The organism is Nostoc sp. XA010, assembly GCF_020829625.1.
Classification (GTDB): domain Bacteria; phylum Cyanobacteriota; class Cyanobacteriia; order Cyanobacteriales; family Nostocaceae; genus Nostoc.
On record NZ_JAIVFX010000008.1, the window covers coordinates 173,015 to 287,980 of the forward strand.

Genomic DNA, 114,966 nt, shown 5'->3' on the forward strand with positions numbered 1-114,966 from the left:
GTCTGCCCCTCTCCAACTCGGAGAGGGACAGTTTTTCATATCAAAACCTTTTAGGGTTATTTGGATTGGGCTAATTAGACGGTAATCAGTAAATTGAAAAGTTTTTTATATTTTTATAACCCATACTACATCAGGATTTCAGCTAAACACCCGTTTCACCAACCCCTACGTATAAACACTAAGTTGCCAAAGATAGTTTATTATAACGACAGAATAATTTTGTAAAAAGTAAAGCTCGCTTCCCAGGTAAATTCAATTATCAAACAAGGTAGTAAACTACCCCATCTTGTCTTGTGTGCGACACGTTGCACGAAGGCTGAAGATAGCGCTTTGTCCCAGATTTCACAGCCTGTCGGAAAACTAACTAAGTTGTCCTTCCAATAAACAAGGCAATCCCCGAAACTTCGGGCTGATTAATGGACAATTCCAAAGCTGCAATGTTTAACTCCCCTATAGATAATGAAGGTTTATGACTGTTACCCCTGCTCGAATATGTATTCTGGGTGGTGGATTTGCTGGGATATACACTGCCTTGCACTTAGAGAAATTGTCTTGGAAGCGATCGCCAAAACCCCAGATTACTCTGGTAGATCAAAATGATCGCTTTCTATTTACACCATTCCTCTACGAGTTACTTACCCAAGAACTCCAGCTATGGGAAATTGCACCTCCTTATTTGAAATTGCTGCTAGGTACTAATATTCAGTTTTGTCGAGGTGTAGTAGAGCAGATTGATCTCAATAATTGCCAAGTGCAATTGCAAGATGGGCAAGTTTTGACCTATGACCGCCTTGTTTTGGCAATTGGAAGAGAAGCCTCGTTAGAAATGGTTCCTGGTGCTGCTACTCATGCTTTCTCCTTTCGCACACTAGCTGATGCAGAACGGCTTGATGAACAACTGCGATCTCTAGAAGCTTCTGACCAGCCAATTATTCGAATAGCGATCGCAGGTGGTGGCCCAAGTGGTGTAGAGTTAGCGGGCAAGCTTGCTGACCGCTTGCAGGATCGAGGTCACATACACCTCATCGAACGAGGGGAACAACTTTTAAAGTCTTTCACAACCTTTAGCCAAAGAACAGCCCATCGGGCATTAGCAGAGCGTCAAGTAAAAATAGACCTCAAAACCAACATTCAATCTATTGGTTCTGACTTCATTATCCTGGAACATCAGGGTAACATCAAAACACTCCCTATAGACTTGGTGCTTTGGACTGCTGGGACTTGCGTTAGCCGCTCATTGCAGGATCTTAATTACCAACAAAATAGTCAAGGTCAACTGTTGACTCGTCCTACACTACAACTTGTGGATCATCCGGAAGTCTTTGCTCTGGGAGATTTAGCCGATATCCGTGAGCGACGAGGAAAACAAATCCCCACCACAGCCCAAGCCGCTTATCAACAGGCAAGCTGTGCAGCTTATAACCTCCGAGCGTCTCTCACAAAGCGATCTCTGCGCTACTTTCACTATCTCCATCTGGGAGAAATGCTCACTCTGGGCACAAACACAGCGATCGTCTCTAGCCTCGGCTTCATCAATTTGAAGGGACGTTTAGCCCACATTACTCGCCGATTAGTTTATCTGCTGCTGCGAATGCCAACCCTCAAACACCGCTTTCAAGTCGGTAAGTATTGGCTAGTCAGATTATTTCATGGTATTACTAACCAAGATTTGCACAACAATTATTCAAAACTTAATAAAAGTAAAGTTAAACAACATAAGTAAAAACTCAAATCTTCAGCAGTGGAGGTATTAATTTTATGGAATCAAACACATCTTTAAAGGAACAAGTAGAGAGCCTGTATAAATATCACAAAACTGTATTTTTTCATGCATATTTTGCTATTGTATGGCCTATAGCTATTTGGTTGATATATCTTATATTTCCCAATCAAATAGCAACTAGAATCCAATTTTCAAGAATCATCTTCATTGGTATTTGTATTCAAATCTTGGTTTTGGGAGTCCAGAAACGTACTAATGTCGTAAAAATAATTAGAGAATATTTCGCAGGAACAACATATCCCATCAACCTGGCTATATTTCGGATATTTTTATTTGGAACTATATTTGGGGAAGTTAATCACAATTTCTCTAAAGTTGTGTGGCTAAGTCAATTCCCTAAAGACCTTTTGTTTATACCTTTAGGTTCAAGGTGGCTATTTTCTCATATTCCAATAAATGCAGCACTAACTCAGACAGCTTGTTGGCTATTAATTATTTGTTCATTTACAGCCATGATTGGGCTTTTTACTCGTACCTCAGCATGGCTGACCGTAATCTTCAGTTTCTACGTTCTGGGTATTCCCCAATTTTTTGGTAAAGTTGACCACTACCATCATTTATTATGGTTTGCTGCGATTCTCGGTCTTAGTCGATGTGCCGATGTGTTGTCATTAGATGCTATTTTCATGGCCTGGAAACGAGCCGATCGCGGCCAAATGGAACCTCCTGGTCTTTCTAGAGTTTATGCATTACCGTTACGTTTCATCTGGATTTTATTTGGGATCATTTATTTCTTTCCAGGATTTCATAAATTATGGACATCCGGTTTTGATTGGGCATTCAGTGACAATCTCAAGTATCAAATATTTTCCAAATGGCTTGAGTGGTATCAAGTAGATGGCTGGAACCCGCTTTTAAGATTAGATGGATATCCAGTCTTATCTCGCCTGTCAGCTATTGGCTCAATCTTTTTGGAATTAGGTTTTATTTTTCTAATATTCTTACCTGCAACTAGATACATAGCAGCTTTTGGAGGGCTGCTTTTGCATAATATGATTGGTCTAGTAATGCATATTAAATTCTTACTTCTCCAAACTTGCTACGTGGCTTTCTTTGATTGGTATGCTATTTTTAGATGGATAGGGAATCGGCTTTTTCCCATAGACATGTATGTTGCATACGACGGAAATTGCAAACTTTGTCGTCGGACAATTGCAAGTTTAAAAGTCTTTGATATTTTTGGCCGATTAACATTTGTCAATGCGCTGAATAATGAAGCCCTAACCACCCACAATCTTCTTTGGTTAGACTACCAGGCCCTATTGGCTGATATGCACGTAGTTCTCCAAAGAAAGTCATGGAAGGGTTACTATGCCTATCGTGTTTTAGCACCACGCATACCCATTTTCTGGCTGATTTTACCTTTGCTGTATGTGTGGCCTATACCAGAGATTGGTAAACGTATTTATCGGCGTGTTGCTGATTCTCGTACTTGTAGTCGGCCTCAAGCTGAGATTCCTGAAACTAAAAAACGAAATTTCCAACTGCCGATTTATTCGCAAGTACTGACAGTTTTCGCTGTTTCATTAATTATTGGCAATAGCGTACTGGGTTTAAGTGGAAGAACAGGGGCTTGGCCACTTGCCTGCTATCCAACGTTTTCGGAAATTTTAGGTCCCCAAGTAGAAAGTCTGGAAATTGTTCCTGTAAGTGCAACGGGTGCGCTTCTCAGCTTTGATTTAAGAGACTTCAAGAAAAAAATGGGGCCTGTAAAGTTTAATTCCTTAGCTAGGAATGTTTTTTACCCAATTAAAAAGGCGAAAACTGCAATTGAGAAAGAGCAACAGGTCAGTTCCCTCTGGGAAACAATTAGCCGTAATTACCCCACTATCGAGCAAGTAAAATCAGTTCAATTTTATAACGCTACACTATGGAGTGATCCCGAAAAGCGATCAGAGAATCCGGTTGCTCGCTCACTAATTTATGAACTGAAATTTTGACACTCCCCGGCGTGAACGCACGGTGATTCTTGAATCTTGTGGGGTGGGCAGCGTTCGACTGAGCGCTCACGGCGAAGTCCTGCCCGCCCAGTATATGCAATTCAAATGTAGAACAGCTTAAATCAGTTTGAATGCCAGCACTTTCCTTGTGTGGCAAGTATCTGGGCGAAGTTTTATAAAAGCTTGTAATTAAGCGATCGCCTGTTGAATAATTTCTCTGTGAGCGTTGGAGAAATATCCTTCAAAAAGTATTTTGCTTTTAACTGCCTTTCATACAATCTTACTTTTTTCTTGACTACATCTTTATCAAACTCAAATTTTACAGCTGGTTCAGCATTTTATGCGTCTGAGGGATCACACGTACATGCTTGAGAAAGCCCTTCATCAAAGCTTGCCACGTTAAAACTTGATCAGCCGTAGGGGCAAACACAGGTATTGAGGAGAATTGTTCAGATACTGCTAAAGGCGTAACAGGTTGTAAAAATACTGAGATATCTGGACTAACCTCTGCCACCAACAAAGCTGAACGTTCCAACTCGGCTGGATCTGTGTTTTGAGACACAATTATCTTGACAAAAACATTTAAATATGAGTCAAGACATAATTGGAGAAATTTAGCATGTTCTTGCCAATGACTTTCGCCGCTAACACTGGGCAATTTTAAATCCATACCTACAGAGTCTAAGTAAGGGAGAATCATTGCCAGTTGTTCTGGGCGATGTCCGCCAGTTTCTAAGTATATAGGTAGACCAGTTATGGCTCGCACTTCGGGTAGAAACTGGGTTAAAAATGGGGCATGAAGAAGTGGTTCGCCTCCAGTTAAGCTAATGCTATCGTGTAGAGAAGGTACATTTTGTCGTTCAACCCATTCAATTAGTGTGGGTAAAAAGACAGGGTTAGAGTGGATTTCAAAGTCGCGCAATCCAGGCGATCGCTCTATCCGACAACTAGCAGGTGCATTCCAAGTGTGGACACTATCACAAAACTGACAGCGCAAATCACACAAAGCAAAACGAATAAATATCTGACGCGTCCCTACATTTAGTCCTTCCCCTTGAATGGCAGAAAAGATTTCAATTAGGCGTGCGGTAGGTGTAACCGTATTTTTAGCAATCATTTGATGAGAGCAACGCGATCGCGCTGCGGCGGCACAACAACAAGGATCTTTTTTGGCTTCTTGTTCTATTGTGAATCGTCGCTAGCGATCTCCAATCTCAGCCCCGGTAAATCGCAATTAGTCCTTATTACTACTGATTCCAATATTAGGTTAGGTAATTTTCTAGGACAAAGTAATGTTTGGCAGATTACATTATACATGGCAACGAAAGTGCAGAGCTTCATGACTAGCCAACCGACAGAGGTCGATTTTCCAGTTAATTCCCTAAACGACACGGCTATAGTGCAGATGCCTAAGCGGTTGAGCGTGCTGGAGGCTTTAGGCTTTAAGCAAACCTGCCAAAGCTTAATCCAGCCCAATTCACATCCTAAGCAAATCATCATTGACTTTCACCAAACTACTTTTATGGATAGTAGTGGCTTAGGTGCCCTGGTCAGTAATTTTAAATACTCTCAGACTCAAGGGATTACATTAACACTGCGAAATGTAACACCTCAAGTAATGGCAGTCCTAAAACTCACAGGATTGGATCAGGTTTTTCCCTTTGAGCTTGTAAATGATGGGTCGCTAATAAAACAGAAAGACTTATTAGATAATCGCAAGACAACTTCCCGTAAAGTAGAGCAATTACCCACTACTCACCCTTCTGTGGCATCTTGGATGAAACGGTTGTTAGACATTGTGGGGTCAGTGATCGGTTTATTAATTACAGGAGTTTTATTTATTCCGATTGCGATCGCTATTCAAATTAATGATCCCGGGCCGATTTTCTTTAGTCAAATCCGTTGTGGTTGGATGGGGAAACGGTTTAAGATTTGGAAATTCCGCTCTATGTGTGTGGATGCAGAAGCGAAGAAATCCCAAGTTCAAAACCAAGTGCAAGGTGCTTTTTTCAAGAATGAGAATGACCCCAGAATTACCAAAATAGGGCGCTTTTTACGGCGAACTAGTCTTGATGAATTACCCCAATTTTGGAACGTCCTCAAAGGAGAGATGAGCTTAGTAGGTACTCGACCACCTACACCCGATGAAGTGGAACGCTACGAAGTACCGGAGTGGCAACGTTTAGATGTTAAACCTGGTATGACTGGCGAATGGCAAGTAAACGGGCGTTCTACAGTCCGTAGTTTTGAAGATGTAATTCGTCTGGATTTGCAGTATCAAAAAAATTGGAGTTTGGTGTACGATTTAAAGCTAATTTTCAAAACTATAGCTATTCTGTTTAATAGAAACAGTGGTGCTGTTTAGCTAACTACCCTTATTCACAATTTTTTGTTAACTCCTAATCACAATAATTGTTAAATACACCCAAGCCTATGTTTAGGCTTGGGTAAATTTTAGGTTCACCTAGAGTACTAGGCGACTGTTAGCCAATTTTAGATTTTAGATTGACCATATTGATGAATCATCTTTCTTGAAACAAAGATGTTTATTTATTTTTGATCCCAGCTTAAAATTGGGAGCTTGAAACCAAGTTTAAATTTTGGATTTTGAATTATTCAATCCAAAATCCAAAATCTAAAATCTAAAATTTGGTAATCTTCTGCATCAGATTATCCCACCGCTTTCTGAATACCAACGACTTCAACCTGCTGCACCTCTGGCAACAAACGCTTCATGCTTTGCTTAACAAACCCCTGCAAAAAACCAATCTGCTGATTTTGCCCAAATACCTTTTGTAAGGTTTGCCGCAAATTCTCCAAATTCAAACCAGTGCCAGAATCTATTGCTATTTCCTGCTGTTGGAAATATTCAACTAGACTTAACCCTGCCACCCTGGTCAGATAAGCTGCACTTACTCCCTGCACTACGCCGCCAGCAACGAAGGTAACGGCATTGCTTTTCAGAACAGTACTAATAGCTTTTGTAGAAAGTTCAACTAAACCCAGTTTCAGCATCAAACTTCCCATTGTTCCAGCTACGGTTTGCGCCTGTTCTAAGGAAAATTTCTGCTGATAGATATTACCCAAATCCATTACCATCTGAGCATTAATTGCCGCAGTTGCAAGGATGTCAAGGGCTGGAACTGGGTTAGCAAAGGCAGCAGCAGCAGCTATCCATTGATATTGTTCAATAATTGGGGTAGCGCGATCGCGTCTAGTTCCATTCAACCAGTTTTTCGCCTCAGCTTTCAACAACCCTGTTTTTCTCATGGTTGTTAACCAAACTAGCCCTTGTTCCTGCTGTGTCAAAAGTTCACCCAACTGCTGAGTCAACTGCTGGATATTTGGCGCTGGTTGTTCCATCCACTCTTGCACAGAACCATCAGTCTCATGCTTTCGGACTTTGATGGGAATGGGAGAGGCCGCAGTTGCAACTACATTTCCCTGTATTCGCTGTTTTAATGACAGCAAGACGCTGGCGCTTTCATCGGCTAAATACTGGTCTTGTTTGTTCAAAACCAGGATTGTGGGCTGATTTGCTGCTTTTAGCTGCTGTAAGGCTTGAAATTCTGAGTCTGTCAAATCACCGGTTGTCAGGAACAAAACAAAATCAGATTTTGCCACTTCTGCTAAAACAGCTGCATCTGAATTGTCACCCGCTTCTCTAAATAAAGGTGCTGTTTCTTCTAAAGACACCAAATTTCGTGTCTCGACATTTTCCTTTAGCACTTTAATTAAAGTACTTTTACCTACGGATTTACCGCCAGTCACAGAAACTTTAATTTGTTGTCTGTCTAACTCCAACAACAATTGGGCAACTTGTTCTCTAAGTGTCTCTAATGCTGTGTGGTTTTCTGCTTCTTGTGCCAGTTGGTTAATTACAGTTTCAGTTTTAGCGATCGCACTTTCGACAGTCGCCCGATCCACCACTATACTATCTAGCTGCTCTAAACTGTCTTTTGGGCGATTTTTTTGGAATAACCACAAACCACCGCCTACAGCTAAGGCACTCAATAAACCAAATTCACCCACCTGCACTATAGAATCGTGCCAACTTTGTAACATCCACAGAGAAAAGGAAAGTCCCAATCCTCCCACTAAAATTGGTCGCTGCAACTTCACAACCATGATTTTCCGCGCCTTTTAAATGGCTATTTCTTCCAGAATAGATCAAAATAAAACAAAAACCCTGCAATCTTCAATGATTGTAGGGTTTTTGTTTTATCTTTTATTTGGTGGCGGGAAGTGGATTTGAACCACTGACCTTCGGGTTATGAGCCCGACGAGCTACCAGGCTGCTCTATCCCGCGTCGCTCTTGACTTTTTTATCATAACCTATAGTCAAGAGTTTGGCAACTACAAAAATGATAATTCTCCAATTACTTCTAAACGCTTGTATTTTCCCAAGCTGACAAACTTTTCACTGAGGCTTTCGGCGGCGCTGGGACTAATCCAACCCATTTGCTGGAGTAAGTGAATAGCCACGGCGTATTTTGCTCGTTTTGCCCCATCCATAACTTTAATTGCCAATCCCAAGCCTTCACCGAGTCTACCAATGCACTGCACTCCTTCGGCACCAGTTTTACTAACCAGTTCCCCTGGAGTTAAGCGCATCAGTTCCGTATCAAATTCTCCATCTCCAGCGACCATCGCGGGGTGATGAGTCATAGCACGGACAATGCGCTCCATATCCAGATTGGTACTAGAGGCTAACAATGCATATAAAGATGCCATGTGACCGAGTTGCATCAGATAAGTTGGTACGCCACAGTCATCATGAGCGCTGATAAATTCTTCAGCTGGCATTCGTAGCAATTCTGCTACTTTGCCCAAAATCAACTGCTGTATTGGGTGCTTGCGATCCAAGTAGTTATTCAAGGGCCAACGGCGTTGCTGACAAACAGCTAACATTCCCGCATGTTTACCAGAGCAATTGTATTCCAAAGGACTGTGCTTACCTTCAGGAATTGGACACTGGAGTATAGTCGGGTCAAGATCGGCCCGCCAAAGAATGTTAAATACCTGTCGGACTTGATCTATTCTTCCTTTATGGGAACTTGTGATAATTGCTAAGTCGCGATCGCTGAGATCATAGCGTTCCAGTGTACCTGTGGTGGTGACTGCAAGTGCCTGAAATGGTTTGAGCGCTGAACGGATAAATGCAGCAGTTTCAGAATTTCCGGCAACGGTTAGAACCCGTCCTCGTTCGTCGCATACAACAGCCTGGACTATATGCCTGGATTCAATAATACCTTCCCGCAGCAACCGGACTTCCAGTGCTGCGGCTTGAGTTCGTTTTCCCATTGTCATGGGTTTATATTTATTACCTTTTTTAATTAATTAGTCATTGGTCATTGGTCATTAATCCTTAGCTAATCACTAATGACCAATGATTTTTTAAAACAAATGCCAACCTATAGTACCAATAACGTACATTCCCGCCAACCCAGCAAAGGTAAATTGTAACCGCCGCAGAATAGGTTTGATTTCGTATGCGACAATCAAGCGATCGCGGTTGAGGATTTCCTGTGGTTTTGTCCAAGTTTGTCCGTCGTACCAGCCTGACTCTTCATAAAAGACTGTGGGGCTGCAAAGGCGATCGCACACGTAAAACCAGCCTAAGTACAACCTTACCAGTGCCAGCACCACGCCGACACTCGCGGCGGCCGCACCACAGAGGATAAAATGTGCAATATACTTGTTCGGAGGAAAACTTGCTGCTGCCACAGGCCCTGCGACCAGCCAAGATAAACCCCAAATCCAAGCTATTTTCGTGATATACTCGCGCAAATCTAAAGTGGTATCACGAAACAGCCAGGAATTTTTTAACTCTTCGTACTCATTAAGCGGTTGTTGGTCTGTAGGAACTGGGCAATTTGAAACCGAAGACCTAATCATGTTGGCTTACCCTCACCCTCATCAGATTCTGGAAGGGAAATACGCTCTGCATGAATCCAGAACGCTTCTAAATTATAAAACTCTCGTTCCTTGGGCATCATGATGTGAACGATCACATCACCGTAGTCTTGTAGTACCCAACTCCCTTCAAGTTTTCCTTCTGTCCTTATAGGACGCCGTTGCAAGTCAGTTTCGACCTTTCCTTCAATTGCTTGAGCGATCGCCCTGACTTGTACTTTAGAATAGCCAGTCATCATCACAAAGTAATCAGCTAGGTAAGATACCTCTGCTACTTTGAGCAATATAATCTCACCCGCTTTGCGGTCTGATCCAGCTTCTGCGATCGTCGCAGCTAATTTTCCGCTTTCCTCTTCGGTATGGACGTGGCTTTTTACCACACTCTTCGTCAGTGGAACAGATTGTAATGGGAAATTGCCTTGGAAATAATCAGTCATTAAACCTCAGGTGCTTTCTTTTGAAACAATTGTTTACATTTACTTACAAATCAGAAACAATTGATCTGAAAATGTGTCAATAGGTTTTTTTGAATACTAACAAAAAAACGCATGTCTATGGGGCTAGTACCGCAAGGTGGAAGTCACGCATTCAAAAGTCAAAAGTCAAAAAGCTTAGAATACAGGCTTTTGAACGATTTGAAATAGTTGCTTTCTTTATGCCGTGCTGTACTAGTTTGATAATTGGCTGCTTAGATTTCGACATTAATAATCAGCAGTTGCGGATTAATATTTAGCACGTTTTCAGCTAAAAATATTGATTTTTCAGGTTTTATCGCTATTTTCCTCAGTTTCTCCGACTTGAGGTTGAGTACACCGCAATTCCTCTAATGCCATCTTTAAGCTGAGATTTTTCTCATTTAACTCCCGTGTTCGTTCGCGTACTTTCTCTTCCAGTACTTGGCTGTATACTTCTAGCTGTTCGTTAGCATCATTTTGGACTGTGATGAGTTGCTGAACTTCCAAAATTAAACGATTAAGGGAAGTAACCAAGATACCAACTTCATCATTAGTTGTTACGGGTGCTTGTAAATCAAAATTAGATTCCTCTGTAACCTGTTGGGCAACATGGGTGACTGCTTGAATAGGACGGGCAATGGCCTGACTAGTGTAAATTGCTAATAATGTGGCGATCGCGATCGATAGTGACAAGCTGCCTAAGATAATATTTAGACGTAATTTCTCTGCCCTTCGCAGTTCCCAATTGGCTGATACTCCTCGGCTATGAGTTCAACAAGGTTGGTGATTTCATAACCCCAAACGTAATCAAGGAGTTATTCTCGACTGATTACTTGTCCTGCATGGCGGCAAAACATTTCTGCCATAGCAAATTCACGGGCAGGTAGTTCTACTAGACGATTAAACTAAACTTCTTGTTTGGTAATTCTTGTGGACTGAATTGCTCCACGTTCTGCCGTCAATGAGTAACACAACGACTCATATTGATTTAAAGCTTGCTCAAAAGCATAGTTTTCAACGGCATATTTGCGACTTTTATAACCTAGAGTTTTGACTTTTTCAGGGTTTTGGTACAAATCTAAAATTGCCATTGCTAAAGCTTGAGGATCTTCTGGAGGAACAATAACTCCGCCCCCACTTTGCCTGATGGCCTTTGCTGCCGTACCATTATCGGGGACAGAAGCAATCAAAGCTCGTCCACTGGCAAGTAGCACTTGAATTTTTGACGGCATATTGAAGGATATAACATTTTTCTTTTGCACCACCAAGCCAACATCGGCAGCTGCTAACATTTGTGGCAATGATTTGCGGGGTTGAAATGGCAGTAGCAAAACATTATTTGCGCCACAGTCTAAACATTCTTGTTGCAATCGCTGTAAACCTTTTGCCTCTCCAACGATGACAAAAACAATATCTGGGATATGACGCAACACAGAAGCAGCTTTGACAACGCTTTCTAAGCCTTGGGTTAGGGCAATGTTGCCAGAATAAAGTACTACAAATTTGCCATTCAGGTTATGTGCGGCGCGGAAAGGATTATTTTCTTTAGGCAAAGGGCGGATAAAGTTTACATCAACCCAGTTGGGAATTTGCACAATTTTCTCAGCTTTTACGCCCTTAGATCGCAAATTGTCCACAAACCCATCGGCGATGACGCTAATTTTACTGGCAGTGTGGTAAGCAAATTTTTCCAACACTGCAAATAACTTTATAAGCAATTTATTTTTCAGTAGACCGACGTGGACGGCCGCTTCTGGTAATATATCTTGTAGATTTAAGATTACAGGGCAAGCACGTAACCATCCTAAAAGAGCAACTGGTACACAGCTTGGCAAAGATGGCGATGTTGAGAGAATAACATCTGGACGCCAACCGACAAGGGCGGGCACAAAACTAGTGACAACGAAACTAGCATCTAGTAACACCCGATCTAATAGATTGGGTTGGGGACGAATCCAAACGTAACTGCGTTGAATTTGAACGCCATTTTTGTATTCGTTGTGATACCACTTGCCTCGATATTCCTGGTAAATTTGACGCTCAGGGTAGTTGGGCATAGCGGTAACTACGCGCACTTGATGCCCACGTTTCACTAGTCCCTCTGCTAATTCAGTCATCAGTGGGGCAATACCAATTGGCTCTGGATAGTAGTTGTAGGAGTAAATTAAAATTCGCATAAAAATTAGTCCGAAGTACCCCGGTTTTTTATTTCATGACAAATATTTGTCTTAAACATGATTTGGAGTTTGAAAACTCCTATATTTATTAATTGTGGCTTCAGACTCTTTTTCTGTCAGGTATTTTCCTTAAAGATTGAGTAAATTTTGATATAAACACTTAGAGGAAGTGTGAATTTTGTGACTATTGAAGCAATCTTAAAATTGTTCATTTTTAATGGTTACGTAAGTATAACCCCAATGTATTTCGATATTAATTAAGACTGTTTTACGGCAGTAGTTATTGAATGAGCGATCGCCCTTGTATTTTTTCCTTTTTTGCTGGTTCAGGTTTCCTAGATTTAGGTTTTGAAACCAACGGTTTTAAGGTTGTTTACGTCAATGAAATCTTTCCCCCATTCATGACTGGATACCGCTATTCACGGCAGGTTCTCAATCTACCGTTACCAGAATACGGGTATCATGAAGGAGAAGTAGGAGATGTAACCCAACTTCTTGATGGCTTACAAACACAACACCTCCGGGAGCTAGTACAAGACTGCCGTAAATCTCATAATATTGTCGGCTTCATTGGGGGGCCTCCCTGCCCTGATTTTTCTATTGGCGGGAAAAATAGAGGAGGTTTAGGAGATAATGGCAAGCTTTCCGCTTCTTACGTTGAATTAATTTGCCGCAATCTTCCAGATTTCTTTTTATTTGAGAACGTTAAGGGATTGTGGAGAACAACAAAGCACCGTTTATTTTTTGAATCGCTCAAGCAACAATTACTGGAAGCAGGCTATATATTAACAGAGCGATTAATTAATGCTATCGAATATGGCGTACCCCAAGATAGAGAAAGAATTATTCTCATTGGTTTCCGAAATAGTTTTCTCAAGGATATAGGAATAAAAGTCGGTAGTGAAAAGTTACTACCTGAAGAGGCTTTTCCTTGGAAAAATCATATTTTATATCCTCAAACAAAGGTTTTTGCTTATCCTTGGCGTAAGTCCGAACCATTCCAAGAAAATTCTATAATGCCTTGTCCTGACGGCATACCTCAAGAATTAACAGTTGAATACTGGTTTATAAAAAATAATGTGCTGAAGCATCCCAACGCTGAAAACTGTTTTCAACCAAGGGCAGGTATCACAAGATTTGCTGCTATTGATGAAGGAGATGATTCTAAAAAGTCTTTCAAGCGTCTGCATAGATGGCGTTACTCTCCGACAGCTTGCTATGGAAATAATGAAGTACATTTGCATCCCTATAAAATCCGGCGAATATCTGTGGCAGAAGCTTTAGCTATACAATCTTTGCCTGCAAATTTTGTACTTCCAGAGAATATGTCACTCACGAATATGTTTAAAACTATTGGTAATGGCGTACCATATTTGGCATCGAAGGCGTTAGCTAAAACTATTTTTGACTTCTTAGGAACTAAAGAGTACCATTCTGAAGAGGAAATTAAACAATTGGAGTTACCATTGAGTTTTAGCTAAATTCCTATATAACTAACTAATGTTCAATAGCCGCGGCAACTAATGGCACTAAATCGGCTTTTCTAGTGTATGGATATGTACCATCTACCAGATGAAAATTCTGTTCTACTGCCACACCATGAGGGGCAATTGCCGTATTAAATATTCTTCTATCAGCAGGGGTTAACTCACTGACAACCATGTAATATTTCCAATTTTGCTGTAGTACATAACCAATAGCTTTAATCATAGCTGCTTCAAATAAAGGCTGATAACGTCGATCTGGACGATTTGAAGTTTTGAGAGAAACAGCTGCTTTAACTTCTTCTATATGTAATTTACCCTTTAGAAAATTATAGAGTACTAAACTATCTGGTTCTATTGTTTGTTGCTGTAAAAGCGAGTTAATTATGGGTGCAACTACCTGATTTTCAATGACAACTATAATATAGTCTGGACTAGGCATAAAAATTTTGTCCTTAAAAGGCTTAATTTTTGCTAGAGCATTATTTATATTAAAAAAACTTTCTTTAGTAAATAAGTTTAAAAAATTTGAATATGCTTCATCGATTCCTTCTATTTGTAACTTTGAATTAGGCATAGAAAAAGCCGCAATACATACCCCAGTTTCTTGATTAATATCAAAGATAATTTCAGACAATAAGCTAGTTGCTATTAACTCGTTCCATCCTCCTATCGCCTTGTTGAGAGCACCGACTTGGGGATTTTGTGAGTACTTTTCTCTAAAAGCTTTAATTGTTTCGTTTTTAATCCAGTCTAAAATTTCACTAACCGATAAGTTTTGAGCTAGTTTAGTCACTATGTCAGAAGATAAATTTCTGTAGATAGCTCTGCTATTGATGCGAAATTTACCATTTGATATTTCTGTAAACCATACCGTGTCATTAAGCATTTTCTTGTTTTTTCAGATAAGGTAAGGGGGGAATTTTGGCAAATAAAGATTTTTGCCAAGAAGATTTTACTTTCCTAACCTTAGTAGCATCTAATGTCAACTTAAATACTTAGAATAATTCCGGGATATCTACAAAGCTGACATCCTATAAAAGTCAGCAGCTTCTTTTCAGAATAAACTTGTAATAAATATGGTTTAATATATATATAAGAAATGTTTTAATTTTTTATAAAGTTTAATAATCAATTACTGGCAGAAGACACGATGGCAGCAGACTATCCAAACATTGATATTGCGCCATTTATCGATCACTCCCTCTTAACGCCAACTGCTACTCCTGAGCAGGTTGAGCAGTGGTGTGAAGAAGCATACAGATTCAATTTTGCGGCGGTTTGCCTATTTCCCGCCTATGTCAAACAAGCAGTCGAACTCCTGCACGGCAAGAATCCGAAAGTCTGTACGGTGATTGGCTTTCCTTCTGGTGCAACGACTTCAGCAGTGAAACTGTATGAGGCTCAAGAAGCGGCGGATAATGGGGCCACTGAATTGGATGTGGTAATGAACTTGGGCTGGTTGAAAGCTGGAAAAACTGAAGAAGTCCACAGGGAAATTGCCGAAATTTGCGAAGAGACTGGGCAAACTGTCAAGGTAATTTTGGAAACCAACCTGTTGACAGATGCAGAAAAAAAAATAGCTGCTGAAATAGCTATGGAAGCGGGAGCGGCCTTCTTAAAAACTAGTACAGGTTGGAATGGTGGTGCAACAGTGGCAGATGTACGACTTTTGCAGGAATTGGCAAAAGAAAGAGTAGGAATTAAGGCTTCGGGTGGTATCCACACTATCAATCAAGCTCTAGACTTAATCGTAGCGGGTGCTACTAGATTAGGCACATCTCGCGGTATCGATTTGATCCGCCAGCGCGATAACCTGGGAAAGGGTGAATAGTCATTTGTCCTTTGTCATTTGTCATTCGTCATTTGTCTGAAGCTAATGACCCTTGACCAATGACTAATAATCAATGACTAATGACTAAATAACTAATGAGTAGAACCTACAAAGCAACGGGAATTAATCTTAAAACCCAAGTGCTGGGAGAATCGGATAAAATAGTGACGATTTTGACACCAGAATTTGGTCTGATTCGAGCAGTGGCTCCAGGGGCACGCAAGCACAACTCTAGCCTGGGAGGGAGGAGTGGTATGTTTGTTGTGAATGAACTATTGATTGCGAAAGGGCGATCGCTTGATAAAATTACTCAAGCACAGACCTTAAAAACTTATCCTGGTTTAGCTAAAGATTTAGGAAAATTAGCTGCCAGTCAGTATTTAGCAGAAATAGTCTTGTGTCAAGCTTTGAGCGAACAACCCCAAGAAGAACTTTATGAGTTGTTCAATGAACATCTCCATCGGTTGGAGGCGTTATCTAGTGCAAATCCATCTGGGGTTTTGGCTCATCTGGCTCATGGGGTGTTTCACCTTTTAGCGTTAGCAGGAGTAACGCCACAAGTGCAAGTCTGCTGCCTATCTGGACACCTCCTCAAGCCAAACTTTACAGACCCAAACTGGCAGGTAGGATTTAGTATCCCTGCGGGTGGAACGGTTTCTTTAGAAGCTTGGGAACGTTTGCGAAGAGAGGGTGAGAGGGAGAGGGAGATACAAAGAAATTCATCGTTTTCTCCATCACCCAATCACCCCATTATCCCATTAACTCCAAAACCTGGCTCCCAAACAGTTGTTGTGCATCGGCAAGAAATACCTGTGATTTCTAGTCGTCTGGGTGCTATGGAACTGGCTTTGCTTCAACATCTGTCACAACCAGAGATAATGCAAATTGATGGTGCTAGAGATCATGACTGGTTATCTGTTGAACAGATTTTGCGCCAGTATGCTCAGTATCAATTAGGTCGCCCTATTCGCTCTGCTACGTTGATCGATTCTTATTTTGCTGCCAACCATGATGCAACCGTCTGATTTGGATAAAAAAATCCTGCCTTTGTCACCAAACCTCGCTAAAAAACAGAATAGGGTATCAGATCCTACAGTCAGGAATCACTTGAGTGCTGTTTCAAAGTGTACACCTAGTCAAATAAATGGACAAGAAATGTCCCCAAAAGACGTTTCTAAAAACGATCAAAATTGCACAGACCAGAACCCAAAAACTGATATTCTAAGTCAATCAGAAAAACAATCTGACGACAAATTAACTACTGCCCAAGAAGATAGCAACGGGCATTTGCCATTAGCTACTATCCCAGAAAAAGAACCACCAACATTAAATGGATCTGGTTCTGGTGGAGAACCTGTTTCAGGAAATTTTAAACAGCAGGGGTTTTTGCCTGTATTAAAAAACCCTAATTTCCTGGCTCTTTGGGGCGGTCAAGTTTTCTCCCAACTAGCAGATAAAGTTTATTTGGTGCTGATGATTGCTTTGATTAATACTCAGTTTCAGGGTAGTAATCAAAGTATTAGTGGTTGGGTGTCAGCCTTGATGATGGCTTTTACGATTCCCGCCGTATTGTTTGGTTCCGTTGCTGGTGTGTTTGTCGATCGCTGGTCGAAAAAGGCTGTGCTGGTGGCAACGAATATATGGCGCGGTATCCTGGTTTTGTCAATTCCCTTTCTGATGTGGTTGACTCATGACTTGAAGCCCATAGGAGTTTTGCCAGTTGGCTTTTTGATCATTCTGGGTGTGACTTTTTTAGTTTCTACGCTGACGCAGTTTTTTGCACCGGCAGAACAGGCGACAATTCCCTTAATAGTAGAAGAACAAGATTTACTCTCGGCAAATTCGCTTTATACGACAACGATGATGGCATCGGTGATTGTTGGGTTTGCTGTCGGGGAACCATTATTAGCGATCGCCGATGGACTTTGGCTGCAAATTGGTGGTAGTGGTAGTTTGGGCAAAGAATTTTTAGTAGGTGGTAGTTATGCGATCGCGGGAATAATTTTATTCCTCCTAGCAACTAAAGAAAAACACTACCACCCTGATACAGAATTCCCTCACGTATTCTCTGATTTGCGAGATGGTTTTGCCTACCTTAAAGCAAATCATCGTGTCCGCAATGCTTTGCTTCAGCTGATTATCTTGTTTTCTGTTTTTGCAGCATTAACTGTTCTAGCGGTTCGCATGGCCGAAATCATTCCCAACATGAAAGCCTCCCAGTTTGGCTTTTTGCTAGCAGCTGGCGGTGTTGGCATAGCTGCGGGAGCAACACTTCTAGGTCAATTTGGTCAACGCTTTTCCTATACCCAACTAAGTCTGTGTGGTTGTATGGGCATGGCAGCATCCCTGATTGGTCTATCAATATTTACAACCCAACTGTGGCTAGTTCTGTTACTGGTGGCGCTATTAGGTATCTTTGGGGCACTAGTGGGAATTCCTATGCAAACTGCAATTCAAACAGAAACACCTCCAGAAATGCGTGGTAAAGTTTTTGGTTTGCAAAACAATGTAATTAATATTGCTCTCTCCTTACCTTTGGCATTAGCAGGTGTAGCAGAAACCTTTGTAGGATTACAGGCAGTTTTTTTGGGATTAGCTGCGATCGTCTTTTTAGGAGGCATATTAACTTGGTATAACTCACAGAAATAGTTCTCAGCTAACAGGAGCTATTATTCATTACTTTTAAGTAATTAATATTTACTTAAAGCTTTTCTGTTCATGGTAAACTGTGGTAAGTGAAAATTTATCACATACTTGCGGGATATCAATTTGACATTAGTCAAAATAAGTTGTTTAAATATTCAGAGATTAACAACTTATAAGTAGAATAAATAAAGCCATAAATCCCCGGGTTTAATTAGCTTATAGGCTTTTTAAACTAGATTCTGTTGGAAATCTGTAATAACTAAAAAGACCAGCAAGTATAGCTAGATAAAAGAAAAATCACCAAGGACACACAAGTAATAGATCAAACCCGCTTTTCTTACAGCTAAATAAAGAATGCGTATAGCCTGGATTGGAAAAAAATCACCCTTTTGCGGCAATGTCACCTACAGTCGAGAAATTACAAATGCCTTGCTAGATAGGGGACATCAAGTTAGCTTTCTTCACTTCGCCCAGGAAGAGTCTGAACCTGATAATTGGCCAAATCTTCGAGAGGTTTCCCTCCCTTTCATTTACAAGTCCCAGGTTTATACAATTCCCACTTTTAAAGCGACCAAACTTTTAACGGAGTCGCTGCGGAAAATCAAGCCAGATATAGTCCATGCTTCCTTGACGCTATCTCCTCTAGACTTTTTTCTACCGGAAATCTGTGAGGAACTGAGGTTGCCCCTAATTGCCACTTTTCACACACCGTTTGCTGGCAAGGGAGCAAAGCTGATATCGGGAACACAACTTTTGGCTTATCAGCTCTACGCACCTTTTTTAGTTAACTACGATCGCGTGATTGTATTTTCCCAAATTCAGCGAGAATTATTGGCAGGGATGGGTGTGAGGAAAGAAAATATAGCCGTAATTCCCAATGGTGTTGATACCGCTAAGTATTCTCCAGGATTTTCTCAAGTCAAAACAGAATTTAAAGCCGAACGCTTGTTTGTCTATCAGGGCCGAATAGCACCAGAGAAAAATGTCGAAGCCCTCCTCCGGGCTTGGAAGCAGTCGGCAATGGGGCCTGGTACTAAGTTGCTAATTGTTGGCGATGGGCCTTTAAAGTCTTCTTTAGAGCAGTTTTATGGTTCAGAGTACGGCATTAGCTGGTTGGGATTTATCGCTGATGAAGACCGACGGATCGAAATTTTGCGGGGCGCAGATGTATTTATTTTACCTTCATTGGTAGAGGGTTTGTCCCTATCTCTGTTAGAAGGAATGTCATGTGGCTTGGCTTGTTTAGCAACAGACGTGGGTGCAGATGGAGAAGTTTTGGAAAAGGGCGCAGGTATAGTTATTAATACTAAAACAGCGCGATCGCAATTAAGAACCCTCTTGCCAGTATTGCAAGACCATCCAGAGTTAACAACCTTACTGGGGCAAAAAGCTAGACAGCGTGTATTAGACCGCTATACCCTTAGTAAAAATATTACTCTGCTGGAAGAACTTTATAAAGAAGTTTTAGCACAACGACCTCTACCGCTAAGTCGTAGAGCGTAGGGAACGCCAGTTGTTACAATCGGATAGCGCAGCGTTAACGAGTCAGAGCTGCGCACAGTCGTTAACGCTTCTCTATGAAACCTGCGCGAATGCTATCGAGCGTCGGGAACTTCCCTTCGGGTAACGCTCCTAACGTCGCTACCGCAACGCACTTGCTCCCCTACGTGTATTTATTTTAAAATTAAATAATAAATAACAGTAAATTAAAGCTAAAAATCAACAAATGACTGCAATCATCGACATAAAAACATTACATGAATCCAATTACCTGCAATGGTTAGAGGAGACTATTAAATGTCTCAAAAATCGACAATTAGCAGACGTTGACTATGAAAACTTAATAGAAGAATTGGAAGATTTGGCTAAAAATGAAAAAAGGCGAGTAAGAAGTTTATTGGAACAGATTATTAGACATTTATTACTTTATCAATATTGGGATTTAGAAAAGCCAAGAAATGCTAATCATTGGGCTGCGGAAATTATTAGTTTTCGGAACCAACTAAATGAAGATTTAAGTGCCAATTTACGCAATTATTTAGAGGAAAATTTCAGCATAATTTATAGCAATGCCTTAGATTATGTTAAAGCTAAAACAAAGCTAACTAATTTACCTGAATTATGTCCTTATACTTTAGAGCAAATTTTGGATAAAAATTGGTTGCCTTAATCTTAAATTTTGATTTTTTACACAAACAAAACATATTCATATTTTAACTCAGCAACACCATAAAATTAAGTCGCTGAATTATCCATTAAAGACCATCCTAAAATGGTTGGCTGTTCATAAACCCGCTTTAAAGTATTCACATCCCTAACAGAAATAGGCGACGGGTTACGAACTTGGGAAAAATATAGCGCATCAGTTTGTAGCGGGCTATGACCCCAAATTCCCAGCGCATGACCGAATTCGTGGCGGGCTGCTGCAATGAGATACTCACCTGTTTGACTGGGGCTTAACAAGATGGTGAAGCGGTGGGATAAAATTTTGTTGCTGGTGTATAACTCATAAGTAGTTTGTGCCGATCGCGCACGGGGTATATTATTACCAGGGGAAATTTGTAGAGGTGGCGCTTTTCGTAGAATTGTAATATCAGCAACTTCTGCCTGTTCGACTACTGTTAAAGGTAAATAAGTACTCCATTCCTGTACACCCTGTAATACAGCGTTAACCCATGCTTGAGCTTGTTTTTCGCTAACGGCTTTTGGTGGTTCTATGTAAACTCGAATAGGAAATTGCGACCAGACTAAATAACCTACTTGGCTTGTTGTGACTTGGGAAAAGTAATCACCACTGTTTGTGGCATCTTGCCACTGTGCAAGTGTGGGCGGTAGGGGATGGAGTTTTGGGGGAGATGATGGAGGGAGAGAGATTATTAAGTCTGAATATACAGATTTTGGTATTCTTGTAAACCCATCACTCGACTGAAGATTAGTAAAAATGATCAACAGCCCTGTACCAATAAAAAAGGCAAGAGCTGTAATTAACCGTTGTGAAATTAAATTTATTAAGGTGTTAAGTATGGGATATTTGGTTTTTCTCCCCATTGACCTATCCTTATTTAGGCAGCCAACCGGCACTTAAAACTACTGTTAAACCCATAAAAATTACTGTCAATGCCCAAGTAATTCGGTTTAAGGTGTTTTCTGCACTTTTGGTGCTGCTAAATAGTTGGGCTTGTCCGCCAATGGCTCCAATGCCATCACCTTTAGGGCTATGCAGTAAAACTAAGATAATCAAACCAGTGGCGGAAAACGCCCAAATGCCTTGCACGATATTACTAACTGTCATGGTAGGAATCTCATTTATAAAAAGTTTCAAAAAACAGAATTCAGGAGTTAGGAGTTTTTAGGAAACTCCTAACTCAGCATTCAGGACTCTTTTACAGCCCGACTTGTACGGGGGTGCGGGTGCGTTGTAGCTCATATTCTGCTGTTTTCAGCAGCGATCGCCCGGTCATTTCTGGTGGCTGAGGCAGCTGTAAAATCTCTAGAATCGTGGGAGCGATGTCGGATAGCTTGCCATCGGTTCGCAGTTCGACATTTGTACCATATCCAGGGATTTTAACTCTCTCTCCTTCCACCAAAATTAAGGGGACTGGGTTAGTAGTATGAGCTGTCCAGGGATTACCCCCTTCATCTAGCATATACTCAGCGTTCCCGTGGTCAGCAGTAATAATTGTTGTACCACCGACTTTGATAACGCTCTCTAACAAGCGTCCCAAACAGCGATCAACTGTTTCGATTGCTGTAATGGTAGCGTCGATTTGACCAGTATGCCCTACCATGTCTGGGTTGGCATAGTTAATCACAACTAGGGAATATATAGCCTTTTGAATCGCAGCGATCGCTACATCTGTAACTGCTGCTGCTGACATCGCTGGGGCATGATCGTAAGTCGCTACCATTGGGCTGCTTACTAGTTCCCGATCTTCTCCAGCAAAAGGTTCTTCCAGACCCCCATTAAAGAAATAGGTGACGTGGGCATATTTTTCTGTTTCGGCGGTGCGGAATTGATTCAGACCATGATTGGCTATGACTTCTCCCAGAATGTTACTGAGATTCTGCGGCTCAAAAGCTACAGCTACGGGTAAGTCTGAATCGTATTGTGTAAACGTGACAAAAGACAGTGGTGTAATTTGCTGTCTTTCAAAACCGTTAAAAGTGGGACTGACCAAAGCTTGAGTCAGTTGTCTGGAGCGATCGGGGCGGAAGTTGAAAAATATCACCCCATCCCCTGGTTCTATTGCGCCGGGTGCAATTCTAATGGGGTTGACAAATTCATCTTTTACCCCTTCAGCGTAAGATGCTTGCAGGATTTCCACAGCCCTGCGATTATCAACCAGACCATCTTGGGTCATCACATCGTAGGCGCGTTTTACTCGATCCCAACGGTGATCGCGATCCATCGCGTAGTAGCGACCGCTGAGGGTGACTATGCGCCCAATTCCTGTGCGGTCTATGTAATTTTCCAGCAGTGTGATTGCTCTTACACCGTCAGTTGGGGCGGTGTCACGACCATCGGTGATGGCGTGAATACAAACTTCTGGAATTCGCTCTTTCTTGGCTAAGTCAAGTAGTCCGAATAGATGGGTGATATGAGAATGTACCCCTCCCTCAGAACAAAGCCCGACTAGATGCAGCTTACTATTCCGAGAGCGAACTTCCTGGCAAATTTTGACGAGTGCTGGGTTTAAGGCAATAGAACCGTCTTCGACCGCATCAGAGATGCGTACCAGTTCTTGCGGTACAACTCGCCCAGCACCAATGTTCAAATGACCTACTTCCGAGTTGCCCATTTGACCTTCTGGCAACCCTACGGCTTTTCCTGATGTGCGGATGAGGGTATGCGGGTAAGCTGCCCATAAACTTTCCACAATGGGAGTTTTAGCAGCAACAATAGCGTTTCCTCGCTTTTCCTCGCAGTAGCCCCATCCGTCTAAAATGACTAGCACCACAGGAGCAACAGGTGCTTTGGTCATAGTAAAATTGCCCTTTACTTTTTGTAATACCCGAATGATACCACTGCTAAACCACGCCGCAAGTGAATTTTTGCTTATTAATTTATTTTATGAAAGACTTACAGTTTTTTGAATGATTTTTTAAACTTTAGCAGTTTTTATGTAACGTCGGTTATTGCTAATAACAAATAATTACTTAGTAGTAGCATTTTAGCACTACTACTAAGTCCGTATTCAATCACTTATTTCTTTTTACTGGAAGCTTTTGCAGCTTTTTTAGCAGCTTTTTCAGCAGCGATCGCAGCTAACTTTGCTTGTTCTTTTTCTTCGGCAATTTTTTGGAGATAGTAATGATAGTCTCCTAAGTAAACGCGGAATTCACCATCACGAATTTCGACGATTTTGTTAGCTACTTGAGAAATAAAGTAGCGATCGTGGGAAACTACAATTGCCGTACCATCATAGTTTTTAAGCGCTTCTTCCAGCATTTCTTTCGCTGGAATATCTAGGTGGTTTGTCGGCTCATCTAGAATTAGTAAGTTCGCGGGACGTAAGAGCATTTTTGCCAACGCCAAACGAGCTTTTTCTCCTCCACTTAATGCCCCAACTGCCTTAAATACAGTATCACCAGTGAATAAGAAGCGTCCCAAAAGCGTGCGGACTTCTTGATTATCCCAGTCTGGAACTTCATCATGGATAGTTTCCATGACAGTTTTCTTCAAATCCAAAGCTTCAGCTTGATTTTGCTCAAAGTAACCGGGAATAACGTTGTGATCGCCTAATTGAACGCTGCCTTCTGTGGGTGGTTCCATCCCCATAATTACGCGCAGAAGGGTAGATTTTCCAGCACCATTCGGGCCAAGAAAAGCAATGCGATCGCCTCTTTCAATTAGCAGATTTGCTGCCAAAAACAAGATTTTATCACCATAAAGATGAGTTAAATCTTTAATGTCCACTACCTCGCGTCCGCTACGAGGTGCAGGCGGAAAACGGAAGTGTAGAGTTCTTACCCCAGCAATGGGTGCTTCAATGCGCTCAATTTTGTCGAGTTGCTTTTCCCGGCTTTTTGCCTGGGTACTGCGGGTAGCACTGGCGCGAAATCTATCAACAAAGGTTTGCTGTTTCTCTAATTCTTTCTGTTGGCGTTCGTAAGCACTCAGTTGTGCTGATTGACTTTCGGCTTTTTGTTCCAAATATGCTGAGTAGTTACCAAGGTAGGTACTAGAAACACCACGTTCAGTTTCCACAATTTGGGTGCAGAGGCGGTCTAGGAACTCCCGGTCATGGGAGACTATTACCATCGGCGTAACCAGCCCTCTGAGGTAATTTTCCAACCACTCAATGGTTTCTAAATCTAGGTGGTTAGTCGGTTCATCCAGCAGCAACAAGTCGGGTTTTTGCAGGAGAATCTTACCTAAACTCATCCGCATTTGCCAACCACCACTGAAGGCACTGACGAGGCGATCGCCATCTTCTAGCCCAAACCCCATCTCTGGTAAAATTTTCCCGATGCGTGCATCTAAGTTGTAGCCATCCAAGGCTTCAAATTTGCGCTGCAAGCGATCCAACTTGTCGATCAGTCGATCCAGTTCCTCTGGGCTAGCCGTTTCCATCTCTTGTGGCACATGCGCCAGAGATAACTGTACTTCGTTGGCTTCTTTAAAGACAGTCCAAAATTCTTCTCTAACGGTACGGGTGGGGTCTACTTCAAACTCTTGGTTGAGGTAGGCTATGTGTAAGCTATTAGGACGAATAATTACGCCAGAGGTGGGTTCCGTTTCCCCAGAAATGATCTTTAACTGGGTGGATTTTCCAGCACCGTTGACACCGACTAAGCCAATGCGATCGCCTGGTTTAACTTCCCAGTTGATATCTTTGAGAACTTCGCCTGTGGGATAAATTTTACTTATATGTTCTAGTCGCAGCATTAAGTTTCTCTCAGGTAGGGAGTGGGTGGTTGAGGACGAAGTACTAACACCGCCTCTAATATTAACAAAAATTAACTATAAATTCGTCGTGATCAAGTTTGGAAGCCGCAAACCAAATTTGGCTTGAGCCACGGATAAAATTTACCACATCTATCTCAAGGCTGGCTTTGTGTTACTCGTCTAACTTCTTCGACACTCAAATCTAACGCCTGTGCTACTTGTTCTACAGTTAACCCTGCTGCCAACATCGCTGGTACTGCTTTTAGTTTCCCTTCAACCTTACCTTATTCAATGCCTTGTTCAACACCTTCTTGAAAGGCTTCCTGATAAAATCTAGTTTGCTTTAACTCGCTTAAGCTAAACATTTGCTCGATCTCCTCCCTACTCATTGTGGGAAACTTGTAAGCCAAAATAGTTTCTATAAATTGTAATAATTGTTGCTGTTTTGATGGTGAGTTTATCTCTGACTGGTTGAGTCGATGGGGGATATTATTCCCCGCACCTCTCAGTTAAATCTGGGCGTGCGACTTTCACCGCACCCAGCTTCCGATGTTCTTAGCTTTGCGCCTTTGCTCATGTGTTCGTAATCGTGGCAACTCTCATGAATTGCTTCCAGATTATTTTTCTTCCAGTTGGTGTGATTTTCATCGATGTGATGCAGGTGAATCCGTTCTTCATCGATGAACTTTAAGCCGCAGGAGGCACATCTATGGTTTTGCTTCTTAAGAGCAATAGAGGTTTCGCCGTCATAGAGTTTACTGTTACGTTCACTCCAGTAGGCTGTATCTCCGTTGTAAGGTGATTTAGTTCCTTTGACAGAAGCGTGTTTGTTTTCGGAGTAAGAAACTGCTGGGAATGCTTTGTCTAGTAATTTCTTGCTAGAGTCGCGATTTTTCTTGGTTTCCTTGTTGAATACCGTGTAAGCTCTTTTTTGGATGTGGTATAACGAGTTTCTAGACCCGTCCATCTTGCAGAACTTATGGTAATTTCTCCATCCTCTAACTACAGCGGCTAATTTCTTAGCCTTTGTGGTAGCACCATAATTCGAGTTGTTGACGATGTGTTTTACTTTCTTACGGAACGCTTTAAAGTTGTCCACTGAGGGAGTACTTTTGAACTTTTCGTTTTTCTGGACTTTGAAGTGCCAGCCGAGGAAATCAAACCCATCTGTCGCGGCGGTAACTTTGGTTTTCTTTTGGCTTACATTCATTCCGCGTTTGCGGAGGAACTCGCTGATTCTTTCAAGTATCTCTGTTGCATCATCTTCGGGTCGGAGTATAATAACCATGTCATCCGCGTATCGGATTGATGGTTCGACAGTTTTTTCTGCCGATGTTTTAGGTGTAATCCTTTTACCCTCACAATATTGAGAGTGGTATCTGTAAATACTCTCGATTCCGTTGAGCGCAATATTAGCTAGTAATGGGCTGACCACTCCCCCTTGGGGCGTTCCTTGTTCAGGGAATTCTGGGTTAACTCCTGCCTTGAGGCATCGGAAAATACCGAGTTTTAAGCCTTTGGGGGCGATGAGTTCGTCCATTATTGCTGAGTGATTAATCCTGTCGAAACACTTCTCGATAGACTAGGTTGCTTTTTTAGACCCGGTTTCACCTCCCTGTTAGCGCCAGTGTCAACCCGCAACGGCTGTCTGATTGCGCCCAGTTAAGAGCTTCACTCTACAAGAACCGAGCTTGTTCGGTGTGGGCAGGTAAGGAGTCAATTCTGAGTCTGAATGGCAAGACTTACACTTGCATCTGACCGAGAGTTCAGCCTTTATGACAGTAATCTGCTGTCGGGCTGGCTTAGTTATGTACGGGCTATTTACCGTGATTCACTAAGCAACGAATCGCACTAGTTCTATCTATCAACTCCCTTGCTTGTGCGATCGCTATATCATCGGTTGCAATTACTAATTTAGTAGTTGCAATGCCAATTGGAAGCGATACAGCCTCACCTAATTCATCCAAATAAATGCGCCTGACGCGCCCACTTGTAAAAAAATCACGATAATGTTTGATATCTCCTGTATCTACATTCCTGTTGGGGTATAAAACCACAGCACCCCAGTCATTTGATGGTTGATTCTGACGGAGGTATAAACATATTTCTGCAATTAGCCGTGAATAAATTTCCCCATCAGCTTGAAATTGCACTTCAACAAAGTAAATCGGGTTCTCGCTTCCTTGTGTAGGTAGAAACACACCATCTATTGTGAAGGCTGTTTGTTTGATTTCAACTGATGAAAATAACAGCCAGTAAAATACCCTATCACTGGCGATTAGAAATCGCAGCTATACAGACAAAACCCACGGAGGTGGGTTTAATAGTGATAGTAAAAATGAAAATATAACCGTAACAAAAGAGTTGCTGTCAACGGGAGCAGGTAGAACGGATTCTCAACTTGACATTGATGGTGGCTGCGGTTTTGACAAATCCTACTTTCCCTTAACTTGTCACCAATAATTTCATCTTCAAGTGGGAAAACTTAGAGTGCCAAAGCTTTAAACGACATATAAACCGCTAAAATAATCAGTAAAAATGTAAACAAAAATCTGACTAAATTATCTGACAGTTTCGGCAAAAGTCTAGCGCCATAATTTGCTCCCAATAGCGATCCTACTCCCAACATCAATCCTGGTAATATCAATACATTAGTAGAATCTGCGATTACATAACGACTAACTGCCCATAAAGAAATTAATACAATAGCTCCGTAGCTGGTTTGTACAGATTGTTTAATTGGCATCTTAAGAAGCAGAACTTGCAGGGGAACCATGACAATACCCCCACCTACTCCAAACAAACCCGATAAAATTCCAGCAATTAGTCCAATGCCTTGAGTTTTTAAAATTGGCGTTGAATCTCCTGGGCTTTGAGGAGACTCAATTTTTGCGGCTTGTTTTTCATCTTTTTGCAGTTTATTTTTTAAATTTATTAGCCAGATTGCCGTTATCTGGAGAGCAGAAAAACTTAATAATAGCCATTTACTAGGTAAAGCCCTAGCAATGTTCACTCCTATTTCAGTTGTTAGCATTGCCGGGAATGTTAACAAGGAGACCGTTTCAAGTTTAAATGACTTCATTTGCCAATTCTGGATTGTCCCAGAAATTGCTCCAAAGGTAATTGCAACTAAGCTAGTTGCAAGCGACTGAATGGGTGATGCTCCAACTGCTGCAAGCGCTGGAACATAAAGTAAACCGCCTCCAATACCAAGGAGAGCGGAAATAATGCCCACCACTATGCCAATCGGAAATAAATGTAACACGCTTAAAATACTGCTAACATTTACTGGTGCCATGCTAATAATTATAAAAAAAGAAGAGTAGAGAGCATCTTAATCAGTGATGGACAATTGCCACCTTTTAATCATTTGTATATTGGTAATTGGCAACTGACCATTGAGGAAATAAATTAAATAAGAGAAGAAAAATTAGGCTGTGATTGCTGTTGCATAGCTTCATAATATCGCTCTGGCGCGAGAGATTCTTCGCCATTATTTCCACGTACATGTAAGTGTATAATAGAAGCACCACTTATAACTGCCTCTTGAGCCGATTGCGCTTGATCTTCTGGCGTTAATGGAACAGGAGCTATTGCTCTATTAGTACGGTGTCCAGTGATTGCACAAGTGATAATAACAGGTTGCTTAGGCAATTGAGAAAATCCCATATTTATACAGTTTATAAAAGTTAAAAATATTACAATTAAGCACCACTTCAAACATATTTTAGACCTAAATAGTAAGATATTTGTCTTGTGAGGGTTTCAGTAATTTAATTCCACCAACTACCTATTCTCTGAAACCCAGATATAGTAATGAATTAAGTATCCTTAAGCTTTGCTTGACGAATCAGCTTTTACTTTTACAATTAGTGTGTATAAAAAGTTATTAATGCAGCAAATATTACTTAAATCGATATTAACTAATATTAGTAGTACCAGTATATTTAAGATAGTGGTTAAGCTTACTTAGGTAACTACGTGGCTAAAATCCAGCAAGCACGAGACTCGCACGCACGGGATGAGACTAATGCAATGCTGACGGCTTATCGCGCATCTGCCGAAATTATGGACAAAACACTGCTCCCAGGCGCTGATGAGTTAGATAAGATAAATCTGCAAGCTTTAGAAGATGCCTCCTATACCTAATCAAAAAGCCTTTGATATTAACCAAGCAGCGTTCGAGAAAGTAATTGAGCAAGGTTTTCGTGATGTCGAAGGTTTCGAGATTACAACTTCAGTGGAGGTGAGTGCGATCGCGCTTTTAAATTTATTTGGGCTAATGCCGCGTATCAAAGAATACTCTATTTAAAAAGACAGAGGGGATAAGGAGGCATTCGTGAGAGGTTAAAGTCAGATACCATTTGTTAATAAGCAAGAGTACTCAAAATATGGCTGAAAAGCGGGGTTGGAAACACAATTTTTGAGCAGGCGATGCCTGCGGCGGGCTACGCCTACACGTAATCTAGATACGCATCATTCATTCTTGACCTATAATTCCAGTACAAGAGTTAACTTGATACCTCTGCTTCTTCCAAATTTTCAGCATAATTCTAATTGACAAAAATAAGATTATCTTAACCTCTCACCTATGGGTTGAGTCCAATACAGACCTAACCCCCAGCCCCTTCCCTACTAGCGTTAGGGAGTAAAGTTCAAAGCCTCTCTCCTTTTAGGAGAGAGGTCAGAATGTATTGCATACAAACGAGAAACGTTATATTTTAATGATCTCAATTCAATTCTGAACAAATATTCAACTAGCCTTCGCTTCATCTCCAGACGCTTCAGCCACAGCCGCCAATCTATCTGCCGCAGCTTGGACAATTTGAGCCACTTGGGCCAAAGGCATGTGCTGGATTTGTCTCAGAATCAGACTCAAATCTGAAGTTTCTGCAATTGGCTTGCCATCCAGACAGCTAAGTAACTCCTGGAGTGTGTAACCCGCTCTCGCTGCGATTTTTGCTAAATATTCCGTATCTGGCACATTCACGCCCTTTTCCCACAACTGAACAGCAGTAGCAGAAACTCCCAAAAGCTTGCCAAACGCTCGCTGGCTCATTGAACCACGAGCTAGCTTGATGATTTCAATCAGTTTTTCTCTGCTTTCGATGTTCACTGCTTATATAGCTAGCCAAGTGTATTTACAAGTTTAGTAAGGAAGTCCTAAAAGTAAAGTTTTAGCTTGACAAGCTTCATTGTTAATAATAAATTAAAATGATTATTGTAATACTGCAATAAAACTTGCAATATTGATATAAAAATTTCAATCACATTAACGGTACTAATGCCGACAATATAAAGGGTGCATCATGTTTGGCAAGCCACGCAAAACTAATCAATATCGCCGCAAGGGTCGAAATCTTATAGCCACTAATAAAATTAAACCAGAACAGTGGCACATTTCAAACGCGGAGGTAAAAGAAGCTCTGAAACCCAAAGGTCATGATGTTAAGCAAATCAAAAAAATCCACCGCCTGAAGCATCAAGTGTGTATTTCCTACTGGGATAATCAAGGCAACGTGTGTAGCAGCTTTTTTAGCTACCGGATTTTTGCGCGTTGGCAAGAAGAACCAGAAAAGTTAATTTATACCTGCCAAAACCTCAAGGAATGGGCGAAGCTAAATTACGTTATGAAGTACGAATTTGCCTATTACCATGATCCTAGTGAAATGGAAGATGCACTCTACGGGATATTAGAAAACCACCTGTGTGTGTTAAAAGCAACAGTACAACAAGTGGTTTTACAACAATAGTTTCAGTGAGTGGTATTTAGCCCAGGAAGATCCCCCCAACCCCCCTTAAAAAGCGGGGCTTAATTCCCTCCTTTTTAAGGAGGGTTAGGGAGGATCAAGTCTTAACTGATATTGGGTTTTACAGGATATTTAACAGCAAAAATTAGTTAGCGGCAGAAGTCGCTAACTCCGCGAGACGTTCTTGTTGGTCTAGAGATATACAAGATTGGATAAGCGTCTCTAAATCACCATCCAAAACAGGGGTAAGAGAATAATTCTGACCTAACCGATGATCGGTAGCGCGGTTATCTTTATAATTATAGGTGCGAATTTTTTCCGATCGCGATCCAGTACCAACCTGCGATCGCCGCATGGAAGTTACTTCTGCTTGTTGTTCGCCTAACTTGATGTCATACAACTTCGCCCGCAGAATTTGCATTGCCCGTTCTTTGTTTTGCAACTGGCTGCGTTCTTCTGTACAGAAAATGCGTATTCCCGTTGGTTTGTGCATCAAGTCAACGGCTGTTTCCACCTTGTTGACGTTTTGTCCACCAGCACCACCAGAACGAGCTGTAGTCATTTCAATATCTTTCGGGTCAATGTGAATTTCCACATCATCCACCTCTGGCATAATTGCCACGGTAGCTGTGGAAGTATGAACCCGTCCCCCAGATTCAGTTGCCGGCACGCGCTGCACACGATGCACTCCAGCTTCAAACTTTAGCTGGCTGTAAACATCATTACCTTTAATTTCGAGAATCACCTCTTTCCAGCCACCCATTTCTCCGCGAGATTCGCTCACTAAAGAAACTTTCCAACCTTGAGTCTGGGCATAGCGGGTGTACATCTGCATCAAATCGCCAGCCCAAATACTTGCTTCATCGCCACCAGTACCAGCGCGAATTTCCAACATGATATTCTTTTCATCATTGGGGTCGCGTGGTAGCAGCAAGACTTTCAACCGAGACTCTAAATGTTCTATTTTTTCTTCAAGTTCCTTTACTTCCAGTGATGCCATTTCTTGCAACTCTGGGTCACTTGCAGATTCTTTGTAAACCTGACGCGCTCCGATCAAGTCTTCTTGGGCTGTTTTCCAAATTTCATAAGTATTAACGACCTCTTCCAAAGAAGAACGAGACTTAGCAATTTCTTGATACTCATCAGGATTGCTAGCGGTATCGGGGTCGCCAAGACGACGTGTTAATTCATTAAAAGTTTGTTCAACGGATTTTAGTTTGTCCAGTAAGTATGATTCAGCCATGACGAGTGCGATCGCTCCTTAAAAAATAACAAATTGGCTCGAGCATATAAATGAAAATCGACCCAGCTGATGCAGGGCCGTCGTTAACAGCAGAGCCAACTCGCTACTTTTTGTCTTGTTCGTCGCCAGATGTTTGAGTGCTGCTCATACCGTACTTGCGGAGGAAGCGCTCTACTCGACCTTCAGTGTCAATAATCTTCTGAGTACCGGTGTAAAAGGGGTGATTTCCAGACCAAACATCTACGTGCAATTCTGGCTTGGTAGAGCCAATGGTCATAACAACTTGACCGTTGCAGTAAACTTTAGCATCTGGATACCACTTGGGGTGAATATCAGCTTTAGCCATTGTTCTTTTTGTGATGAATCTATATAAATTATAACTTTCAGCGTTCAATTGAAGCTAGGGAGTGGGGAGATGCCCCATGCCCAATGCCCCATGCCCAATTCCCTAACGCTTAGAGTACTGAGGCGCTTTCCGAGCTTTATGTAAACCATATTTCTTCCGCTCTTTTGCTCTCGGATCGCGAGTCAAGTAACCTTCGGTTTTCAAAGGTGGGCGGTTGTCTGGATCTAGTTGGCACAAAGCACGAGCAACTCCCAAACGAACAGAATCAGCCTGTCCGGTCAAGCCGCCACCTTCTGCTTTTACCAAAATGTCATATTCATTTTCTAATCCCAGAGTTTCCAGGGGTGCTTTAATGACTCCCAGGTAGTTGGGGTTAAATTGGAAATACAAGTTTCCATCTTTACCGTTCACAGTCAGCTGACCGCTGCCTGGAACCAAGCGTACCCGTGCTACTGCGTTCTTACGACGACCAGTACCCCAGTATACGGCGCGACCGCTATTAGCATCTGCTACTACCATTAATTTTCTTCTCCAGGAATTGTACTAACTTTTAGTTCTTTAGGTTTTTGAGCATCATGGGGATGCGTAGGACCAGCGTAAACTTTTAGCTTGGTGAACAACTGCTTACCGAGGCTATTTTTAGGTAGCATACCTTTAACAGCTTGTTCTAAAATCCGCTCTGGTATGCGCTCTTGCAGTTTAGCGAAAGTTTCGGTTTTCATCCCACCGGGACGACCAGAATGGCGGCGGTAAAGCTTTTGAGTGCGCTTTTTGCCTGTGACTGCTACTTTCTCGGCATTAATGACGATTACGAAGTCACCTGTATCTAGATGGGGTGTATATTCCGGTTTCTTTTTGCCTCTCAATACCTGGGCGATTTCGCTAGCGAGGCGACCGAGGCGTTTATCGGTGGCATCTACTATGTACCACTCACGCTCAAGGGTTGCTTGAGAAGGAAGGTATGTTTTAACTGTTGTCATTTGTCATTTGTCCTTTGTCATTTTTAATTTGTCATTAGTCATTTGTCTTTTGTCATTTGTAGTTACTAAGAACCAATGACTAATGACTCTTGACTAGTGACGAACTTTGGCAAGGTGTCGTACCAAATCTCTTTTGGAAAGGGAAAATCTGGATAGCCGACTCGCAACAAGCATAAGCCTTGGGGCGGTGCGGCGTGTTTCACTTCTTCTCGACGTTGTTCTTTCCAGAGTTCGGTGAAGCTAGAAAGTGTTCGTTGTCCAGAACCTACTTGTACCAGCATCCCTACCAATAGCCGTACCATGCCATACAAAAATCCATCTGCCTGTATTTCAATATGGATAAATGGCCCACTGCGACGACACTCTGCTGCTTGCACCTCTACCCAGGAATGCGATCGCTTTGAGCCTGCACGGTGAAAAGCAGCTAAGTGATGCTTTCCCAAGAGAGGTTTCAAGGCAGCTTGGATTAAAGATTCATCCAGGGGTGCATAATAATAATGCCAACTGAAGGGTCTTACAAACAAGTTAAGCCGATCTTCAGTATATATTGTGTAGCGATACCGCCGATAGGCTGCACTAAAGCGAGCGTGCCAACGGTTATCTACACTAGCTGAAGCCCTGATTAATATATCTGGCGGCAGATAGCTATTTAGGATTGTTGCCCATTTGTGAGGCGGAATTAAACCTGTGGCTTCAAAATGAGCTACTTGAGCAGCAGCGTGAACTCCAGAATCGGTTCGCCCGGCACCATGTAGTGTTACATGATACCCAAGAATAGTAGCGATCGCAATTTCGATCTCTTCTTGGACTGTCCGATGTTGCTTTTGCCGTTGCCAGCCATGAAAATGAGTGCCTAGGTATTGTATTACCAAGGCTACTCGATGAGTTTGTGTAGGCTGGTGGCTTTCTAACATACAGATTTTGTCCTTTGTCCTTCGTCATTTGTCCTTTGTCAGTTGTCCTTTGTTATTCACTAATGACCAATGACTAATGACCAATAACCAATGACTAAATGACTTAAACCAATTCAATTATTGCCATTTTTGCATTATCGCCCCGACGCGGTACGGTATGCAGGATGCGGGTATAACCGCCCTGGCGATCGCCATATCGAGTTGGAGCTTGCTCAAATAGAGCGTGAACCAGTTGTTTGTCGAAGATATAGCCAAGAGCTTCCCGGCGTGCTGCCAAGGAGCCATTTTTAGCTAGAGTAATCATTTTTTCCACTTCACTTCGCAGAACTTTTGCTCTAATTAAAGTGGTGGTGATCTTACCATGACGGATCAGCTCGGTGGCGAGCGATCGCAGTAGAGCACGGCGTTGATCGGCTGGTTTACTGAGTTTTTTGACGCGACAACGGTGACGCATAATTATGCACTATGAATTATGAACGGTTTTTTTAAGGGTGTTTAGAGCCTCTTTCCATTGGCAGGGTGATGCCCAAGCGTCGCTGCAAAGCTTCCACGACCTCTTCTGCTGATTTCTGCCCAAAGTTCTTAATTTCTAAGAGGTCTTCTTGGGTATAATCCAACAAATCTGCCACAGAGTTAACTTGTGCCCGTTTGAGACAGTTATATGCCCGCACAGAAAGTTGCAACTCTTCGATGGGTATCTGGGCAGTTGGGTCGTCTGGAATCTCTGAACCTGTGTCTGTTGGTTCTAGGGAGATGTCTTTCAACGGGTTGAATAAATCTACCAAGATTCCAGCAGCCGAAGATAGTGCTTCCTGGGGGGAAATACTGCCATTTGTCCAAACTTCCAACAGCAGTCGGTCTTTTGGAATCAAGCCTTCCCCACGAGATTCTTCAACACTATAGTTGACTTTTCGCACCGGCATAAATATTGAGTCGATTTGCAGAAAGTCCAACGATGTGGCTTCCTCACGTCCTCGCTCTACGGTGCGATAGCCTTTACCTTTCTCAATCCGAAATTCCATTTCCAGCTTTCCACCCTCAGCGATGGTGGCTACATACTGAGTCGGATCGATGACTTCTACTTCACTGGGCAAATCAAAATGTGCCGCAGTGATTGTTGCTGGTCCGGTAACGAGTAATCTACCAATCTGAGGCTGCGAGGAATAGTTTTTGAGGATAACTTCCTTCATTTTCATGAGGATTTCCAGCACATCTTCCCGCACGCCCGGAACTGTAGCAAACTCGTGTGAAACGCCTGCAATCCGCACTGCTGTAACTGCTGTACCTTCTAGGTTGGAGAGTAAAACTCGCCGCAGTGCATTGCCAACCGTTGTTCCTTGACCGCGTTCTAGAGGTTCCAGAACAAATTTACTGTAATGGTTCCGACTTTCTTCAGTATTAGACTCTACACATTCAATCTGAAACTGCGCCACGGATGAGCCTCCCTTTTTCTAAGGTGCTGCTAGCAGACAAATCAATTGCCTCCCGAATTGAATTTATGTCCTGTAGATTATTAGGTATATCAAACTATTAGTATAAAATTACGGTATAGTTTGACACTACCTTTTAGCTTGCAGGTGCTAATAATATTTTGGGTTACCGAAGTTTAACAGCTTTCCCTTTGGGAAATCTGACTCATTTTCGGTCGCCCAAGCTTTCACACAATGACAATTTGCACGTTAGACGCCCAATCGTTCATTGAAAGTAATTTTACTTACTTTGGTTGTAGCTTCTCTTACTCAATGCCCAAGTCTTGGGGTTTAAACTCGACGGCGCTTGGGTGGACGGCAACCATTGTGAGGAATGGGGGTAATATCCCGAATGAGCGTAATTTCCAGTCCTGCTCCTTGAAGCGCCCGGATAGCGGTTTCTCTACCTGCTCCTGGCCCACTGACCATTACCTCAATTTGGCGCATTCCTTGATCAATGGCTCTACGGGCTGCACTTTCAGCAGCAGTTTGCGCTGCAAAGGGAGTTCCCTTTTTTGCTCCCTTAAAACCGCTAGAACCAGCACTAGCCCAGGAGATGACATCTCCATTTTGATCGGTAATGGTGACAATGCTATTGTTGAAAGTAGACTGGATGTAGGCCATCCCACTGGGTACATTCCGTTTCTGCTTCTTGCTCCCGGTTTTTTTAGTTGGTTGTCTCGCCATACTTGTTTAGTTGATTTAAGGTAAAACTTGCTCGGATTAGCAAGCGTTGCAAAATTATTTCCCTGGAGCCTTCTTCTTCCCAGCCACTGTCTGCCTTCTCCCTCGACGGGTTCTGGCATTGGTGCGAGTTCTTTGTCCTCTGACTGGTAAGCCCATGCGATGACGACGACCTCTGTAGGTACCAATGTCAACTAAGCGCTTGATGTTCAAAGACTCCAAGCGCCGCAAGTCGCCTTCAACTTGATAGTTGGCTTCTATTTCCCCTCTTAGGGCTGTCACATCGGCATCACTTAAGTCCTTAACGCGAATGTCTGGGTTCACACCAGTAGCCGCTATAATTTCTTGAGCGCGTGATAACCCAATTCCGTAGATGTAAGTCAGACCGATCTCAACGCGCTTATCGCGTGGAAGGTCTACTCCGGCAATACGTGCCACAATGAACTCTCCCTATTGTTCTCGCAATTACTGTTGGTTGGAAAAACGTGATTAATCGCGTTTTTTCGTTTTAATGATGATATGCGTGCTACAACTCACTCTGTTGGTAAGAGTGTTATCCTTGACGTTGCTTGTGCTTGGGGTTCACGCAGATCACCATAACGCGACCACGACGTTTGATCACGTTGCACTTTTCACAAATTTTCTTGACTGAGGCTCTAACTTTCATGCCTTTTATTTTTTGACTCCAAATATAAAATTATAGCATTTCTAGGGAAATTAATCCAGTTAAATGACTAGCAAACAGCCAAAAAAATGGTTTTATGGTAAAATTCTCTACATATACTTACTTCTTTCTTAATCGATAAGTAATTCTGCCTTTGCTCAAGTCATAAGGAGTTAGCTCTACCTTGACGCGATCACCGGGCAAAATCTTGATATAATTTCGGCGAATCTTGCCGGAAATGTGAGCTAGCACGTTAAAGCCATTGTCCAAGTCAACGCGAAACATCGCATTGGGCAGGGACTCTGTAACCGTGCCTTCCATTTCAATCAAATCTTGCTTAGACAATTTGTTTTTTCCTCAACTCAACAATTTCGTGTTCAGTTGCAGTACTTTATCTGCAACTGAACACACTTTAAGAAATATATCAACAGTTTATTAATATATCTTAGCTAAAATTGATCTTTTTCTTGGCATGGGGAGTGGAGAGAGACGCGATTAATAGCGTCTGTATTGGTAAATTTCCTATTACCCATTGCCTACTCTCCATTCCCTACTCCCCTTTCAGGAAGCAATTACCCTTTGTAGTTCACTAGTGACATCTTCTTGGGACTGATTACCATTGACTGTTAGAAGTTTTTTGCGATCGCCGTAATAATCAATTAAAGGTGCAGTTTCAGCGCGGTACACTTCCAAACGACGACGAATCACCTCTTCGGTATCATCTTTTCGTCCTCTAGCTAGCAAACGTGCAATCACAACTTCATCTGGTGCATCTAGATTGACTACCCTTTCGCCACTCTGATGTATTTCTTCCAGTAACTTCTCTAGAAAACCTGCTTGGGTTACTTTGCGGGGAAAACCATCAAGAATCCAACCATTTTTGGCATCTGGTTGACTGAGGCGCTCCTGTACCAAGTCCTGCACTAGCTGATCGGGTACTAACTCACCGCTATCAACATAACCTTGAGCCTTGATTCCCAAATGAGTTTGCTCTTTCATGGCTTGTCTTAAGATTTCACCAGTAGAAATATGGGGAATATTCAAGTGTTCAGCCAAAGTTTGAGCTTGTGTTCCTTTACCCGCTCCAGGTGGTCCCAAGAAGATTAATCGCGTCACTATTATTTCACCATTCCTTCATAGCGCTGAGAGATGACATAAGTTTGGACTTGTTTGGCTGTCTCAATTGCCACACCCACTAAAATTAATAAAGAGGTAGCACCTATTCCCTGGAAAGTTTTCACATTCAAAGCGCTTTCCACGGCGGTAGGGATAATCGCAACCAAGCCCAAAAAGATCGCACCCAAAAAAGTGAGTCGGTTGGACACGCGTTCGATATACTCGCTAGTTGCCTTGCCGGGACGAATTCCAGGAATACTAGAACCCATTTTCTTCAAGTTCTGCGCCACATCTACCGGGTTGAGAATCAAGGAAGAATAGAAGTAGCTGAAGAAAACGATGGAAATCATGTAGACCAAGGCATAGACCCAGGAGCTAGAACCACCTGGACTCAAATAAGTGTTAACTATATTGGCCAATTCGGCATTTTTAGTAAAGTTGGCGATCAGCAGTGGCAAACTGAGGATGGCAGCGGCAAAAATAATTGGCATCACGCCGCCTTGATTTAAGCGCAGGGGCAGATAGCTACGCTGCTCTGCCAATACTCGCCGACCTACTTGGCGACGAGCCGAAATAATCGGGATGCGGCGCATTCCTTCTTGCACAATTACAATACCAACAATTGTTGCTAGGAAAACTAAGAGCAGCACTATCACACGCCCCACTGTTTCCCGACCACCGACTTGCACCAAGTCGATGGTATCGCCTAAGGCTTTTGGTAATGACGCGACAATATTGACAAAAATCAACAATGATGCTCCGTTACCAATACCACGTTCTGTAATCAGTTCTGATGCCCACATTACGAACATGGAACCAGCAGTCAGAGCGATCGCAGTTTCAGCTACGAAAATTGGCCCTGGCTTTAAGGCGAATTGCTGGATGAATAATGCCGAAAAAGCTGTACTTTGTAGAATTGCCCAAACTACAGTGACATAGCGGGTAATTTGCGATATTTTACGCCGACCTGCTTCGCCTTCATTTTTCTGTAAATTTTCTAAAGATGGAATCGCTGCGGTGAGCAATTGGATGATAATAGACGCATTAATGAAGGGCAAAATTCCTAAAGCAAAGACTCCCAAAGTCGAAAGTCCTCGCCCGGAAAATATATCCAATAAGCCAAATATGGAATTATTTCCCGATATGGCTTCGGCAAATCTAGGTCTATCAATGCCTGGTACGGGTAAGAATATACCCAGGCGAACCAAAATTAAAATACCGACAGTGACAAGCAGCCTACCTCTGAGTCCGGCTGCTTGCGCCATCTGCATAAAAGTTTCTTGAGCCGTTGGGGCTTTATCTCGACTGATCATAGAGTGCTACCTTTATAGTGAACCAGGCGCTGACAGCGAGTTGGCTTCCATTTAAGTGCGCTGTTCCGGCTCACTCATAAGACTTCACAACTACCACCAGCTGCCTCAATTTTGCTACGAGCTGAACCTGTGAAAGCTGCCGCTTGTACCTTGAGCGGAATGCTCAATTCCCCGTTACCTAAAATTTTCAATGGTCCCTTGACAGCAGTCAGGATACCTGCGGCTTTCAAGGAGGTCAAAGTTACTTCCGTATTAGCAGGAAGAGAGGCTAGCTTCTCTACATTAATCGTAGTGTAAATCTTCTGATTAACAATCGGAAAGCCCTTCAGCTTAGGTAAGCGGCGGTACAACGGCTGTTGACCACCTTCAAAACCTGGCCGAGTACCACTACCAGAACGAGATTTTTGACCTCGCATACCTAAACCAGCACTGGCACCTTGACCGGCAGAAATACCTCTGGCTACACGCTTCTTGCGTTTCTTTGAGCCTTTTTGCGGCTTAACATCGTTGAGTCTCATGATGTAATTAGTTCTTGTTTACACAAAAGCTCTGTAAGTGGGACTCTACTAAATGTAGAGACTTTCAATAGGAATACCGCGATCTTCCGCGACTTCAGCAAGAGTCCGCAGTGTAGATAAGGCATTGACTGCGGCTCTAGCATTATTGAGCGGATTGTTAGAGCCAAGTTGCTTGGCTAATACGTTACGAACTCCTGCCAATTCCAGCACAGTCCGCACAGCACCACCAGCAATTACCCCAGTACCAGGTGAGGCTGGGCGCATCATCACTTTCGCACCGCCACCGACACCATTAATGGGATGGGGGATGGAGTTGGATTTGGTGATGGGGATATCAATGAGGTGTTTTTTGCCGTCGGCTACGCCTTTTTTGACGGCGCCAATTACATCTGAGGCTTTGCCTACTCCGACACCAACTTGACCGCGTTCGTTACCGACAACAACGATCGCTCGGAAGCTGAGTTTTTTACCACCTTTAACCACTTTACTTACGCGTCGGATTTGGATAACCCGTTCTTGCCAAGTGGTTTCTTCTTTTTTGGCACGCTTTGTTCTACTTTTACGCTCTGTTGCCATAATTTAGTGCTCTGATGAACGTCATTTGTCAGCTGTCATTTGTCTTTTGTCATTTGTCATTTGTCCAATAACCAATGACCAATGACTAATGACCAATGACTTTAGAAATCTAAACCAGCTTCGCGGGCTGCATCAGCTAGTGCTTTAACACGACCATGATATAAATTACCACCGCGATCAAAGACTACTTTGGTGATGCCTTTTTCTAGCGATCGCACTGCGATCAACTTACCAACTTGCACCGATGCGTCGCGGTTTGCACATGACGCTAAACTAGATTTCAACTCTGGTTCTACAGTCGATGCGGCCACGATGGTTTGATGCTGAGTATCATCAATTATCTGGGCGTAAATATGTTCATTAGAACGAAATACCGCTAAACGGGGACGTTCTGGCGAGCCAATAACTTTGCCACGAACACGTCGATGACGACGGTTTTTTGATTCTCTACGAGTAAGTTTCATTTCTACTTCTTACCACCCTTACCAGTCTTACCAGCTTTCCGTCTGACCACTTCACCGGCATAGCGAATGCCTTTACCTTTGTAAGGTTCTGGTGGACGAACGGCACGAATTTTGGCGGCTGTGTTACCGACGATTTCTTTGTCATAGCCACTGACAATGACGTTAGTGGTACCTTCAACTGCAAATTGAATTCCATCTGGTGGTTCAATTTGCACCGGATGGCTGTAACCCATATTTAAAAGTAGGTTACGCCCTTGAAGTTGTGCCCGGTAACCAACACCTTGAATTTCTAAACGGCGCTGAAAACCTTGGGAAACTCCCTCGACCATGTTCGCAACTAAAGTGCGGCTTAAGCCGTGCAGCTGCTTTGAAGTCCGAGTTTCATCCCGACGATTTACCTGTAATATGTCTCCCTCTTGAGAGAGTGAAACATTAGGTGTGAGAGTGCGAGAAAGTTCTCCTTTCGGGCCTTTCACTACAATATTCGTACCATCGATCGCCACTTGAACTTTGGCGGGAATAGTAATTGGACGTTTACCGATCCGAGACATGACTTTTTGTCCTTTGTTATTTGTCCTTTGCCTTTTGTCTTTTGTCTTTCACTAATGACTAATGACAAATGACTAATGACCAATGACTACCAAACGTAACAAAGCACTTCGCCACCCAAGTTCTGACGCCGCGCTTCGCGGTCAGTCATAATGCCACTGGATGTAGAAATAATGGCAATGCCAATGCCGCCTAGTACCCTTGGTAATTCTTTTCTGTTGGAATAAACACGCAAGCCAGGCTTACTCACTCGCTTTAAGGCGGTGATCAGAGGTTGACGGTTTTTACCCTTATATTTCAGGGAAATCACCAGATTGTGTTTTACCCCTTCTTCTGCTTCTTCGATTTCAGCAATAAAGCCTTCCTCCCGTAGCACTTTGGCAATGCTCCGAGTCATTTTTGTAGCTGGCACTTGTGTAGTTTGATGCCGCGCCAGGTTGGCATTGCGGATGCGCGTCAGCATATCTGCAATTGTGTCGTTAGCCGCCATCGTTCCCTCTATAGATGAACTTATTGATCGCGAAAGGGCATTCCTAATTCTTTAAGTAAGGCGCGTCCCTCTTCGTCGTTTTTTGCTGTGGTGATGATGGAAATATCCATCCCACGCACTTGATCGATGCTGTCGTATTCGACTTCTGGAAAAATTAGCTGTTCTCTGACACCCAGAGTGTAGTTACCGCGTCCGTCAAAGCTTTTAGCGCTAACGCCGCGAAAATCTCGAATTCTGGGTAATGACAAACTAACTAGTCTGTCGAAAAAGGCATACATCCGTTCGGCTCTGAGAGTAACCATGATCCCTACAGGCATCCCTTGACGAATCTTAAAGCCAGCGATCGCCTTTTTCGCCCGTGTCACCACTGGTTTTTGACCCGTGACCAAGGCAATTTCATTAATGGATGCTTCCAGCGACTTCGCATTTTGAGCTGCTTCACCCAAACCCCGGTTAATAGTAACTTTTACCAACTTCGGTACTTGATGAACGTTGGTATATTGAAACTGATTAATCAGTTTGGGGACGATTGTCTCTTGATATAAGCTTTTGAGTCTTGTTGTCGCCATAGTTTTTTGTCCTGATATCCCTGGGCTTGGTCAGGGAACTTTTATTGTCCTTTGTTATTTGTCCTTTGTCTTTTGTTATTTGTCTTTTTACTAATAACTAATGACTAATGACTAATGACTAATGACTATTTATCCAGAATCTCGCCAGTTTTCTTGAGTTTTCTGACTTTTTTGCCTTCTGAGGTAAAGGTATAACAAACACGACTGGCAACGTTTTGCTTGGTGGAATAAAGCATTACGTTAGAGCTATGAATTGGGAACTCTTGGGTCATAATTCGCCCAGATTCCCCTTCTTGCTGGGGTTTGACGTGCTTGGTTTTAATGTTTACACCTTTGACGATGACTTTACTCAGTTGGGGAAGTGCCTGGATAATTTCACCAACTTTTCCTTTGTCTTTGCCAGCAATCACTTGTACGGTGTCGCCAGTTTTGACGTGCATTTTGTGGAATACTTTGGGCGTACCCTGTTTGGTTGCCATTAAAGCACCTCCGGAGCCAGAGAAACGATTTTGGTAAAGTTTTTATCGCGCAGTTCCCGTGCAACTGGGCCAAAAACCCGTGTGCCTCTGGGATTACCATCTTTGTTGATGATCACAGCAGCGTTATCATCAAAGCGAATGCTCATACCGCTGTCACGAGATACAGCTTTACGAGTGCGGACAATTACTGCTTCCACAACATCAGACTTTTTTACAGCCATGTTAGGTGTAGCATCTTTGACAACGGCGATAATCTTATCGCCGATAAAACCATAACGACGGTTGCCTCCGCCTAAGATGCGGATGCACATTAGTTTACGGGCACCGCTATTATCTGCGACATTCAGGTAAGTCTGGGGTTGAATCACAATTATTCTCCCTTGTAATGTTGTTAGTTTCTAACAACGATGAGGTTTAAGTAGGCTTGACGTTCAGGACTTCTGTGATTTTCCAGCGCTTGGTTTTGCTCAGGGGTCTTGTTTCCTGAATGCGAACGCGATCGCCTACTTTACACTTATTTTCTTCGTCGTGAACTTTATATCGTTGGGTGTTAACCACAATTTTGCCGTACTTGGGGTGAGGAGCGCGGTTTTCTATGGCTACTACCACAGTTTTTTGCATTTTATCGCTCACTACCAAGCCAACTCGTTCTTTAACTGCCATAATCTCCTACTTTTCTTCTTTAGCCGATTGACTTGCTGCCCGTTTGCGTTCTGTCTCTAGCGTTAGCAACTGGGCTAGGCGGTGTCGCATTTGTCGGAACTGGTGAGGCTTTTCTAGTTGTCTTGTAGCTTTTTGTAAGCGCAACTGAAATAGTTGTCTTTTGATCGCGACAATTTCTTCAGAAAGTTTTTCGTCACTTAATTCTCTTGCTTCTGAAATCTTGGGAAGAGGCATAAGCTACTCCTGCTCCTGTGGTTGAGAGCGCACAATAAACTTAGTTTTTATAGGCAATTTAAATGAAGCCAAACGCATAGCTTCACGGGCGATTTCTTCCGAAACCCCACCGATTTCAAACAAAATTCGTCCTGGCTTGACTACAGCTACCCAAAACTCTGGATTACCTTTACCGGAACCCATCCGGGTTTCAGCAGGACGCATGGTTACAGGTTTATCAGGGAAAATCCGAATCCAGATTTGTCCACCCCGACGAATATAACGGGTCATTGCCCGACGAGAAGCCTCGATTTGCCGGGAGGTAATCCAAGCAGGTTCTTGCGCTTGGAGTGCAAAATCACCGAAGTTGAGGGTGCTACCACGGGTGGCTAGTCCCTCCATCCGTCCGCGCTGTTGTTTGCGGAATTTAGTTCTTCTAGGGCTTAACATGGTTTGTTACTTGTCATTTGTCATTTGTCCTACCCTACGGGAAGCCGCCAAAGGGCGTCTATGTCATTTGTCATCTGCCATTTATTAATGACTAATGACTAATGACGATTTATCCTTCATTTGAGCGGTCTTCAAATTGCTGGCGACGACGTTGTTGTTGACGACGACGGGGTTCACGATCGCGATCGCGGGGATCGCGTTCACGTTCGCGGCTTGCAGGTGGTAGGGGGGTTTCTTCCTGTCCAGGAATAATTTCTCCCTTAAACACCCATACTTTGATGCCCAGAATGCCGTAAACAGTCTTTGCCGTGCAATAAGAGTAGTCAATGTCAGCCCGTAACGTATGTAAAGGTACTCTACCTTCACGAGTCCACTCTGTCCGGGCAATTTCTGCACCGTTGAGCCGACCGCTGACTTGGATTTTAATCCCTTGAACACCAGCGCGTTGGGCCCGTTGAATCGATTGCCGCACTACCCGCCGAAAGGATACTCGGCGTTCTAATTGTTGAGCAATATATTCGGCAATTAGATAGGCATCAGCATCAACTCGTTGAACTTCAACTACGTTAATGCGAATTTGGCGATTACTACCTAACAATCCTTGGAGTCCGGTACGTAAGGATTCAATGCCTTGCCCACCACGGCCCACTACTACACCTGGTCTAGCTGTGCGTACTTCTAAGTCGATTTGGTCGGCTTTGCGCTCAATCCGAACTTCGGAAATCCCGGCGTTGTTTTGAGCCTGCCTACCCAGCTTTTGTTCTATATATTGACGCAGTTTGTAGTCTTCTTGTAAAAGTTCTGGATAACGATCAGCAACAGCAAACCAACGGGATTGATGTTCATGTGTAATACCCAGGCGAAAACCAACTGGATGAATCTTCTGTCCCACGAATGCTTCCTCTAAGATTTCTTACTTTACGTAATTTATTCGTGTAAGCGTGCTTATTTTTCTGGGGCGGCTCCAACAGCCACAGTAATATGACACGTCGGCTTGCGAATTTGGTAAGCTCGACCTTGCGCTCTTGGTTGGAACCGCTTTAATGGTGGCCCTTGATCAGCATAAGCCTGAGTAATCACTAGTTGAGTCCGATCTAACCCAGCGTTGTGTTCGGCATTGGCAGCAGCGCTTCTGAGAACCTTCAATATGGGTTCAGTGGCGCGATAGGGCATGAATTCTAGGATGATTAATGCTTCACGGTACGATCGCCCGCGAATTTGATCGAGTACCCGACGCACTTTGTAGGCCGAGATGCGGATAAAACGAGCGATCGCTTTTACTTCAGTAGTATTAGTAGCCATAATTTTCTCCAATTTTGTCATTTGTCGTTTGTCATTTGTCATTTGTCTTTCAGCTCCTGACTAATGACTCATGACTAATGACTACCTACCTGCTTTTTTGTCGCTTTTTCCATGACCTCTGTAGGTGCGTGTCGGCGCAAATTCACCCAACTTGTGTCCTACCATCTGTTCATTTACAAAAACTGGAACGTGTTGTCGTCCGTTGTGAACAGCTATGGTATGACCTACCATTAGAGGCAAAATTGTCGAAGCTCTTGACCAAGTTTTAATAACTTCTTTTCTGTTGTTGTCGTTGAGCTTTTCAATTTTCTTTAGGAGATGATCCGCAACGAAAGGACCTTTTTTTAGAGAACGACCCATAGTTCAATTTTGGATTTAGGATTTAGGAATTATGAGTGGGGAGTGAGGAGTGAGGAATTAGGAGTTAGATTTTACTCTCAACTTATAACTCTTAACTCTTAACTCCTAACTCTTTAAGACTCACGACCACCGCGACCGCGTTTGGAAGACTTACGGCGACGACGGATAATCAATTTGCTGCTAAGTTTCTTACGATTGCGTGTCTTCGCGCCCAATGTGGGTTTACCCCAAGGTGTAACAGGTCCTGATCTACCGATAGGTGCCCTACCCTCACCACCACCATGTGGGTGATCCACTGGGTTCATGACGCTACCTCTAACCTTAGGACGGCGACCTTTCCAGCGATTTCGTCCTGCTTTACCTGCACTCAGGTTTCTCGCATCGGTGTTGCCTACTTGCCCAATGGTGGCGTAGCATTCGCGCCGAATCAAGCGGACTTCTCCTGAAGGCAACTTGAGAGTTACATAATTACCTTCTTTTGCCACAACTTGAGCGCTAGCACCAGCAGCACGCACGATTTGACCACCTTTGCCAGGAGTCAGTTCTACGTTGTGAACACCAGTACCCAAGGGAATCCTTGAAAGAGGTAAAGCATTACCATCTTCAAAGGGAGCTTCAGGCCCAGAAATAATTATTGTTCCAACTTTCAACCCGTTGGGATGGAGGATATAACGTTTTTCGCCATCTTGGTAATACAAAAGGGCAATTCGGGCATTGCGGTTAGGATCGTATTCAACTGCTGCGACTTTGGCAGGAATATTATGTTTATCCCTTTTAAAATCGATGATCCGGTAAAGTTGTTTGTGTCCGCCACCCCGGCGACGACTGGTAATCCGCCCGGTATTATTCCGACCTTTAGCGCGATGCTTCGAGGTAGTTAGGGATTTTTCTGGCTCGGTTTTTGTGATTTCCGCAAAGTCAGAAACTGTAACTTGGCGAGTGCTGGGGGTATAAGGGCGATAAGAACGAGTACCCATAATCTATTTTGGATTTTGGATTTTGGATTTACTTAATTTTGGATTTTGAATTTTGGATTTTGGATTTAATGAGTGTTTAACTAATTGCGACCATCTTGGGGACTTATTAAGTAAACTCCTCAATCTAAAATCTAAAATCTAAAATCTAAAATTCCTAGACTTCTGGGAATAGAACTTGTCTAATCTTGTCTTCATCCCCAGGGGCGACGGTAACAATGGCTCGCTTATATTGGGGCTTATAACCGATAAATTTGCCAACACGCCGCTTTTTACGCGGTGGTAAGGTTGTGTTGACTTTTACAACCTTGACCTGAAACAAGTCTTCAATCGCAGCCTTGATTTCTGGCTTAGATGCCTTTGGAATTACTTCAAACGTGTACTTATTCTGCTCCATCAAGATAGTCGCTTTCTCGGTGACTATTGGGCGACGCACTAAGTCGGCAAGGTCGCGGGGGTCAAAGCTAGGCACTGTAGACCTCCTGAATTTTTTCTAGGGCTGATGCCGTAACTACAATTTTGTCAGCGTGCAGTAAATCAAAAACATTTAGCTGGTCGGCTGCAATTAGTTTTAAATTTTCAATGTTGCGGGCTGACAAATAAACATTATCTGTATCCGCAATTTCAGACAAAATTAACAGTGCCTTGCTTTCTGGCACTACTCCCCAACGGGCAAGTGCTGCCACTAAGTCTTTTGTCTTCGGGCGAGATAGCTCGGTGCTAAATTCTTCTACTACGATCAAGTCTTCAATACGACCCACAAATGCTGTCCGCAGTGCTAAACGTCGCTCCTTGCGGTTCAACTTCAGGTCGAAGTCTCTAGGCTTTGGTCCAAAGATTACACCACCACCACGCCACAGTGGTGAACGAATAGACCCTGCACGAGCGCGACCAGTACCTTTTTGCCGCCAAGGTTTACGGCCACCGCCTCTGACTTCAGCACGAGTTTTTGTACTGGCATTTCCTTGACGAGCATTAGTCAATTGCCGTACCAAGGCGCGATGCACAATATGAGACGCTGTTTCTTCCTTGGCAACGCGCAACTCGAAGGTCGTCTCGCCGACCTGTTCTCCTTGCCAATTTTTAACTACGCTTTCAACCATCTTTGTTATTTGTCCTTTGTCATTTGTCATTTGTCATTTGTCTTTTGCCATTTGTCCTTAGCCAATGACTAATGACTAATGACTCTTGACTAATGACTTTTGACTATCCCACTATTTTTGCAGGCACAACACTTACTAGAGCGCCCGGTTTACCAGGAATTGCTCCTTTAATAAGTAATAAGTTGCGTTCTGCATCAACTCGCACTATGGTCAGCTTACGGATTGTGATACGTTTGCCACCTAAACGGCCTGCCATCCGCTTACCTGGATAGACACGACCTGGTGTTGTACCAGCACCAATAGAACCTGGCGCTCTGTGGTTTTTGGAACCGTGGGACATGGGCCCCCGACCAAAGTTGTTACGCTTCTGGTTACCCGCAAAGCCGCGACCGATGCTTGTGCCGACTACATCGACAATCTGACCTGCACTAAAAATATCTGCTTTAATCTCTTGACCTAAAGCATAATCACCAGAACTTTCGGTGTGATATTCATTTAGGTGACGCAATGCTGGGGCAGATGATTTAGCTAAATGACCCAGTAGTGGTCTGTTCAGTGCCTTTGGTTTGACTTCGCCAAAACCAACTTGAATGGCAAAGTAACCGTCGGTTTGTTTCGTTTTAACTTGTGTAACGGTGCATGGCCCTGCTTGAATGACAGTCACAGGAATAGCTACTCCTGCTTCGTCAAATATTTGGGTCATGCCCAGCTTGGTGCCGAGAATACCTACAGACACAGTAACTGGTTCTCCTTTCTACTTGCTGACCTTGGAATTGGACTCTAGAGGACACGCTTTGTACGCATCAATTTAGGCTGGGTTAGCCTGCGAAATTTGGAATGGTTTAAAATAAACCGCTCCAAATGCTTTCGGACACAACAAACCGTGTCCGTACTGCTTGGTGAATCTGTTTAGCTTCACTCACTAGATCACCAGAACAGCCACAAGTCCCTTCCCATTGGGAAGGAGTAACTTCTGGAATCAATGCAAGGCGCTACAGCTTTAAGCTGTGTGCAGCAATGCTTTCGTCCAAGCAATTGCTCTGGCACTTTCTGGAGGCAGCGCTGTCGGCGGGTTTTCCGATTTTTAGACGCCCATAAGACGGCTTCCCGGAGATTGGCTACTGCCGTGTTGCAGTTGGACTTAAGCGGTTTTTACCACCCAGTATCCGTTAACTGAGACTGACGTAATGCCATGAAACCAACATTGCTGCTCAGTTTTTACTTCCTTAAACACCTTAAACTATTGTTTAAGATTTCGCCTGCTTTTTCAGACGCATAGGAGTAACTGTACTCTGGAGCTTTGGATTGGCTTTAATTTTTCGTCCATAAGCTCCAATGTTGACCTGAAAGCTTTCTTAGTTTACCAGTCTATGATCAATCTTAGTTAGATTATCCAATTTGGATTGAGTCATCAGTTTCTGATACTAACACTATCTCAAAATGACAGTAAGAAGTGGGTCTAATTTGCGTTTTTGGTCACAATCTAATAATATAAATTATTTATTTATGTTTGTCTAGTAATTTATAGAGTTATTTTTGGGAAGTGGGGAAGAAGCAGTGGAGCAGGGAGGCAGGGGGCAGGGCGCAAGGGGGGTGGAAAAGAGGGATTGGGGCAGGGTGCGCTTTGCAGTGGACAAAGTTTCCCTTTTCCCCCTGCTCCCTGCTCCCTGCCCCTCTGGCTCTTCCCCACTTCCCAAAGAAAATGCTTTTAATCTATCAGTTCAGGGTAAATAATAGAAATATCTAAGTGGGATAACACGAAAATCTATGGCACTAATTACCACTGGCAACGGTTTAATGCGCGATCTGGAAAAATTTGGCGCTCTTGGCGTGTATGTACCTCTGGAAGGGGGTTATGAAGGTCGATATCAGCGCCGACTACGCGCAGCTGGCTATACTACCCTCCACATTACCGCCAAAGGGTTGGGCGACATAGCTACGTATCTCACACGAATTCATGGAGTCAGACCTCCTCATCTTGGTAAAAAAAGTAATGGTAGTGGTGCGGCAGTAGGCCATGTGTACTATTTGCCACCAATTATCAATTCTCATCTAGAACAGCTACCACCAAAGTCAAAGGGGCTGGTTTTGTGGATTATTGAAGGGCATATTCTTTCCAATGAGGAACTTGAGTATTTAACGAATTTGCCTCAGCTAGAACCACGAGTAAGAGTAGTCATTGAGAGAGGTGGCGATCGCGCCTTCCGTTGGACTTCTCTAGAAAAAACTCTGTTAGCTAGTTAGTCCTTTGTGATTAGTCATTAGTCATTTGCTCATGACTAATGACTCAATTCAATCAGCATTTCAATAATGCTGACTCGAAAACCACAAGATGCAAATAACTGCCGTGAAGCCTCATTAGCAATTGCTGTATCTAGACGAATTTGCTTAACGCCCATCTGATGAAAGCGTTCAACAGTTAGCATCACCATCTGCCGCGCAATTCCGTTTTGGCGATATTCCGGCTCAACCCAGATATCATGAATAAAAGCAAATTCCTGTAACCGATAAATTGGTATTTCTTGCTCAATTGTCGCCACCAGAAAAGTTACAAGTTGTCCTTCACTTTCGGATACTAGAAATACACTACGATCGCTATTTGCCAAACGTGTCAACCATTGTTCATAACGCTGTTCTGGATTTTGCACAAAACCATACTTGGCAGAATCCCACGACTGGTGCAAGGCAGAAATTTTGGCAACCATTGGGAAAACTGCGGGTACGTCATCTGTGCTAGCGGGACGGATCAGCATAAATTCATTCTGGAATTTGTTCCAGAAACGGTATAAGTGGGTATCTGGAATGGTTATAAGGTTTAGAGACTATGGCAAACGACTTTCTGATTTTGAGGAAGAAATTCAACAGTTGAAGCACAGGTTGTAATCAAGGTTTTAATCTTGTTGGTGAGCGAATTTATAAGCACCCCAGAGAGAAAGAGCGATCGCAATCACTAGCAAAATCGGTATGCTGTACCAAGGGAACTGAGACAAAGGTAAATGGGCCGCTGCACGTAGTCCGATGCTGGCGTAGGTGAGTGGTAACAGGTAAACTACGACTTTGAGGGCATCTGGTAATGTACCTGGGTCAAAGAAGGTGGCTCCTAAGAATGACATGGGGATAATTATAAAGTTGTTGTAGAGTCCAACTGATTCGAGCGATCGCACACTCAATCCCACAATCACGCCTAACCCAGCAAATACCGAACAATTCAACACTACCAATAATAGAAATAGTGGGTTGAGAAAATTCCAGTTTCCAGTCAATAGCACCGCTACCAGAATCACCGAACCCGATGTCATCAACCCCCGCACTACTCCCGCCAGCATTTTTCCGATATGTAACGCTAAGGGATGTATAGGAGTTAACAACAATTCCTCAAAGGTTTTGGTAAATAGTCTGTCTCCACAAATCGAAAATGTCGTTCCACCAAAGCTAATTGTCATCGACGATAGCGCCACCATTCCCGGTAATATGAATTCCAAATAGTTGTTATAGTTACCACTAATCCCTGAGCCTGGTTTGATGGAACTACCCAAACCCAAGCCAAAAGCTAAAATATATATTAGTGGGGAAATTAAGCCTGATGCAGCAACTTGTACGATTCTGACACGTAAATCTAACCAATCTCCCCAAAAAATAGTGAGACTATCAGCTAGAAGGATTTGAAGTTGCGAAGTTTTGAACTTCTTGCTTGAAAATAATGCTCTTTGAGATGCCACTTGCTTCTAATTAGTTATTAAAACTTTATTAAATTTTAATTTACATGGTTTAACACATCAATTACCAGGGGTAACAAAAATATTTCATAGGAATACGAAAAATTCCTCTGGGAAAGTTATAAATACAGGTTTCTCCTGCTCAGACTTTTCGCAAAATTACAAACATCAAGCTAGCTAATTCAAGCATTATCACTGCATAATTTTTGCAAATTGAATCAAGACAATCTGATAGATATTAAAAATATGCTACTATTGGTTAATAAAATATAGAAATTAAAAATTCAGTAGCTCTATGATTTGCATGTGAAGCAGCACAAAAATAATAACAATTCCTTAATCAGCAAATAAACAAAAAAATTCACCAATTCTTCAAGATGGAAACGATAGCCGACAAGGTTGAAATTCTGTCCAGATATCTAGATAAGTTCCTATTTTTATGATTTAAGAAGAATACTGCCCAAGAACTCGCAGACAATTACAGTTAAGAATAGGCATACTGAAAGAGGGAGAAAACTTTAGACCACTCCCTTCCAAATCGGCGTGAAGGTGATTAAGCAACAATGAGACGTAAACCTACTGGTAAATCGGCTACTACTTCTAAACCCTCTATTTTCCAATCTCCAATTTTTAACCTCTTCACCATCGCAATTATGGGAGGGGTGTTGATTTTGGGAATTGGGATTGGCATTGCTTTTAGTTCTACAACCACGTTGGCGCCATCAAATGTGGCTTCTCGTGAATTCATTGATTTGAAAGCACCTAACCCTGAGATTTGTGTGCAGTACGGAGCCAGCGCGATGGTGATGGACGCTAGACTGTTCGTAACTCTCAACCCCTTCAATGTCTATGTTGCCCAGCCGAGTATGCGTCCTGGATGTGTGATCCGACAAAATAACTGGGCGCTTTTAGAGCAACGTAAGCTGGTGACTAATGATCAGGTAAATGAATGCAAAAATCGCCTGAACACCTTTGGCTTTACAGGTAATTTAGACAGTGACAAACCTGATATAAGGTGTATATATCAGAATGAAGCTGCTCAAAACTTTTTCACGGCTCAACCAGGAGCAGTTGGAACACCTCAAGAAACTGACAGATTTTAGAATTGGGAATTGGGAATGGGGCATGGGGCATTGGTTATTAACTCTTCTCCCCCTGCTCCCCCTGCTCCCCCTGCTCCCCCTGCTCCCCCTGCTCCCTATCTATTTTTAGGAAGGGGTTGACCAAACTCGATTACCTGGGGATTAGGAACATTGGGGATGGTTGGAACTGGAAATTCCGACATACCGAAAGGAGGAATGCTATTCAAGTTGCTGGGTTGAGTTGGGAAAGAAGGAGGCGGAAGAATCAAAGCAGGTTGTTGAGAGGATGTATTAGAAGTTAGGGGAGGTACGGTTACAAAAGGCTGCCCTGAGTTATTAGTGATTGTTGAGGGTAGGTTATTTGATATAGGCGGAACTGTGAGTAAGGGCGCTTGTAAATTAGTAGTGGTTACGGGTAGATTAGTAGACGAATTTTTGGGTGTTTGAGGTTGTTTCTTGGGTGAAGGTGGGGAGTTCCCCGGTTTCATGGCAGTAGTTTTACCAGAAATAACCGGACGTAATACCCAGCGAGTGGGGTTTTTTCGAGAAACGGGTTGCAGTTGTATCTGTTTAGGATTTAAAACACTCCCTGGTGCTAAATCTAGGACAATGCGTGTGTCATTTGCGTTCAGTTGAGAAACGCGAATGCTTTTGATTGCTCCAGAATAATTTTGTTGTGTGGTAACTTTGCCCAACTTAGTATTCGGTAAATCTACAATAAGCCGAGATGGTTGGGCTAGGTAGAAATAACGGGGGGTTGTGCCTGCTGAGAGGGTGATTTCGAGTTGCTGTGTCTTGGAGGAAAAACGCCAATTTTCTAGCTTTGCCACTGGTGTCGCAGCAGTAGTGCAAGTTTCAAGCGCGATCGCTGCACAAAAGCCTAATAGACTGATGCTAAATAGCTGCTTGCGCCATTGGCAAAATTGCCTAGTCTTTAATCCCTGATCCATTCTTTTTATCTGCTCCATAAAACCCATACAATGCGCTCACATTGGTGTTTACTTCGCGCTTCCAATCCCGTAGACGCGATGAATCGCGTTTTTACCCACTCCTAATTCAATTAGCTTTTTGGGGCACAGCAGTAAATTTCAGAGGTTGTGGAATGCCATTTACGGTTAACTGGCCTGTCATATTACCTTTATCCACAAGTTGCATTTGAATTGTGACTAAGTTCAGAGGATCATTTTGGGGGCGAGGAATATTACAAAGGATTGATTTACCAACTTTTCCAGATAAATTTAACTGTTGATTTCGGAAGATGCCTGCCAGAGAGTGCTTTTCGTCAGTATCGGGGTTAGCGTTTGCCGGTAATACAGAGGCATTTAAGTAAATACCCGACTGCTGGATGTTTAACGTCAGAGTATCCGATTTTTCACAGTTAGGCAAATTCTCTGACAAGGTTAGACGATACCGACCGTTAATTGGAGGAGGAGCCTTGAGATTGTTTTCCCCGTAGACTGTTACAGTTTTAAACAACACTAGCACTGAAGTTATTGCTACTCCGTAAAAAGTTAAAGATTTGAGGTTGAAATGATTCATAAAATTCAACTCCTCAATGTTGGCTCTTGACTACTAACTTCAGGAAGCATAGAGGCAAGGTGAGCGGTGACTTGGCTGTAACGGCGGGTAATCAGCAGCGAGGAACGACATTGGATAGCTAGTTGATCTGTATATCTTCCCAAGGTTTGGCGCTCGATACCCCAAGCGCGGCTGGTGCCAGCAATAGTTAGGTCTACGCCTTCTGAGGCTTGAATTACAGCTTGGATTGGTTCGGGGGCTTCAATAATTTTGATTTCGATGCGATCGCGTACACTGGTGGGCAATTGCTCCATCATTGTGTGCAGTTCGTAATTCAATTCTTCCTTGACCTGATTTGCTACTATCTGTAATATCTGCAACATACAAGTTTCACGATTGATTAGCAGTCTTAGAGCTAGTATTAGTGCTAAATCATCATGGATATTGGCAGAATAAGGTACCAATAAACTTTCTAATTGCTCTTTGCCTTTATCTACAAACACTGCAACATCCACTGGGGCAGTGATAAGCATTTGTCCGACTCGTCCACCTAAACGATTACTACTAAAAGCTGGCCTATGCCAGCCCACGAGAATTAAATCAGCTTGTTGTGATGTGGCAATCTGTGCTGTTTCGCGGGCAACATTGCTGGATATGCGAACGATAGGATGTACACAAGAACGAGTTTCTGGGGGTTCGAGAGTATTAATTAATTCTTGTAGCTGGTGGCGGCGCTGGGCGATTAATCGATCTGCTTCAACTGGGGTACTTTCAAAAGCATAATCTTCTTCAAATTCAATCAGGCTAAGAGGGTTAACAATGGCAGGATATCGGTAATTGAGAGCGATACCTACGGCGGGCTGCGCCAACGCTACTGCCAACTGTACTAAACCTTTTTGGGTACTTGGATTAGCCACTGGCACTAAAATTCGGAAAGGATGACTGTAAGTTTCACCTCCAGCAGAGGTGTTTATACCTGTTTCTGCTTCCGACTCCGGTTCCATGACATCTAACCTGATCAACTTTTTCGGATATGTCCATTCCAGCAGTGGCGAGGTCATGAATGTAGTTACCAATGCCATAATTACCAGCATGGTAAATATTAAGGGGGAAATTACCCCTAACTCTAGACCAATGTTTAGCACTATCAGTTCGGTTAAACCGCGAGTATTCATTAACCAACCGAGTGCCGAGGCTTCCCGTTTACTAATGCCACTGACACGGGCTGCTACATAAGTGCCAACATATTTGCCTGCGATCGCCACTCCTAAAACCAACGCACACAAAAGCCACAATTCGGGACGGTTGAGCAAGCCAATCTGCGTCTTTAAGCCACTGTAGGCAAAAAATATTGGCAGTAAAAATATCAAAACAAAATCTTCAGTTTTTACTGCCAATTCCCGTACCAAATCTTCATTTTTGGGCATTGCTGCTCCTAGTAAGAATGCCCCAAAAATTAAGTGAATACCAATTAGTTCGGTGATTAGTGCTGACGCAACTACGCCCATGTAAATCCCAGCTAGCAGCAATTGGCTGAGGCGTCCCGCACGAACGTAGTATTTGGCGAGGCGTTGGAGGAACCAACGTCCCGCCGTCAACATCAAGCCGATGTAAACTATGCTGGCGATAATTGTGGGTATCGCACCAGCAAAGTCACCAGTTCGCGCAACTGCGATCGCTACTGCTAATAGACACCAAGCTGTCACATCATCGACTGCTGCACAAGTTAACGCCAACGTTCCTAAACGCGTTCCTTGTAAATTGTTTTCAGTAATGATTCGTGCCAACACCGGAAAGGCAGTAATCGACATCGCCGCCCCCAAAAACAAGGCAAAAGCGGTAAAAGATACACTTGCATTGGAAACTAGGGGATAAAGGATTACCGCTAGCAATGTTCCTAAAGAAAACGGCACCAAAATGCTGACATGAGAAGTTAAAACAGCTACTTCTAATTGTCCACTAAGGTATTTTGGATTAAGTTCTAGCCCAATCAGAAACATGAAAAATATTAGTCCCACCTGAGACAAAACATTTAGAAAAGGAATAGTTTCTGGTGGAAACAAAGAAACTGCTACATCGGGAGCAACTAAACCAAATAAAGATGGGCCAAGCATAATCCCGGCGACAATCTCGCCAATTACTAGTGGTTGCTTAATAGAACGGAATCCTAGCCCTACTAGCCGTGAAAGCCCAATAATAATCAGCACTTCAACCAGAACGAGAATAACTATATGCATGGTTTCCTCAAAATTAACTATCTGGTTTCCCTAAGATAATTCTTTAAAAGACGGGAAAATGTCAAGCTTGTTAGATACAGCCAAGGTTAATTTGTGCTTCGTCGTCATGTCAATTATTGTTACAATGCAGTTGTAGCCGTGAAACATAAATTTTGATGATTTTAGGAGCTACACCTCTAAGAGCTTCCGTAAAGATGGCAAGAAAATTAGTTAATAGACATCCAATTTGTAGTGGTGCTTAAATGCCACTACAAACAACTTAGCGGTTCTAGCCAGAGTCGTTTCAAACCATATTCTACCCAAGTTCTTAAACCGTAAAAATTACCAACTTCTCTTGGGGTAATTTCTGGATATTTACTCATTATGTACCAAGCCGTGTTTTTCGGAAGATCTTCCTTATCCGTTATTATTTTTATTTGCCAATATCTGATATCCGATTTTTTGCCACATATTATCTCTCTAATATATCTATTCTCTGAACTTAAATCCGAGAAAACACGCTTGAATCTTTGCCAATCCGAGTATTTTACTTTTGAGTCTGTAATTCCCCATGCTCTGTGGTTTGAGCGAATCGCTACAATTAAATTAAGGTTTAATTCATTTAGTAGGCTTAAAAATTTTTACTACTTTCACCATATAAAGTATCCGCCAGCACAAGATTGAATCTAAACCCCATTGTTTCTTAGAAGAGGTTTAATTAACTCCAACTCAAACAAGGGGTAAAAATCGACTTTAGTATAAATAATCGATAAGTTGAAATTTTACAACCATTCCCCACCCCGGAAACGCCAACGGGGAAAGATAATTCGCATCAGGCTTTGTGAACTAATAAAAACTGCTAGCCACACGACAGTATAGTGCAATAAAAAAACTGCTAACGACAGTTCTTCTTTAGGTAAAAATATTGGTAAGAAGCCAAACAGTTTTACTCCACAGAACACAAATATTAATTCCCATATACCAGCTAAAAGTTGATAGGCTGCGGGCCAATCCCTATCCCATCGGAATTTTTGGAGATAGTTATAAAGCACATCCCAACCTAAGCCCAAGACGGCGACATAACCAAGTATCCAAAAATAAACCGAGTTAGCATTAGAACCAATCCAACCCATTACAAAGGGCAAAGACACAAGTACGCCCACCGTTGCAAGTAATAATAATCGAGTTTGCCAACGACCAAATAAAGTTGGTGTCATAAGAGTACTGAATAGAGTACTGAATAAAAAATAGGGAAAAGATGGATTTAAAAATTCAGCACTATTGTAGTGCTTTTTGCAAGGATGGGAGATACGAGAATATTCGGTTAGCCCAAAAGCATCAAGATATTTATCTAATTACGATGGTTTAAGTTGGTAATCAAATTTAGAATGGTAAGTTGCAATCGCATCCCAATTGATCACATCTTCTAGCAAAGCTTGATAACCTAGTGTATTGGGATGAAGACCATCCTTACTCAAGCGTTTAAGCCGCCAATTTTCACCACGTTCCATCCATTGCTCAAAAATATCTAAATAGGGAATCCGCCGTTTGGTACAAGCAATTCGAGTTGCTTCTTTGTAGCGGTACTGATCGGCATGATTATAGTAAAAACAATCTAAAAATGGCATCTTGGCTTCATCCACTGGCACCATGCCCACAAATAACACAGGACATAGTTGCTGTGCTAAATCTAGCAGAGAAGCAATTTCTTTTTCAAACAATGTAAAATCTGTGTAACTTCGACCATCGGGACGCGCTAACCGCGCTGAGTCATTCACGCCTACTGATAAAATAATCAAGTCGGGGACACGATTTCGCAGTTCACCCCGGTGGCGAAATTCAACTTCTAGTCTTTGGGCTACTTGTTGCGTGCGATCGCCTCTTACCCCTAAATTATAAAGAACATGACCCGCACTATCCGGCAACATCCACCATCGCCGCAGTTGCTCGATCCAGCCTCCTTTTTCCGGGTCACCGAATCCATAAATTAAGCTGTCCCCCAGTGCGACAATCTTCATGGGCTGAAAGTCATTTGGTGATACAGACAGCTGCATTGAGGAAGAAGCAAGAAATGTGTGCATTTAAAAACTATATTTTATATCTTTACAAGATTCTATACATTTCTATACCATAGATGGCTATGTTTAAAGATCCAAGCATCTATGGTTCTAGTTATTGATATGGTTGCTTAGAAGCATATTATCAGCAGCATTTACACAAAATGTTTCCACCCAAACAAGACACGGAACATAGCACAGATGTGTTAAATGTCCTACTACAGCAGCACAAAGCAATATCACTAGATGCGTTGGCGCAGACTACCGCAGCGATCGCACAAATCATTGATCCTGATGAGTATGAAGTTGAAGAAGTGCTAGAAAAATGGCTAGAGTTCTTACAACAAAAACGAATCGCCTCAGAAACCCATTACAGTCTCTATCATTCCAACTTTCGAGACTCGCTAGGTAAACAGCAAATAAAACCTTCTGAAAACTTTCATAACCCTCTCCCTTAATAGAGAAGATTAGGGTTTTAAGAATGGAGCTAAGCGGATTCGAACCGCTGACCCCCTCAATGCCATTGAGGTGCGCTACCAACTGCGCTATAACCCCTTAAAATCCATTATATATACTCGCTTGAATATTGGTATTTTGTCAAGCTTTTGGTGGATAAATTTTTAATATCTCCTCAACCACTGGGCACTCACAACGACACTTGCAACAAATAGGTCATACAGTGCCCCATCAAAAAGTAAACTACTAACATGGCAGCAGCAGCCAGAGCAACTAATGTACCAGCCAACATGAGAGAAAATTCTTTACTCTCGTAGGCTCTTTCCATTAAGTGCAGTGACCACGCCACCAGGGCGACATCAAAAAGTAGAATAGGAAGCAACATATTTTTTAATAATTGTTAATACTTGTAAAATAATATTAACACCCTTTCAGGGAAGTGTGTTTAGCCTTAGATAGATGTCATTAAACAGTAAATGATGGATCAGGAGAATGTTCTTACTGGCACGTTGCGATCGCGCAAGTAATTTTTGATTTCTGCTACGCTTAATTGCCCGTAATGTAACAGAGATGCGAGTAATGCTGCTTCAGCTTTGCCTTCAGTTAGGGCTGTGTAGATATGTTCACAATTACCTGCACCACCTGAAGCAATAACTGGAATTTCTACAGCATTGGCAACTGCCCGTGTGATCTCAATGTCATACCCAGCTTGGGTTCCATCAGCATCCATACTTGTTATTAGCAGTTCACCGGCCCCCCGTTTTTCAACTTCTTGTGCCCACATTAGAGCATCTAAGCCTGTATTTTCCCTGCCACCCCGCACATACACATCCCAACCTGGATTCTCCGGGTTATTTCTGCGTCTGGCATCAATTGCAACAACTATGCACTGATTACCAAAGCGATCGCTTGCCCGATTAATCAAGTCTGGATCACGCACCGCCGCAGAATTAATACTAACCTTATCTGCGCCCGCTCGTAACAAAGCTTTAACATTTTCTAAGGATTGAATGCCACCACCCACAGTCAATGGAATAAAGACCTGTTCAGCAGTTCGGTAGACGACATCTAAAATTGTAGCTCGGTCTTCATGAGTAGCTGTAATATCCAGAAATACTAACTCATCAGCACCGGCTTCGTTGTAAACCTTGGCCAGCTCTACCGGATCGCCTGCATCTTGGAGATTTACAAAGTTAACTCCTTTTACAACCCGTCCCGCCTTCACATCTAAGCACGGTAAGATTCTTTTAGATAACATAATAACTTTTGTACTTCTGGGTAATTGACCGGAATTTAAATTTTAAATTGGCGCGGGTATTCTCAAACTAAAATTTTCACGGGCATTGGGCATTGGTTCTTCTTTCTCCTCCTGCTCACCCTGCCTCCCCTGCCCTCCCCTGCTCTCCCACTCCCCACTCCCTAGTCCCTAGTCCCTTAAAAGTAGATAGCTGAATTATGGCGATAATCTCCTCGAAAAAACAGCCTCCAGAACCAAACGGAGAACCAAAACAGCTTCGAGAGTCGGTGAAAGCACCATCCACAGAAAATATTTTGAAGCCTGAAGCTGCTATTGATGAACAAGAACAGCAGGAAGAGGGTATTCGACCACACCGATTTGCTGATTACATTGGGCAAAAAGATTTAAAGGATGTGCTAGATATTGCCATCAAAGCAGCCAAGTCTCGTGGTGAGGTGCTGGATCATTTGCTGCTGTATGGGCCGCCGGGATTGGGCAAAACCACAATGGCAATGATTTTAGCATCGGAAATGGGGGTAAATTACAAAATTACCAGTGCGCCAGCCCTAGAACGTCCACGGGATATTGTCGGGCTACTGGTGAACCTCAAGCCTGGAGATATTTTATTTGTGGATGAAATTCATCGCCTCTCGCGGATGACAGAGGAAATTCTCTATCCAGCGATGGAAGATTATCGCTTAGATATTACTATTGGTAAGGGTTCTAGCGCTCGGATTAGAAGTTTGCCGCTATCAAAGTTTACCTTAGTGGGTGCTACAACCCGTGTCGGTGCTTTAACTTCACCACTGCGCGATCGCTTTGGTTTAATTCAAAAACTCCGATTTTACGAAGTTGACGAACTGACTCAAATTGTACTGCGAACCGCTCAATTACTCAAAACCCCCATTACAGAAGATGGTGCCACAGAAATTGCCCGTCGTTCACGCGGAACACCACGGATTGCTAATAGGCTACTAAAACGGGTGCGTGATTATGCGGAAGTAAAAATATCTGGGGAGATTAATGAAAGTATCGCATCTGAAGCATTGCAACTATTCCAAGTAGATCCTTGCGGTCTAGATTGGACAGACCGCCAGATGCTGAGTGTAATAATTGAACAATTTAACGGCGGGCCAGTGGGGTTAGAAACAATGGCAGCAGCGACGGGTGAAGATACTCAAACAATTGAAGAGGTGTACGAACCTTACCTGATGCAGATTGGGTATTTAACTCGGACTCATCGCGGCAGGATGGCGACTAAGGCAGCATATAAGCATTTGGGATTCACGCCGCCTAATGAACAGTTGTCATTATTGTAATTATGGGGAATAGGGGATGAGTCTTTGATACTCGTGAATGAGCCTTTAAACTCCATTTCTCTGCCCCATGCTCAATGACAAATGACAAATGACAAATTAGGCAAACCTAGATGATTAAGTTGATTGGTATTTTTCTCAGTCTGTTACTTGTGTTTGGCTGGGGTACTCCAGTTATGGCACAATCTCAACCGCCTATTACTCAAGAACAGTTAAGACAAGGCGATGAGTGGGCAAATCAAGCCTTTGCAGCAACGAATCAAGGTGATTTTGCGACGGCTGAAACTTATTGGACAAAGATTATTGAACAATTTCCGACGAATGCCGGGGCGTGGAGTAACCGGGGAAATTCGCGGGTGAGTCAGAATAAATTACAAGAGGCGATCGAAGATTATAACAAAGCCATAGAACTAGCGCCGAATGTCACCGATCCTTATTTGAATCGGGGGGCGGCGTTGGAAGGGATGGGGAAATGGGACGATGCGATCGCAGATTATAATCATGTCTTAGAACTCGATCCTAATGATGTGATGGCGTATAACAATCGAGGAAATGCCAAAACAGGTTTAGGAAAATGGGAAGATGCGATCGCAGACTACAAAAAATCTAATGAGATAGCCCCGAATTTTGCCTTCGCCCGTGCTAACTACGCCCTTGCTCTTTATGAAACTGGTCAAAAAGAGCAAGCAATCCGTGAGATGCGAAATATCGCTCGTAAATACTCCAAATTTGCTGATGTGCGTGCCGCCCTCACAGCTGCATATTGGGTGAATGGGAAACAAGGTGAAGCCGAAAGTAACTGGGTAGCAGCTTATGGACTTGATAGCCGCTACAAAGATATCGACTGGGTAAAAAATATCCGGCGTTGGCCTCCCAGCCTAGTTACAGCTTTGGATAAGTTCTTAAAAATCCAGTAACATCTGTGAAACATCATACCCTTGTGGATTGTTTGATACTAAAATTATGTCCATAAATTTTGCACCAAATAGCGGATAATACTTGTATTTGCCTTGCATTTTTTAAAGGTTTCGCTATGACTCATTTTGGGATTCTTTGTCCTGCTGCGATCGGTCATCTCAACCCGATGTGTGCTTTGGGTAGAGAATTGCAACGGCGCGGTCATCGCGTCACCTTATTTCATATGCCCGATGTTCAAACTAAGGTACAGAAAGCTGGCTTAGAATTTTACACGATTGGAGAGGCTGAATTCCCGCTTGGAAGTCTGGAACCAATGTATAAACACTTGGGTGAGATGAGTGGATTACCAGCGTTGCGTTTTACGATCAGTTGGTTGGAAAAAGAAACAGTCATGCTTTTCCGTGAAGTACCAGAAGCACTCTCTAAGGTAGGTATAGAAGCCCTATTAGTAGACCAGGTAACGCCTGCCGGTGGAACTATTGCCGATTTTGTAAATATACCCTTTGTTACTGTATGTAATGCTCTGCTAACTAATAGAGAAGAGGCAGTTCCTCCCTAGTTTACACCTTGGCCCAACAACCAAGCTTGGTGGTCTCGCAAGCGAAACCAAGTGGGTAACTTTTTGCTTGACCGTTTATCACTAAAAATCTGGGATTTGGTAGTCAATCAACGTCGTCGATGGAATTTACCACCTTATGTCAAGCGTGAAGATGCTGCGGGGAAACTAGCTCAGATCTGTCAGCTACCTGCTGAATTTGACTTTCCACGAGAACGGTTAGCTAAGTTTTTTCATTACACTGGGCCTTTGCAAGATCCATCAGGGCTAGAACCCATCTCTTCGTCTACATCTTTCCCCTTTGAAAAGTTAAACGATCAACCATTGATTTTCGCTGCGTTGGGAACCTTACAAAATCGCAAACAAGAAATTTTTGAGACTATTGCTGAAGCTTGTATAGGTTTAGATATACAACTAGTAATTTCTTTAGGTCAACCAGAAAGAAAGGAATCAGTCCCTAATCTACCTGGTTCGCCTTTGGTAGTAGCTTACGCACCCCAACAGCAATTAATCTCAAGATCGATTCTAACTATTACCCATGCTGGAATGAATGCAGTGCTAGGTGCTTTAAGCAGCGGAGTCCCCCTGGTAGCTATTCCTATTACTAATGAACAGCCAGGAATCGCTGCTCGTATAGCTTACACCGGAGCCGGAGAATTTCTGCCACTGTCTGGTTTGAGTGTACACAGGTTGCGAAACACTATTAAGCGGGTAATAACAGAAAATTCTTACAAAAAGAATGCCTTGAGACTACAAGAGGCGATTCAGCGAGCCGGTGGAGTGAGTCGAGCGGCTGATATTATCGAACAGGTCCTGTCTAGCGGTAAACCTGTTTTATCTAATCGGCCCTAAAAGGCTATCTGCGATCGCTCCCACCCTATACCATCTCATTCTCTCACTCTTCACGCTGAACTTGAGCTAGTCTGAAAGATGGGCTGATTGTGCTGACGCTTCCCCTTCACCACCATCTGCACACCTCCTGCTGGGCTAAATAGAATGCCTTTACGTACTGGCTGCACTGATTTGCTATCAGCCAGTTCCATCTCCCAGTGATATAGTACTTTTGCCAACACTAGTTTCATCTCAAACAAGGCAAATGCCATACCTATACAGCGACGGTTCCCGCCACCAAAGGGTAAATATTCATAAGGAGAAAATTGCCGTTCTAGAAAACGCTCTGGCTTAAATTGCTTCGACTCAGGATATAAATCTTCTCGATGATGGGTCAAATAAATAGAGGGAATGAGCAAAGTACCAGGCTCAAAGTTGTATTCCCCAATTTGTAGCGGTGATTTGACCAATCGATTTAGTCCCGATACCGCTACTGGGTAAAGGCGTAGCGTTTCAGAACAGACAGCATTCAAATAAGGCAATCGTAAAATAGTGTTTGGATCTTGTTGTTCACCTAACTTATCTAATTCTTGCAGCAGTTTTTCCCGCACCTGTGGCTGATGATGAATCCAGTACAGCGCCCATGATAAGGAAGTTGCAGTAGTTTCGTGACCCGCTACTAATAGAGTCATCAACTCATCACGTAATTCCAAGTCTGTCATCGGCTCTCCCGCCTCATCACGAGCAGCCATCATCAAAGATAGAATATCAGTCCGAGATGGATCGGGTTGTGCTTTGCGTTCTCGAATCTGGGCGTAGATGAGTTCATCAATTTGCTGCCGTAAACGCAAGTATTTCCCCCAAGGACTCCACGCTCCTAAATCCTGCCGCAGTGATGGGAAAAGAAGCAGAACTGTTCTTAAGATAGGGATTTTGGGATTCAGAATTGTAATCAGGAATTCATGGAGTTTCTCGTAACGTGGCCCATCTTCTAGACCAAATACAGCTTTCAAAATTACTTGGAAAGAGATTGCTTGCATTGATGACAGAACTGCAAAGTTTTCTCCAACCTGCCACTGATTAGTTACTTGCTCAGTGATGTCGCAGATTAATTCACCATAGGCTAGCATTCGTTCCCCATGTAAGGGTGGTGTCAATAGCTTTCGTTGTCGCTGATGAGGCTTTCCTTCCAGCGCCAGTAGTGATTGGCGTCCTAATAAAGGCGCTTGAATCCCTGCTGACTCACCAGAGTCTAACTGTTTTGGATCTGTAGTAAAAATTTGCCCAATCGCCTGGGGATTGCTAATAAAAACTTGAGGAGCAACATTTTTTCCTAGCTGAAGGGTGAAGATATCACCATAACGTTTAGCACAGTCTTCGATGTATTCTAAGGGATTAGTAAGCCATTGATACATCTGTACCCAAGGGTGAGTTTGAGGGCCACTAGGCAGTTTAAGTGCAGACATTTTTATTAATCTCCCAATGATTAAAGCAAGATTGTTATCAGCCAGTCATTCATGCACCCCTAGTACCGCAAGGCGGAAGTCAAAAGTTAAAAGTCAAAAGTCAAACAGTTATACAGCGTAAGAGTTTCGTTGATTTGGAATGGGTGGTTTATTTATGCCGTGCTGTAGTAGCTTGATTAATCTTAGACTACAGATCAAGCAAATCAATTTACCAATTCTTTAATTTGTCTTGGAGTCAATTCCTGCACATTACGCAAAACTACTGCTGCTCCTGCTGCTATTAGTGTCTCACTATAGGCATCACTACACGCTGCTGTTTCCTGCACATGGGGCGGTAAAACCCCTACTCCAATCCAAGCACGAGCAGAATCTAGACTCCGCGCTTTCTCAACGGTATACATATCTGCTACCGTATCTCCCACATACACGATCGCTAATTTTTGCTCAATTCCATTATCTAGCTCACGAACTGTAGCAAAAAGTCCAGTGGGGTCAGGTTTCCCTGGTGCATCTTCCATCGCAATCAACACTGGAGATTCCAAACCCAGGCGTTTTTCTAAGACATAGTTAGCGGAAGCACGAGTCGCACCGCTAAAAAATCCCCAAGCAATGCCGGCTTGGGTAAGTTGCTCTAAATAGCTAGGTTGTAATAATAAGGGTTCATTACAGATATACCCAGTAAAATTATTTGGATCTGAGCCTCGGTAACGCGATTGAAAAAAAGCAACGATCGCACTGTAATTTAATTGCAGTTGTTCGCGCATCTGTCCTTGGGTTTCAAAGTAGCGATAAATTAATTCCTGCGATGCTTCCCAATCGTTATTCCACACGCCTTCAGACTTTAGTTGGTCAATATCCAGTGGGGTTGGACGATATGCTGTATTTGTAAAATATTCTACGGTATCTGCGATCGCCCGGCGATAGGAACCGCTAACATCGCGCACAACGCCATCAATATCGAAAACAACGATCACTTTTGCAGAAGTTGGTTGATTCATGGGGTAAGAAGCAAAAGAGTTTTACATCATCATAATGCGCTCATGGCTCAGGTAAAAAATCGGGGTCAAGGGCTTGCTCTGGCGTGAAGAGAGATTTTTCTGGGAAGATAGCGATGTCTACGACGGGCTACGCCTACCCTAATCCAGTTTCAATTACAGCCAGCCGTCTAGCGGTTGATAGCTTTTGTCAAAAACCTGATCAAAGTAAGGTTTCAAACTCGGACTTTCCTGAAGTGCTTTTTGGACTCGCCTGCGGTGTTCCATAATTGTGTACTGCCAACTTTTTGAGCGCCTTTCAGTTTGAATTTGGTATTTAAGCAGATGCATCAGCAACACTTCCAGATTGCTCTCCAATGCCCGCTTTTCACGTTTCAATTTCTTTAATCAGGTTGTCTAAGTCCAGTTCTGTGAAATTCTTTTGCTTGAGCAGTTCTGCCGTGGTTTGAATCCACTGGCAAAAATCTTGCTCGTACAAATCTGAACCAGATGTTGTTTGAGATTGGGGCAGTTGAGCAGTCACGTCGCTTCTCTACGAGACGCCAAGGGCGAACGCTCCGAATTCAAAATTAACAGCAAAATCTTCTAAATCAGGGTGTGATTATGACTCAGGTAAAAAATCAGGGTCGAGGGCTTGTTCTGGCGTGAAGGGAGATTCTTCGGGGAAGGTAGCCAAATGCAATTCAGTTTCATCGGCAGCTAAGAGTCTAGCATCGTCATAACACAGCCCAAAAACCTCATAAAAATATGGTTTGAGGCTAGGACTTTCTTCTAGAGCTTGTCTGAGGCGTTTGCGATGCTCCCTAATTGTTGCTCGCCAACTACCAGAGCGCTTCTCGGCTTGATACTTATACTTCAATAGATGCATTAGCACGACTTCCAAATTGCTTCTTAGTGCTTTCTTTTCACTCCTGCCCATTGTTTCAATTTCATCAATCAAATTCTCTAAATCCAGTTCTGTGAGCCGACCTTGCTTGAGCAGTTCTGCTGTGGTTTGAATCCACAGGTAAAAATCTTGCTCGTACAAATCTGAACCAGATGTTGTTTGAGATTGGGGCAGTTGAGCAGTCATAAGCATCTTTAGTTAGCGCCGACTAAACCTTATGGTAGACCATTCTCAATCACTGTTTGGTCATTTGATATGGTATTGCGTTAAAATAAGCGATCGCTATCCTAGTTCAGTAATGCCCGGAAATTCCCGGAGGTGTGATTGACCAAGTTTATTTTGAAAATTCTGTGGTTAGACGAGAACGTTGCTCTTGCAGTCGATCAAATTGTCGGCAAAGGCACAAGTCCCTTGACTAAGTACTTTTTTTGGCCCAGAAATGACGCCTGGGAAGAGTTAAAAAAGGAATTAGAGTCCAAACATTGGATTACTGACGTGGATCGTGTCGAGTTGCTTAATAAAGCGACAGAAGTGATTAACTACTGGCAAGAGGAAGGCAGAAACCGTCCAATGGCAGAAGCTCAATTGAAATTTCCAGAAGTTGCCTTCACAGGTAGCGCCTGATATTATCAAATTAGCTATTGTCCTGTTGTACAAGCTGCCACAGTTTGATAGTCTTGTCCCGGCTGCCGCTTGCAATTAATTGTGTAACTTTGCTCACAGCAACAGCAGATACTGAGTCTATATGACCAGAGAGAGTAACAATCTCTTCTGCTGTGCTTACCTTCCAAAGTTTAACTGTTTTGTCGCAACTTGCACTTAGCAGTGTTTCGCCATCGGCAGTAAAAGCCATAGCCACCACAGACCAAGAATGGCCTACAAGTGTGCAAATTAGCTGACCAGTGCTTACCTCCCACAATTTAATAGTGTTATCATCACTACCCGTCGCCAAAATTTGACCATCAGGACTAAAAGCGACTGTCAAAACCGCCCATGCATGACCCGAAAGGGTGCCTAACAAGCTATAGCATGGGCGGTTTTCAACAGGAGGCAAGGGGGCAGGGGGCAGGGGGAAAGGGGGAATGTCCTCCGCCCTTTGTGAGTGGTCTTTTAACTCAGCACTATTCATATCCCCTTGCTCCCGTTCGGCTACGCTCACGGCAAGCCGGCTCCCTGCTCCCCTGCCTCTTCCTAATGCAGGTATCTGCCACAGGCGAATTGTTCTGTCATAACTAGCGCTGGCTAAAAGTTGTCCTTGGGGACTAAATGCCACTGAATTTACCTTTAATTGGTGTCCAGCTATAGTGCAAATTTCTCTGCCAGTATTTACATCCCAGAGTTTAATTGTCTTATCCCAGCTACCACTAGCGAGAATCTGTCCATCTGGACTGAAAGCAACTGATTTTACAGCGTGTGCGTGTCCCAAGAGGGTGCAGATTTCCTTTAATGTCTCAACCTGCCACAATTTGATAGTTTTATCATTGCTAGCAGTTGCCAGAATTTTTCCGTCAGGACTGAAGGTAACTGATTTTACAGCTTGGGAATGTCCTAATAAGTTAGCTAGGACTTTTTTAGTATTTAAATCCCACAATTTGATGTTTTTGTCATCACTAGCGCTGGCTAAAGTATAACCATCAGGACTAATGGCAAGGGCATTTACACTACTGAATGTCCCAGAATGCCCAGTTAAGGTATATAAGCATCGCCAAGGAGGATTTGGTAGTTTAAAATTTTGAGTTTTACATTCCATACCCATTGCTTGCATAACTTCATCAGCCGATTGAAAGCGGCGGTTAATAGTCTTTTGCAGCAGCTTGTCAAGGATTTGCGCCAAGCGTAAACTCTTAGAGTCTTGTCGCCAGACATCGTTTACCTTAGTAGTAAGATATTGTTGCCAAACCCAGCAATCGTTAGCAATATCATATAAATCAAAGGGCGGAATGTGGGTAAGTAAGTAAATACAAGTTACACCCAAGCTATATAAATCACTAGCAAAAACGGCTTTTCCCTTCGCTTGTTCTGGTGCTGCGTATTCTGGACTGCCAAGACTGGTTTCAGATGTTAGCCGATCAATTGCTGTGACGATTTTCGCAGTGGTAAAATCGACTATGACAAAATCTCCCTTCTTGGTAATTGGGGATCTACGGATGATATTTTGGGGTTTAATATCGCGGTGGATGATGTTGCGATCGCTAATAAACTGAAAAACTGGCAACACATCTTCTAAAAGTTGCCAAATCTGAGTTTCATTAAAAGCACCTTCTTCTTCAACCACTTGAGCTAAATTAGTACCTGCAATAAACTCTTGCACTAAATAAAAATGCCCGTTCTGCTGAAAATAATTTAGTAATGTGGGAATTTGCGGATGCTTCCCTAATTCTTCTAGCTGTTGCGCCTTTTGCTGAAAAGTAATAGAGGTCTCGTATTCTTGCGATAATTCTTGAACGACGAAAGGAATTGGAGGAAACTGACCTTCATCTACAGCGAGGAAGGTTTTACAGAATCCCCCTTTAGCAATCTGCTTGATTAAACGATAACGTTCTTGTAAAAGCAAAATTTCTCTACCTACAAGGTGGGCATTTTGCCCACATAAGATATTGCCGTTTGTTTTTTGTAAGGGCACAACAATGTTATGCCCTTACCTCATGTTCCTGATGTTACTTATCTACAGGAAAATTCACAACTATCGGTGGATAACCGTTTTCTGGGGTTGGTTGTGCTTTAGTAACTACTGGTTGTGGATGCAAAGGTGTTGGTGTCAATTCACCCTTACCAGTTTGATTCCATAAAATCATGGATAGTAGCCCATCCACTAAGCCGTTATTGCTGCCGTTACTGCCAACTAAGACATCTGGTATCAAGCGGACATTGCGATCGCCTATAATCTGCATTAGTTGCATTGCTGTATAACCTTGTGAACCCAAAGCTTCTACACCAGCGCGGTAGGTTTCAGCTTTGGCGTTACCTGTGGCCCGAATACCTTCAGCCTCAGCAATTGCCCGGAGTTTCGTACCCTCGGCTTCACCATTCGCCTGCTTAATTTGGGCTTTGGCTTTTAGGTCAGCTATATGCACACTCTGCTCTGATTTCACCATTTCTTGCTGGATATTAGCCAGTGCTGTTTCCCGGACAAGCTGCTGCCGTTGGGTTTGCGCCATCTGCTGAACTTCATAAGTCTTGCGCTCTTCTTCGGCAATTTTCCGGTCTGTCTGTGTCTGCATTAATGATGCTGGTGGCTGAATATCACCAATGAGTGTGTCGATCGCTTGCACGTCATAAGCCCGCAATGCTGTTTTAATATACTCAGCAGCCTCAGATTGTCGTTCACTCCGAGCGGTGAGAAAGTCTAGTACAGTATAGTCTTGGGCTGAGTTGCGGAAATAATTACCGATAGTTGGTTCTAATACATGGTCTACCAGATTTTGCATTGCACCAACGCGAGAAATTACCTTTGGAGCATCTAAAGCACCTACATGGATAATTTGTGCTACTTCCAAATCAAAGGCAAACCCATCACGCGATCGCACTGTTAAAGAAGCCAGTTGAGCATCATAGCTGTGACGTTCGGTGCGATCTGACCAGTTTAAGACGATATTGGTCGTTGGTACTAGTTCAATCTTCATAATCCGAGAATTAATCGGGTGCTTACCAGGATATAGCGGTTCGACCCACACGCCCTTATGTCCAGGATTCACCAAGTTACCGTGGGTGAAAGCTGCACCACTGACATCTTGATGCGCCTTACCCACGAAAGAAATTACCACACCCACATATCCAATAGGAATTTCCGTCATGGGCACTTGCTCAACTTGGACAAACCAAGGGTTCAAGTTCCAAGAACCAGAAAGCAAGGTCTGTTCTTGTAAACCTCGCCGCCCACCGCCATTAATAAATTTCTGACCATTTTGAAAGTTGTCATGTCCGTCAACTATGGGGCCTGCAAGTTCACCCGCAGAGATTGGTAAACCATCTAAGGTAGTGACAATGCCAACTTTGTCAGATGCCAGACTGTACACCCGCAACTGTTCTGGAGTCATGCCATGAGTGCTGGCATTTGATGCCATGATCACTTTAAACAGGGCAGTGTTAATCCGGTACGTACCAGCCGTGAGAAAACCCATTTGCCGCCCTTTTTCCCCACCTTGGGTGAGGAATTTGCGAGCATCTTGGAAGTTGTCACAACTGACGATTTTACCCAAAATCCGCTCTGGTGGGTTGGATGCGCCATCTGCTGCCACAATCAAAGCGATTTCCCCTTGGGGAACGACAATTACCGATTCTTTCTTTACAGAATATTGCCAAGGCCCATAGCCCCAGTGCCAACCAGGAGCTAAAGTATCTGCCTGCAAGCCAGCTTCGCCGTTGAGGGCAATCAAACTGCCGGCGGGGAGTCCGCGCCCGGAAAGGGTAAATTTTCTAACTACAATACCTACTTCACGCTCACCAATTACTACAAGCCCACCAAAAAATAGGGGTACAAATATAACTAAACCCCCGACAAGGACGATGGGGATTAGTACAAAAAGATCAATTCCAGCAGCTTGATATTGAGTCCTACTAATTTGTAACTGGGAAATATCTGGTTTGGTCTGATTTAGCTGGACTGATGCAGTAGTTGTTTTTACAGGAGTCGCATTAGCAGAGTGAATACTTCCAGCGTTCGTTAAAGACGTTGACGCAGCCATCGCTAACGTTGCTACGATAGATGCTGCAAGACGAGCTACCTTATTTTGTTTACGAGTACCAAGTAAAGATGAAAAGCTTTTCATAATTTGTGCCCATCTGGGCAACTAACTAGCTAAGTTAACACTTCACCAAGACTTGCCTCAATTTCTTAAACTTGACGTAATTTTTTTAAAATTTAATAAATAAGGATTCAAAATACTCCATCTATTTACGGAGAAAGTTTTAGCACCCATACAGAATTAATACTGATTTCTGACCGGAGGCGGAGCGTCTCCGGCTCCGCTCCTGACTCCTGAGTTCTTCTTAATAAATATTTTGTAGGTTGGCTAATGTCCAACCTACAAAGTTGAAATAGAAAGTAAAATTAGACCAAACCGCCAGCCGCTTGAAACCGAGCGCGGGCGCGTTTGAAGGCTTGAGTTGCCTGGATTTGGGCTTGACGATCGTCTGCTGAGACTTGACTTAGACGCGCTTCTGCTTGGTTGTAAGCAGTACGGGCTTCATCAAGGTTAATTTTGTCACCACGTTCAGCGCCGTTAACCAGAATTGTCACTTCATTTTCTTCGACTTCGGCAAAGCCACCCAAAAGGGCGATCGCTTCCCAATTCTGATTTTTCGCGCCGCGAACTCGCATTACACCTGTATCTAGAGCGGTCAAAAGTGGTGCGTGTCCAGTTAGGATACCTAGTTGACCAGTAGTGCTAGGCAAAACTACTTCTTCAGCTGGAGCATCCCAGACTGTTTTGTCTGGGGAAATTACACGAACGGTTAATGTCATTTGTCTTTTGTCCTTCGTCCTTCGTCCTTTGTCCTACCCTGCGGGAAGCCGCTGGCGCGTCTATGTCTTTTGTAATTGCCATTAGTCATTAGCAGTTGAACTAATGACTAATGACTAATGACCAATGACTAATGACTAACCTTTGATTTTTTCAGCTTTAGCGATCGCTTCGTTAATATCGCCAACCAAGTAGAAAGCCTGTTCTGGCAGAGCATCCAACTCACCAGACAGAATTTTTTGGAAGCCTTTGATGGTATCTTCCAACTTCACATACTTACCAGGAGAACCGGTAAATACTTCTGCCACAAAGAACGGCTGAGACAAGAAGCGCTCAACTTTCCGCGCCCGGGCCACGATTAGACGGTCTTCTTCAGACAATTCATCTAGACCGAGAATGGCGATAATGTCTTGAAGTTCTTTATAACGTTGCAGAGTTGATTGCACGGCACGGGCAGTATTGTAGTGTTCCTCACCTACAATATTTGGTTGAAGCATGGTGGAAGTTGAACCAAGGGGGTCAACTGCGGGATAAATTCCCTTAGATGCCAAACCGCGAGACAGTACTGTAGTTCCGTCCAAGTGGGCGAAGGTGGTTGCAGGTGCGGGGTCGGTGAGGTCATCCGCAGGTACGTACACTGCCTGAATGGAGGTAATAGAACCCTCTGTAGTCGAGGTAATCCGCTCTTGCAGTTCACCTACGTCGGTTCCCAATGTGGGCTGATATCCTACCGCAGAAGGCATCCGACCCAGTAGTGCGGATACTTCCGAACCTGCTTGCACAAACCGGAAGATGTTGTCAATAAACAGCAGCACATCCTGCTTGTTCACATCCCGGAAGTACTCTGCTACTGTTAATCCCGAAAGACCAACCCGCATTCTCGCTCCGGGTGGTTCGTTCATTTGACCGTAGACGAGAGCAATTTTTGATTCGTTGAGGTTCTCGTTATTGATAACCCCAGACTCAATCATTTCGTTGTAGAGGTCATTGCCTTCACGGGTGCGCTCACCCACGCCAGCAAATACGGATACTCCACCATGCTGGGTAGCAATGTTGTTGATCAATTCCATCATGATCACGGTTTTACCAACACCAGCACCACCGAACAGACCAATCTTACCGCCGCGTCGATAGGGAGTCAGAAGGTCAACAACTTTAATCCCAGTCTCAAACACCGAAGGTTTGGTTTCCAGGTCGGTGAATTTGGGAGCAGAGCGGTGAATGGGTAAACTTGCCTCAGCATTTACTGGGCCCCTGTTGTCCACAGGTTCGCCAAGGACGTTGAAAATCCGGCCCAAAGTGGCTTTACCAACTGGCACGGTAATGGGAGCGCCTGTATCGGTGACTTCAAAACCGCGCACTAAGCCTTCGGTGGAACTCATCGCAACAGTCCGCACCTGGTTGTCGCCCAGCAGTTGCTGTACTTCAACGGTGATGTTGATTTCCTGTCCAGCTTCGTTGGTGCCAACGATTTTCAAAGCGTTGTAGATTTGTGGCAATTTCCCGCCGGGAAATTTAACGTCTACAACTGGGCCAATGATTTGGGTAATGTAGCCAATGTTTGTTTTTTCTGCGGTTGTGACCATGCTGCGCCTAATGATTGAAGCTATATTTCAGATACGGTCGGAGAAGACATAAATTTAAGCAATGTCACCTTTCACATTAGCACTGAACGCCCCCACCTTCGCCTTAAATTGATCCTTAAGATGGCTGTCCTCAAGTAGGATTATGCTACATTTTCTAATGTGCAGCAGAAATTTGTATTCAGGATTGGGGATTGAGATAATTTGGTGGGTAATGAAGACCTGCTAGAAAATTTTTAAAAATTTATACTCAATATTCAGTAATGATACTGTAAACAGCGTTCCTTGTGCTACAATATTGCGGTATGGTGTCCCCAAATGATCATCAAAATAAAAAATTGCCGTGTCTTGTCAGCGAACACGGCAGTTATAGACTATAGACTTAAATCTTGGTGAATAATTTAGGGGTTAGTTGCGGAATGTGGGTTGTTTGCGCTTGCGAAGTGAAGTAGCACCGAAAGCACCGAAAGCCAGAAGACCCATAATTGAACCAGGTTCAGGAACTGATTTAGTCAATGTGACATTATCAAGCAGCAATCCAATATTATCTTTGCCAATCCCTTTAAAATCTAAAGTGGCATTTGTTATGGAAGCAACGGTAAAACTTCGGGTAAAGTTTGTAAACGCTTGAGATCGGGGTAGTGAGAATGTTTCGCTAAACAAATTACCTAGAGATACGGTGACAGAATCAGTCACATTATCTCGTTGGTTTCCAGCAAGCTGGAAGCTGAGGTTAACTGTGTCTCCTGCTTGAAAGTTAAATGTTTTTTTAGATTCAATTGTACCAGCTTGACCTGTTGATCCATCCAGATCCACATATAGTCCGTTAGCAGGAAGGAAATCATAAAAACCAACACTTCCAATCAAGTCCACAGATCCCTTTATAACATTCCAGTTGGCAAAATGATCGTAATTTAAAGCAGTGCTATTTTCTTGATCAAAACTATCCTGTAAGAGGGTTGTAACTGATGCTGCCTTAACAGAATTTGTACTAGCAAATCCGATTGCGGTCAAGGCTGTTAATGCTATACCAATTTTATTTAAGATTTTTAAAACAATGGATTTATTCATAATTCTAGTTTCTTCAACAATTCTCAAGGTGTGTATTTTTCCAAACGACAATTAATGACCGTCGATTAATGCTGAGAAACTCCGTTGTGATTGCACTCGAATTTTTCAGCAAAATTAGGCATAAACTACCCTTGTGATAAGTAAGGGTTTAGCCTGTCGCTGCGATCGCAGATATAAGTACTACTGAAAATAACTAAAGTTTTGAACTTAGCTTTTGCCTTCTAATTATTTCAAGAGGTTATTATCAGTGTTTTCCTCACTGGCTTATTCACTTAGATTAGTGGCAATTTTTTTTTATGGCTAGAGTTTTTGCGTGTATTCACATAATAATCACATTCCAGATTATGTTAAATAACAGCCAAAACTTGGATTTAATGCGACTTATATACGCGGTATCAAACGAATGGTTGACTAAAACTTTGTAAACTTAAGTTGTTGCTTTAAGACAGATTTATCAACGTAATTATGTCTAAGCGGCTTATGTACTTATAACTACATCTAAAAGCACCGTATTAACACAATGTTATAATAGTTACTGATTAAAATCGTAGTGGTTAAAAACTTAGGGTAGCGATGCCTGCGGCGAGCTTCTCTACGTTCGCGCAGCGTGTCGCAGACAGACGCTCTGCGTAGCTTGCTTCTCTGTAAGAGTACGCTAACGCTTGCTAAATTCCGTTAGGAAAGTTTACATAAAAAATCTGCCCTCCCTGCGATCGCAGAAAGAGCAGCTTTATACCATTTATTCAGATAGTTACTACACATCCTCTCAACGCCATTCCGGAATCTTCCTTGATTAATAATCACTAATTAGTACTTGGATACCATACATCTTTAGGCTTATACTACGTTAGGAAAGCTGACATAAAAAATCTGCCCTCCCTGCGATCGCAGAAAGAGCAGCTTTATACCATTTATTCAAATAGTTACTACACATCCTCTCAACGCCATTTCGGAATCTGAGTAATTAATAATTACTAATTGGTACTTGGATACCATACATCTTTACATTGCTCAAAACAGATTTAGCACAACCATATACCATAGAAAGGTGCATTAGTCAAGATAAAACAGCTACATTAATCTAATTCTATCCCCTGGATAGATTAAGGCGATGAAACTTATGCACAAACAAGATTTCCAAATCTTCTGAATATGCCTAATATAAAAATAGGTACAAAAAACTGTTTTCAGTTCAGCCAAGCCGCTCTCGCTTCATCGTCATACTTCCACCGAGCAACAGCTTATGAATTTCTCGTCAGCACGACAATATTTTTACCAGGAGATACAGCAGTCTGACGAACACATTGACTTAGCAAAGGCAGCTTTGTATATTGCACAAGAAGAATATCCCAAGCTAGATCCAGAGGAATATCTCAACGCCCTTGATACAATGGCATGTGAGCTTGAAGAACGTCTGCCTTCTTCACGATATCCTTTGCGGATGGTTCAAAGTATTAACCAGTATCTTTATGAAGATTTAAAGTTTTCTGGTAACAAAATTGACTATTATGATCCGCGTAACAGCTTTTTCAATGACGTAATTGACCGTCGGCTAGGTATTCCTATTAGCTTGGCGTTGGTTTATCTGGAGGTTGCTCGACGGATCGATTTCCCGATGGTGGGTGTGGGGATGCCAGGACATTTTCTGATTCGCCCAGATATTGAAGATATAGAGATTTTTGTGGATGCCTTCAATGGCGGTGAAATAATATTTGCCCAAGATTGTGAAGAACGGCTGTCTCAACTTTATCAGCAACCTGTGACGCTACAACCAGAATTTTTAGCTGTAGTTAGTAATCGGCAATTTTTAGCACGGATACTGACAAATTTAAAATTTATTTACCTTAAACAGCAAGAGTTAGAAAAAACACTGGCAGCAGTTGAACGAATTTTGTTGTTGTTTCCTGGTTTAACTTTAGAGTTACGCGATCGCGGTCTAATTTATTACCAACTTGGTTACTACCCCCAAGCCGCAGACGACTTACAAAATTATTTAGCAAAAGTTCCTGATGCCGAGGATGCATCTATGATTCGGCGGCTGCTTACCGAATTGGGTAAGGATGGTTGAATCAAGTCCGCTCCCCCTGCCTTTTGCCTTCTTGCACTAGTTAGCCATTGACAGCTTTTGGCACGAATACTGGGAAAACTCAATACAAAATGCCTAATGCTCGAATTATTTTTGTTCTTCTGCGACTCGTTTGAGACGGCGCAGTTGGGCTTGCATGTCTTCTTTTGTCCAAGATGCGGCAAAGGTGTTGAAACCCCAGCTAACTAAGGCGTTAGGGATATCGTACTCAAAGCGGTTGAGTAGGAGCGTTCCCTTTTCTGTTGGCTGACATTCCCAGCGATCGCGCCCTTGAAAAAATCCCTGAAATTCCCAAACTACCAAACCCGGTTGTCGTTCTACAACTACGCTATTCAACGTGGGTTTCAGTAGAGGAATTTGAATAATGAAACGACTTTTACTGCCAACATCAGTACTCCAAGCTTCACCCACAGGTTCGCAACGGAGAACGGGGTTGAGCCAGCGATGCATGAGTGCTAAATCGCTAATACAGCGTTCCACCACCGTAGCTGTAGCATTAATTTGAATCGATTGTTCCAAAACTTGGGACATTCTATATCTCTGATGCTGTTGCTGCAATTAGAGTAACGCAAAATTCAGTACTATCAGTAGATTAAATCAAATATTAGTAACAAAGTCAAAAATTACTCTTGATATCAATGGCATAAATATATGTTTTTACTGGTAAATTGATAGGCAAAACACTTACTCAGTGTTTGCGGCGAATACTTAAGCTTAATTCCCGAAAACCATGAACACAACTTGGCAAGGAATAACCCAGGTGATAGAAGTTGCTTTGTCCACAAGGGTGCAGCAATTTTTGGCACAATCGCCCAGCCTGCAATCGGCGCAACCAGCAGTGAATCAAGGAATTGCTGATGTACAAGGTATTGTTCAACAGTTAATTCTGTTTACACCCCGTCTGCTGGGGGCAGTGGCAATTTTGTTAGTAGGTTTGCTAATTGCCTTCGGCGTAGCCGCGCTAACGCGAGGAATCCTCAATCGCACAAATATAGATAACCGCATTGCCGCAGGGGTAACGGGTCGTCAAGATGTTCCGCAAGTGGAGAAATTAATCTCCAGCTTAGTCTTTTGGAGCATTATTCTGTTGACGGCGGTAGCTGTTTTACAGACATTAGATTTAGAGGTAGCGTCTCGACCTCTCAATAATTTTCTCAATCAACTTATTGGTTTTTTGCCAAAGTTAGTTGGTGCGGGAATCCTTTTGGTAACCGCCTGGTTTTTGGCGACCATTGTGAAGATTATTACTGTGCGCTCATTACAGGCATTTAACCTGGATGAACGTTTGAATCCACAACCAGAAGACAGCGCACCGAGCCTCAATCAGCTGTCTCTGAGTGAGACGATTGGCAATGCTCTGTATTGGTTTATATTTTTACTGTTTCTCGCTCCAGTTTTAGATACTCTCGAACTTAGGCAGGCTCTACAACCAGTACAAGCTCTCATTACAGAAGTTCTGCTAATTCTGCCGAACATTTTAGCGGCGGCGCTAATTGCTGTAGTTGGTTGGTTTATAGCTAATGTGGTGCGGCGGATTGTAACAAACTTGCTGGCGACAACTGGTATTGACCATTTAGGTAGTCGGTTGGGATTATCTGCGGCTGCGGGGGTGCAACCTCTATCGAATATTATCGGCACAATTGTCTATGTTTTGATTTTGATTCCTGTGGCGATCGCAGCCCTTAATGCCCTAGAAATTAATGCGATCTCTGTGCCTGCGATCGCAATGCTGCAACAGATTCTCAACGCCCTCCCTGCCATCTTTACGGCCGTGGCAATTTTGATTGTTGCCTATTTTGTGGGACGGTTTATCGCGGATTTGGTTACAAGTATTCTCACGAATTTAGGATTTAATAACATTTTCACTATTTTGGGTCTGACAACACCCAGCAGACGAATCGTAGTTTCAACAGAATCAACAACCCCCCCGATTCCAACCCGCACACCATCGGAAATTGCAGGCATTGTTGCCTTAGTGGGTATAATGCTGTTTGCAACGGTGGCGGCGGTGAATATCTTGAACATTCCAGCCCTGACAGCATTAGTGTCTGGGATTGTGATCGTATTCGGGCGAATTTTGGCGGGATTGGTGATATTTGCCATTGGTTTATTCCTAGCGAATCTGGCTTTTAACATCATTACCAGTTCTGGCGAACGCCAAGCCCAGATTTTAGGACAAGTAGCGCGGATTGCCATCATTGCCTTAGTTTCTGCAATGGCATTGCAACAAATTGGAGTTGCCAGTGATATTGTGAATTTAGCCTTTGGACTTTTACTAGGTGCGATCGCAGTTGCTATTGCTCTAGCCTTTGGTCTTGGGGGGCGCGATATTGCCCGTGAGCAAGTTCAAGAATGGCTAAACTCTTTCAAAGGTAGAAACTAATTCCTCTGTGACATCTCCCACCACTAAATCGGATTACCGATTTTGGTGGGGGCTTCCACTAGATAATCCGGCTACTGCTGTGCGTAGGCTCTTTGCTTTAAAGAGGGAATGCTAAGAACCAGGAAACTCTAACTCACCGCTTCCCCGTCCTAACTGCGCCGTCTGGGGTGGTAGATGTCGCTCCAACCAATCTTCTAAATCAGCCATTACTTCGTGGTAATTTAGGTCACACTGAATTTCGTGATAGGCTCCCGGATACTCGATTCTCAGCTTATCTGTGCAATTTACCCGTTGGTAAAAGATGTCACTTCCCGCAGGTAAAGCCACTCGGTCTTCACCACCGTGGAGAATCAACAATGGTAATTGCCAATCAGCTGCGTGAGCATAAATCCAATCAACTGTTGCAAAAAATTCTGTAGCCAGACGGGCAGTAGCAAGGGTATGTCGCAGTGTATCCTGGGCGGATGCGGCTAAAACTTGCTGATCTCGTGAACCAGCACTCAGATCAATGCCTGTATTCAGGGTAAAACGCGGCCACACCCGTGAGAGCATTTTTCCTAAAAGCACCCGAATAGGTGAAACCCCAACTTTCCCCAAGCTTGGCGCTAGAGCGATCGCACCTTGCAAAACTGATGCTTGTTGAGGATGGCGCAGAATATAATCTAAGACAATTACCCCACCTAAACTATGACCCAAAACAAAAATTGGGCATCCAGGATTCTGAGTCTGAATTAACTGTAAAAAGGCTCCTAAATCTTCGCAAAACTCACTCCAAGCGTTAATATAGCCTCGCTGACCTGATGAGCGTCCATGACCACGCAAATCTAAAGCGTAGACAGCATATTGTTTGGGCATCAAATGCTGAACTATATTATTGTAGCGATCGCTGTGCCCTCCAAGTCCATGCACAATGGCTAATATTGCCCGTACTTTACCCTCAAGATGCCAGCTTTGGTAATACAGTTCAAGTCCTCCAACACCCTGAAATCTGCCTTCTCTACGAGACACGACGCGATCGCTATGGTCAATCATCGGGTTAGTTTTTTAGATATTTTCCCAGCAAGCTACTAACATGTCAACTAATTATTAATAACCAACAGTAATCAAATTTTTACCTTATTTCCTCAATCACATCTTGTGGTGAGGGTTTATTGCTCTAAACTACGAATTACGAATTACGAATTACGAATTATTTCCCCTGCCATAGTTGCCGTAACGACTGAAAAATCCTTACAAATCTGTCTTCTAGCCAGAGCATAACATAATCAACCCATTCTAAAAGTTGCTCTAAGGGGTGCTTTTCGTAACCTATTGAAGTTGCTTTGGTTTCTATCCAGTCTGGCTGCGCCTCAACTTGAGTGCTTTGGTGAAATTGCTGGTGGAAAATTTCCCCTTTCTGACTCTCGCTTTTAGATTGGGAAATGCTAGTTCGGGTTTGTTTTGCAGAAGAAACTTTTCCAGATGTTTTTTGACTTCTTCGCCCCAAACCAGATCCAACTTTAGGTTGTTTTACAGTTAAATGATTTTGTGGAAAATGTCCTGCTGATAAACTTGAGGCTAAAGCAGGATTTGTCCTGTCAGAAAGTGTAACTGGCTTTTGGGCGATGGTTACGGTGTCGCCAAATAAATCATTCCATGTTAGCCAAGGATCATCTGTTAAATCCTGGTTTTCCAACTGAGAGCTTTTGGACAAGGACTTTCTAAAGCGTGATGATGATAGTTTACCTTGCGTAGACGCATTCGCAAAGCGTCTCCTGGAGAAGCGGCTTGTCGCTAAACATCGCTCATTACTAGTTGTTGACTCAAGTGTTTTTCTATTCCCAACACCAAAAAAGTAATTAAGCGCTGCCTCAATCAAAGCCTGAAGATTCAGTGTATGAGTTTCTAAACCGTCAGTATTGGCTGTAATTTCTCCCCTAGCAGCTAATTGCTCTTTGCCATAAAGAAATATATTTAACTGAGTTTGGGCAACTTTGACAATTTCTTGGCTACGTTCTTGCACAGGTACTAAAGCATTTAATTCCAATTTAGCAAAGGCTATATCTATAAATGCTAATAATTTATCTGTATTAAGTGAATCTTTTGGTATCCCCTCGGCTAAAATTGAATTGTTATCTGTATTTCCATCAGTTAATTTTGCTAATAAATCGTGAATTTGTGGGAATAGCTCCGTTTCTTTTTTAGCTACTATCAACCGCCAGGACTTCCAGTAATTAGCAACTTCGTTAATAATTCGGTCTTCTAATTTTGCCTGCTGCTGGGGTGTCAAAATATCTAGAATTTCATTGTCGGCAGTAACAAGTACTAAACTTCGATCCATCAAATTTGTGGCAATTCCCCGCACTACTGGAAGATGCTGATTGAGAGCATTTTCTAGCTGTAAAGGGTTGAGACTTCCGCTCTGATTCTCAGTAATATTTGATAATTGAGTAAAATTAGCATTATTTGTAGACTTATTATCAGCGAATTTCAGCCGTAAAACTCCCAAGAAAGCCAAGGGTTTGAAAGATTCAATTGTTTTTGCAGGAGTAGAAGCGGCTTCATTTGATGACAGATAATTAACTGCCTCCAGTACATGTTGAATGGGACTATCAACATTTGGAACTTCGGGCTGGAAATCGGTATCATTTGGTTGTAACTTTAGTCTAGTTTGTGGTTCTTTAGTCTGTAGCGTTTTCCCAGATGATTCAGATGACTGAAACAGTAGATACACTGGGTAAAGTAGTGCCTCCACACCCCACTTAGTAGCAACTTGCAAATGCCGGAAGGTGTGTTCCCACTGTTGTGTCACCCGGCGAGATTGCTGGTGGACAAAGTTAAATAGTCTGCTTTGATAACGCCCAGAGGAACCAGAAGACATAGTAGTAATTTTTTAGTTCAAGTCTTGTATAAGTTGTGAGACTCGCGCCAAACAATAAAAACGACCAACACCTCATCTTAGCGAATATATGACCCTGACTGTCTCTCAATCCCAGACCAAAATAATCTCACAAGCAATTGAGCAACTGCGCTCTTTTTGTCAAGTTAATCTTCAGTCTACTTGGCTATACCAGGAATCTGACCTGATTATTACTGATGTTGTAGCTGCTGATTTGTCTCATTGGCAACCTGTTCAATTGAATGCTAAAGAACATATCGCTTGGACAGGCGGGAAAAAAGTGTTATGGCTAGTACAAAGATTGGTGGTTCCCCAAGATTTACACGGCTATCCCTTAGCTGGGTTATCTTTGCGGCTGGCACTGGTTTGGTGGGCAGATTCTGCTGAGATTTATGTGAATGGGGAGTTAGTGCTGGAGGGTGATTTATTTGATTGTTCGCCTAGAGTGCTTCTAAGCCAAGGGGTGACGCCAGGGGAAGAGTTTATTGTGGCTTTGCGGTTAGTGAGTCCGGGGCATTGTGATGGTGCTTTAGTGCGATCGCTCCTAGTTTATCAGTCTACTGTTGATAATAATCCCGATCCGGGTTTTGTGGCTGATGAGTTAGCTGTGGTGCAACTTTATTTGGAAAAGTTTGCACCGGAGAGGTTGGATATTTTGGCGGCGATGGTGGGGGAAATGACGAACCGCAGAGGCGCAGAGGACACGGAGGGAGAGAAGGGAGAGTTAGTAAAGTCGTTTTTATCTCTACGTCAAAACCTAATTCAATCTGATATCTTAGCCCCCCTTAAAAAGGGGGGTTGGGGGGATCAAAAATCTAAAATTTTCTTATTGGGTCATGCTCATTTAGATTTAGCATGGCTATGGCCTGTGAATGAAACTTGGAATGCGGCGCAAAACACCTTTGAGTCGGTTCTGAAGTTACAAGCAGATTTTCCTGAGTTAATTTTCTGTCATTCGACTCCCGCACTTTATGCTTGGATTGAAGAACATCGCCCGGATTTGTTTGGGGCAATTCAAGCACAGGTAGCGGCTGGACGTTGGGAAGTTGTCGGTGGGATGTGGGTGGAACCAGAACTAAACTTGATTGCTGGTGAATCAATAGTCCGTCAGCTATTGTATGGCCAGCGCTACATTCAGGAAAAATTTGGTAAGCTTTCGACTGTAGTGTGGGTTCCAGATTCTTTTGGTTTTTGTGCAACTTTACCGCAGTTTTTCGCTAATGCTGGCATTGAGTATTTTGTCACCCAGAAGTTGCGGTGGAATGATACTACTAAATTTGATTATGGGGCTTTTTGGTGGCGATCGCCTGACGGTAGCCAAGTCTTTAGTTTGATGTCTGCACCCATCGGTGAAGCTATAGACCCAGTTAAAATGGCATCCTACGCTCTTGAATGGCAAACGCAGACTGGTTTACCAGAATCCCTCTGGCTTCCCGGTGTCGGCGACCACGGCGGCGGCCCCACCCGTGATATGTTAGAAACCGCCCAACGCTGGCAAAAGTCGCCTTTCTTCCCAGACTTAGAATTCACAACATCTGAAAAGTATTTACAGCAAATCAAATCAGGAGTCAGAAGTCAGGAGCCAGAAGTCAGGAGTTGTTATTCTCCCCCATCCTCCCCTGCCTCCCCTGCTCCCTCTGCCTCCCCTGCCTCCCCTGCCTCCCCTGCTCCCCCTACCTTCCCAATCTGGAATGACGAACTATACTTAGAATTCCATCGCGGTTGCTATACTACACACGCAGATCAAAAACGCTGGAATCGTCGTTGTGAAAATTTATTGTATGAAGCTGAACTATTTGCTACTTTGGCAACCGTAAGCTGTGGTCTGACATATCCTAAAGCAGAAATCGAAGCAGCTTGGAAGCAGGTGTTATTTCAACAGTTTCACGATATTTTACCTGGTTCTTCAATTACCCAAGTTTACACAGATGCGTTGCCCGAATGGCAGCAAGTGGAACAAATGGGAACGAAGATATTACAGGAATCACTTTTAGCGATCGCATCTCACATTACCTTATCAGAACCACCAATACCCAATAGTTTGCCTATTTTCGTTTTCAATTCTCTCAATTGGCAACGCTCTGAGGTAGTCTCTGTAGCTTTACCCACGCCAGAGGAATGGCAGATTTACGATGCTTCTGGAAAGCAGGTTGTCTCCCAATTATCTGAACCATCAACGCTACTATTTCTCGCCACCGAAATTCCACCCGTAGGCTACCGCATATTTTGGCTTTCCCCGTCATCTCCCTCACTCCCCAGTACAGACGCGATTAATCGCGTCTCTCCCCACTCCCCACTCCTCCCAGACTGGATTTTAGAAAATGAATTCCTACGAGTTGTCATAGATCCTGATACTGGAGATTTATCAAGTGTTTTTGATAAAACTTATCAACGAGAAGTTTTAAGTGGGGCGGGGAATCAACTACAAGCTTTTAAAGACAGTGGTCAATATTGGGATGCTTGGAATATAGACCCTAATTACGCTCAACATCCTTTACCCTCAACAAATCTTCTATCTATTCAGTGGGTAGAACAAGGCCCAGTGCAAAGTCGTGTGCGCGTGGTGCGTCAGTTAGGTGAATCGGAATTTTGCCAAGACTATATTCTGCCAGCTGGTTTACCTCTGCTGAAAATAGCTACTACTGTCAACTGGCAAGAAAATCATGTATTAGTAAAAGCTGCTTTTCCTTTGAATATTGAAGCAGACTTTGCTACATACGAAATTCCCTGTGGCGCAATTCGCCGTCCAACTAAACCGCAAACCCCCGCAGAACAGGCAAAATGGGAAGTTCCCGCCTTGCGTTGGGGTGATTTGACAGAAGAAACACAAGAGGGTATTTACGGTGTTAGTTTGCTGAATGATTGTAAATACGGTTACGACAACAAACCAGATCAACTCCGCTTAACACTCCTACGCAGTCCTAATTGGCCAGACTTAGAGGCTGATAGAGGTTTTCACGAGTTCACATATACTTTGTATCCTCATGCTGGTAGCTGGGAATCAGCCCATACAGTACGGCGTGGCTATGAATTGAATATACCGTTGCAAGTGATATTGAATCCCGTTAATCAAAACCCACATAAAAATTCTCCCCTATCTGCCGATAAAGAGTGGATGGGGGTAAGGTTGCTAGATTTATCATCTGAAAATTTAATCTTGATGGCCTTCAAGCCATCTGAGGATGACCCACAGCAGTTAATTCTGCGGTGTTATGAATGTCACGGAGAAACAGCCGAGTTATCTTTGCAAAGTGATTTAGAGTTAAATCTAGGAGATACAGTAGATTTATTAGAGCGCTCCTCTACTACTGAATTCTCATTTGAGCAACAAGTCTTGACGATACAGCCTTGGAAAATCGCCAGTTTCAAGGTGATACCAGCGATTAATCTCAGGCTGGAGTAAGCCACTAGTGCTATGTCAGTGGTCAGTTGTGATTTTCCACAGACCATTGACAAATGACAAATGACTAATGACTCTTTTAATCTTCGTGATCGTCATATGGATCGTTCAATTGCTTGCTAGGAGGGCCAAAGGAGGTATAAATCGACAATCCGGTGATGGCAACCACTACGGCAGCCACAGAAATGCTAAGAACTATTGCGGGTTCCATAATTGAGGAATAGATGATGAGTGCTATTCTTATAGAATATTACAGAAGATTAAAAAAAGCTTTGGCAAGTGATATTAGGTGAACTATGGCACAAAGGACTAGGTTGGGAGATATCCTGAAACCACTGAACTCTGAGTATGGGAAAGTGGCTCCAGGTTGGGGTACTACCCCTGTAATGGCTGTTTTTATCTTGCTATTTTTCGTGTTTCTGCTAATTATTCTGCAACTTTACAATAGAACACTGTTGGTTCAGGATGTAGTAGTCGATTGGCGGAGTTTAGGGCGCTAAAGCATACACAGCTATCAAGTTTGGATAACAAGTTATGTTACACCCGGTTTTTCCGGGTTTTTTTATCAGTTGTGATTTACTACTGAACAAGAATTCAGTACTCAGAGTTTCGATGCTGTTAGAGGATGTTTGAAAAGTCTAATTTTATCAACGTCCCTAAGTTATTTTTCTCTATCTAAATGGAGCATTGACACTCCTCCATCACAGCTACGCCCTGATGAGGGAGTGTCAATCATACCTACCTTTTTAGCGAAGGTATTAACTTAGCAAAAGACTTATCAGCTATAAGTAAACCAGTCTTGAATACCACCACGGCTAAGAATAACTTCAGCGCGACCAATATCATCTTCTGAGCCTTCCACCATCACCAAGTAGCCACCGCGTGATAGCTGATCTCTGTAAGCTTCAACTCTTTGTGCAGGAATCGCTAAACTACTCATTCCCCCAACCAAGCCACCAGCTGTTGCTCCTACAGCAGTACCGACAAGGGTTGTAGCTAAAGCATTTGCTGCCGCGCCTCCTGCTACAATTGCGCCCAAACCAGGGATTGTTAAAGCCGTAAGACCAGCTACTACGCCAACTAGACCTCCTAATGCACCTCCGGAGATTGTACCTGCTCTGGCAATTTGATCACCTTGATTTTCAACGTTGCCTTTATTGCCAGCAGCCTCCACTATCTCATCAGAACTTGCATTCGGCCCGAGCACGGAAACTTTATCCATAGGAAAGCCTGCCGTTTTCAGATCAGTAAGTGCCTTTTGGGCATCAGAATCGTTAGGAAATACACCGATAGAGCGCTTTTGTTCAGGTAAAGTCATTGTTTTGCACTGTATTGAAAGTTTAGTTATTTTGTACCAACACACTAGGGGTTGATAATGCCGTAGTAAATAGCGGCAACAATTAGAAAAATCACGGCATTATCCAGGGTGACACCGATGCTCCCATCTCAGGTTAGGCAGTTGTTCAGGGGTTAGTAAACTAGGGCTTGTGCCTGATTCATCGGCTCAGATTTCGGTTTTATATGGGAAGTAAGTTGTTGAAAACATAAAATTTTTTGCAACAGAACCTACCAGCACCAATAAAAATCGAAGCGATTTACAAGCCAGTATTGACTGCTACGTAAAAGCAATCAAGCACGCTCCCAAATTTGCCGAATTTCGCCTGGAAGTAATCCAGCAATTTCTTGGTTGCGTTCTGGAGGTAAAATTTCTTTCGTGGCTGAGAACACTGCCTCTGCAACCTCTTCTGGAGGAACCCCTTCTGGTAAAGCACCTTCTTGTTGTAGGCGCAACATAAAGGTTCCTGGCTTAATATGTAGGTTTTGTGCAGGACTGATTCGACTGAAGAAAGCAACCATAACGTTAGGATCTTGCCAAAGGTCTATCACTTCCCGCTCGGACTCAGGAGCTCTTTCTTTGAGATCCTTTTCAATTTGGTCACTTGTTTTGTTTAACATCATGTCCCGCAAAATTCGGAACACTATATTTGTTGCCCGTTGAGCATCATTGCTCGTTTGCAAACTACTCCGCTCTAATACTTTGTCAAGGAATGATTGCTGTTTTTGTGTTTGCCCTGTCATAATCTCTCGCTGCAATTTCAACAAAAATTTAGATGAGTTCAATCTGGTGTGAATTCATCTGTAAGCCTCTTATTAAATATTGCGAATTGTAAAGAATGCTCCATCAATCTTTTGACAGAGTTGTTTGGAGTTATGTGCTGATTTCCCTCTGCTGCCAAGCAGCGATCGCTTAATTTCTTCTTGGAGTGGTTTGATGCGATCGCTTTCTATGGTAGGCGATTATTGGGTAGACTACATAATAATATATGAGTCTATAGTACTGGTTCTATAGTTTACAGGAGACAAAAATGAATATATTTGGTATCGGTCTGCCGGAAATGGGTGTAATTATGGTAGTGGCGCTGTTAATCTTTGGCCCAAAGAAGCTGCCAGAGATTGGTCGGAGTGTAGGTAAAACTATTCGTAGTTTCCAAGAGGCTTCCAAAGATTTTCAAAACGAGTTTCAAAAAGAAGCAGAACAGTTAGAAGAAGTTGTCAAGACTACTGCTGAATTGGAACCTAAGCAAATCTACCCTGCTAAATCTGAGCATGATACCGCTAGCTCTTCCCAACCTAGCTAGTACCACAAGGCGGAAGTCAAAAGTTAAAAGGCTTTAATTTTGGGCTTTTTGGCTGTAATGAAATAGTAGGTTTATTTCCGCCTTTACTAGGAGAATGCTGGATATCAATTGACTGTAGGCAAAATGACAGAAGCTGTTAAGCAACCAGCTTTGGTGATTCCCCAGCTAATTGTCGGGTTGGGGAATCCAGAAAGCAAGTACGACCAAACACGCCATAATATCGGCTTTGCTGCTGTAGAAACTCTCTCCCGTTCTTGGCGCATTCCCTTAGCAGAAAACCGCAAGTTTCAGGGTGAGTATGGCGAGGGAATGGCCCCAGGTGGAGGTAAGATTCGTTTGCTAAAGCCGTTAACTTATATGAATCGCTCAGGACAAGCAATACAATCGGTGACGAGTTGGTATAAATTGCCGCCTGAATCAGTGCTGGTGATTTATGACGATATGGATTTGCCTTTGGGAAAAACTCGTCTGCGCTTATCTGGTTCGGCTGGGGGACATAACGGCATGAAAAGTGCGATCGCACATCTTAGTACCCAAAACTTTCCCCGTTTGCGAATCGGTATTGGTAAACCCAAAGGTGCAGCTAACAACGATGATTCTGATGCTGTTTCTCATGTGCTGGGGCGATTTTCGGCAGCAGAAAATCAGCAGATGTCTCTTGTACTTCAGTTCGTGGTTGAGTGTATTGAACTAAGCCTCAAGCAGGGAGTAGAAAAGGCGATGAATGTTTGTAATAGCCGCACCATTAATAATTCTGAGTCTTAGGGTTGGATGAATACTGCCTTGTAAGTTTGGCAAAGGCGCTTATTTTGGTTGCTGGGCAGCGATTTTATGTTTGTTCCATCCAACTGAAATAAACCCCTTAACGCCTTCTATACATAGAAGAAGTGAATCATCTAGACCCTAATTTGGGGTGCGGCATAGTTTGCTTAATTTTTGTAAGAATAATGGCGATGTCTAGGAGGTGCTAGTACAGCGCGGCGTAAATAAACCACCCATTCCAAATCAACAAATACTAAATGTAGTAAAACATGATTATATATACAGGTTTTGTCCGCTAAAAAATATGATGTTTTGATCAAAAAACTATAAATTAAGAAAAAGTAAATTTAAACATATAGGTCTGATTAACAATCTGCCTATAATTTTTTTATATTTTTAATGGCTGAAACCAATCTTAATCAGATTATACTAAAGTTTTTAAAACTATCATAAATTTTACTATTATTTAATTAACCTATGTGAATATACTGAATTAAAGTCCAACCTGTCTGAGAATGTCAGTATAAGTAATATTGATTAGAGAAAGTAGTCCTTGCCAGCATTTTATCAAGGTGCTTTAATAGCGATGTCTGACGACAAGAAGCAAAGCTTCTACGCATTCCGCAAAACAGCCTACTTACAGAATATGTACAAGACGCGCAGCGATTCGACATCAGACATCGCTGCTGGTGTTCATAAAATTACAGATTCAAAACATTAAACTCAAAAATATGACAAGCTACTAGCATATCCTTGACACTAAATTTTCCCAAAAGCTGAATAGGAGTATATATGGAGCCAATCATTTTTATAGTTTTAGTGCTTATAGGTTATGCCTTAGGTTCTGCAAAACTGATTAATCAAGGTAATGAAGCCCTAGTCGAACGCCTGGGGCAGTATCATCGGAAACTTAAACCTGGGCTGAACTTTATTGTTCCCTTGGTAGATCAGGTTGTGATGGAAGATACCACGCGAGAGCAAATTTTAGACATCAAGCCTCAGAATGTGATCACCCAAGATAATATTTCTGTGGAAGTGGACGCTATTCTGTACTGGCGCATCAAAGATATTGAGAAAAGCTTTTACGCTATTGAGGATCTGCAAGGCGCACTGACACAGGTGACTACAACCACGCTCCGGGAAATCATTGCCCAGAACACTCTGGAGCAGACTAATGTCTCAAGAGTGGAGATGCACTCAACTCTCTTATTCGAGTTGAATAGTATAACGATAGATTGGGGAGTTGAAATTCTCCGGTTAGACCTTCAGAGAATTACTCTACCTGAGAGTGTACGAAAGTCTAGGGAAGAGGAGCAAGCTGCTGTAATCAAAAAACGGGCGCTGATTACCGAAGCAGAAGGGGAAAAGGAAGCTGCGATTAAAAAAGCAGAAGGAACTATGGCTTCAGTGCAAATCATTTCTCAAGCTCTCCGTTCCAATCCAGATAGTAGGGACATTCTGCGGTATCTTGTAGCTCAAGATTACGTAGATGCTAGCCAAAAATTAGGTGAAAGCAATAATGCCAAAATTGTCTTTGTAGACCCAGCTAACTCAAGTGAAATGTTTCAGGAGCTGATAGCCGAGTCAGGAATTACAGAAGGTAACGGCAAAAAACACGAAAACGGTAATACCTAACAGTCAGGCTTTGCGGCTTTTCTCAGTAGCGCATCGGCTACTAATGAAACATCGCGCATTTCTTGAACATCGTGAACTCGGAGGATATCAGCGCCATTAAAAATAGCAGCACAACAAGCTGCGGCCGTTCCCCAAACTCGTGCTTTGGGATCTGGTTGATTTAAAATGCGACCAATGAAACTTTTACGGGATGCTCCTACCAAGATAGGGCAATTGAGTGGCGAGAGCGATCGCAAGCGGCGAAAAATTTCTAAATTTTGCTCATAGTTCTTAGCAAAGCCAATACCAGGATCAATAATAATTTTATCCTGGTCAATGCCCGCAGCAGTTGCTACTCCAATTTGCCGATCTAAAAAACTATAAATTTCTCCGAGCAAATCTTGATAATCAGTCTGTTGCTGCATTGTCTGTGGTGTTCCCCGGATGTGCATTAAAATAATCGGCACACCTAACTCTGCAACTGTTGGTAATATTTCTGAGTCAAAAGTGCCGCCAGAAATGTCATTAATAATATCTGCTCCAGCTTCTACAGATGCCTTGGCTACAGCAGCACGGGTGGTATCTACAGAAATCGGGATTGAAATTTCTGGTCTTAGCACCTCTAACACCGATAACACCCGGTCAAGTTCCTGTGCCAGAGTTATTTGCTTTGCCCCTGGTCGAGTTGATTGACCGCCCACATCGATAATGTCAGCACCAGCAGCCACCAGTGCTTGCGCCTGTACTAAAGCCGCAGAGGTAGTGTTAAACTCACCCCCATCACTAAAGCTATCAGGCGTTACATTCAAAATCCCCATCAAATAAGTGCGCTGTCCCCACTCGAAACAGCGTCCTCGAATTATCAAGTTGCTTCGCATAAATCTACATTAGGCATTCCCATGCAGAGCATGGGAACGAGAAGAAAGCACATCACAGTGACTGAAAATTTACAATTCGAGCGAAACTCTCAGCTTCCAAACTTGCTCCTCCGACTAAAACACCATCAATTTCTGGTTGAGCCATGATCTCATCAATATTATTCGGCTTAACTGAGCCACCATATTGAATCGATACATTTGGATTACTCAACTGGCTACGAATTAAGCCAATTATCCGATTCGCCTCCGTTACCTCACAAGTGTCACCAGTACCAATCGCCCAAATTGGTTCATAGGCAATCACCAAATTATCCTGATCAATATCTACCAAACCTTTGTCGAGTTGGAGAGAAATCAGTGATTCAGTTTCTCCTGCATCTCGTTGTTGTTTAGTTTCGCCAACACAAAGAATTGGGGTCAAACCAAACCTTTGAGCAGTTCGGAGGCGTAGATTAACGGTTGCGTCAGTTTCACAAAAGAATTGCCGTCGTTCGCTATGACCGACAATCACAAAGCGCACACCAAGTTCTGTCAGCATTGGGCCAGAAATCTCACCCGTATAGGCTCCATATTCTTCCCAGTGGACATTTTGTGCCCCCAGTTGAATGAGGCTACCGTGCAAACTTTTAGACAAAACACTTAAATCAGTGAACGGAGGGCACAATATCACTTCTCGCCCTTCGGGGGTTTCCTGTAAGTGGGGCAGAAATCCTTGTAAAAACTCCTGGGTCTCTGCCTGGGTTTTGTACATTTTCCAGTTGCCGGCAATAACAATTTTCCGCACAGTTAATTTAGTCCAGATCCTAACGAGTTATTTAGATGCATTTTTCAGTTTATGACTTTTTGCTAGTCATTAGTCATTGGGCATACTTATTCCCCTTGTCTCCTTTGTCTGCCTCCTCTCCCCAAACCGCTCCTAAAAATAACTAGGATAGTAAAGGGGGTGTATCTAAAAACTAAAAACTAAAATCTAAAATCTAAAATCTAAAATTAATATGACTTCGACACTACCCATGCCTGAACCTCATCAAAGTGATTCTGCTAACACTGACGCAAATTCTCTCAGCTGGGAGGAAGAACTAGATAGTGCTATTTTCAGTTTTGAAGACATTCAGACGGAACTGAACTATAAACAAGCACAAACGGCGCTGCGAAACTTGGTAGCTAATCTCGACCTCACCCCCCAAGAAAAAACCGGGTTAGAGGCGGAAATTGCAGATTTGGAAACCATGTTAGGGAAGTTAGACCGCATGGTGGTGCAGATTGCGGCTTTTGGCATGGTGGGACGTGGTAAGTCTTCGCTACTTAATGCTTTGGTTGGGCAAACAGTATTTGAAACTGGGCCGCTGCACGGTGTCACTCGTGCTGCACAAAGAGTTAATTGGAGTATTAGTGAGGAAGCGATTGGGGAAACTGAACGTGCTTTGCGAGTCACTCTCCCTGGCGTAGGTCAATCCCAGGTGGAATTAATTGACACTCCTGGGTTAGACGAGGTAGATGGTGCAACTCGTGCCGCGTTAGCTGAACAAATTGCTAAACAAGCGGATTTGATTCTCTTTGTGGTTTCTGGCGACATGACAAAGCTAGAATACGCCGCCCTTTCTCAGTTGCGAGAAGCAGGTAAACCGATCATTCTGGTATTTAACAAAGTAGACCAGTATCCAGAAGCAGACCGGATGGCAATTTATCACAAAATCCGGGATGAAAGGGTGCGGGAATTGCTCACACCTTTGGAAATTGTCATGGCTGCGGCATCGCCATTGGTAAAGACGGCGATTCGTCGCCCTGATGGTACTAGGGGCATACAGTTGCGTACAGGTAATGCCCAAGTAGAGGAACTCAAGCTGAAAATCTTGGAGATTCTGCACCGTGAAGGTAAAGCTTTGGTTGCCCTCAATACCATGCTTTATGCCGATGTCGTAAATGAGCAGTTGATAGAACGAAAACTGATGATTCGGGAGGTGAATGCCAATCAGTTGATTTGGAAGGCTGTGATGACTAAAGCATTAGCGATCGCACTTAATCCCGTAACTGTGGTAGATATTCTGAGTAGTGTGGTAATTGATATTGCTTTGATTTTGGGTTTATCTAAACTCTATGGCTTCTCTATGACCGAAGCCGGGGCTGTACAATTGCTACAAAAAATTGCCCTGAGTATGGGCGGAATTGGCGCTAGTGAACTTTTGGCAAATTTGGGCTTGAGTGGATTAAAAACTTTACTTGGTATCTCTGCAACAGCTACGGCTGGTATTGCGCTGGGCCCTTATATATCGGTGGCAATTACGCAAGCGGGAGTAGCTGGTGTTTCTTCTTACGGGATTGGACAAGTTACCAAAGTTTATTTAGCCAACGGTGCGACTTGGGGGCCTGATGGGCCAAAAGCAGTGATTAATCGTATTTTGGCAAACCTGGATGAGACTTCAATTCTCAACCGCATTAAAGATGAATTACTCCACAAGGTAAAACTCAGAAAGTGATGCATAGAGGTAGAATTAATAAGATTCTGAAAAATACGTTGCTAAAGATTGAGAGTTTTTTCCAGCCAAGATAGGCTCTCCCTTTACTCCTCCACGGGTAAGAGTACAAATCTTATAAAGGTTTTCGCACTCAAAGATTGCCATAACTAGCTCTTTTCCCGTTTGATAAGAGGATGGTAAAGGTTTACCTACCTCGCATTCCATATCAATTTCGTTATCACGCCACTGTAACTTCCAAATACGCTTTTCGGTTATTGATGCTTTGACAGACCGAGCAAAAGCACTATACACCTGCTCTGCTTTGATATCATCCTTAGCTGCTGGCACAAAAAACTTCATAGATGGTTACAAGTAACGTAAATTTCACTAGCACCAGCGTAACGCAGTTACCAAGGCAATCTGCTCCCATCCCATGAGAAAAACTGTCCACTATCGCCTTCTTGAAGCTGTTCGATGACAGTCAGTAATTGGGTAACGGTGCGTTCCACTGAGAATAATTTTTCCGCAGGTACATTTCCCTGGAAAGGACGGGAAAGGTGCGTATCAGTTGTACCAGGATGCAATGTCACTATTAATGCTTTAGGACAACTTCTTTTATACTCAATTGCCGCAGTTCGCATCAACATATTGAGTGCTGCTTTAGAAGCGCGATAGCCATACCATCCACCAAGTTGGTTATCGCCAATACTGCCTAATTTAGCAGAAATAGTGGCAAACACGTTGCGTTCTCCATGACGAAACAAAGGCAATAGATGTTTAGCCAGTAAGACAGCACCAATACTATTTATTTGAAAGTAGCGCAGCAAATTTTCTGAATTTATCTGTCTTAAGCTTTTTTCAGGTTGCAAAGTTTCTTCATGCAATAGTCCTACACAGTTGACTACCAAATGCAGTTTGTCAACTTGGGTACGTATTTTTTGAACAGCTTCAACAATCTGCAATTCGTCAGTAATATCCATCTTTAAACAAATTAATCGCTCAAAATGTTCGCCTGTAAGAGCTATTAAATCTGAGGCTGATTCCGGTTGACGAGAAGTTGCATAAACTTTGGCTATTCTGTCATCTTGTAGCAATTTTTTTACAAAACCCAAACCAATACCTTGGCTGGCTCCCACAATCAATGCGTTAACAGGATTAATTTCATCAATAAAAGACATATTAATTTATGATTTTACAATAGTTAGCCAAACTTCGGCGGGTTTAAGTCCCCGGCTACAAAAGAAGCCGTAAGTTTTGTGGCGGGGTCTAAATCCCCCGAAGTTTTGTGGACGGAAACCATCCCCACAAACTTCTCTTCTCTACGAGACGCTCCGCGAACGTTACAAAACTGTACTTCCGACTTCCGACTTCCGGCTTCTTTAATCCTCTGGCAATTTAGCAAACGCCTCCTCAACCAACTCCTTGGACTTAGCATCCAAACGCAGCCAATCTACTTCACCGAGTTCATCAATTAAACTAGTATCAATATCAGCACTTTCCTTCTCTGGGGTGTATTCAAGAAAACACACTTGATAACACAGTTCCCACAAATCGATACTTGCTTCTTGCTGTTGACGCTGTAAACGTAGATGATATCCTGGATGGGGCATCGGCAGACGAGCCAGAGTCTCTTTGATTTCATCTGCTTCTTGGGGTGTTGCAGTTTCCATTCCTTGCAACAACTCAGTCACCAATGCTTTGATTTCATCAGTGGTGCTAGGCGGCCAAATCAAGACATCGTGGTAAGTTCCCGTCCAGGAAGATTCATCAAGCTGCTTGCGGATATTGTCGATAACGCGAATGAAAGCAGGTTGCATGAGGATTTCAGCCTGCTGCCATCCAACTGAGTTTGTTATTTTAGGTGGCATTGGTAGTAAACAGGGGCACTAAAAGAAAAATAAACAGTCTGCGTTTATTAAAAAGCTGCGTTTTTAATCTAAATCTTTTCTCAAGATAGCGGATTTCATTGAAGAAAATTTGGAGATATTTATTACCAGCTGGAAAATTAGGCAATAACTCTGGGGAGTGAACATGATAGGCAAGCTACTAGACCATCGTTACCAAGTAATTCGAGTCCTCGCAATGGGAGGATTTGGTCAAACCTACATTGCCCAAGATACTAGGCGGCCCGGCAATCCCCTCTGCGTTGTCAAGCACCTCAAACCCGGAACTGACCCCAGAGTTTTTGATACTGCTAAACGTCTGTTCAACAGCGAAGCCGAAACTTTAGAAAAACTGGGCAATCATGACCAAATACCCAGGCTGTTGGCGTACTTTGACGAAAACCAAGAATTTTATTTAGTACAAGAATATATTGAAGGGCATACCCTAGCCGAGGAACTTATACCTGGTAAGCGCTGGAGTGAAAGCGAAGTAATTCAACTATTACAAGAAGTTCTGGAAATTCTCGAATTCGTCCACCGCCAAGGCGTGATTCACCGCGATATCAAACCGGATAATATCATCCGTCGCGCTTTAGATAATAAGTTAGTTTTAGTGGACTTTGGGGCAGTGAAACAACTGCGTACACAACTAGTAACAGCAGGTGGACAAGCCTCTGCTACAGTAGTTATTGGCACTCCTGGCTATATGCCCACTGAACAAGGGCAAGGTAAACCCCGCCCCAACAGTGATATCTATTCCCTCGGCATTATTGCCATTCAAGCACTAACAGGATTATCGCCAACAGAATTGCAGGAAGACCCAGAAACGGGGGAAATCATCTGGCGTCATTCAGTAACTGTGAACCATCGACTAGCGGCAGTGTTGACCAAAATGGTGCGTTATCACTTTAAAGACCGCTACCTCAACGCCACCCAAGCACTGCAAGCATGTAAAGAGGCGATTAATCCTGTACCTGCACTTTCCACACCTCAAGAATCTGCTAAAAATTCTAGTTACCAAACTGCTAAATCCCAACCTCAAGTATCTCGGTTGCAAACTGTTGCAGTTGCACCAGCAAATCCTGTCCCCGCTAAACCTGCGCGTAAAGACTCTGACAAATCCGACCCATGGCCGATATTAATTGGCATACTATTGGCAGGTGGTACGGCTGCTTTGGTAGCAAATATATCTCCAAGTGTTAAAAATTTAGCTTTTAATCTTACAGGTAACGATACTGCCTTAGCAAACAAATGCTCGGCTATTGTCGTCAGAAATTCTAATATTCGTTCTGAACCTAGTTCGAGAAATTCTGATAATGTTGTGCAAACAGTTGCCGATAACACCAGTTTTGAGGTGACTGGCAAACGGACAAAAGGAGGTTGGATAGAAGTTAAACTTAACTCTGGTGATTCGGCTTGGGTACGCTCAAAGGTGATAACCAATAATCAAGAATGGGGTTCTTGCCTGCGGGAAAAAGGCATTGCAACTAGGATTGTAGATGATAGTAGCTTGATTGCGACTCAACCGACTCCCAAGGCAAAACCAAAATTTAGGGATGTAGTAACTTCATTACCAGAAAAGCTGAAGGGGTCAACTGACGATGCTGGGAAAACAGAGCGATCGCAGCCTACTGATAACAGTAACAATATTATAGAACAAGCAAGACAGAAGTATGAATCAGGAGATATAGTTAGAGCGATCGCACTTTTAAAATCGGTTCCGGCAAATGCTGCTTCTGGTATCCAAGAAACGGGCAAAATGATTGCCCAGTGGCAAGATGATTGGGCTAAGGCAGAGGCGTTATCTAATGAAATCAACAAAGCAATAGATGATGGTAAATGGGATAAAGTTTTAGATTATAGAAACCATCCAGAAAAGTTGCCTAATACTAAATATTGGCGAAACAGAATAGAACCATTATTTAAACAAGCAGCCGAAAATCTGGCAAAACAGGCATTAACTAAACTAGAAAATCAAGGTAATCAAAAGACTACCCAAGATAAACTTCCCAATACTAACCAACCTGCTACTACAGAGAGTCCTAATGCTACAGAAACTCCAAAAAGTAGCTTTTAAAAACTCTTTACCTCGTTACCAGCCTCTTGCTGGTAATGCCTACAATTGGGGTTATCGCCTCCTGAATTCGCGGCACTAACCCAATAAAAAACATTTCCAGGTACAACCTGGAAACGAGATTTTAAATCGGTGTTTATCTCTGGTTTGATTTTCCCTACTAGTAAAGCGTGGCGTAAATCAAGCTACCATTTTAAAATTTGCAAAAGCCTTGATATACAAAACTTTTGACTTTTAACTTTTAACTTTTGACTTCCCCAAAGCGGTACTAGTGCATTTCATCGTATTCTGGGGCTTCAACTCGTCTTGCTTCCATCCGCGAAGCAGGCAAAAACTCAGCGCGACGCACTGGAACCAAGGGTGGTGTATTTCCTGGGTAAGGGTGAATCACTTGTACAGTACGGGCTGGACGCTGCCGTGGTGAGAATAAAGCCAATACACCAGCGACGACAACACCACCACCAATAGTGAGAGTTGCGCCTCCCACAGCCCAAAGCACGGGTGAAGACCACCAAGAACTTTGAGGCTGGAGTGCTGTTACTTTTTGTTGGTTATACTGCTGGGCTTGTTGCCACTGCTGCTGAGTATTGAAATTTTGAACTTGACCTTGGAGCTGTTGATTTTGCAACTTCAGCTGTTCATTGTCGTTTTTTAAACGCTCCAACTGCATCTGCGTATTTAGCTTCTCCATCTCCAGACGCTGGTCAGTATTGGGAGCAGTCGATGGCTGAACCTGACCGGGATACATTGGTTGCCCATAAGGCCCATAAGGATACATTTGTGGCTGCATTCCCGGCGCTACTACAGTCCCTGGCATTTGCGGAGCAACAGCAAAGTTAGGCTGTAGGGGGGTATTTGTTCCTTTAAGCAATACGAGAGCCGCCAGCCCAGCTACAGCAACCCCACCGATAAACGCCATACTCTCACTCATCGCCTTTGCTCCTCAATTGCGACCTAATTATAACCATTTGTGATTGACTCACTCTCACACTCATAAATTATGCCTACTTGACTTCACATAATACTCAAACTATAAGCGACCGGATCAGCTAGTTTTTTTACATGATGATATCTGATGTTAATATTCAAAACCATAACGGTCAAATTGTCTAGCAAACAAGCATAGGAAAACTGCGCTGTTATACTTTTTTAATCTACTTTATTGGTCTAATCAAGAGGAGTATTTGTACTGGTGCTGGTGGTCTTTATGGCAGCCTTGAGACTTTGGCAAAATTCGGCGATCGCATTTAGTCCTTGCTCTGGTGTGCCTTCTGCTAACCGTTTCACAAAAGCGCTACCGACAATTGCCGCATCTGCGCCCCATTCCTTTACCTGACGGGCTTGGGCAGCTTCGGAGATGCCAAAACCTACACCGATGGGTTTATCAGTAACACCACGAATTTGTTTGAGTAAATCAGACACGCGGTTTTCCAGTTGCGATCGCACCCCTGTTACCCCTGTGACGCTGACTAAATAAATAAATCCTTGGGAAGAACGAGCGATCGCTTCTATCCGTTGAGCAGAACTGGTGGGCGCTACCAACAAGATTACATCAATTCCCATTTCACTAGCTGGTTTGAGCAAGCCTGCTGCTTCTTCCAAGGGCAAATCTGGTACTACTAATCCCGCAACCCCAGCCGCAGCGACTGAAGAGAGGAATTTTTCAATTCCCCGGTGCAGAATTGGGTTGTAGTAGGTAAATAAGATAATAGGCGATCGCAATTTGGGAGTAATCCCTTGCAACATTTCTAGCACCTGCTCTAATTTCGTACCCCTTTGTAAGGCACGAGTAGCAGCAGCTTGAATTACTGGCCCATCAGCCAAAGGATCGGAATAGGGTATACCCAGTTCTATAATGTCGGCTCCACTACGATCTAGAATCTGCAAGGCTTTTGCTGTTGTTTCTAAATCTGGATCGCCAGCAGTAATAAACGGAATTAAAGCACACTCACCATTTTGCCCAAGGGTTTCAAAGCAATCAGAAATCGCAGTCATTAGTAATTAGTCATTAGTCAGTGGTCTTTGGTCATTAGTTGTTGGTCATTTGTAACTAAACAAAAGACAAACGACAACTGACCAATGATAACTTTACACCTGAGATTGCTCTTCTTGTTCTATTTCGGCTTGAATTCGTGCTAGTTCTTCGGGAGTAAGCTCATCTAACCGCTTTTGCAGAAAGTCTTGCTCATACTGTTCCCGTTGTTGGTGGTAGGTCATTTTTTGTCCCACCGCACGGAAAAAATAGGTGGCTAACCAGCCAACTAACCCACTGACTAGTAAAACTTGGCTCCATATACCAGCTTGCTGATTATCCAAACCGACTAGCTGCAATCCTATATAAGCCAAGCCGCCAGCAATAAAAACGCCTAAGCCTATTCCAATAGCGTCAATCCGTCGCATGAGAGTTATGACCTACCAATTTAGTTAAACTTCAATTTGTCGCCGTTGGGGTCGAAAATTTAGAAACGGCGATAGAACCAACAAACCCGGAAAGAAGAAGAACACCAAAAAGTACATAAAGGTGCGCTCGATGGAGGTAGCTACATACCAACGCTGCTTCAGGTACAGCAAAATAGCAATTGGGATTACCAGAAGGTAAGCTCCAGCCAAAATCAGATACAGCAGGGCGACAATCATAAACTTTCAAGTCTTAAGCTTCTGTTTTCCATCATAGGCTGAAGAGCGAAACTGAGGAAAGTATAGTTATGACGCTTTTAAAGAAGAGGCAGGGGGCAGGGGGTGAGAACTTGCTATAAGTCTTTTCCCTTGTCTCCAATTCTCTTTGTCCCTTTGTCTTCTCCCCTTGCTTCCTGCTCCCTTGCCTCTTGGTCAACATAACTACCCCAGAATTCCTTGTCTATGTCCAGATTGATTGACAAAAGGTAGTATTATGCTAAAGTTGTAAATCTGCCATAAAAAATGCTTTAGTAAGACAAGATGGAAAACTCATCCAGATTAATTACGAGAAAACAAGGAAAACTTGTAACTCTAAAAAGCGATCGCCCAATCTGGAAAAAATATTTTCAATCTAGTTGGACAAAAGACACAATTGATGGTGGAATAGATGAGGAGGTGTTTGCTGCCTCCAAAAAATGACTAGTTATACTAGTTGCCAAATACCTACGGGGGTGTGGCGGAATGGTAGACGCTACGGACTTAGATAACTGAGCCTTGAAGGAGAAATCCCTCAAGTGGAAGCTCTCAAACTCAGGGAAACCTAAATCTGGTGACAGACATGGCAATCCTGAGCCAAGCCCAGAAATTTTAGATTTGCGATTTTAGATTTACGATTAGTCTTCAATCCAAAATCCAAAATTGAGGGAAGGTGCAGAGACCCGACGGGAGCTACCCTAACGTTCAGCCGAGGGTAAAGGGAGAGTCCAATTCTTAAAACCTGATTTTGCTAAAGCCATCAGGTAGCAGTGAAAACTGCGGGAGAATGAAAATCCGTTGACCGTAAAAGGTCGTGTGGGTTCAAGTCCCTCCACCCCCATTTGACACGCGAAAAGACTTCTATACAAGCTATAGGGGTCTTTTCGCATAAATGATAAATGAACACGAATAGGGACACGGTAATGCCCATTGGTGTCAACTTAACCTAAAAATCATGTCCCGCAAGGAACTCAAGTTCCTTGCTAATAGGAAAAGTCATCTGAAGATGAGAAAGTATATACCTAAGAATCTTTAGTCTACTGAAGTAGGCTAAAGCTTGTAGTGTAGCCTGTAACTTTAGTTCAAGACAGGTGAGGAAGCCAACAATTAAACTTAAGTTGACACGTATGGGTAATACCGTGTCCTTATCCGTGTAGTTTATTCAAATCAAAATAGCTATAGAAGTAAGCAATTCCACTGGAGAATTTGATAAAGGATTAAACAATTTATCTTTAATACTTTATCTATAGCGGGAGTTTATCAAATTTGTGTAAAAAGATTACTGAATCTCTGAAGAATAGATTGATACTATTGTTTACCAAGGTTAAGCTGGTAATAATATGAACAGGAAACCTTTTGATCCTGATAACTGGAATGACCGCTAATAGTTTATCAATTAGTCAGGAATATCCGCATTGTATTACGTCTAACTCTAGACAGCTAAATGTGCAAATTGCACAAGAAGAGGTTTATAGCTTCTTCATAAGAATCGTCAATACAATGTCGCCAGATGAAGTTTTGTGCGAATTCAAAGCTTTTTTTATAGACGGTCTTGATTTAGAATATTCTCATTATATACCTGAGATATATAAGATTTTTCTAAATGATAAAGAACATGAGTTTCGTAATACACTTAAACGCTCTTTGTATATAATAATTAATACTTGGAAAACTAATAGAAAAGATAAATACATCCAACAATTAGTTAACTTATTTGATATTAAAAACTTAAAAATAAAATCTCACTATTTGCCACGATTAAATATCTGTAAAAGCTGGCTAGAGAATTTTATTGAAAGCAAAGACTATCAAGAGATAAAACTATTTGCTGCTAAACATGACGAATTACATAAAGGTCATTGGGCTAATCGCTACACTTCCTATTTCTTAGTTGCTCAATCTGTTAACGAGAATAATCCAAGAGAGCAACAAGAGGCTGCCAGAAAGCTTTCTAGACAGATAAAAGAGAAATATAAGTTTGAACTGGCAATGTATGTTGCTCGTTCTCAATCTGCCGTTTCAAGTACAACACGCTACAAAAATCCTAGTGTCTTGGGAGATAATGTTCTGCGTTTAATAAAAGCAATTGTTTTAAAAAAGGGTGCATTTAGCCATGAAAATGTTGCCAATATATTTATCAAGCAAACTCAAGGGCAAACCTTTGAACAGTTTAAAGTAAGTATAGAAAAGTATCTATTTTTTTCTGTAGATAATCAAGAACTAGTTAAGACTTTACGGCAGCAGTTTGCAGAAACTTTATCTTTATGGAAGAAAGATTATAATCAAGAAATTATCACTAAAGAATTGTTTTTGAGAGCCTGTAATCGAGTGATTGATTGTTTTACAACAGAAAACGGCAAAGAACCTTCGTTATTATTTGTATTACTACTTACTCAAGGTCACTCTTTAACATTGGTGATTATACTATTAAAGACTATTTTGATTTCTAGAAATTCACGCAGGCATTTAGAAATCAGAATTGCTCATTTGATTCGTTATTACGAAAAGTATCCTGAAGATGAGTGTAAATGGATAATCAATTTTATGGAAATTTTTAATATAACGTTTGCAATTTACGCAGAAAATGTAGAATACAACTTGATAAAAATGGAAGAAAACGAAAGCAGTAATCCGCAATTAAATCTGGATGCTTATCGGGTGTTTTCACAGGTAAAGGTGGATAGACAAAAATGAGTGTGTCTGATTCATGATTTAGCAAGGCGTTCGTCTAACCAAGCCAAAGCAGCACCCGCAGTTTCAGCTAGAATACTAATGAGGCGATATAGAGCGATCGCACTAAATACTAGGGCAGATGGAAAGTGGTGTCGTAAAAGTTCATACGCTGTCGCTTCAAACACACCTAACCCACCAGGCGCACCCGGAATTACAAGCCCCAACAACCAAGCGCAGCTAAAAGCTCCTAATAACAAAGGAAGTTGATTCACATTCAACGAACCCAAGGCGAACATAGTTAACATAAACCCAGTGGCGCGTAGTCCCATAAAGCCTAATTCTCCTAACAAAGGTCGTAGAGGATAGCTTTTAAGAGTAAAGGGAACAGTTGCTTCAGTGGTAGTAGCAGACTTTTTTGCTTTCAATTTGTACAAAAAGCGAATAACTGGGTTTAAAAACCAAGGATGAATCGCACAAAGAACTACAGCTAAACTGAGGAATTGTAGTATTTGCAGAACAAAATTACTATTAGCTGCTGCAAATTGGCTACTGCATAAAACAATGATAATTAAAGCAGCCGCTAGCATAAGTAGGGGTTCTAGCAAAACGCTTAAAGTGGCTGCACCAGCAGAAACATTGGCATTTTTGGCGGCGACAATTCGCCCGTAGTAATGCCAGATATTACCTGGTAAATACTTAGCTATGTTCGTTTTTAGATAAACCTGGATGAACTGGGGAGGCGACACAGGTTGATTTAATTCTTGCAGAATCCAAGTCCAAATCCAGCCTGCCCAAGTATGTGCTAGTAAAGTAACGCCTGTAGCGATCGCTATAATTGCCCATCTTACCCCATCAATGCGGATAGCAGTTACTCCAATCCAATTATCCTTCAAAGCTTTCGCTAAAAAAAACAGCGTTCCGCCCAAAATTATCCAACGTAAAAATTGCTTCATGAATTTAGTAATTTAACGGTTAGAACAACAAGGGGCCAATGCCTAAATTATTACAGTATATTAACGACCTATTAAACCAATTCGCAATGGGCTTCTCTGCGAGACGCTAAAAGCGAACGCCCCGCTACGCTAACGCAATTCGCAATGGGCTACGCCCCGCTACGCTAACACAATTACGTTTTGTAACGGGGATTTAGCTTAGGCATCAAAACGCGCTGCTTGATAGAAGCAGGGGACTGAAACTCCTGAACTAGGTTCAAAGCTTTTGAAGTATCAAACAAGTTGATGTAGTTATTTTTAGAAACCTAAATTACTTTATTTTATATCTCTCTAGAGTTAGATAAAAATATTATTTTTATAGTAGTTAAAATGTAGCCTGCGCTAGAGGTCAAGCGCATTTTATTATTCATATCCTTAAAAAAGGTTGTCAAATGAGCGAACCAAGACAAGCACAATAACTTGCTGACCACTCCAAAGATTCAGCAAAATCTTAACTTATTAATATTTTGGTAAGGAGGACTACGTGAACGCTGTGAGACTATTCTTGAAAAAAATAAGATTGCGCCAGATAGTAACTATCTTTTTAGCTGGACTATTGTTGATAGTTAGCACTGCTTGTAGTGGGGCAAATGCTCAAGGTGCAAATCCACAAAATCCTGCTGTACAAGCTGGTGGAGCAAACAATCCTTATAAGAATGGTGGAGACAACTATACCAACAACAGATTGTCTACCGATCCGAAAATAGCAAACCCAAAAGCTAATAAGGGACACGACCAAGCTAGCTTACAACCAAGTTCGGAATTGTTGATTGCTACAACAGATAGAGAATCCAAAATACTTTATCCTGGTGCTGAGACACCAGCAGGTCGAATCGAGAAAGAAGCACAACTACCTATTATCACAGATAAGGACTTCCGAGAAGCTGAACCAGGTGGTTTGATTCAGGATGAACCAAAGGTAGGAGATCGGTTTCAAGATCGGATTGAGACTGTAAAAGAGAATGTTGAAAGAGCTTCCGGCTTTTTACAAGATAAAGCAGATGAAGCTGCTGCCAGACCTGAATTGCAAAAAAATCCAGCAGTAGGCAGATAGAACTCTTATTTTATCTGAATGCTTGGAATGCAAAATTAATTCCAAATGCCGTCTTGGTTGAAGTTTAACTTAGTCACAAAAATGCAAGGAGTAGAAGTATGAGAAAAGCAATGAATTGGCTCAAAAGCATTCGTCCCTTAAAGGTTTTAACTGTTTTATTTGCAGGAATATTCTTATTTCTGACACAAGCTTGTGCTGATCCGGGAGTAGCAAAAGAACCACCAAAGGCTGAGTCACCTTATCTCGAACGATATGATCCCACAAAAGATTATCCTCTCTCTTCTCCTCAGGGTGGGATGAATAACTTTAGTGATGTAGATCCTAGAGGGAAAGCAGATGAAAAGGCAGCTAATGACAGAGCTGATGCGCTAGCGAAAAATTCTCAAAAAAATATTGATCAAAAGGGAATTGACAGCCGAGAGCAATATGGCCGAAATTACAACCAAGGTACACCCTTGGGTGAAAGAGTGAAGAACTTGGGTGAAGATATCGGCAGTTCGGCTAATGAATTGGGAGAAGGCGTAGTTAAGGGTACTCAACGAGGAATTGAAAATCTTAAGGGAAATACCCAGAATGCAGCCGAAGGCGTGACAAAGAATGTTCAGCGTGGAGCTGAAGACGCTGGTAAAAATGTTCAGCGCACAGCTGAAGATGCAGGAAATACAGTAAAGAAGGCAGTTGATTGAAATTAGTTCTTCAATCTCCTTAAAAATATGAAAGCCCCCACAGAGATTTAGTCTGGGTTATCTAAACAAAGCCTGCATAAGCAGGCTTTGTTTGAGTTTTAGGTGGGCAGGACTTATATCATGTTGGCTTGATTGCTTATTAAATCCGAAGAACCCTACCCCGCCAAAGCTATGCTTTGTCTCCCCACCCCGCAAGCGAGGAGGGGATTAAGGGGAGCCAGTGTGAGTCTACGATCGCACCCTTGAACTAACAGGCTTTGTCAAACTGAAGCGATCACTAATTAGCCTGAGTTCGATGAACGTCTCCCTGCATTCTTCAACGTTATCGTCTTATACTGCCTCTAGCTACCCTCACCTTCTGCGATCCTTCAACGATTTGGTAAAGTTTCTCTTCAAATTTTTGCATACATGCTGACCAATCAAAGTCAAGTATGGAAGGGCGAGCGTTCCGAGTCATATCTGCTTTCAAATCGGGATTTTCTAAAATCGTAATCACCCTTTGGGCGAAGTCTGCGGGGTTGTTGGGTTGGGCAAGAAAGCCATTATGACCAGGAGATACCTGTTCTGAGGTTGAGGGTGCAATAACTGCAACCAGAGGGGTTCCAGAGGCTAGCGCTTCGTTATTTGTAGTGCAAAAGTTTTCCGTAATGGAGGGATTGACAAAGACATCTGCTCTGGCAAACCAACCTAAAAGTTCTGTACCGTGAGACTCGCCCCATACAGTAATACCCGATCCAAATTTTTGGGCACGCTGACGAATTTCCTCATCTAGTGGGCCACTACCAATAATTACCAGATGGACATCAGGGATTTTAGCAGCGATAAGCGGAAATATATCAAGTAGTTGGTTAACATTCTTTTCGGGGGTGATGCGGCCGACAAACAAGAGAGTTGGTCGATTGTCGTTAGGAATTGGGTTATAACAAATATTTCGCGGGTGAAATTTTTCGCAATCGATGCCTTGATAAGGAACGTATTCCGCGCGTTGGCATTTCAGTTCTTCGTATTTAGTGAGTTGTTCTTTAGAAGAAAAGTAATTGTAGTCATAAGACTCACTAAATTGCTTAACTAAAGCGGGAATGATGGGACGAACAAAGTTAAAGAATTTATCGCCAAAGTAATATTTGATATATGCAACAATATCTGTATGAAAGAGTGATATTGTTGGCGTGCCTGTTTGTCTTGCGTATTTAGTACCGATTGGGCGACCATAACCTTGCAAGAAAAATGAGTATAAACCTCTCATTTGTGCGGCTTCTTCAACTATGATAATATCGGGCTGAAATTTCTTCAGCAACTTGGTATCGCTCCAATGCCGATAGCTCAACGGTTGAGGAAGAGACTTGTAAAATAGCAGAGGTTGTGTGGGGAATGCGTAAGCAGAGAAGTTGGGGAAAGACTGAATTTCATTTAAACCTGGCATGGGGCGATCGCCTACATTTTTGGGATAGCGATCGTTGATTTGCGGATGGATAAGAAAAACCTCATGTCCCTGCTCTAGCAACCAACGAACCCGTTGGTGGACTGCCACGGAAACTCCAGTTAAGAAAGGAGCGTACAATCCTGTAAACAGTGCAATCCGAAGTGGTTTCTTAGTCATAAAAAAAGGAATATTTCACGAAAAGGCTGGTTTTTAATTTAGAACTTACGCAGGAAATGCTTCATGAGCATCCTGATTATTTGGCTCAGAAATTCCCACTAATACAGTTAGGCTAAGGATTTACGCATTTTCAACTAACTGAAGTTTTCGATTTGAAGAGGATGTTTAAAAACTGGATTAGAAACTATCAAAATCTCCAGAATACTAAGTCAAATTCCCCTTCATATATTTGTCTAAACCCTTGCCATTAATGCAAATAGATTTTGGCAATTAACAAGTAAAAACGTGTATTTCAACAAGGGTTATAGGTAATATAGTTCTACTAAATATAAGATAATATAATTTGAATACTAGGGAATGTTTAGTGTAATAACTTTCATGCCCTAGTTCATATTTAGCGATTTAATTCAAAGAGAAACCTTACTATCAATAGGCTGATCCAACCATTGATAAGGACGATATTCGATTAGCCGGACGTTCCAAGGCCCTTGAACCCGATAGGAAACACCACGCCAACTAACTGTTGAAACCCACAGGGATGATAGCATTGCTAACCCATAAACCCACTGTGTCAAGGGAATTGCAATCAACATTTTGATGATTGTAGCAGCTGATAATTTTGCGATCGCCTGGTCATTAGAGCGAACCACTCGCTGTATCTCTAATTCCAACACCAGCATTATCAAGAGTAACCCGACAGTATAGATAGTATAGCAGCCTAACAAGAGAGTCGCAGCTTCCCATTTTGCCTCTAACAACGACTCAAGAACTAAAATGATCAGTGCAGTAGGAAACAAAATGCTAGAAACAGCTTCACTAATTAAAGCTAACCAACGTGGGTGATATAGTCGAGAATAAAGTAGGAGGCGCTTGAGATAGTCTATTAAGTTGAATAAATTAGTCTCTTCACGATTTACTATCAGCAGCGAAGGCACAAACTTTACCTTCAACCCTTGTTTTTTCAGGATGTCGTGCATCATAAAATCTTCGCCTAAAGCTTGTCCCCACTTATCAAGCAGTTCTGTTTGGCGAAGCACTTCTGTTTTCACAGCCAAAGTCCCACCCCAAGGAATTTGGAAGAGAAACATTTGCACAACCGTGGCTACATTGCCGGCGTAGCGTACTATAGATCCCCAATATTTACCTGTAGGCACATACCAACGATTACCGGTTGTTGCTCCTACTTTCGCATCTTCCAAAGGACTGACTAATTCTCGCAGCCAATTCACATGCACTATAGTATCAGCATCTACTAAAGCAACCACTTTGTAGGAATCATCCAATTCACGGACAGCTTGGATTAAAGAGCTGCATTTGAGACTACAATTGTTGCGTACTATTCTCAGGGGGCTAATTTGAACATTGGTCGCTTCTTGCTCTGTGATAGTTTCGCTGGCAATTTTCCAAGCAGGGTCATCGTGACTATCAACGATCAATTTTAAATCATACTGTGGATAGTTTTGATTTAGGAGCGATCGCAAACATCTAGGCAAAAACGGATCAGCGCCGCGTAGACAAAGAATCACTGCGGTTTTAGGTAACTGATCATCTGGTAATAAGTTTTTTTTAGATGAGCGCAGATACCATATAAAGACAAGCGTTAAACACACCTGAATAACCAGCCAACCCGTCAAAGACTTAGACAGAAATATCGCCAAATCTTCCATTAAATTTTTAGTCTCCGACAGAATAAGGGATTGGGCATGGGGCATGGGGAAGAGGACAAGGGGCAGGGAGCGGGGAGCAGAGGGGGAAGAGGTAATTTTTATTCTCTCCCTGCCTCCTGCTCCCCTGCTTCTTCCCCACTCCTTTACGAATCCAGCGAATATTTCATGATGATGTTGACTGTTGTATTTTTATTTACAACAAAGCTGGCATCACGAAACTTTGGCGAACCTGTTTGTATAGACACAGTTGGATTTTTGGAAATCCCAAAACCTTCTTTGGGAATACCGAAAAAGTCTTTATTGAGTTTGCGATCGCCATTTTGATCGTCAACTACGGCGACAGCGTAAGTTCCAGGCTTCAAACCGGAAAATTGTTTTTTTACAGAATTGCCAGTAATCTTAGCGCAGCCACTTTGAGAGCTGCTAGAATTACTCATTGGGAATCCTTGTTCACTTGCGTAAACTCTAAAGCAAATCTCACCTTTTTGGTGATGTATTCCATTTACCACAACGCTTAGTGTTGTAGTTGGCTCTGCATTCGCTGTTTTAGCAAAGCTGATGCTCACTAAGGTAGCAAGCAAAATATGATAAACTTGAGATAGTTTCAACATAGTTTTGTAGTGAATAATAAGTGATACATGGGTTGAAAATAAGCTAGCAAACACACCTTATTTTTATGAAGTGATTCGTTCAAAGTCTGACTGGCTGTTTTTTTATTAATGCTGCTTGCCAATCTTTCCACAGTCTTTGCACTACCATTAGCAAATCTTTCAGCAGAAGATATTCTGTCCCTTTTAACTGTTGATGTAAACTTCTATGACAACACAGTCGCTCATGCAAGCTCAAGGGACTACGCCATATAGAGAGTAAATACTCCCAGAATATTCGCCAATGTGGCAATAAAAATTGTCCTTTTTTTGCTGAATCAAACCACACTGCATAGGCATAAAAATCAGGCAGCATACTCAATGAGTGTTTTTTTCTGTTGGTAGCAAACAACAAATAATTAGGGAAATACATACTCATTGATTGTTGCGGATGGCTTCTGGCAAAAAATAGGTATTCAGGAATTTCATGAAACCTACCGAGGATACCAAGTCTTAACAAGAAAATTCCATCTGCATTACCATAACCACCCATAGGCGGTGTCATTCTCAGGGCACTGGCGCGAATTACACCGTAACATTGATAACATAAATGCTTGGTCAGCAATTCGTGAAACCGCTCGTGTGGTTTTAGTGCATCTGCCTTGAGTTTGATATCATAGTTTTGGAGAAAACTTCCCTTTTCATCAATGAAATATGTCTGAGAATGACACAAGATTATACTAGGATCTTGGTCAAGCACCTCAACACACTTCTTGATAAAATCTGGAGCATGTAGATCATCATAAGCTGCCCACTTAAAGTACTCACCTGAAGACAATTTAAAAACGCGATCAAAGTTACGGGCGCAACCGATATTCTTGTCATTGCGGTAGTAACAAATACGTTGGTCTTGCTCGGCATAAGCTCTACAAATTTCTTCAGTTTTATCTGTAGATGCATTATCTGAAATAATTAGCTCAAAATCTTCAAAAGTCTGAGCCAAGAGTGAATCAATGGCTTCTTTGAGAAATTTTTCACCATTATATACAGGTAAACCGATGCTCAATCGTGGCTGATGGCTAGTCATATAAAAGAAGTATTCTGAAAACCTGTGGATTATTTGATGCTTAATTGCAGATAATTGTTAGGCAGATGCAATCTAATAATCCAGAAGTCAGAATTTAGTAGGTTGGGTTGAGAAACGTAGCAAGATACCGCAGGATAACCCAACATCAATTATCAAGGCTTTCTTGGGTTTCACAGTCGCGCAACCCAACCTACTATTCTAATTCTTCTATTCTCCCTATTCCCCACTCCCAAAAGACTATTTCATCAAGCTTTGAATATCTGTTTTTTGCAGCCATTCATGTGTTCGCCGCATTCCTGATTCTAGGTCAATTGTTGGTTTATAATTTAACAGGCTTTCTGCTTTGGCAATCGAACAAGCATAAGGACGAGTCATAAAATCTATAGACTCTGGTAAAATATCAACTTTTTTGCGAAAAAGTTTTTGTCCTTGAACGCGTAGTTTTAAAAACAACTTGATTTCATCTTTGGGTAATGAAAGCGGTGCTGATAAACCTTCGATTGCTGCTAAACGCATAAAATACTCTTTCCACGAAGTTTCTTGTCCGTCGGTGATATTAAATATTTCACCATAGGTTTCTTTTTCTATCGCAAGAAAGATACCATCAATCAAGTTATCTATATATACATGATTGATTACTCCTTTACCCTCGTTGGCATAGGCAAATAATTTTTGACGCATCATCAGAATTGGTCTGACTATCCAGGGAATACTTCCTGGGCCATAAACATCTCCGGCTCGAATAATGATGATGCCAAAATCTGGAGAATTATTGAGTTCTAAAAGTGCTTTTTCAGCTTCTATTTTCGTTTGACAGTATGGATTACTTTCGCCCGAAAGTGGCCCGGATTCTGTAATACCATTAGGATAGTTGAAACCGTAAACCATCACGCTGGATAGATGCACAAATGTTTTGACACCAGCCTGTTTAGCCGCTTTAGCTATGTTGACAGTACCGCCAACATTCACATCACGAAAATGGTTAATTGCGCCAGCTTCTTCGGCAATTTGCTCTGTATGTAAAACGATATCTACTCCCTGGCAAGCTTTTTGAGCAATAGCAGAATCGGTGATACTACCAATAATTACTTCAACACCTAAATTCTGTAATTGTTTGTTCTGTTCTGTAGAACTTTGCAGTCCACGAACATTCATTCCTTGCGCTATAGCTAACTCGGCTGTACGCAAACCGACAAGTTCATCAATCCCAGTGATTAGCAGGGTTTTGTTTTTGAGATTCATAAATTTGGGCTTATTGTTAAATAAGTGAATTTGATTTATTAGATAAAAAGTTTCAAACTTATACCGAAATTGCGATTCGGTAAAGGCTTTTAACCTAATATCTAAAATGGATATAAAGATCAATTTTTCTGTGGAGAGTCTGCACCAATGCTTACTTATGAGGCTATATCAACGCAAAATAACTTGATTATTTTGCTGTTAAGAATAGCTAGAAAATATCTCCAGGATCTGCGGAGCGGAGTTTGTTGATAGCAAGCGCTCCTGATGCTATGCACATCAAAACTGTTGAAATTAAGACAAGGAGTGCATTATTAATGGTCATCAATATTGGTAATTTAGTTGCTTCTGCTGCAAAACTATATACCAAGATAGAACTAAGAAACCCTGGAATATAACCTAAAATTGCCAAAATTAAAGCTTGCTGAAATACCACATTTAATAAATATTTATTGGCATAACCTATAGCTTTTAAAGTGGCGTAAGCAACGAACTGCGTAGCAATATTGCTGTAAAGAATTTGATAAACAATAACCACACCAACAACCGCAGCCATTGTCAACATTAAGTTAAGAATAAAACCAATGGGTGTTCTGACAGCCCAATATTCTTTCTCAAAATCAATGAAGCCTTGGCGTGTAAAAACTTGCACATCATTAGGTAAAGTTGCTTGCAAATTTTTTAGTACTGCTTCTGCATTAGTACCAGGTTTGAGGGAAATCAAACCGATATCTATCATATCTGCCGGACGACTATTGGGATTTATCCTTAAGAAAGTTGAGTCACTGACAACTAAATTACCGTCTACCCCAAAGGAAGGCCCTAAACTGAATAAGCCACCAATTCTAACTCTATAGCCAACTAATGAATTAAAGGGAAATATTTCAATTGTCTGTGCAGTATCTCCCGCATCAAATTTTGTAGCTATTGGGCCAAACTCTGGGCGAGAACTCCGGTCAAAAAGCATGACATCGGGAATTTTGAGTTTATCTAAATTTTTCTCAACTTCTGGGAGGTTCATCACAGGCCTACCGGGATCGAAACCAATAACGTATATTGAATATTTCTCACCGGTTGCCGGATTTTTCAGTTTGGCAAATTGCAAATACATGGGGCTAACTGACTCTACGCCATCAAACCCTAGAGATTGGTACAAACGAGTCCGCGAAAAACTTTGATTTGAGGTCAAAGATTTATATTGAGAACTAACTAAAAATAAATCTCCTTTGAGATTCTGATGCATTGCGGTTGCACTTGAATAGAGGGCATCTTGGAAACCAAGTTGCACAAACATTAGCAGCACAATAAAACCAATCCCAGCTACAGCTACTAGTAAACGAACTTTTTGCTGTGCTAGCTGTAGCCATCCTAAAGGAATTTTGAAATTCATGGATTTATTTGTTATTTGTCATTTGTCATTTGTCATTTGTCATTTGTGAATGGCTAATAACTAATGCCCCATGCCCAATGCTCAATTGACTAAATATGAATGGCTATATCTACCTGTAAGTTGGTGAAACGAGCAACCTTTTCACTATCTGCGGGATTATCGATGGAGACTTTTACCTCAATTATTCTGCGGTCTGTATCTGAGCCAGGGTTTAGGCTGAAGATGCTTTGCTTGTCAACTTGCCAACCAATTTCTTTTACAGTGCCTTTTATTGTTCCAGTAAATGCAGTGCTGGTAATGGTGGCTTTTTGCCCTACACGCACTTTTTGAACATCGGTTTGATACACCTCTGCAATCACATACATTTGAGATGTCTTACCGATTTCAGCAAATCCTCTGCTGGTGCTGATTACTTCTCCGGTTTTGGCGTGAATTTTCAAAATTTTGCCATTTATGGGAGATTTGATATAACTTAAATCCAAGTCGGCTTTTGCTTGTTGAACAGAAGTTGTTGCACTGTTGACTTCGGTTTGTGCTACCTGAACATCTACACTACGCACTTCACTAATACTGGTTAGTTGCGCTTGTGCTTGTTTGCGTTGTTCTT

The 114,966-nt window shown here is 42.5% G+C and carries 119 protein-coding genes, 2 tRNA genes and 5 pseudogenes (1 of these 126 running past the window's edge); 33 read left to right on the forward strand and 93 right to left on the reverse strand.

Going from position 1 to position 114,966, the window contains the following annotated elements; all coding sequences use genetic code 11:
- Positions 1–469 precede the first annotated feature (469 nt).
- Both LC608_RS14650 and LC608_RS14655 read left to right on the forward strand, forming a co-directional pair.
- Complete coding sequence (locus LC608_RS14650; protein ID WP_229554243.1) at positions 470–1,723, forward strand: NAD(P)/FAD-dependent oxidoreductase; 1,254 nt, start codon at positions 470–472, stop codon at positions 1,721–1,723.
- Between the two features lie 35 nt (positions 1,724–1,758).
- The gene (locus LC608_RS14655) at positions 1,759–3,723 is read left to right on the forward strand and encodes a DCC1-like thiol-disulfide oxidoreductase family protein (RefSeq protein WP_229554244.1); all 1,965 of its coding nucleotides are present in this window, start codon (positions 1,759–1,761) and stop codon (positions 3,721–3,723) included.
- A 319-nt stretch (positions 3,724–4,042) separates the two neighbouring features.
- Here the strand turns inward: LC608_RS14655 and LC608_RS14660 are convergent, their stop codons facing one another.
- On the reverse strand, positions 4,043–4,840 hold the full coding sequence (locus tag LC608_RS14660; protein ID WP_229554245.1) for a 7-carboxy-7-deazaguanine synthase QueE: 798 nt from the start codon (positions 4,838–4,840) through the stop codon (positions 4,043–4,045).
- A 198-nt stretch (positions 4,841–5,038) separates the two neighbouring features.
- On the opposite strand from LC608_RS14660, the gene LC608_RS14665 reads away from it, so the two are divergent.
- The gene (locus LC608_RS14665) at positions 5,039–6,088 is read left to right on the forward strand and encodes an anti-sigma factor antagonist (protein WP_229554246.1); all 1,050 of its coding nucleotides are present in this window, start codon (positions 5,039–5,041) and stop codon (positions 6,086–6,088) included.
- Positions 6,089–6,393: 305 nt separating this feature from the next.
- Here the strand turns inward: LC608_RS14665 and LC608_RS14670 are convergent, their stop codons facing one another.
- The 7 genes from LC608_RS14670 to LC608_RS14700 all read right to left on the reverse strand — a co-directional run bounded on the left by LC608_RS14670 (position 6,394) and on the right by LC608_RS14700 (position 12,271).
- Positions 6,394–7,851 (reverse strand): YcjF family protein, encoded by a 1,458-nt coding sequence (locus LC608_RS14670; RefSeq protein ID WP_229554247.1) that lies wholly within the window; start codon positions 7,849–7,851, stop codon positions 6,394–6,396.
- 105 nt (positions 7,852–7,956) lie between these two features.
- A tRNA-Met gene (locus tag LC608_RS14675) sits at positions 7,957–8,033 on the reverse strand.
- Positions 8,034–8,079: 46 nt separating this feature from the next.
- Complete coding sequence (locus LC608_RS14680; RefSeq protein ID WP_229554248.1) at positions 8,080–9,033, reverse strand: asparaginase; 954 nt, start codon at positions 9,031–9,033, stop codon at positions 8,080–8,082.
- Between the two features lie 87 nt (positions 9,034–9,120).
- Entirely contained in the window at positions 9,121–9,621 is a 501-nt protein-coding gene (locus LC608_RS14685; protein WP_229554249.1) for a CGLD27 family protein, read from the reverse strand.
- A complete protein-coding gene (rsfS, locus tag LC608_RS14690; protein ID WP_229554250.1) occupies positions 9,618–10,076 on the reverse strand; it encodes a ribosome silencing factor in 459 nt (152 codons plus the stop codon). The genes LC608_RS14685 and rsfS overlap by 4 nt, the downstream gene beginning before the upstream one ends.
- 324 nt (positions 10,077–10,400) lie before the next feature.
- Positions 10,401–10,787, reverse strand: a complete 387-nt coding sequence (locus tag LC608_RS14695) for a HAMP domain-containing protein (RefSeq protein WP_229554251.1) — start codon at positions 10,785–10,787, stop codon at positions 10,401–10,403.
- 212 nt (positions 10,788–10,999) lie between these two features.
- The gene (locus tag LC608_RS14700; protein WP_229554252.1) at positions 11,000–12,271 is read right to left on the reverse strand and encodes a glycosyltransferase family 4 protein; all 1,272 of its coding nucleotides are present in this window, start codon (positions 12,269–12,271) and stop codon (positions 11,000–11,002) included.
- 287 nt (positions 12,272–12,558) lie between these two features.
- Between LC608_RS14700 and LC608_RS14705 the strand changes: the two genes are divergently transcribed.
- Positions 12,559–13,752 carry a DNA cytosine methyltransferase gene (locus LC608_RS14705; RefSeq protein ID WP_229554253.1) on the forward strand — a complete coding sequence of 398 codons (1,194 nt, stop codon included), beginning with the start codon at positions 12,559–12,561 and terminating at the stop codon, positions 13,750–13,752.
- 16 nt (positions 13,753–13,768) lie between these two features.
- Here LC608_RS14705 and LC608_RS14710 read toward each other — a convergent pair whose 3' ends face one another.
- Positions 13,769–14,644: a Cfr10I/Bse634I family restriction endonuclease gene (locus tag LC608_RS14710; RefSeq protein ID WP_229554254.1), complete on the reverse strand. Its 876-nt coding sequence runs from the start codon at positions 14,642–14,644 to the stop codon at positions 13,769–13,771.
- Between the two features lie 264 nt (positions 14,645–14,908).
- On the opposite strand from LC608_RS14710, the gene deoC reads away from it, so the two are divergent.
- The 5 genes from deoC (at position 14,909) to LC608_RS14735 (ending at position 20,405) form a co-directional block, all read left to right on the forward strand.
- The gene (gene deoC / locus LC608_RS14715; protein ID WP_229554255.1) at positions 14,909–15,589 is read left to right on the forward strand and encodes a deoxyribose-phosphate aldolase; all 681 of its coding nucleotides are present in this window, start codon (positions 14,909–14,911) and stop codon (positions 15,587–15,589) included.
- 95 nt (positions 15,590–15,684) lie between these two features.
- A complete protein-coding gene (gene recO, locus LC608_RS14720) occupies positions 15,685–16,614 on the forward strand; it encodes a DNA repair protein RecO (RefSeq protein ID WP_229554256.1) in 930 nt (309 codons plus the stop codon).
- Positions 16,601–18,238: an MFS transporter gene (locus tag LC608_RS14725; RefSeq protein ID WP_229554340.1), complete on the forward strand. Its 1,638-nt coding sequence runs from the start codon at positions 16,601–16,603 to the stop codon at positions 18,236–18,238. Before recO ends, LC608_RS14725 begins: the two co-directional genes overlap by 14 nt.
- 351 nt (positions 18,239–18,589) lie before the next feature.
- Positions 18,590–19,738 carry a glycosyltransferase family 4 protein gene (locus tag LC608_RS14730; protein WP_229554257.1) on the forward strand — a complete coding sequence of 383 codons (1,149 nt, stop codon included), beginning with the start codon at positions 18,590–18,592 and terminating at the stop codon, positions 19,736–19,738.
- Between the two features lie 223 nt (positions 19,739–19,961).
- On the forward strand, positions 19,962–20,405 hold the full coding sequence (locus LC608_RS14735; protein ID WP_229554258.1) for a DUF29 domain-containing protein: 444 nt from the start codon (positions 19,962–19,964) through the stop codon (positions 20,403–20,405).
- 65 nt (positions 20,406–20,470) lie between these two features.
- Here the strand turns inward: LC608_RS14735 and LC608_RS14740 are convergent, their stop codons facing one another.
- The 9 genes and pseudogenes from LC608_RS14740 to LC608_RS14780 form a co-directional block, all read right to left on the reverse strand.
- On the reverse strand, positions 20,471–21,283 hold the full coding sequence (locus tag LC608_RS14740) for a peptidase (RefSeq protein ID WP_229554259.1): 813 nt from the start codon (positions 21,281–21,283) through the stop codon (positions 20,471–20,473).
- Positions 21,284–21,293: 10 nt separating this feature from the next.
- Positions 21,294–21,527 (reverse strand): preprotein translocase subunit SecG, encoded by a 234-nt coding sequence (gene secG, locus LC608_RS14745; protein ID WP_229554260.1) that lies wholly within the window; start codon positions 21,525–21,527, stop codon positions 21,294–21,296.
- Between the two features lie 91 nt (positions 21,528–21,618).
- Positions 21,619–23,217 (reverse strand): 2,3-bisphosphoglycerate-independent phosphoglycerate mutase, encoded by a 1,599-nt coding sequence (gpmI, locus tag LC608_RS14750; RefSeq protein WP_229554261.1) that lies wholly within the window; start codon positions 23,215–23,217, stop codon positions 21,619–21,621.
- 221 nt (positions 23,218–23,438) lie between these two features.
- Entirely contained in the window at positions 23,439–25,124 is a 1,686-nt protein-coding gene (locus tag LC608_RS14755; protein WP_229554262.1) for an ABC-F family ATP-binding cassette domain-containing protein, read from the reverse strand.
- 155 nt (positions 25,125–25,279) lie between these two features.
- Positions 25,280–25,594 (reverse strand): annotated as a pseudogene (locus LC608_RS14760) (Rpn family recombination-promoting nuclease/putative transposase); the annotation flags it as partial.
- 35 nt (positions 25,595–25,629) lie between these two features.
- Positions 25,630–26,703 (reverse strand): annotated as a pseudogene (locus tag LC608_RS14765) (group II intron reverse transcriptase); the annotation flags it as partial.
- Positions 26,704–26,977: 274 nt separating this feature from the next.
- Positions 26,978–27,370 (reverse strand): annotated as a pseudogene (locus LC608_RS14770) (Rpn family recombination-promoting nuclease/putative transposase); the annotation flags it as partial.
- 239 nt (positions 27,371–27,609) lie between these two features.
- Positions 27,610–28,422, reverse strand: a complete 813-nt coding sequence (locus LC608_RS14775) for a sulfite exporter TauE/SafE family protein (RefSeq protein WP_229554263.1) — start codon at positions 28,420–28,422, stop codon at positions 27,610–27,612.
- A gap of 113 nt (positions 28,423–28,535) precedes the next feature.
- Positions 28,536–28,778, reverse strand: a complete 243-nt coding sequence (locus LC608_RS14780) for a 3-keto-5-aminohexanoate cleavage protein (RefSeq protein WP_229554264.1) — start codon at positions 28,776–28,778, stop codon at positions 28,536–28,538.
- A gap of 327 nt (positions 28,779–29,105) precedes the next feature.
- Between LC608_RS14780 and LC608_RS14785 the strand changes: the two genes are divergently transcribed.
- Positions 29,106–29,273 (forward strand): hypothetical protein, encoded by a 168-nt coding sequence (locus tag LC608_RS14785; protein ID WP_229554265.1) that lies wholly within the window; start codon positions 29,106–29,108, stop codon positions 29,271–29,273.
- On the forward strand, positions 29,257–29,436 hold the full coding sequence (locus tag LC608_RS14790; protein WP_229554266.1) for a hypothetical protein: 180 nt from the start codon (positions 29,257–29,259) through the stop codon (positions 29,434–29,436). Before LC608_RS14785 ends, LC608_RS14790 begins: the two co-directional genes overlap by 17 nt.
- A 441-nt stretch (positions 29,437–29,877) precedes the next feature.
- On the opposite strand, the gene LC608_RS14795 is transcribed toward LC608_RS14790, so the two are convergent.
- On the reverse strand, positions 29,878–30,240 hold the full coding sequence (locus LC608_RS14795; protein WP_118167594.1) for a helix-turn-helix domain-containing protein: 363 nt from the start codon (positions 30,238–30,240) through the stop codon (positions 29,878–29,880).
- A 193-nt stretch (positions 30,241–30,433) separates the two neighbouring features.
- On the opposite strand from LC608_RS14795, the gene LC608_RS14800 reads away from it, so the two are divergent.
- The gene (locus LC608_RS14800) at positions 30,434–30,877 is read left to right on the forward strand and encodes a hypothetical protein (protein WP_229554267.1); all 444 of its coding nucleotides are present in this window, start codon (positions 30,434–30,436) and stop codon (positions 30,875–30,877) included.
- Between the two features lie 142 nt (positions 30,878–31,019).
- Here the strand turns inward: LC608_RS14800 and prfA are convergent, their stop codons facing one another.
- The 31 genes from prfA to rplC all read right to left on the reverse strand — a co-directional run bounded on the left by prfA (position 31,020) and on the right by rplC (position 49,049).
- Positions 31,020–32,117: a peptide chain release factor 1 gene (gene prfA, locus LC608_RS14805; RefSeq protein WP_229554268.1), complete on the reverse strand. Its 1,098-nt coding sequence runs from the start codon at positions 32,115–32,117 to the stop codon at positions 31,020–31,022.
- A gap of 103 nt (positions 32,118–32,220) precedes the next feature.
- Positions 32,221–32,463, reverse strand: coding sequence for a 50S ribosomal protein L31 (gene rpmE / locus LC608_RS14810; protein ID WP_069070756.1), 243 nt, complete (start codon positions 32,461–32,463; stop codon positions 32,221–32,223).
- A 102-nt stretch (positions 32,464–32,565) separates the two neighbouring features.
- Positions 32,566–32,982 carry a 30S ribosomal protein S9 gene (gene rpsI / locus LC608_RS14815; protein ID WP_229554269.1) on the reverse strand — a complete coding sequence of 139 codons (417 nt, stop codon included), beginning with the start codon at positions 32,980–32,982 and terminating at the stop codon, positions 32,566–32,568.
- On the reverse strand, positions 32,982–33,443 hold the full coding sequence (rplM, locus tag LC608_RS14820; RefSeq protein ID WP_229554270.1) for a 50S ribosomal protein L13: 462 nt from the start codon (positions 33,441–33,443) through the stop codon (positions 32,982–32,984). Before rplM ends, rpsI begins: the two co-directional genes overlap by 1 nt.
- A 65-nt stretch (positions 33,444–33,508) precedes the next feature.
- Entirely contained in the window at positions 33,509–34,357 is an 849-nt protein-coding gene (gene truA / locus LC608_RS14825; protein ID WP_229554271.1) for a tRNA pseudouridine(38-40) synthase TruA, read from the reverse strand.
- Positions 34,358–34,460: 103 nt separating this feature from the next.
- Positions 34,461–34,811, reverse strand: a complete 351-nt coding sequence (rplQ, locus tag LC608_RS14830) for a 50S ribosomal protein L17 (RefSeq protein ID WP_100901254.1) — start codon at positions 34,809–34,811, stop codon at positions 34,461–34,463.
- 31 nt (positions 34,812–34,842) lie between these two features.
- Positions 34,843–35,790 (reverse strand): DNA-directed RNA polymerase subunit alpha, encoded by a 948-nt coding sequence (locus tag LC608_RS14835; protein WP_229554272.1) that lies wholly within the window; start codon positions 35,788–35,790, stop codon positions 34,843–34,845.
- A gap of 327 nt (positions 35,791–36,117) precedes the next feature.
- The gene (gene rpsK / locus LC608_RS14840; RefSeq protein WP_069070761.1) at positions 36,118–36,513 is read right to left on the reverse strand and encodes a 30S ribosomal protein S11; all 396 of its coding nucleotides are present in this window, start codon (positions 36,511–36,513) and stop codon (positions 36,118–36,120) included.
- 54 nt (positions 36,514–36,567) lie between these two features.
- Positions 36,568–36,948, reverse strand: a complete 381-nt coding sequence (gene rpsM, locus LC608_RS14845) for a 30S ribosomal protein S13 (protein ID WP_229554273.1) — start codon at positions 36,946–36,948, stop codon at positions 36,568–36,570.
- Between the two features lie 115 nt (positions 36,949–37,063).
- The gene (gene rpmJ, locus LC608_RS14850; protein WP_015129703.1) at positions 37,064–37,177 is read right to left on the reverse strand and encodes a 50S ribosomal protein L36; all 114 of its coding nucleotides are present in this window, start codon (positions 37,175–37,177) and stop codon (positions 37,064–37,066) included.
- A 117-nt stretch (positions 37,178–37,294) separates the two neighbouring features.
- Positions 37,295–37,519, reverse strand: a complete 225-nt coding sequence (gene infA, locus LC608_RS14855; protein ID WP_006196724.1) for a translation initiation factor IF-1 — start codon at positions 37,517–37,519, stop codon at positions 37,295–37,297.
- Between the two features lie 216 nt (positions 37,520–37,735).
- On the reverse strand, positions 37,736–38,290 hold the full coding sequence (locus LC608_RS14860) for an adenylate kinase (protein WP_229554274.1): 555 nt from the start codon (positions 38,288–38,290) through the stop codon (positions 37,736–37,738).
- Between the two features lie 2 nt (positions 38,291–38,292).
- A complete protein-coding gene (gene secY / locus LC608_RS14865; RefSeq protein ID WP_229554275.1) occupies positions 38,293–39,603 on the reverse strand; it encodes a preprotein translocase subunit SecY in 1,311 nt (436 codons plus the stop codon).
- Between the two features lie 74 nt (positions 39,604–39,677).
- Complete coding sequence (gene rplO / locus LC608_RS14870) at positions 39,678–40,121, reverse strand: 50S ribosomal protein L15 (RefSeq protein ID WP_229471862.1); 444 nt, start codon at positions 40,119–40,121, stop codon at positions 39,678–39,680.
- A gap of 48 nt (positions 40,122–40,169) precedes the next feature.
- Positions 40,170–40,697 (reverse strand): 30S ribosomal protein S5, encoded by a 528-nt coding sequence (gene rpsE, locus LC608_RS14875; RefSeq protein ID WP_100901249.1) that lies wholly within the window; start codon positions 40,695–40,697, stop codon positions 40,170–40,172.
- A 101-nt stretch (positions 40,698–40,798) separates the two neighbouring features.
- A complete protein-coding gene (rplR, locus tag LC608_RS14880; protein ID WP_099101131.1) occupies positions 40,799–41,161 on the reverse strand; it encodes a 50S ribosomal protein L18 in 363 nt (120 codons plus the stop codon).
- A gap of 2 nt (positions 41,162–41,163) precedes the next feature.
- On the reverse strand, positions 41,164–41,712 hold the full coding sequence (rplF, locus tag LC608_RS14885; RefSeq protein WP_229554276.1) for a 50S ribosomal protein L6: 549 nt from the start codon (positions 41,710–41,712) through the stop codon (positions 41,164–41,166).
- An 86-nt stretch (positions 41,713–41,798) separates the two neighbouring features.
- Positions 41,799–42,200, reverse strand: a complete 402-nt coding sequence (gene rpsH / locus LC608_RS14890; RefSeq protein WP_012410712.1) for a 30S ribosomal protein S8 — start codon at positions 42,198–42,200, stop codon at positions 41,799–41,801.
- 20 nt (positions 42,201–42,220) lie between these two features.
- Positions 42,221–42,769, reverse strand: a complete 549-nt coding sequence (gene rplE, locus LC608_RS14895) for a 50S ribosomal protein L5 (RefSeq protein ID WP_229554277.1) — start codon at positions 42,767–42,769, stop codon at positions 42,221–42,223.
- A 125-nt stretch (positions 42,770–42,894) separates the two neighbouring features.
- Entirely contained in the window at positions 42,895–43,248 is a 354-nt protein-coding gene (rplX, locus tag LC608_RS14900) for a 50S ribosomal protein L24 (RefSeq protein ID WP_190910324.1), read from the reverse strand.
- Positions 43,248–43,616 (reverse strand): 50S ribosomal protein L14, encoded by a 369-nt coding sequence (gene rplN, locus LC608_RS14905; RefSeq protein WP_069070772.1) that lies wholly within the window; start codon positions 43,614–43,616, stop codon positions 43,248–43,250. Before rplN ends, rplX begins: the two co-directional genes overlap by 1 nt.
- Before the next feature lie 46 nt (positions 43,617–43,662).
- The gene (gene rpsQ, locus LC608_RS14910) at positions 43,663–43,911 is read right to left on the reverse strand and encodes a 30S ribosomal protein S17 (protein ID WP_100901244.1); all 249 of its coding nucleotides are present in this window, start codon (positions 43,909–43,911) and stop codon (positions 43,663–43,665) included.
- Between the two features lie 6 nt (positions 43,912–43,917).
- Complete coding sequence (rpmC, locus tag LC608_RS14915; protein WP_100901243.1) at positions 43,918–44,145, reverse strand: 50S ribosomal protein L29; 228 nt, start codon at positions 44,143–44,145, stop codon at positions 43,918–43,920.
- A gap of 3 nt (positions 44,146–44,148) precedes the next feature.
- Entirely contained in the window at positions 44,149–44,574 is a 426-nt protein-coding gene (gene rplP / locus LC608_RS14920; RefSeq protein ID WP_012410718.1) for a 50S ribosomal protein L16, read from the reverse strand.
- A 109-nt stretch (positions 44,575–44,683) separates the two neighbouring features.
- Positions 44,684–45,466: a 30S ribosomal protein S3 gene (rpsC, locus tag LC608_RS14925; protein ID WP_229554278.1), complete on the reverse strand. Its 783-nt coding sequence runs from the start codon at positions 45,464–45,466 to the stop codon at positions 44,684–44,686.
- 53 nt (positions 45,467–45,519) lie between these two features.
- Positions 45,520–45,876, reverse strand: a complete 357-nt coding sequence (rplV, locus tag LC608_RS14930) for a 50S ribosomal protein L22 (protein ID WP_012410720.1) — start codon at positions 45,874–45,876, stop codon at positions 45,520–45,522.
- Positions 45,877–45,957: 81 nt separating this feature from the next.
- Positions 45,958–46,236 (reverse strand): 30S ribosomal protein S19, encoded by a 279-nt coding sequence (rpsS, locus tag LC608_RS14935; RefSeq protein WP_012410721.1) that lies wholly within the window; start codon positions 46,234–46,236, stop codon positions 45,958–45,960.
- Positions 46,237–46,349: 113 nt separating this feature from the next.
- A complete protein-coding gene (gene rplB, locus LC608_RS14940) occupies positions 46,350–47,213 on the reverse strand; it encodes a 50S ribosomal protein L2 (protein WP_100901241.1) in 864 nt (287 codons plus the stop codon).
- A 154-nt stretch (positions 47,214–47,367) separates the two neighbouring features.
- Positions 47,368–47,682, reverse strand: a complete 315-nt coding sequence (locus LC608_RS14945) for a 50S ribosomal protein L23 (RefSeq protein ID WP_069070779.1) — start codon at positions 47,680–47,682, stop codon at positions 47,368–47,370.
- Positions 47,675–48,313 (reverse strand): 50S ribosomal protein L4, encoded by a 639-nt coding sequence (rplD, locus tag LC608_RS14950; RefSeq protein WP_229554341.1) that lies wholly within the window; start codon positions 48,311–48,313, stop codon positions 47,675–47,677. The genes LC608_RS14945 and rplD overlap by 8 nt, the downstream gene beginning before the upstream one ends.
- Positions 48,314–48,416: 103 nt before the next feature.
- Entirely contained in the window at positions 48,417–49,049 is a 633-nt protein-coding gene (rplC, locus tag LC608_RS14955) for a 50S ribosomal protein L3 (RefSeq protein WP_229554279.1), read from the reverse strand.
- Between the two features lie 1,031 nt (positions 49,050–50,080).
- On the opposite strand from rplC, the gene LC608_RS14960 reads away from it, so the two are divergent.
- Entirely contained in the window at positions 50,081–50,557 is a 477-nt protein-coding gene (locus LC608_RS14960; protein ID WP_229554280.1) for an NAD(P)H-quinone oxidoreductase subunit N, read from the forward strand.
- Between the two features lie 35 nt (positions 50,558–50,592).
- Here the strand turns inward: LC608_RS14960 and LC608_RS14965 are convergent, their stop codons facing one another.
- Positions 50,593–51,066 (reverse strand): GNAT family N-acetyltransferase, encoded by a 474-nt coding sequence (locus LC608_RS14965; protein WP_229554281.1) that lies wholly within the window; start codon positions 51,064–51,066, stop codon positions 50,593–50,595.
- Between the two features lie 138 nt (positions 51,067–51,204).
- Positions 51,205–52,032: an ABC transporter permease gene (locus LC608_RS14970; protein WP_229554282.1), complete on the reverse strand. Its 828-nt coding sequence runs from the start codon at positions 52,030–52,032 to the stop codon at positions 51,205–51,207.
- A 560-nt stretch (positions 52,033–52,592) separates the two neighbouring features.
- On the opposite strand from LC608_RS14970, the gene LC608_RS14975 reads away from it, so the two are divergent.
- The gene (locus LC608_RS14975; RefSeq protein ID WP_229554283.1) at positions 52,593–53,132 is read left to right on the forward strand and encodes a DUF3172 domain-containing protein; all 540 of its coding nucleotides are present in this window, start codon (positions 52,593–52,595) and stop codon (positions 53,130–53,132) included.
- Between the two features lie 95 nt (positions 53,133–53,227).
- Here LC608_RS14975 and LC608_RS14980 read toward each other — a convergent pair whose 3' ends face one another.
- From LC608_RS14980 to LC608_RS15005, 6 genes and pseudogenes are all read right to left on the reverse strand, one after another.
- The gene (locus tag LC608_RS14980; RefSeq protein ID WP_229554284.1) at positions 53,228–54,061 is read right to left on the reverse strand and encodes an AMIN domain-containing protein; all 834 of its coding nucleotides are present in this window, start codon (positions 54,059–54,061) and stop codon (positions 53,228–53,230) included.
- 106 nt (positions 54,062–54,167) lie between these two features.
- On the reverse strand, positions 54,168–54,650 hold the full coding sequence (locus LC608_RS14985) for a hypothetical protein (protein ID WP_229554285.1): 483 nt from the start codon (positions 54,648–54,650) through the stop codon (positions 54,168–54,170).
- Between the two features lie 5 nt (positions 54,651–54,655).
- Positions 54,656–56,866, reverse strand: coding sequence for a cation:proton antiporter (locus LC608_RS14990; RefSeq protein ID WP_229554286.1), 2,211 nt, complete (start codon positions 56,864–56,866; stop codon positions 54,656–54,658).
- A 278-nt stretch (positions 56,867–57,144) separates the two neighbouring features.
- A pseudogene (locus LC608_RS14995) lies at positions 57,145–57,548 on the reverse strand (IS701 family transposase); the annotation flags it as partial.
- A gap of 79 nt (positions 57,549–57,627) precedes the next feature.
- Positions 57,628–58,062, reverse strand: coding sequence for a hypothetical protein (locus LC608_RS15000; protein ID WP_229554287.1), 435 nt, complete (start codon positions 58,060–58,062; stop codon positions 57,628–57,630).
- A 138-nt stretch (positions 58,063–58,200) separates the two neighbouring features.
- Positions 58,201–58,926, reverse strand: coding sequence for a GDSL-type esterase/lipase family protein (locus LC608_RS15005; RefSeq protein WP_229554288.1), 726 nt, complete (start codon positions 58,924–58,926; stop codon positions 58,201–58,203).
- 140 nt (positions 58,927–59,066) lie between these two features.
- Here LC608_RS15005 and LC608_RS15010 point away from each other — a divergent pair, with 140 nt between their 5' ends.
- Positions 59,067–59,360: a hypothetical protein gene (locus LC608_RS15010; protein ID WP_229554289.1), complete on the forward strand. Its 294-nt coding sequence runs from the start codon at positions 59,067–59,069 to the stop codon at positions 59,358–59,360.
- A gap of 24 nt (positions 59,361–59,384) precedes the next feature.
- Here the strand turns inward: LC608_RS15010 and LC608_RS15015 are convergent.
- From LC608_RS15015 to hisF, 3 genes are all read right to left on the reverse strand, one after another.
- A tRNA-Ala gene (locus tag LC608_RS15015) sits at positions 59,385–59,457 on the reverse strand.
- Between the two features lie 91 nt (positions 59,458–59,548).
- Positions 59,549–59,743 carry a hypothetical protein gene (locus LC608_RS15020; protein WP_100901219.1) on the reverse strand — a complete coding sequence of 65 codons (195 nt, stop codon included), beginning with the start codon at positions 59,741–59,743 and terminating at the stop codon, positions 59,549–59,551.
- A gap of 99 nt (positions 59,744–59,842) precedes the next feature.
- The gene (hisF, locus tag LC608_RS15025; protein ID WP_229554290.1) at positions 59,843–60,616 is read right to left on the reverse strand and encodes an imidazole glycerol phosphate synthase subunit HisF; all 774 of its coding nucleotides are present in this window, start codon (positions 60,614–60,616) and stop codon (positions 59,843–59,845) included.
- A 197-nt stretch (positions 60,617–60,813) separates the two neighbouring features.
- Here hisF and ruvB point away from each other — a divergent pair, with 197 nt between their 5' ends.
- The 4 genes from ruvB (at position 60,814) to LC608_RS37285 (ending at position 64,237) form a co-directional block, all read left to right on the forward strand.
- Positions 60,814–61,914: a Holliday junction branch migration DNA helicase RuvB gene (gene ruvB / locus LC608_RS15030; RefSeq protein WP_229554291.1), complete on the forward strand. Its 1,101-nt coding sequence runs from the start codon at positions 60,814–60,816 to the stop codon at positions 61,912–61,914.
- Between the two features lie 110 nt (positions 61,915–62,024).
- Complete coding sequence (locus LC608_RS15035; RefSeq protein WP_229554292.1) at positions 62,025–62,828, forward strand: tetratricopeptide repeat protein; 804 nt, start codon at positions 62,025–62,027, stop codon at positions 62,826–62,828.
- 116 nt (positions 62,829–62,944) lie between these two features.
- Entirely contained in the window at positions 62,945–63,388 is a 444-nt protein-coding gene (locus LC608_RS37280; protein WP_308189876.1) for a glycosyltransferase, read from the forward strand.
- 63 nt (positions 63,389–63,451) lie between these two features.
- Positions 63,452–64,237, forward strand: coding sequence for a nucleotide disphospho-sugar-binding domain-containing protein (locus LC608_RS37285; RefSeq protein WP_308189877.1), 786 nt, complete (start codon positions 63,452–63,454; stop codon positions 64,235–64,237).
- 50 nt (positions 64,238–64,287) lie between these two features.
- Here LC608_RS37285 and LC608_RS15045 read toward each other — a convergent pair whose 3' ends face one another.
- The 4 genes and pseudogenes from LC608_RS15045 to LC608_RS15060 form a co-directional block, all read right to left on the reverse strand.
- Entirely contained in the window at positions 64,288–65,682 is a 1,395-nt protein-coding gene (locus tag LC608_RS15045) for a cytochrome P450 (RefSeq protein WP_229554293.1), read from the reverse strand.
- A gap of 203 nt (positions 65,683–65,885) precedes the next feature.
- Positions 65,886–66,680 carry a TIGR01548 family HAD-type hydrolase gene (locus tag LC608_RS15050; RefSeq protein ID WP_229554294.1) on the reverse strand — a complete coding sequence of 265 codons (795 nt, stop codon included), beginning with the start codon at positions 66,678–66,680 and terminating at the stop codon, positions 65,886–65,888.
- A gap of 153 nt (positions 66,681–66,833) precedes the next feature.
- A pseudogene (locus tag LC608_RS15055) lies at positions 66,834–67,200 on the reverse strand (DUF29 domain-containing protein).
- 78 nt (positions 67,201–67,278) lie between these two features.
- Positions 67,279–67,749 carry a DUF29 domain-containing protein gene (locus LC608_RS15060; protein ID WP_229554295.1) on the reverse strand — a complete coding sequence of 157 codons (471 nt, stop codon included), beginning with the start codon at positions 67,747–67,749 and terminating at the stop codon, positions 67,279–67,281.
- 138 nt (positions 67,750–67,887) lie between these two features.
- On the opposite strand from LC608_RS15060, the gene LC608_RS15065 reads away from it, so the two are divergent.
- A complete protein-coding gene (locus LC608_RS15065) occupies positions 67,888–68,187 on the forward strand; it encodes a 30S ribosomal protein PSRP-3 (RefSeq protein ID WP_069071048.1) in 300 nt (99 codons plus the stop codon).
- Between the two features lie 10 nt (positions 68,188–68,197).
- On the opposite strand, the gene LC608_RS15070 is transcribed toward LC608_RS15065, so the two are convergent.
- The 5 genes from LC608_RS15070 to LC608_RS15090 all read right to left on the reverse strand — a co-directional run bounded on the left by LC608_RS15070 (position 68,198) and on the right by LC608_RS15090 (position 75,679).
- Entirely contained in the window at positions 68,198–70,117 is a 1,920-nt protein-coding gene (locus LC608_RS15070) for a serine/threonine-protein kinase (protein WP_229554342.1), read from the reverse strand.
- A gap of 103 nt (positions 70,118–70,220) precedes the next feature.
- The gene (locus LC608_RS15075) at positions 70,221–72,332 is read right to left on the reverse strand and encodes an SPFH domain-containing protein (protein WP_229554296.1); all 2,112 of its coding nucleotides are present in this window, start codon (positions 72,330–72,332) and stop codon (positions 70,221–70,223) included.
- A gap of 281 nt (positions 72,333–72,613) precedes the next feature.
- The gene (gene atpC / locus LC608_RS15080; RefSeq protein WP_109011899.1) at positions 72,614–73,027 is read right to left on the reverse strand and encodes an ATP synthase F1 subunit epsilon; all 414 of its coding nucleotides are present in this window, start codon (positions 73,025–73,027) and stop codon (positions 72,614–72,616) included.
- Positions 73,028–73,162: 135 nt separating this feature from the next.
- The gene (atpD, locus tag LC608_RS15085) at positions 73,163–74,611 is read right to left on the reverse strand and encodes a F0F1 ATP synthase subunit beta (RefSeq protein ID WP_229554297.1); all 1,449 of its coding nucleotides are present in this window, start codon (positions 74,609–74,611) and stop codon (positions 73,163–73,165) included.
- A gap of 405 nt (positions 74,612–75,016) precedes the next feature.
- Positions 75,017–75,679, reverse strand: a complete 663-nt coding sequence (locus LC608_RS15090; RefSeq protein ID WP_229554298.1) for a PEP-CTERM sorting domain-containing protein — start codon at positions 75,677–75,679, stop codon at positions 75,017–75,019.
- A gap of 1,243 nt (positions 75,680–76,922) precedes the next feature.
- On the opposite strand from LC608_RS15090, the gene LC608_RS15095 reads away from it, so the two are divergent.
- Positions 76,923–77,747, forward strand: a complete 825-nt coding sequence (locus LC608_RS15095) for a SirB1 family protein (RefSeq protein ID WP_229554299.1) — start codon at positions 76,923–76,925, stop codon at positions 77,745–77,747.
- 105 nt (positions 77,748–77,852) lie between these two features.
- Here the strand turns inward: LC608_RS15095 and LC608_RS15100 are convergent, their stop codons facing one another.
- Positions 77,853–78,296, reverse strand: coding sequence for an SRPBCC family protein (locus LC608_RS15100; protein WP_229554300.1), 444 nt, complete (start codon positions 78,294–78,296; stop codon positions 77,853–77,855).
- Between the two features lie 199 nt (positions 78,297–78,495).
- On the opposite strand from LC608_RS15100, the gene LC608_RS15105 reads away from it, so the two are divergent.
- Positions 78,496–80,148, forward strand: a complete 1,653-nt coding sequence (locus tag LC608_RS15105; RefSeq protein WP_229554301.1) for a mechanosensitive ion channel — start codon at positions 78,496–78,498, stop codon at positions 80,146–80,148.
- Between the two features lie 111 nt (positions 80,149–80,259).
- Here LC608_RS15105 and LC608_RS15110 read toward each other — a convergent pair whose 3' ends face one another.
- Both LC608_RS15110 and LC608_RS15115 read right to left on the reverse strand, forming a co-directional pair.
- A complete protein-coding gene (locus tag LC608_RS15110; protein WP_229554302.1) occupies positions 80,260–81,180 on the reverse strand; it encodes an alpha/beta hydrolase in 921 nt (306 codons plus the stop codon).
- Between the two features lie 157 nt (positions 81,181–81,337).
- Positions 81,338–83,008, reverse strand: coding sequence for a hypothetical protein (locus LC608_RS15115; RefSeq protein ID WP_229554303.1), 1,671 nt, complete (start codon positions 83,006–83,008; stop codon positions 81,338–81,340).
- Positions 83,009–83,096: 88 nt separating this feature from the next.
- Here LC608_RS15115 and LC608_RS15120 point away from each other — a divergent pair, with 88 nt between their 5' ends.
- Positions 83,097–86,429 carry an alpha-mannosidase gene (locus LC608_RS15120; RefSeq protein WP_229554304.1) on the forward strand — a complete coding sequence of 1,111 codons (3,333 nt, stop codon included), beginning with the start codon at positions 83,097–83,099 and terminating at the stop codon, positions 86,427–86,429.
- A 76-nt stretch (positions 86,430–86,505) separates the two neighbouring features.
- On the opposite strand, the gene psbN is transcribed toward LC608_RS15120, so the two are convergent.
- Positions 86,506–86,637: a photosystem II reaction center protein PsbN gene (gene psbN / locus LC608_RS15125; protein WP_229554305.1), complete on the reverse strand. Its 132-nt coding sequence runs from the start codon at positions 86,635–86,637 to the stop codon at positions 86,506–86,508.
- 85 nt (positions 86,638–86,722) lie between these two features.
- Here psbN and psbH point away from each other — a divergent pair, with 85 nt between their 5' ends.
- The gene (gene psbH, locus LC608_RS15130) at positions 86,723–86,926 is read left to right on the forward strand and encodes a photosystem II reaction center phosphoprotein PsbH (protein ID WP_100901200.1); all 204 of its coding nucleotides are present in this window, start codon (positions 86,723–86,725) and stop codon (positions 86,924–86,926) included.
- Positions 86,927–87,204: 278 nt separating this feature from the next.
- On the opposite strand, the gene LC608_RS15135 is transcribed toward psbH, so the two are convergent.
- Together LC608_RS15135 and LC608_RS15140 are read right to left on the reverse strand one after the other, a co-directional pair.
- On the reverse strand, positions 87,205–87,744 hold the full coding sequence (locus tag LC608_RS15135; protein WP_229554306.1) for a general stress protein: 540 nt from the start codon (positions 87,742–87,744) through the stop codon (positions 87,205–87,207).
- 311 nt (positions 87,745–88,055) lie between these two features.
- The gene (locus tag LC608_RS15140; protein WP_229554307.1) at positions 88,056–88,505 is read right to left on the reverse strand and encodes a DUF2267 domain-containing protein; all 450 of its coding nucleotides are present in this window, start codon (positions 88,503–88,505) and stop codon (positions 88,056–88,058) included.
- A gap of 287 nt (positions 88,506–88,792) precedes the next feature.
- Between LC608_RS15140 and LC608_RS15145 the strand changes: the two genes are divergently transcribed.
- The 3 genes from LC608_RS15145 (at position 88,793) to LC608_RS15155 (ending at position 91,462) form a co-directional block, all read left to right on the forward strand.
- Positions 88,793–89,065 carry a TatA/E family twin arginine-targeting protein translocase gene (locus LC608_RS15145; protein WP_229554308.1) on the forward strand — a complete coding sequence of 91 codons (273 nt, stop codon included), beginning with the start codon at positions 88,793–88,795 and terminating at the stop codon, positions 89,063–89,065.
- A 123-nt stretch (positions 89,066–89,188) separates the two neighbouring features.
- Complete coding sequence (gene pth / locus LC608_RS15150) at positions 89,189–89,830, forward strand: aminoacyl-tRNA hydrolase (RefSeq protein WP_229554309.1); 642 nt, start codon at positions 89,189–89,191, stop codon at positions 89,828–89,830.
- A 789-nt stretch (positions 89,831–90,619) separates the two neighbouring features.
- Entirely contained in the window at positions 90,620–91,462 is an 843-nt protein-coding gene (locus LC608_RS15155; RefSeq protein ID WP_229554310.1) for an SPFH domain-containing protein, read from the forward strand.
- On the opposite strand, the gene folP is transcribed toward LC608_RS15155, so the two are convergent.
- Both folP and tpiA read right to left on the reverse strand, forming a co-directional pair.
- Positions 91,459–92,319, reverse strand: a complete 861-nt coding sequence (folP, locus tag LC608_RS15160) for a dihydropteroate synthase (RefSeq protein WP_229554311.1) — start codon at positions 92,317–92,319, stop codon at positions 91,459–91,461. The genes LC608_RS15155 and folP overlap by 4 nt on opposite strands.
- A 52-nt stretch (positions 92,320–92,371) precedes the next feature.
- Positions 92,372–93,103, reverse strand: a complete 732-nt coding sequence (tpiA, locus tag LC608_RS15165) for a triose-phosphate isomerase (RefSeq protein WP_229554312.1) — start codon at positions 93,101–93,103, stop codon at positions 92,372–92,374.
- Between the two features lie 211 nt (positions 93,104–93,314).
- On the opposite strand from tpiA, the gene LC608_RS15170 reads away from it, so the two are divergent.
- Positions 93,315–94,796 carry a GTP-binding protein gene (locus LC608_RS15170; RefSeq protein WP_229554313.1) on the forward strand — a complete coding sequence of 494 codons (1,482 nt, stop codon included), beginning with the start codon at positions 93,315–93,317 and terminating at the stop codon, positions 94,794–94,796.
- A gap of 15 nt (positions 94,797–94,811) precedes the next feature.
- Here the strand turns inward: LC608_RS15170 and LC608_RS15175 are convergent, their stop codons facing one another.
- The 3 genes from LC608_RS15175 to LC608_RS15185 form a co-directional block, all read right to left on the reverse strand.
- Positions 94,812–95,123, reverse strand: coding sequence for a hypothetical protein (locus LC608_RS15175; protein ID WP_229554314.1), 312 nt, complete (start codon positions 95,121–95,123; stop codon positions 94,812–94,814).
- Between the two features lie 59 nt (positions 95,124–95,182).
- Positions 95,183–95,953, reverse strand: coding sequence for an SDR family NAD(P)-dependent oxidoreductase (locus LC608_RS15180; protein WP_229554315.1), 771 nt, complete (start codon positions 95,951–95,953; stop codon positions 95,183–95,185).
- A gap of 201 nt (positions 95,954–96,154) precedes the next feature.
- Positions 96,155–96,643, reverse strand: coding sequence for a hypothetical protein (locus LC608_RS15185; RefSeq protein ID WP_229554316.1), 489 nt, complete (start codon positions 96,641–96,643; stop codon positions 96,155–96,157).
- 163 nt (positions 96,644–96,806) lie between these two features.
- Here LC608_RS15185 and LC608_RS15190 point away from each other — a divergent pair, with 163 nt between their 5' ends.
- Entirely contained in the window at positions 96,807–98,735 is a 1,929-nt protein-coding gene (locus tag LC608_RS15190) for a protein kinase (RefSeq protein ID WP_229554317.1), read from the forward strand.
- 265 nt (positions 98,736–99,000) lie between these two features.
- Here the strand turns inward: LC608_RS15190 and LC608_RS15195 are convergent, their stop codons facing one another.
- From LC608_RS15195 to ndhL, 4 genes are all read right to left on the reverse strand, one after another.
- Positions 99,001–99,663 carry a heterocyst differentiation related protein gene (locus LC608_RS15195; protein ID WP_229554318.1) on the reverse strand — a complete coding sequence of 221 codons (663 nt, stop codon included), beginning with the start codon at positions 99,661–99,663 and terminating at the stop codon, positions 99,001–99,003.
- Positions 99,664–99,899: 236 nt separating this feature from the next.
- Positions 99,900–100,727, reverse strand: coding sequence for a tryptophan synthase subunit alpha (gene trpA, locus LC608_RS15200; RefSeq protein WP_229554319.1), 828 nt, complete (start codon positions 100,725–100,727; stop codon positions 99,900–99,902).
- Between the two features lie 93 nt (positions 100,728–100,820).
- Entirely contained in the window at positions 100,821–101,132 is a 312-nt protein-coding gene (locus LC608_RS15205) for a DUF3007 family protein (protein WP_229554320.1), read from the reverse strand.
- Positions 101,133–101,156: 24 nt separating this feature from the next.
- On the reverse strand, positions 101,157–101,369 hold the full coding sequence (ndhL, locus tag LC608_RS15210) for an NAD(P)H-quinone oxidoreductase subunit L (protein WP_100900242.1): 213 nt from the start codon (positions 101,367–101,369) through the stop codon (positions 101,157–101,159).
- 300 nt (positions 101,370–101,669) lie between these two features.
- Here ndhL and LC608_RS15215 point away from each other — a divergent pair, with 300 nt between their 5' ends.
- Positions 101,670–101,828 (forward strand): hypothetical protein, encoded by a 159-nt coding sequence (locus tag LC608_RS15215; protein ID WP_229554321.1) that lies wholly within the window; start codon positions 101,670–101,672, stop codon positions 101,826–101,828.
- A gap of 930 nt (positions 101,829–102,758) precedes the next feature.
- Entirely contained in the window at positions 102,759–104,078 is a 1,320-nt protein-coding gene (locus LC608_RS15220) for a hypothetical protein (RefSeq protein ID WP_229554322.1), read from the forward strand.
- An 11-nt stretch (positions 104,079–104,089) separates the two neighbouring features.
- On the opposite strand, the gene LC608_RS15225 is transcribed toward LC608_RS15220, so the two are convergent.
- Positions 104,090–105,010 (reverse strand): YbhN family protein, encoded by a 921-nt coding sequence (locus tag LC608_RS15225; RefSeq protein ID WP_229554323.1) that lies wholly within the window; start codon positions 105,008–105,010, stop codon positions 104,090–104,092.
- 523 nt (positions 105,011–105,533) lie between these two features.
- Here LC608_RS15225 and LC608_RS15230 point away from each other — a divergent pair.
- Both LC608_RS15230 and LC608_RS15235 read left to right on the forward strand, forming a co-directional pair.
- Entirely contained in the window at positions 105,534–106,103 is a 570-nt protein-coding gene (locus tag LC608_RS15230) for a DUF6658 family protein (protein ID WP_229554324.1), read from the forward strand.
- A gap of 98 nt (positions 106,104–106,201) precedes the next feature.
- A complete protein-coding gene (locus LC608_RS15235; RefSeq protein WP_229554325.1) occupies positions 106,202–106,789 on the forward strand; it encodes a hypothetical protein in 588 nt (195 codons plus the stop codon).
- A gap of 322 nt (positions 106,790–107,111) precedes the next feature.
- On the opposite strand, the gene LC608_RS15240 is transcribed toward LC608_RS15235, so the two are convergent.
- The 7 genes from LC608_RS15240 to LC608_RS15270 all read right to left on the reverse strand — a co-directional run.
- On the reverse strand, positions 107,112–108,389 hold the full coding sequence (locus LC608_RS15240; protein ID WP_229554326.1) for a glycosyltransferase: 1,278 nt from the start codon (positions 108,387–108,389) through the stop codon (positions 107,112–107,114).
- 407 nt (positions 108,390–108,796) lie between these two features.
- The gene (locus LC608_RS15245) at positions 108,797–110,056 is read right to left on the reverse strand and encodes a glycosyltransferase family 2 protein (RefSeq protein ID WP_229554327.1); all 1,260 of its coding nucleotides are present in this window, start codon (positions 110,054–110,056) and stop codon (positions 108,797–108,799) included.
- A gap of 143 nt (positions 110,057–110,199) precedes the next feature.
- The gene (locus LC608_RS15250; RefSeq protein ID WP_229554328.1) at positions 110,200–110,667 is read right to left on the reverse strand and encodes a DUF2141 domain-containing protein; all 468 of its coding nucleotides are present in this window, start codon (positions 110,665–110,667) and stop codon (positions 110,200–110,202) included.
- A gap of 79 nt (positions 110,668–110,746) precedes the next feature.
- Complete coding sequence (locus LC608_RS15255) at positions 110,747–111,730, reverse strand: glycosyltransferase family 2 protein (RefSeq protein ID WP_229554329.1); 984 nt, start codon at positions 111,728–111,730, stop codon at positions 110,747–110,749.
- Between the two features lie 237 nt (positions 111,731–111,967).
- Positions 111,968–112,972 carry an NAD(P)-dependent oxidoreductase gene (locus LC608_RS15260; RefSeq protein WP_229554330.1) on the reverse strand — a complete coding sequence of 335 codons (1,005 nt, stop codon included), beginning with the start codon at positions 112,970–112,972 and terminating at the stop codon, positions 111,968–111,970.
- A gap of 208 nt (positions 112,973–113,180) precedes the next feature.
- Positions 113,181–114,359 (reverse strand): ABC transporter permease DevC, encoded by a 1,179-nt coding sequence (gene devC / locus LC608_RS15265; protein ID WP_229554331.1) that lies wholly within the window; start codon positions 114,357–114,359, stop codon positions 113,181–113,183.
- A gap of 89 nt (positions 114,360–114,448) precedes the next feature.
- Positions 114,449–114,966 carry the end of an ABC exporter membrane fusion protein gene (locus LC608_RS15270; RefSeq protein ID WP_229554332.1) on the reverse strand. 688 nt of this gene lie beyond the right edge of the window, so the window shows 518 of its 1,206 coding nt (coding positions 689–1,206); its start codon lies beyond the right edge, outside the window; its stop codon occupies positions 114,449–114,451.

Bases quoted from the DNA above. Each gene is read 5' to 3' on its own strand.
- LC608_RS14650 (WP_229554243.1), top strand. From the start codon at position 470: ATGACTGTTACCCCTGCTCGAATATGTATTCTGGGTGGTGGATTTGCT.
- LC608_RS14655 (WP_229554244.1), top strand. From the start codon at position 1,759: ATGGAATCAAACACATCTTTAAAGGAACAAGTAGAGAGCCTGTATAAA.
- LC608_RS14660 (WP_229554245.1), bottom strand. From the start codon at position 4,840: ATGATTGCTAAAAATACGGTTACACCTACCGCACGCCTAATTGAAATC.
- LC608_RS14665 (WP_229554246.1), top strand. From the start codon at position 5,039: ATGGCAACGAAAGTGCAGAGCTTCATGACTAGCCAACCGACAGAGGTC.
- LC608_RS14670 (WP_229554247.1), bottom strand. From the start codon at position 7,851: ATGGTTGTGAAGTTGCAGCGACCAATTTTAGTGGGAGGATTGGGACTT.
- LC608_RS14680 (WP_229554248.1), bottom strand. From the start codon at position 9,033: ATGACAATGGGAAAACGAACTCAAGCCGCAGCACTGGAAGTCCGGTTG.
- LC608_RS14685 (WP_229554249.1), bottom strand. From the start codon at position 9,621: ATGATTAGGTCTTCGGTTTCAAATTGCCCAGTTCCTACAGACCAACAA.
- rsfS (WP_229554250.1), bottom strand. From the start codon at position 10,076: ATGACTGATTATTTCCAAGGCAATTTCCCATTACAATCTGTTCCACTG.
- LC608_RS14700 (WP_229554252.1), bottom strand. From the start codon at position 12,271: ATGCGAATTTTAATTTACTCCTACAACTACTATCCAGAGCCAATTGGT.
- LC608_RS14705 (WP_229554253.1), top strand. From the start codon at position 12,559: ATGAGCGATCGCCCTTGTATTTTTTCCTTTTTTGCTGGTTCAGGTTTC.
- LC608_RS14710 (WP_229554254.1), bottom strand. From the start codon at position 14,644: ATGCTTAATGACACGGTATGGTTTACAGAAATATCAAATGGTAAATTT.
- deoC (WP_229554255.1), top strand. From the start codon at position 14,909: ATGGCAGCAGACTATCCAAACATTGATATTGCGCCATTTATCGATCAC.
- recO (WP_229554256.1), top strand. From the start codon at position 15,685: ATGAGTAGAACCTACAAAGCAACGGGAATTAATCTTAAAACCCAAGTG.
- LC608_RS14725 (WP_229554340.1), top strand. From the start codon at position 16,601: ATGCAACCGTCTGATTTGGATAAAAAAATCCTGCCTTTGTCACCAAAC.
- LC608_RS14730 (WP_229554257.1), top strand. From the start codon at position 18,590: ATGCGTATAGCCTGGATTGGAAAAAAATCACCCTTTTGCGGCAATGTC.
- LC608_RS14735 (WP_229554258.1), top strand. From the start codon at position 19,962: ATGACTGCAATCATCGACATAAAAACATTACATGAATCCAATTACCTG.
- LC608_RS14740 (WP_229554259.1), bottom strand. From the start codon at position 21,283: ATGGGGAGAAAAACCAAATATCCCATACTTAACACCTTAATAAATTTA.
- secG (WP_229554260.1), bottom strand. From the start codon at position 21,527: ATGACAGTTAGTAATATCGTGCAAGGCATTTGGGCGTTTTCCGCCACT.
- gpmI (WP_229554261.1), bottom strand. From the start codon at position 23,217: ATGACCAAAGCACCTGTTGCTCCTGTGGTGCTAGTCATTTTAGACGGA.
- LC608_RS14755 (WP_229554262.1), bottom strand. From the start codon at position 25,124: ATGCTGCGACTAGAACATATAAGTAAAATTTATCCCACAGGCGAAGTT.
- LC608_RS14775 (WP_229554263.1), bottom strand. From the start codon at position 28,422: ATGGCACCAGTAAATGTTAGCAGTATTTTAAGCGTGTTACATTTATTT.
- LC608_RS14790 (WP_229554266.1), top strand. From the start codon at position 29,257: ATGCCTCCTATACCTAATCAAAAAGCCTTTGATATTAACCAAGCAGCG.
- LC608_RS14800 (WP_229554267.1), top strand. From the start codon at position 30,434: ATGTTTGGCAAGCCACGCAAAACTAATCAATATCGCCGCAAGGGTCGA.
- prfA (WP_229554268.1), bottom strand. From the start codon at position 32,117: ATGGCTGAATCATACTTACTGGACAAACTAAAATCCGTTGAACAAACT.
- rpmE (WP_069070756.1), bottom strand. From the start codon at position 32,463: ATGGCTAAAGCTGATATTCACCCCAAGTGGTATCCAGATGCTAAAGTT.
- rpsI (WP_229554269.1), bottom strand. From the start codon at position 32,982: ATGGTAGTAGCAGATGCTAATAGCGGTCGCGCCGTATACTGGGGTACT.
- rplM (WP_229554270.1), bottom strand. From the start codon at position 33,443: ATGACAACAGTTAAAACATACCTTCCTTCTCAAGCAACCCTTGAGCGT.
- truA (WP_229554271.1), bottom strand. From the start codon at position 34,357: ATGTTAGAAAGCCACCAGCCTACACAAACTCATCGAGTAGCCTTGGTA.
- rplQ (WP_100901254.1), bottom strand. From the start codon at position 34,811: ATGCGTCACCGTTGTCGCGTCAAAAAACTCAGTAAACCAGCCGATCAA.
- rpsK (WP_069070761.1), bottom strand. From the start codon at position 36,513: ATGGCGAGACAACCAACTAAAAAAACCGGGAGCAAGAAGCAGAAACGG.
- rpmJ (WP_015129703.1), bottom strand. From the start codon at position 37,177: ATGAAAGTTAGAGCCTCAGTCAAGAAAATTTGTGAAAAGTGCAACGTG.
- secY (WP_229554275.1), bottom strand. From the start codon at position 39,603: ATGATCAGTCGAGATAAAGCCCCAACGGCTCAAGAAACTTTTATGCAG.
- rplO (WP_229471862.1), bottom strand. From the start codon at position 40,121: ATGAGACTCAACGATGTTAAGCCGCAAAAAGGCTCAAAGAAACGCAAG.
- rpsE (WP_100901249.1), bottom strand. From the start codon at position 40,697: ATGGCAACAGAGCGTAAAAGTAGAACAAAGCGTGCCAAAAAAGAAGAA.
- rplR (WP_099101131.1), bottom strand. From the start codon at position 41,161: ATGAAACTTACTCGTAGAGAATCAAAAAACCGTCGTCATCGACGTGTT.
- rplF (WP_229554276.1), bottom strand. From the start codon at position 41,712: ATGTCTCGGATCGGTAAACGTCCAATTACTATTCCCGCCAAAGTTCAA.
- rpsH (WP_012410712.1), bottom strand. From the start codon at position 42,200: ATGGCGGCTAACGACACAATTGCAGATATGCTGACGCGCATCCGCAAT.
- rplE (WP_229554277.1), bottom strand. From the start codon at position 42,769: ATGGCGACAACAAGACTCAAAAGCTTATATCAAGAGACAATCGTCCCC.
- rplX (WP_190910324.1), bottom strand. From the start codon at position 43,248: ATGGCAACCAAACAGGGTACGCCCAAAGTATTCCACAAAATGCACGTC.
- rpsQ (WP_100901244.1), bottom strand. From the start codon at position 43,911: ATGGCAGTTAAAGAACGAGTTGGCTTGGTAGTGAGCGATAAAATGCAA.
- rpmC (WP_100901243.1), bottom strand. From the start codon at position 44,145: ATGCCTCTTCCCAAGATTTCAGAAGCAAGAGAATTAAGTGACGAAAAA.
- rplP (WP_012410718.1), bottom strand. From the start codon at position 44,574: ATGTTAAGCCCTAGAAGAACTAAATTCCGCAAACAACAGCGCGGACGG.
- rplV (WP_012410720.1), bottom strand. From the start codon at position 45,876: ATGGCTACTAATACTACTGAAGTAAAAGCGATCGCTCGTTTTATCCGC.
- rpsS (WP_012410721.1), bottom strand. From the start codon at position 46,236: ATGGGTCGTTCTCTAAAAAAAGGTCCTTTCGTTGCGGATCATCTCCTA.
- rplB (WP_100901241.1), bottom strand. From the start codon at position 47,213: ATGGGTACTCGTTCTTATCGCCCTTATACCCCCAGCACTCGCCAAGTT.
- rplD (WP_229554341.1), bottom strand. From the start codon at position 48,313: ATGGTTGAAAGCGTAGTTAAAAATTGGCAAGGAGAACAGGTCGGCGAG.
- LC608_RS14960 (WP_229554280.1), top strand. From the start codon at position 50,081: ATGGCACTAATTACCACTGGCAACGGTTTAATGCGCGATCTGGAAAAA.
- LC608_RS14965 (WP_229554281.1), bottom strand. From the start codon at position 51,066: ATGCTGATCCGTCCCGCTAGCACAGATGACGTACCCGCAGTTTTCCCA.
- LC608_RS14975 (WP_229554283.1), top strand. From the start codon at position 52,593: ATGAGACGTAAACCTACTGGTAAATCGGCTACTACTTCTAAACCCTCT.
- LC608_RS14980 (WP_229554284.1), bottom strand. From the start codon at position 54,061: ATGGATCAGGGATTAAAGACTAGGCAATTTTGCCAATGGCGCAAGCAG.
- LC608_RS14985 (WP_229554285.1), bottom strand. From the start codon at position 54,650: ATGAATCATTTCAACCTCAAATCTTTAACTTTTTACGGAGTAGCAATA.
- LC608_RS14990 (WP_229554286.1), bottom strand. From the start codon at position 56,866: ATGCATATAGTTATTCTCGTTCTGGTTGAAGTGCTGATTATTATTGGG.
- LC608_RS15000 (WP_229554287.1), bottom strand. From the start codon at position 58,062: ATGACACCAACTTTATTTGGTCGTTGGCAAACTCGATTATTATTACTT.
- LC608_RS15005 (WP_229554288.1), bottom strand. From the start codon at position 58,926: ATGCACACATTTCTTGCTTCTTCCTCAATGCAGCTGTCTGTATCACCA.
- LC608_RS15010 (WP_229554289.1), top strand. From the start codon at position 59,067: ATGTTTCCACCCAAACAAGACACGGAACATAGCACAGATGTGTTAAAT.
- LC608_RS15020 (WP_100901219.1), bottom strand. From the start codon at position 59,743: ATGTTGCTTCCTATTCTACTTTTTGATGTCGCCCTGGTGGCGTGGTCA.
- hisF (WP_229554290.1), bottom strand. From the start codon at position 60,616: ATGTTATCTAAAAGAATCTTACCGTGCTTAGATGTGAAGGCGGGACGG.
- ruvB (WP_229554291.1), top strand. From the start codon at position 60,814: ATGGCGATAATCTCCTCGAAAAAACAGCCTCCAGAACCAAACGGAGAA.
- LC608_RS15035 (WP_229554292.1), top strand. From the start codon at position 62,025: ATGATTAAGTTGATTGGTATTTTTCTCAGTCTGTTACTTGTGTTTGGC.
- LC608_RS37280 (WP_308189876.1), top strand. From the start codon at position 62,945: ATGACTCATTTTGGGATTCTTTGTCCTGCTGCGATCGGTCATCTCAAC.
- LC608_RS15045 (WP_229554293.1), bottom strand. From the start codon at position 65,682: ATGTCTGCACTTAAACTGCCTAGTGGCCCTCAAACTCACCCTTGGGTA.
- LC608_RS15050 (WP_229554294.1), bottom strand. From the start codon at position 66,680: ATGAATCAACCAACTTCTGCAAAAGTGATCGTTGTTTTCGATATTGAT.
- LC608_RS15060 (WP_229554295.1), bottom strand. From the start codon at position 67,749: ATGACTGCTCAACTGCCCCAATCTCAAACAACATCTGGTTCAGATTTG.
- LC608_RS15075 (WP_229554296.1), bottom strand. From the start codon at position 72,332: ATGAAAAGCTTTTCATCTTTACTTGGTACTCGTAAACAAAATAAGGTA.
- atpC (WP_109011899.1), bottom strand. From the start codon at position 73,027: ATGACATTAACCGTTCGTGTAATTTCCCCAGACAAAACAGTCTGGGAT.
- atpD (WP_229554297.1), bottom strand. From the start codon at position 74,611: ATGGTCACAACCGCAGAAAAAACAAACATTGGCTACATTACCCAAATC.
- LC608_RS15090 (WP_229554298.1), bottom strand. From the start codon at position 75,679: ATGAATAAATCCATTGTTTTAAAAATCTTAAATAAAATTGGTATAGCA.
- LC608_RS15095 (WP_229554299.1), top strand. From the start codon at position 76,923: ATGAATTTCTCGTCAGCACGACAATATTTTTACCAGGAGATACAGCAG.
- LC608_RS15100 (WP_229554300.1), bottom strand. From the start codon at position 78,296: ATGTCCCAAGTTTTGGAACAATCGATTCAAATTAATGCTACAGCTACG.
- LC608_RS15105 (WP_229554301.1), top strand. From the start codon at position 78,496: ATGAACACAACTTGGCAAGGAATAACCCAGGTGATAGAAGTTGCTTTG.
- LC608_RS15110 (WP_229554302.1), bottom strand. From the start codon at position 81,180: ATGATTGACCATAGCGATCGCGTCGTGTCTCGTAGAGAAGGCAGATTT.
- LC608_RS15115 (WP_229554303.1), bottom strand. From the start codon at position 83,008: ATGTCTTCTGGTTCCTCTGGGCGTTATCAAAGCAGACTATTTAACTTT.
- LC608_RS15120 (WP_229554304.1), top strand. From the start codon at position 83,097: ATGACCCTGACTGTCTCTCAATCCCAGACCAAAATAATCTCACAAGCA.
- psbN (WP_229554305.1), bottom strand. From the start codon at position 86,637: ATGGAACCCGCAATAGTTCTTAGCATTTCTGTGGCTGCCGTAGTGGTT.
- psbH (WP_100901200.1), top strand. From the start codon at position 86,723: ATGGCACAAAGGACTAGGTTGGGAGATATCCTGAAACCACTGAACTCT.
- LC608_RS15135 (WP_229554306.1), bottom strand. From the start codon at position 87,744: ATGACTTTACCTGAACAAAAGCGCTCTATCGGTGTATTTCCTAACGAT.
- LC608_RS15140 (WP_229554307.1), bottom strand. From the start codon at position 88,505: ATGACAGGGCAAACACAAAAACAGCAATCATTCCTTGACAAAGTATTA.
- LC608_RS15145 (WP_229554308.1), top strand. From the start codon at position 88,793: ATGAATATATTTGGTATCGGTCTGCCGGAAATGGGTGTAATTATGGTA.
- pth (WP_229554309.1), top strand. From the start codon at position 89,189: ATGACAGAAGCTGTTAAGCAACCAGCTTTGGTGATTCCCCAGCTAATT.
- LC608_RS15155 (WP_229554310.1), top strand. From the start codon at position 90,620: ATGGAGCCAATCATTTTTATAGTTTTAGTGCTTATAGGTTATGCCTTA.
- folP (WP_229554311.1), bottom strand. From the start codon at position 92,319: ATGCGAAGCAACTTGATAATTCGAGGACGCTGTTTCGAGTGGGGACAG.
- LC608_RS15170 (WP_229554313.1), top strand. From the start codon at position 93,315: ATGACTTCGACACTACCCATGCCTGAACCTCATCAAAGTGATTCTGCT.
- LC608_RS15180 (WP_229554315.1), bottom strand. From the start codon at position 95,953: ATGTCTTTTATTGATGAAATTAATCCTGTTAACGCATTGATTGTGGGA.
- LC608_RS15185 (WP_229554316.1), bottom strand. From the start codon at position 96,643: ATGCCACCTAAAATAACAAACTCAGTTGGATGGCAGCAGGCTGAAATC.
- LC608_RS15190 (WP_229554317.1), top strand. From the start codon at position 96,807: ATGATAGGCAAGCTACTAGACCATCGTTACCAAGTAATTCGAGTCCTC.
- LC608_RS15195 (WP_229554318.1), bottom strand. From the start codon at position 99,663: ATGAGTGAGAGTATGGCGTTTATCGGTGGGGTTGCTGTAGCTGGGCTG.
- trpA (WP_229554319.1), bottom strand. From the start codon at position 100,727: ATGACTGCGATTTCTGATTGCTTTGAAACCCTTGGGCAAAATGGTGAG.
- LC608_RS15205 (WP_229554320.1), bottom strand. From the start codon at position 101,132: ATGCGACGGATTGACGCTATTGGAATAGGCTTAGGCGTTTTTATTGCT.
- ndhL (WP_100900242.1), bottom strand. From the start codon at position 101,369: ATGATTGTCGCCCTGCTGTATCTGATTTTGGCTGGAGCTTACCTTCTG.
- LC608_RS15215 (WP_229554321.1), top strand. From the start codon at position 101,670: ATGGAAAACTCATCCAGATTAATTACGAGAAAACAAGGAAAACTTGTA.
- LC608_RS15220 (WP_229554322.1), top strand. From the start codon at position 102,759: ATGACCGCTAATAGTTTATCAATTAGTCAGGAATATCCGCATTGTATT.
- LC608_RS15225 (WP_229554323.1), bottom strand. From the start codon at position 105,010: ATGAAGCAATTTTTACGTTGGATAATTTTGGGCGGAACGCTGTTTTTT.
- LC608_RS15235 (WP_229554325.1), top strand. From the start codon at position 106,202: ATGAGAAAAGCAATGAATTGGCTCAAAAGCATTCGTCCCTTAAAGGTT.
- LC608_RS15240 (WP_229554326.1), bottom strand. From the start codon at position 108,389: ATGACTAAGAAACCACTTCGGATTGCACTGTTTACAGGATTGTACGCT.
- LC608_RS15245 (WP_229554327.1), bottom strand. From the start codon at position 110,056: ATGGAAGATTTGGCGATATTTCTGTCTAAGTCTTTGACGGGTTGGCTG.
- LC608_RS15250 (WP_229554328.1), bottom strand. From the start codon at position 110,667: ATGTTGAAACTATCTCAAGTTTATCATATTTTGCTTGCTACCTTAGTG.
- LC608_RS15255 (WP_229554329.1), bottom strand. From the start codon at position 111,730: ATGACTAGCCATCAGCCACGATTGAGCATCGGTTTACCTGTATATAAT.
- LC608_RS15260 (WP_229554330.1), bottom strand. From the start codon at position 112,972: ATGAATCTCAAAAACAAAACCCTGCTAATCACTGGGATTGATGAACTT.
- devC (WP_229554331.1), bottom strand. From the start codon at position 114,359: ATGAATTTCAAAATTCCTTTAGGATGGCTACAGCTAGCACAGCAAAAA.